The organism is Paenibacillus sp. J22P218, assembly GCF_056269195.1.
The window spans coordinates 518,174-633,516 of the sequence record NZ_JBWDNL010000003.1 but is presented as its reverse complement, the minus strand read 5'-3'; the positions used below and the strand labels follow the sequence as shown (position 1 = coordinate 633,516).

At 51.7% G+C, this 115,343-nt stretch carries 96 protein-coding genes, 1 pseudogene and 1 riboswitch (2 of these 98 running past the window's edge); of the genes and pseudogenes, 75 read left to right on the top strand and 22 right to left on the bottom strand.

Annotated elements, in window-relative coordinates:
- Positions 1-639 carry the 5' portion of a hypothetical protein gene (locus AC0YN0_RS17490; protein ID WP_475822396.1) on the bottom strand. 111 nt of this gene lie to the left of the window's left edge, so only the first 639 of its 750 coding nucleotides appear in the window; it begins with the start codon at positions 637-639; its stop codon lies off the left edge, out of view.
- 246 nt (positions 640-885) lie between these two features.
- On the opposite strand from AC0YN0_RS17490, the gene AC0YN0_RS17485 reads away from it, so the two are divergent.
- The 3 genes from AC0YN0_RS17485 (at position 886) to AC0YN0_RS17475 (ending at position 5,331) form a co-directional block, all read left to right on the top strand.
- Complete coding sequence (locus AC0YN0_RS17485) at positions 886-1,575, top strand: response regulator transcription factor (RefSeq protein WP_475822525.1); 690 nt, start codon at positions 886-888, stop codon at positions 1,573-1,575.
- Positions 1,575-3,011: a sensor histidine kinase gene (locus AC0YN0_RS17480; RefSeq protein WP_475822395.1), complete on the top strand. Its 1,437-nt coding sequence runs from the start codon at positions 1,575-1,577 to the stop codon at positions 3,009-3,011. Before AC0YN0_RS17485 ends, AC0YN0_RS17480 begins: the two co-directional genes overlap by 1 nt.
- Before the next feature lie 199 nt (positions 3,012-3,210).
- A riboswitch (cyclic di-AMP (ydaO/yuaA leader) is annotated at positions 3,211-3,407 on the top strand.
- 97 nt (positions 3,408-3,504) lie between these two features.
- Positions 3,505-5,331 carry an APC family permease gene (locus AC0YN0_RS17475; RefSeq protein WP_442048415.1) on the top strand — a complete coding sequence of 609 codons (1,827 nt, stop codon included), beginning with the start codon at positions 3,505-3,507 and terminating at the stop codon, positions 5,329-5,331.
- Positions 5,332-5,581: 250 nt separating this feature from the next.
- Here AC0YN0_RS17475 and AC0YN0_RS17470 read toward each other — a convergent pair whose 3' ends face one another.
- Positions 5,582-6,877, bottom strand: a complete 1,296-nt coding sequence (locus AC0YN0_RS17470; RefSeq protein ID WP_475822394.1) for a glycosyltransferase family 39 protein — start codon at positions 6,875-6,877, stop codon at positions 5,582-5,584.
- Between the two features lie 195 nt (positions 6,878-7,072).
- Between AC0YN0_RS17470 and AC0YN0_RS17465 the strand changes: the two genes are divergently transcribed.
- A complete protein-coding gene (locus AC0YN0_RS17465; protein ID WP_475822393.1) occupies positions 7,073-7,774 on the top strand; it encodes an LbetaH domain-containing protein in 702 nt (233 codons plus the stop codon).
- A 110-nt stretch (positions 7,775-7,884) separates the two neighbouring features.
- A complete protein-coding gene (locus AC0YN0_RS17460; RefSeq protein ID WP_475822392.1) occupies positions 7,885-8,415 on the top strand; it encodes a hypothetical protein in 531 nt (176 codons plus the stop codon).
- 49 nt (positions 8,416-8,464) lie between these two features.
- Here AC0YN0_RS17460 and AC0YN0_RS17455 read toward each other — a convergent pair whose 3' ends face one another.
- The 4 genes from AC0YN0_RS17455 to AC0YN0_RS17440 form a co-directional block, all read right to left on the bottom strand.
- Positions 8,465-9,808: a glycoside hydrolase family 5 protein gene (locus tag AC0YN0_RS17455; RefSeq protein ID WP_475822391.1), complete on the bottom strand. Its 1,344-nt coding sequence runs from the start codon at positions 9,806-9,808 to the stop codon at positions 8,465-8,467.
- A 23-nt stretch (positions 9,809-9,831) separates the two neighbouring features.
- On the bottom strand, positions 9,832-10,674 hold the full coding sequence (locus AC0YN0_RS17450) for a carbohydrate ABC transporter permease (protein ID WP_475822390.1): 843 nt from the start codon (positions 10,672-10,674) through the stop codon (positions 9,832-9,834).
- A 17-nt stretch (positions 10,675-10,691) separates the two neighbouring features.
- On the bottom strand, positions 10,692-11,582 hold the full coding sequence (locus AC0YN0_RS17445; protein WP_475822389.1) for a carbohydrate ABC transporter permease: 891 nt from the start codon (positions 11,580-11,582) through the stop codon (positions 10,692-10,694).
- Between the two features lie 88 nt (positions 11,583-11,670).
- Positions 11,671-12,963 carry an ABC transporter substrate-binding protein gene (locus tag AC0YN0_RS17440; RefSeq protein WP_475822388.1) on the bottom strand — a complete coding sequence of 431 codons (1,293 nt, stop codon included), beginning with the start codon at positions 12,961-12,963 and terminating at the stop codon, positions 11,671-11,673.
- 256 nt (positions 12,964-13,219) lie between these two features.
- Between AC0YN0_RS17440 and AC0YN0_RS17435 the strand changes: the two genes are divergently transcribed.
- Positions 13,220-14,755 (top strand): sensor histidine kinase, encoded by a 1,536-nt coding sequence (locus tag AC0YN0_RS17435; RefSeq protein WP_475822387.1) that lies wholly within the window; start codon positions 13,220-13,222, stop codon positions 14,753-14,755.
- Positions 14,756-14,760: 5 nt separating this feature from the next.
- On the top strand, positions 14,761-15,465 hold the full coding sequence (locus tag AC0YN0_RS17430; RefSeq protein WP_475822386.1) for a response regulator: 705 nt from the start codon (positions 14,761-14,763) through the stop codon (positions 15,463-15,465).
- 18 nt (positions 15,466-15,483) lie between these two features.
- Here the strand turns inward: AC0YN0_RS17430 and AC0YN0_RS17425 are convergent, their stop codons facing one another.
- Together AC0YN0_RS17425 and AC0YN0_RS17420 are read right to left on the bottom strand one after the other, a co-directional pair.
- Positions 15,484-17,442, bottom strand: coding sequence for a beta/alpha barrel domain-containing protein (locus tag AC0YN0_RS17425; protein ID WP_475822385.1), 1,959 nt, complete (start codon positions 17,440-17,442; stop codon positions 15,484-15,486).
- Positions 17,443-17,600: 158 nt separating this feature from the next.
- Positions 17,601-21,497: a galactose-binding domain-containing protein gene (locus tag AC0YN0_RS17420; RefSeq protein WP_475822384.1), complete on the bottom strand. Its 3,897-nt coding sequence runs from the start codon at positions 21,495-21,497 to the stop codon at positions 17,601-17,603.
- A 395-nt stretch (positions 21,498-21,892) separates the two neighbouring features.
- Between AC0YN0_RS17420 and AC0YN0_RS17415 the strand changes: the two genes are divergently transcribed.
- On the top strand, positions 21,893-22,306 hold the full coding sequence (locus tag AC0YN0_RS17415) for a VOC family protein (RefSeq protein ID WP_475822383.1): 414 nt from the start codon (positions 21,893-21,895) through the stop codon (positions 22,304-22,306).
- An 82-nt stretch (positions 22,307-22,388) separates the two neighbouring features.
- On the top strand, positions 22,389-22,994 hold the full coding sequence (locus AC0YN0_RS17410) for a TetR/AcrR family transcriptional regulator (RefSeq protein ID WP_475822382.1): 606 nt from the start codon (positions 22,389-22,391) through the stop codon (positions 22,992-22,994).
- 142 nt (positions 22,995-23,136) lie between these two features.
- Here AC0YN0_RS17410 and AC0YN0_RS17405 read toward each other — a convergent pair whose 3' ends face one another.
- On the bottom strand, positions 23,137-24,057 hold the full coding sequence (locus tag AC0YN0_RS17405; protein WP_475822381.1) for a helix-turn-helix domain-containing protein: 921 nt from the start codon (positions 24,055-24,057) through the stop codon (positions 23,137-23,139).
- 192 nt (positions 24,058-24,249) lie between these two features.
- Between AC0YN0_RS17405 and AC0YN0_RS17400 the strand changes: the two genes are divergently transcribed.
- The 22 genes from AC0YN0_RS17400 to AC0YN0_RS17295 all read left to right on the top strand — a co-directional run bounded on the left by AC0YN0_RS17400 (position 24,250) and on the right by AC0YN0_RS17295 (position 60,097).
- Entirely contained in the window at positions 24,250-24,879 is a 630-nt protein-coding gene (locus AC0YN0_RS17400) for a YhbD family protein (protein ID WP_475822380.1), read from the top strand.
- A 24-nt stretch (positions 24,880-24,903) separates the two neighbouring features.
- Positions 24,904-25,581 (top strand): bactofilin family protein, encoded by a 678-nt coding sequence (locus AC0YN0_RS17395; protein ID WP_475822379.1) that lies wholly within the window; start codon positions 24,904-24,906, stop codon positions 25,579-25,581.
- A gap of 27 nt (positions 25,582-25,608) precedes the next feature.
- A complete protein-coding gene (locus AC0YN0_RS17390; RefSeq protein WP_475822378.1) occupies positions 25,609-26,352 on the top strand; it encodes a bactofilin in 744 nt (247 codons plus the stop codon).
- 187 nt (positions 26,353-26,539) lie between these two features.
- On the top strand, positions 26,540-27,517 hold the full coding sequence (locus tag AC0YN0_RS17385) for a hypothetical protein (protein ID WP_475822377.1): 978 nt from the start codon (positions 26,540-26,542) through the stop codon (positions 27,515-27,517).
- A 419-nt stretch (positions 27,518-27,936) separates the two neighbouring features.
- Positions 27,937-28,548 carry a peptide-methionine (S)-S-oxide reductase MsrA gene (locus tag AC0YN0_RS17380; protein WP_475822376.1) on the top strand — a complete coding sequence of 204 codons (612 nt, stop codon included), beginning with the start codon at positions 27,937-27,939 and terminating at the stop codon, positions 28,546-28,548.
- 15 nt (positions 28,549-28,563) lie between these two features.
- Positions 28,564-29,211: a hypothetical protein gene (locus AC0YN0_RS17375; protein WP_475822375.1), complete on the top strand. Its 648-nt coding sequence runs from the start codon at positions 28,564-28,566 to the stop codon at positions 29,209-29,211.
- A 188-nt stretch (positions 29,212-29,399) separates the two neighbouring features.
- The gene (locus AC0YN0_RS17370) at positions 29,400-32,906 is read left to right on the top strand and encodes a glycosyl hydrolase (RefSeq protein ID WP_475822374.1); all 3,507 of its coding nucleotides are present in this window, start codon (positions 29,400-29,402) and stop codon (positions 32,904-32,906) included.
- A gap of 278 nt (positions 32,907-33,184) precedes the next feature.
- Positions 33,185-33,934: an HAD family hydrolase gene (locus AC0YN0_RS17365; protein ID WP_442048438.1), complete on the top strand. Its 750-nt coding sequence runs from the start codon at positions 33,185-33,187 to the stop codon at positions 33,932-33,934.
- A 32-nt stretch (positions 33,935-33,966) separates the two neighbouring features.
- Entirely contained in the window at positions 33,967-35,781 is a 1,815-nt protein-coding gene (locus AC0YN0_RS17360) for a sensor histidine kinase (RefSeq protein WP_475822373.1), read from the top strand.
- Between the two features lie 7 nt (positions 35,782-35,788).
- Positions 35,789-37,315, top strand: a complete 1,527-nt coding sequence (locus tag AC0YN0_RS17355) for a response regulator transcription factor (RefSeq protein WP_475822372.1) — start codon at positions 35,789-35,791, stop codon at positions 37,313-37,315.
- 234 nt (positions 37,316-37,549) lie between these two features.
- Positions 37,550-39,031 carry an ABC transporter substrate-binding protein gene (locus AC0YN0_RS17350; RefSeq protein WP_475822371.1) on the top strand — a complete coding sequence of 494 codons (1,482 nt, stop codon included), beginning with the start codon at positions 37,550-37,552 and terminating at the stop codon, positions 39,029-39,031.
- Between the two features lie 82 nt (positions 39,032-39,113).
- The gene (locus AC0YN0_RS17345; RefSeq protein WP_475822524.1) at positions 39,114-40,052 is read left to right on the top strand and encodes an ABC transporter permease; all 939 of its coding nucleotides are present in this window, start codon (positions 39,114-39,116) and stop codon (positions 40,050-40,052) included.
- A gap of 24 nt (positions 40,053-40,076) precedes the next feature.
- Entirely contained in the window at positions 40,077-40,994 is a 918-nt protein-coding gene (locus AC0YN0_RS17340; RefSeq protein WP_442048442.1) for a carbohydrate ABC transporter permease, read from the top strand.
- A gap of 79 nt (positions 40,995-41,073) precedes the next feature.
- Entirely contained in the window at positions 41,074-43,317 is a 2,244-nt protein-coding gene (locus tag AC0YN0_RS17335; RefSeq protein ID WP_475822523.1) for a glycoside hydrolase family 3 N-terminal domain-containing protein, read from the top strand.
- 2 nt (positions 43,318-43,319) lie between these two features.
- Positions 43,320-46,421, top strand: a complete 3,102-nt coding sequence (locus AC0YN0_RS17330) for an alpha-mannosidase (RefSeq protein ID WP_475822370.1) — start codon at positions 43,320-43,322, stop codon at positions 46,419-46,421.
- Between the two features lie 945 nt (positions 46,422-47,366).
- Entirely contained in the window at positions 47,367-48,686 is a 1,320-nt protein-coding gene (locus tag AC0YN0_RS17325; RefSeq protein ID WP_475822369.1) for a glycoside hydrolase family 125 protein, read from the top strand.
- Complete coding sequence (locus AC0YN0_RS17320; RefSeq protein ID WP_475822368.1) at positions 48,683-51,826, top strand: beta-galactosidase; 3,144 nt, start codon at positions 48,683-48,685, stop codon at positions 51,824-51,826. The genes AC0YN0_RS17325 and AC0YN0_RS17320 overlap by 4 nt, the downstream gene beginning before the upstream one ends.
- A gap of 86 nt (positions 51,827-51,912) precedes the next feature.
- A complete protein-coding gene (locus AC0YN0_RS17315) occupies positions 51,913-54,654 on the top strand; it encodes an alpha-mannosidase (protein ID WP_475822367.1) in 2,742 nt (913 codons plus the stop codon).
- A 224-nt stretch (positions 54,655-54,878) separates the two neighbouring features.
- Positions 54,879-56,012 carry a sugar ABC transporter substrate-binding protein gene (locus tag AC0YN0_RS17310; protein ID WP_475822366.1) on the top strand — a complete coding sequence of 378 codons (1,134 nt, stop codon included), beginning with the start codon at positions 54,879-54,881 and terminating at the stop codon, positions 56,010-56,012.
- 150 nt (positions 56,013-56,162) lie between these two features.
- On the top strand, positions 56,163-57,653 hold the full coding sequence (locus tag AC0YN0_RS17305; protein ID WP_475822522.1) for a sugar ABC transporter ATP-binding protein: 1,491 nt from the start codon (positions 56,163-56,165) through the stop codon (positions 57,651-57,653).
- Positions 57,650-58,648, top strand: a complete 999-nt coding sequence (locus AC0YN0_RS17300; protein WP_475822365.1) for an ABC transporter permease — start codon at positions 57,650-57,652, stop codon at positions 58,646-58,648. Before AC0YN0_RS17305 ends, AC0YN0_RS17300 begins: the two co-directional genes overlap by 4 nt.
- Before the next feature lie 108 nt (positions 58,649-58,756).
- Positions 58,757-60,097: an ATP-binding protein gene (locus tag AC0YN0_RS17295; protein WP_475822364.1), complete on the top strand. Its 1,341-nt coding sequence runs from the start codon at positions 58,757-58,759 to the stop codon at positions 60,095-60,097.
- 75 nt (positions 60,098-60,172) lie between these two features.
- Here AC0YN0_RS17295 and AC0YN0_RS17290 read toward each other — a convergent pair whose 3' ends face one another.
- The 3 genes from AC0YN0_RS17290 to AC0YN0_RS17280 all read right to left on the bottom strand — a co-directional run bounded on the left by AC0YN0_RS17290 (position 60,173) and on the right by AC0YN0_RS17280 (position 65,356).
- Positions 60,173-63,160, bottom strand: coding sequence for a DEAD/DEAH box helicase (locus tag AC0YN0_RS17290; protein WP_475822521.1), 2,988 nt, complete (start codon positions 63,158-63,160; stop codon positions 60,173-60,175).
- A gap of 14 nt (positions 63,161-63,174) precedes the next feature.
- Positions 63,175-64,827, bottom strand: coding sequence for an SWIM zinc finger family protein (locus tag AC0YN0_RS17285; RefSeq protein ID WP_475822363.1), 1,653 nt, complete (start codon positions 64,825-64,827; stop codon positions 63,175-63,177).
- Positions 64,828-64,975: 148 nt separating this feature from the next.
- Entirely contained in the window at positions 64,976-65,356 is a 381-nt protein-coding gene (locus AC0YN0_RS17280) for a hypothetical protein (RefSeq protein ID WP_475822362.1), read from the bottom strand.
- A gap of 278 nt (positions 65,357-65,634) precedes the next feature.
- On the opposite strand from AC0YN0_RS17280, the gene AC0YN0_RS17275 reads away from it, so the two are divergent.
- The 3 genes from AC0YN0_RS17275 (at position 65,635) to AC0YN0_RS17265 (ending at position 66,874) form a co-directional block, all read left to right on the top strand.
- The gene (locus AC0YN0_RS17275) at positions 65,635-65,817 is read left to right on the top strand and encodes a hypothetical protein (protein ID WP_337102878.1); all 183 of its coding nucleotides are present in this window, start codon (positions 65,635-65,637) and stop codon (positions 65,815-65,817) included.
- 141 nt (positions 65,818-65,958) lie between these two features.
- A complete protein-coding gene (locus AC0YN0_RS17270; protein ID WP_475822361.1) occupies positions 65,959-66,408 on the top strand; it encodes a CcdC protein domain-containing protein in 450 nt (149 codons plus the stop codon).
- A gap of 76 nt (positions 66,409-66,484) precedes the next feature.
- Positions 66,485-66,874: a hypothetical protein gene (locus AC0YN0_RS17265; RefSeq protein ID WP_475822360.1), complete on the top strand. Its 390-nt coding sequence runs from the start codon at positions 66,485-66,487 to the stop codon at positions 66,872-66,874.
- 42 nt (positions 66,875-66,916) lie between these two features.
- Here the strand turns inward: AC0YN0_RS17265 and pdxR are convergent, their stop codons facing one another.
- Positions 66,917-68,341, bottom strand: a complete 1,425-nt coding sequence (gene pdxR, locus AC0YN0_RS17260) for a MocR-like pyridoxine biosynthesis transcription factor PdxR (RefSeq protein ID WP_475822359.1) — start codon at positions 68,339-68,341, stop codon at positions 66,917-66,919.
- 135 nt (positions 68,342-68,476) lie between these two features.
- On the opposite strand from pdxR, the gene AC0YN0_RS17255 reads away from it, so the two are divergent.
- From AC0YN0_RS17255 to AC0YN0_RS17165, 19 genes are all read left to right on the top strand, one after another.
- Complete coding sequence (locus AC0YN0_RS17255) at positions 68,477-68,953, top strand: RidA family protein (RefSeq protein ID WP_475822358.1); 477 nt, start codon at positions 68,477-68,479, stop codon at positions 68,951-68,953.
- A gap of 1 nt (position 68,954) precedes the next feature.
- Positions 68,955-69,527: a DJ-1/PfpI family protein gene (locus AC0YN0_RS17250; RefSeq protein WP_475822357.1), complete on the top strand. Its 573-nt coding sequence runs from the start codon at positions 68,955-68,957 to the stop codon at positions 69,525-69,527.
- Between the two features lie 150 nt (positions 69,528-69,677).
- Complete coding sequence (locus AC0YN0_RS17245; RefSeq protein ID WP_475822356.1) at positions 69,678-71,426, top strand: putative bifunctional diguanylate cyclase/phosphodiesterase; 1,749 nt, start codon at positions 69,678-69,680, stop codon at positions 71,424-71,426.
- 154 nt (positions 71,427-71,580) lie between these two features.
- A complete protein-coding gene (locus AC0YN0_RS17240; RefSeq protein WP_475822355.1) occupies positions 71,581-72,174 on the top strand; it encodes a hypothetical protein in 594 nt (197 codons plus the stop codon).
- 15 nt (positions 72,175-72,189) lie between these two features.
- Entirely contained in the window at positions 72,190-72,327 is a 138-nt protein-coding gene (locus tag AC0YN0_RS17235) for a hypothetical protein (RefSeq protein ID WP_475822354.1), read from the top strand.
- A 284-nt stretch (positions 72,328-72,611) separates the two neighbouring features.
- A complete protein-coding gene (locus tag AC0YN0_RS17230; protein ID WP_475822353.1) occupies positions 72,612-72,974 on the top strand; it encodes a YmaF family protein in 363 nt (120 codons plus the stop codon).
- A 545-nt stretch (positions 72,975-73,519) separates the two neighbouring features.
- On the top strand, positions 73,520-74,509 hold the full coding sequence (locus tag AC0YN0_RS17225) for an aldo/keto reductase (RefSeq protein WP_475822352.1): 990 nt from the start codon (positions 73,520-73,522) through the stop codon (positions 74,507-74,509).
- Positions 74,510-74,651: 142 nt separating this feature from the next.
- Entirely contained in the window at positions 74,652-75,356 is a 705-nt protein-coding gene (locus AC0YN0_RS17220; protein WP_475822351.1) for a hypothetical protein, read from the top strand.
- Positions 75,357-75,367: 11 nt separating this feature from the next.
- The gene (locus AC0YN0_RS17215; protein WP_475822350.1) at positions 75,368-76,066 is read left to right on the top strand and encodes a CD3324 family protein; all 699 of its coding nucleotides are present in this window, start codon (positions 75,368-75,370) and stop codon (positions 76,064-76,066) included.
- Between the two features lie 14 nt (positions 76,067-76,080).
- Positions 76,081-76,305: a hypothetical protein gene (locus AC0YN0_RS17210; protein WP_475822349.1), complete on the top strand. Its 225-nt coding sequence runs from the start codon at positions 76,081-76,083 to the stop codon at positions 76,303-76,305.
- A gap of 185 nt (positions 76,306-76,490) precedes the next feature.
- Positions 76,491-77,852, top strand: a complete 1,362-nt coding sequence (bioA, locus tag AC0YN0_RS17205; RefSeq protein WP_475822348.1) for an adenosylmethionine--8-amino-7-oxononanoate transaminase — start codon at positions 76,491-76,493, stop codon at positions 77,850-77,852.
- Positions 77,849-78,595, top strand: a complete 747-nt coding sequence (gene bioD / locus AC0YN0_RS17200; protein ID WP_475822347.1) for a dethiobiotin synthase — start codon at positions 77,849-77,851, stop codon at positions 78,593-78,595. The genes bioA and bioD overlap by 4 nt, the downstream gene beginning before the upstream one ends.
- 26 nt (positions 78,596-78,621) lie before the next feature.
- Positions 78,622-79,599 (top strand): biotin synthase BioB, encoded by a 978-nt coding sequence (bioB, locus tag AC0YN0_RS17195; RefSeq protein ID WP_475822520.1) that lies wholly within the window; start codon positions 78,622-78,624, stop codon positions 79,597-79,599.
- Between the two features lie 12 nt (positions 79,600-79,611).
- Positions 79,612-80,790 carry an 8-amino-7-oxononanoate synthase gene (bioF, locus tag AC0YN0_RS17190; RefSeq protein ID WP_475822346.1) on the top strand — a complete coding sequence of 393 codons (1,179 nt, stop codon included), beginning with the start codon at positions 79,612-79,614 and terminating at the stop codon, positions 80,788-80,790.
- Positions 80,787-81,554, top strand: coding sequence for an alpha/beta hydrolase (locus AC0YN0_RS17185; protein ID WP_475822345.1), 768 nt, complete (start codon positions 80,787-80,789; stop codon positions 81,552-81,554). The genes bioF and AC0YN0_RS17185 overlap by 4 nt, the downstream gene beginning before the upstream one ends.
- Positions 81,517-82,335: a malonyl-ACP O-methyltransferase BioC gene (gene bioC, locus AC0YN0_RS17180; protein WP_475822344.1), complete on the top strand. Its 819-nt coding sequence runs from the start codon at positions 81,517-81,519 to the stop codon at positions 82,333-82,335. Before AC0YN0_RS17185 ends, bioC begins: the two co-directional genes overlap by 38 nt.
- Positions 82,336-82,567: 232 nt before the next feature.
- Positions 82,568-83,221, top strand: a complete 654-nt coding sequence (locus AC0YN0_RS17175) for a class I SAM-dependent DNA methyltransferase (RefSeq protein WP_475822343.1) — start codon at positions 82,568-82,570, stop codon at positions 83,219-83,221.
- A gap of 15 nt (positions 83,222-83,236) precedes the next feature.
- Entirely contained in the window at positions 83,237-84,160 is a 924-nt protein-coding gene (locus tag AC0YN0_RS17170; protein ID WP_475822342.1) for a PLP-dependent cysteine synthase family protein, read from the top strand.
- A gap of 1 nt (position 84,161) precedes the next feature.
- Complete coding sequence (locus AC0YN0_RS17165; RefSeq protein WP_475822341.1) at positions 84,162-85,310, top strand: bifunctional cystathionine gamma-lyase/homocysteine desulfhydrase; 1,149 nt, start codon at positions 84,162-84,164, stop codon at positions 85,308-85,310.
- A gap of 469 nt (positions 85,311-85,779) precedes the next feature.
- On the opposite strand, the gene AC0YN0_RS17160 is transcribed toward AC0YN0_RS17165, so the two are convergent.
- Together AC0YN0_RS17160 and AC0YN0_RS17155 are read right to left on the bottom strand one after the other, a co-directional pair.
- A complete protein-coding gene (locus AC0YN0_RS17160) occupies positions 85,780-86,553 on the bottom strand; it encodes a polysaccharide deacetylase family protein (protein WP_475822340.1) in 774 nt (257 codons plus the stop codon).
- A 76-nt stretch (positions 86,554-86,629) separates the two neighbouring features.
- Positions 86,630-86,926 (bottom strand): hypothetical protein, encoded by a 297-nt coding sequence (locus AC0YN0_RS17155; RefSeq protein ID WP_442048473.1) that lies wholly within the window; start codon positions 86,924-86,926, stop codon positions 86,630-86,632.
- Between the two features lie 204 nt (positions 86,927-87,130).
- Between AC0YN0_RS17155 and AC0YN0_RS17150 the strand changes: the two genes are divergently transcribed.
- Positions 87,131-87,985 carry a protein-glutamine gamma-glutamyltransferase gene (locus tag AC0YN0_RS17150; RefSeq protein ID WP_475822339.1) on the top strand — a complete coding sequence of 285 codons (855 nt, stop codon included), beginning with the start codon at positions 87,131-87,133 and terminating at the stop codon, positions 87,983-87,985.
- Between the two features lie 118 nt (positions 87,986-88,103).
- Positions 88,104-88,934 (top strand): class I SAM-dependent methyltransferase, encoded by an 831-nt coding sequence (locus AC0YN0_RS17145; protein WP_475822338.1) that lies wholly within the window; start codon positions 88,104-88,106, stop codon positions 88,932-88,934.
- 73 nt (positions 88,935-89,007) lie between these two features.
- On the opposite strand, the gene AC0YN0_RS17140 is transcribed toward AC0YN0_RS17145, so the two are convergent.
- From AC0YN0_RS17140 to AC0YN0_RS17125, 4 genes are all read right to left on the bottom strand, one after another.
- Complete coding sequence (locus tag AC0YN0_RS17140; protein WP_337102852.1) at positions 89,008-89,199, bottom strand: sporulation protein Cse60; 192 nt, start codon at positions 89,197-89,199, stop codon at positions 89,008-89,010.
- A 128-nt stretch (positions 89,200-89,327) separates the two neighbouring features.
- Entirely contained in the window at positions 89,328-89,765 is a 438-nt protein-coding gene (locus tag AC0YN0_RS17135) for a carboxymuconolactone decarboxylase family protein (RefSeq protein ID WP_475822337.1), read from the bottom strand.
- Positions 89,766-89,848: 83 nt separating this feature from the next.
- On the bottom strand, positions 89,849-90,727 hold the full coding sequence (locus AC0YN0_RS17130) for an RNA polymerase sigma-70 factor (RefSeq protein WP_475822336.1): 879 nt from the start codon (positions 90,725-90,727) through the stop codon (positions 89,849-89,851).
- A 29-nt stretch (positions 90,728-90,756) separates the two neighbouring features.
- The gene (locus AC0YN0_RS17125; protein ID WP_475822335.1) at positions 90,757-91,419 is read right to left on the bottom strand and encodes an HAD family hydrolase; all 663 of its coding nucleotides are present in this window, start codon (positions 91,417-91,419) and stop codon (positions 90,757-90,759) included.
- A 151-nt stretch (positions 91,420-91,570) separates the two neighbouring features.
- Here AC0YN0_RS17125 and AC0YN0_RS17120 point away from each other — a divergent pair, with 151 nt between their 5' ends.
- The 7 genes and pseudogenes from AC0YN0_RS17120 (at position 91,571) to AC0YN0_RS17090 (ending at position 95,547) form a co-directional block, all read left to right on the top strand.
- Positions 91,571-91,921, top strand: a complete 351-nt coding sequence (locus AC0YN0_RS17120) for an ArsR/SmtB family transcription factor (RefSeq protein ID WP_475822334.1) — start codon at positions 91,571-91,573, stop codon at positions 91,919-91,921.
- Positions 91,922-92,348: 427 nt separating this feature from the next.
- Positions 92,349-93,131 carry an SDR family NAD(P)-dependent oxidoreductase gene (locus AC0YN0_RS17115; protein WP_475822333.1) on the top strand — a complete coding sequence of 261 codons (783 nt, stop codon included), beginning with the start codon at positions 92,349-92,351 and terminating at the stop codon, positions 93,129-93,131.
- Positions 93,132-93,250: 119 nt separating this feature from the next.
- On the top strand, positions 93,251-93,793 hold the full coding sequence (locus AC0YN0_RS17110) for a LysM peptidoglycan-binding domain-containing protein (RefSeq protein ID WP_475822332.1): 543 nt from the start codon (positions 93,251-93,253) through the stop codon (positions 93,791-93,793).
- A 191-nt stretch (positions 93,794-93,984) separates the two neighbouring features.
- A pseudogene (locus tag AC0YN0_RS17105) lies at positions 93,985-94,050 on the top strand (hypothetical protein); the annotation flags it as partial.
- A gap of 213 nt (positions 94,051-94,263) precedes the next feature.
- A complete protein-coding gene (locus tag AC0YN0_RS17100; protein WP_475822519.1) occupies positions 94,264-94,530 on the top strand; it encodes a TM2 domain-containing protein in 267 nt (88 codons plus the stop codon).
- 155 nt (positions 94,531-94,685) lie between these two features.
- The gene (locus AC0YN0_RS17095; protein ID WP_442048483.1) at positions 94,686-95,018 is read left to right on the top strand and encodes a PadR family transcriptional regulator; all 333 of its coding nucleotides are present in this window, start codon (positions 94,686-94,688) and stop codon (positions 95,016-95,018) included.
- Positions 95,011-95,547 (top strand): DUF2812 domain-containing protein, encoded by a 537-nt coding sequence (locus AC0YN0_RS17090; RefSeq protein WP_475822331.1) that lies wholly within the window; start codon positions 95,011-95,013, stop codon positions 95,545-95,547. The genes AC0YN0_RS17095 and AC0YN0_RS17090 overlap by 8 nt, the downstream gene beginning before the upstream one ends.
- A gap of 74 nt (positions 95,548-95,621) precedes the next feature.
- Here the strand turns inward: AC0YN0_RS17090 and AC0YN0_RS17085 are convergent, their stop codons facing one another.
- From AC0YN0_RS17085 to AC0YN0_RS17075, 3 genes are all read right to left on the bottom strand, one after another.
- On the bottom strand, positions 95,622-96,404 hold the full coding sequence (locus AC0YN0_RS17085; RefSeq protein WP_475822330.1) for a hypothetical protein: 783 nt from the start codon (positions 96,402-96,404) through the stop codon (positions 95,622-95,624).
- A gap of 353 nt (positions 96,405-96,757) precedes the next feature.
- Complete coding sequence (locus AC0YN0_RS17080; protein WP_442048486.1) at positions 96,758-97,597, bottom strand: carbohydrate ABC transporter permease; 840 nt, start codon at positions 97,595-97,597, stop codon at positions 96,758-96,760.
- Positions 97,597-98,487 carry a carbohydrate ABC transporter permease gene (locus AC0YN0_RS17075; RefSeq protein ID WP_442048487.1) on the bottom strand — a complete coding sequence of 297 codons (891 nt, stop codon included), beginning with the start codon at positions 98,485-98,487 and terminating at the stop codon, positions 97,597-97,599. The genes AC0YN0_RS17080 and AC0YN0_RS17075 overlap by 1 nt, the downstream gene beginning before the upstream one ends.
- 256 nt (positions 98,488-98,743) lie before the next feature.
- Here AC0YN0_RS17075 and AC0YN0_RS17070 point away from each other — a divergent pair, with 256 nt between their 5' ends.
- From AC0YN0_RS17070 to AC0YN0_RS17010, 13 genes are all read left to right on the top strand, one after another.
- Positions 98,744-100,585, top strand: coding sequence for a cache domain-containing sensor histidine kinase (locus AC0YN0_RS17070; protein WP_475822329.1), 1,842 nt, complete (start codon positions 98,744-98,746; stop codon positions 100,583-100,585).
- Entirely contained in the window at positions 100,578-102,254 is a 1,677-nt protein-coding gene (locus tag AC0YN0_RS17065; protein ID WP_475822328.1) for a response regulator transcription factor, read from the top strand. The genes AC0YN0_RS17070 and AC0YN0_RS17065 overlap by 8 nt, the downstream gene beginning before the upstream one ends.
- Positions 102,255-102,405: 151 nt before the next feature.
- On the top strand, positions 102,406-103,719 hold the full coding sequence (locus AC0YN0_RS17060) for an ABC transporter substrate-binding protein (protein ID WP_442048490.1): 1,314 nt from the start codon (positions 102,406-102,408) through the stop codon (positions 103,717-103,719).
- 349 nt (positions 103,720-104,068) lie between these two features.
- Positions 104,069-106,177 (top strand): glycoside hydrolase family 36 protein, encoded by a 2,109-nt coding sequence (locus tag AC0YN0_RS17055; RefSeq protein WP_475822327.1) that lies wholly within the window; start codon positions 104,069-104,071, stop codon positions 106,175-106,177.
- A 317-nt stretch (positions 106,178-106,494) separates the two neighbouring features.
- Complete coding sequence (locus AC0YN0_RS17050; RefSeq protein ID WP_475822326.1) at positions 106,495-107,142, top strand: GntR family transcriptional regulator; 648 nt, start codon at positions 106,495-106,497, stop codon at positions 107,140-107,142.
- Between the two features lie 160 nt (positions 107,143-107,302).
- Positions 107,303-108,304, top strand: coding sequence for a metallophosphoesterase family protein (locus tag AC0YN0_RS17045; protein ID WP_475822325.1), 1,002 nt, complete (start codon positions 107,303-107,305; stop codon positions 108,302-108,304).
- 5 nt (positions 108,305-108,309) lie between these two features.
- Positions 108,310-109,131, top strand: coding sequence for a metallophosphoesterase family protein (locus AC0YN0_RS17040; RefSeq protein ID WP_475822324.1), 822 nt, complete (start codon positions 108,310-108,312; stop codon positions 109,129-109,131).
- Positions 109,132-109,204: 73 nt separating this feature from the next.
- Positions 109,205-110,569, top strand: coding sequence for an ABC transporter substrate-binding protein (locus tag AC0YN0_RS17035; RefSeq protein WP_475822323.1), 1,365 nt, complete (start codon positions 109,205-109,207; stop codon positions 110,567-110,569).
- 17 nt (positions 110,570-110,586) lie between these two features.
- Positions 110,587-111,531 (top strand): carbohydrate ABC transporter permease, encoded by a 945-nt coding sequence (locus AC0YN0_RS17030; RefSeq protein WP_442048496.1) that lies wholly within the window; start codon positions 110,587-110,589, stop codon positions 111,529-111,531.
- A gap of 16 nt (positions 111,532-111,547) precedes the next feature.
- Positions 111,548-112,381, top strand: a complete 834-nt coding sequence (locus tag AC0YN0_RS17025; RefSeq protein WP_337104150.1) for a carbohydrate ABC transporter permease — start codon at positions 111,548-111,550, stop codon at positions 112,379-112,381.
- The gene (locus AC0YN0_RS17020; RefSeq protein WP_475822322.1) at positions 112,381-113,127 is read left to right on the top strand and encodes a tyrosine-protein phosphatase; all 747 of its coding nucleotides are present in this window, start codon (positions 112,381-112,383) and stop codon (positions 113,125-113,127) included. The genes AC0YN0_RS17025 and AC0YN0_RS17020 overlap by 1 nt, the downstream gene beginning before the upstream one ends.
- Positions 113,128-113,388: 261 nt before the next feature.
- Entirely contained in the window at positions 113,389-114,057 is a 669-nt protein-coding gene (locus AC0YN0_RS17015; RefSeq protein ID WP_475822321.1) for a PDDEXK family nuclease, read from the top strand.
- A gap of 423 nt (positions 114,058-114,480) precedes the next feature.
- On the top strand, positions 114,481-115,343 hold the 5' portion of the coding sequence (locus tag AC0YN0_RS17010) for a type 2 periplasmic-binding domain-containing protein (protein WP_442048500.1). The gene runs 778 nt beyond the window's last position; only the first 863 of its 1,641 coding nucleotides appear in the window; its start codon is at positions 114,481-114,483; its stop codon lies off the right edge, out of view.

The following is a 115,343-nucleotide window of genomic DNA, read 5'->3' as shown; positions in this document are numbered from 1 at the left end:
CAAAGCGATCTCGGCACGAATGAACGACATGTCCGCATCGATTGCCTCCGTAACGGTAACGGCAGCTTCAGATGCTCCTAGTGTGAAAGCGGCTTCGTCGTTTTGGCTCACGCTAATGTTGATAGGCTCTGCATTTATCATTTTAATATCGTCCAGCTTGATTGGCTGGGCGCTCACGGCTTTCGTCAGGTCGACACTCTTCAACTGAATTCCCGAGGCGCTTACGGAAGTCAGCGTAGACGTGCCTTCCTCGAGCTTTGTCAGTTCAATATTGTCCGTTACTTCGAAAGCAGGTACTTCGCCTTCTGTGAGAGGGAGGGCTTGGACGGCTATACCGGCGTTGTGGAATGAGATCGCCGTCCCGACATGCTTCTCGTATTGCTCCAGCGCCTTCTTCCAGGCTGGTACGGTCTCCGGCGCATATTGCTCGGCAAGCTCAACGGGATTGTTGAAGCTGTACACGACAGACGAGGCTTCCAATGCGCTCGCCTTAGTTAGCGTAGCTAACTGCTTCGCCTCCCCCTTGGGCGGCGTATCTCCGCTTGCGCTTGCTGCGCTCGATAGGGACGGAGCGGCAATTGCGCTTAATAATAGTGCGGACGATAGGACAGCTCTGGAAATGACTAGTTTGTGGTTCATATTTATTCACTCTCCTAATTGGTTTGTGTTACAGCTCTAAGAGTATCGGACGAGTGTGGCACAACGTTGGTGTATTTGTGGAAAAACGATGGCATGACCCCATTACTGGGGCCTGCTTGGTATACTTGAACCATAAGAATGGATCATTAAAGGCTTGAATGGGAGGGCATGGCATTGAGCGCTTCGCTTACTAATTATCGCATCGCCGTCGTGGACGATGACCAGCATATACGCCATCTAGTTGAAATGTACTTGCGGAAGGAAGGATACGAGACGATCGGAATGGAATCCGCTGAAGAAGCTTTGGCGTTATGGCGGACGAGCCCGCCCGATCTATGGGTGCTTGATATTATGCTGCCCGGCATGGACGGCTACGAGCTGTGCAGGCGCATTCGCAGCGAAGCTGAAGTGCCTATCATTATGATCTCGGCCAAGGATACGGAGGTCGACAAAATATTAGGACTAGAGCTTGGCGGCGATGACTACATGGTGAAGCCGTTCAGTCCGCGAGAGCTTGTCGCCAGAATTAATCGGCAGCTGAAGCGCTGGAACAAGCTGAATCAGGGAGAGGAAGGAATGTTTCCTGGACATGGAACGGGAACGGCAATTGGCTCTGATCCATCGCTGCTGGGGACAAGACTGGAGCTAGGCGAGCTCAAGCTGCTGCCGGAGGAGAGGCGCGTATTCTGGCAGGAGACAGAAGTCGACGTGACGAGCAAGGAGTTCACCATGCTTAAGGTGTTCATTGAGCAGCCGAACCGCGCTTTTACAAGATCCGACCTTCTGACGCTCGTATGGGGCGACGATTATTTCGGCAGCGACCGCGCCGTCGATCATTTGATTAAGCGAATTCGCAAAAAAATCGAGCATCTGCCCCTTGAATCGGTATGGGGCCACGGCTATCGGATGCGCACGGACAGGGGTGTGAATGCATAATGAAGCTCGTTCATCAGATCAATATTGCTTTCGGCGCTGCTCTTGTAATCGTGTTGTCGGTGACGGCGGTATTGATCCATTTTGTACTGCTCGATCATTTCATGGTAGCACAGAAGGAAGATATGAAGCAGGTAAGCGCAGAAATTACGAAGTCGCTGGAGAATCATACAACATTGACAGCCGTTACATCGCTTGAATCTGCAAAGCTTTCAGGAGAGGCGGTTACGCTGTCGCCAGTTACGGCATCGGGTATTTCGGCAATCGTAACGGATAATAACGGCAATTATGTCGATGTGGATACAGACAAGCTGATCCCGACGGCCACGATCAATATAATCAGCTCGAATGCGGTGATACTGGAGGCGGCGACGGCGGCACAATCGGGAACGGTCCCAGCCGCGACGGCCCAAGCAGTCGAATCCATTAATTTGGATAAAATCTGGGACGGCAGCGACAGTCGGTATTTGGTCGACGTAACGGCTGTTCCCCAAGGCAAGCTGACGCTGTTAACCTCCGTTAGCAAGATCGAAGAAATCGAGCGTGCGCTGCTTGGACGTCTGCTGCTCGTATTCGCGATTGGCGGCGTTCTTATACTCGTCCTTAGTCATCTCATTACGAGGAAGCTTATTAAGCCGTTAATCAGGCTGAAGGAGGAGCTGACGAAGGTGAAGGGAAGGCAATTCGCCGACGTGCAGCTTGTGAAAGCGAGCGGCGAGATCGGCGCAGTCGCGCGGACCGTACATGAAATGGCCGGCGAGCTGCATCGGTTCAATCGGGCGCAGAAGCAGTTTTTCCAGAATGCTTCGCATGAACTGAAGTCGCCGTTAATGTCAATCGCGGGATATACGGAAGGTATTCGGGACGGCGTGTTCGAAGGCGAATCCGTTCGCAAAGGGTTGGACATTATATTAAGCGAGAGCGCAAGATTGAAAAACATTGTGACGGAAATGACACTGCTCGCCAAGCTCGACAGTGAAGAAGACATTTATAAGCCGGTTGTCGTCAACGTCAAGGAGCTGCTTACGGAAACGATCGAACGCGTCAACCCTTTGCTCGTCAAAAAACAGCTGGCCCTTCATCCGTCCATCGACGAGCATGCCGATATGCTCGTACTCGCCGACCGGGATAAGCTGCTGCAAGCGCTGCTTAATATTTCGTCCAATGCGGTTCGCCATGCGAACAAGCATATTTATATTCATGCGGCGGTACATGGCGGACGAATCGAATTATCGGTTTCCGATGACGGCAACGGCATCCCCGAGGAACTGCTGCCTTACCTGTTCCATCGCTTCGTGAAAGGCAAAGACGGCGAGAGCGGACTGGGGCTCGCGATTGCCCGCGCGATTGTCGAGCGGTGCGGCGGCAACATTATGGCGGCCAATCGAGCAGGCGGGGGCGCTGAGTTTTCGCTCGCTTTCCCCGCTGCGACAACATGACGAATAACTATTTTCAGGTCTGTAGAGGATATTGGGGCGATTGAACGATTAAAATGCGCAAAGCAGGGACGTGCGCCACGTCTTGCGGTCATGTATGCGCATTCATGGATTTTCTATCGCTTTTTTAACGTTTTTTGAACGAAAACGTTGGTTTACATTCCATTCCCAGAGGACTATGATCGTAATGCACTAAAATATATATTCACGATCGCTGAGTTTCCGCTCCCGAAGCGGAAAGCAGGGGAACCAATCGCGACGCGCAGCATAAGCGAAAGCTTGCTACGTCGCCGGGGTGAATCCGAGAGTCGCCGTCTTCATGAGAGCGCGCTCGAGGTAGGGCGACTCTAAACGCCCGAATCCGTCAGCTAACCTTGTAAGCGTGTATGGAGAGGTGAATCAACTACGGCTCGTCTTATAGCCGCGGGGATTTCCCTGCGGCTTTTTTTGTTGTGCTCTTTTTTAAGGAAAACCATTCTTTGACGGCGGTGACAGCATGTTAGCTTCAATCAAAAGATTATTAATCGGTCGACCGCTCAAGTCGAAGGAGCTAGGCGAGCAGAAGCTCGCGAAGACGAAGGCGCTCGCTATTCTGTCTTCGGACGCATTATCCTCGGTTGCTTACGGTCCGGAACAAATTCTGCTTGTGCTAATGACGATTGGCGTAGCGGCGTTCTGGTATTCTGTTCCGATTGCAATTGGCGTATTGATTTTATTGACGGCATTAATTTTATCGTATCGGCAAATTATTTTCGCTTATCCGCATGGCGGCGGCGCTTATGTTGTATCGAAACAAAATCTCGGCCTGTTCCCGGGGCTCATATCAGGCGGCGCGCTGCTGGTCGATTATATATTGACCGTTGCGGTAAGCGTATCGGCCGGAACCGACGCGATTACGTCGGCTTTTCCCAGCCTGCATGAATACACCGTCCTGATCGCGGTGATCTTCGTCATCTTCATCACGATATTGAACTTGCGGGGCGTGACGGAATCGGCTTCGATTCTCTCTTATCCGGTGTACTTATTCGTGCTGGCGCTGTTCATCATGATCGGCGTCGGTATCTACAACATCGCTACCGGTCACGTATCGCCGGAGCTGCATCCGCCGCTTGGCACGCCGGTTGCGGGTATTAGCTTGTTCTTGCTGCTGCGGGCTTTCGCATCGGGCAGCTCGGCACTGACGGGCGTTGAGGCGATATCGAACGCGATTCCTAACTTCAAGGATCCTGCTCCGAACAATGCGGCGAAGACGTTGGTTGCGATGGGAGCGCTGCTCGCGGTGTTATTTTCCGGTATCGTATGGCTCGCCTATTATTACGGGATTTCGCCAAAGGTGGAAGTGACGGTCGTATCGCAGATCGCCGAAGAGACGTTCGGACGCAACATTATGTATTATTTCATTCAAGGCACGACGGCACTTATTCTCATTCTTGCGGCTAATACGGGCTATTCGGCTTTCCCGCTGCTTGCGGTGAATTTGGCGAAGGATAAGTTCATTCCGCGCATGTTCACGGTGAGGGGCGATCGGCTCGGTTACTCGAACGGCATTATTATTTTGGGCGTACTGTCCATCATCCTCATTATTACGTTCCACGGGCAGACGGAGCATCTCATCCCGCTATATGCGGTAGGCGTGTTCATCCCGTTCACGCTGTCGCAGACGGGCATGATCGTGAAGTGGATTCGCGAGAAGCCGAAGGGTTGGGTAACGAAGCTTATCATTAATGCGACAGGCGCACTCATTAGCTTCGTTGTCACGATGATGTTTTTCCTAACGAAGTTCGAGCAAGTATGGTCAATTCTTATATTCTTGCCGCTAATCATTTATTTGTTCATGCGGATTAAGAAGCATTATGAAGCGGTAGGAGAGCAGCTGCGTCTGGCGACCTGCGAGCCGCCAGTTGCGATAGAGGGCAACGTTATTATTTTGCCGGTAGCCGGCATTACGCATGTTGTTGAGAACTCGATCAACTACGCGAAGTCGCTGAAGGCCGAGCAGATTATTGCGGTGTACATTCCTTTCGAGCGGGAGGATGAAGCGGCATTCGAGGAGAAGTGGGAGAAGTTTATGCCGGACGTACGGTTGGTGACGCTCCACTCGCCATATCGAACGATCATCCATCCGCTGCTCAAGTTCGTCGATACCGTTCAGCGTAAGGCAAGCGAGTCGAACTATCAGGTGACGGTTGTCATCCCGCAGTTCATTCCGAAGAAGGGCTGGCATAATATTTTGCACAACCAGACCAGCTTCATGATTCGAGCCAATCTGCTTCATCGCAAAGACGTGATCGTAACGACCGTTCCGTATCATTTGAAAAAATAATAAGTTGTTTAAAGGGAGAGGCTGCTCCATAAGCGTACTTATGGGCAGCCTCTTTTTTGTGGGGTTATTAATAACGGAAATTCCTCCCGTTAATTTCAGAGTTATTAGGCGTGAGAATGAAATAGCTCCGTTTTCTGGCGTTAATTTTTCCGGTTATTACTTCGAAATGGCCTTCAGTCCCGAAAATAAAAGGAGTAATTCCAGTTATTTCGGTATGGTGTTGGTATTGGTATTGGCAACCTTCGTATGCTTAACCGTGCAAGCTGCTTGAGCTTTTGGCGCGACTCGAGTGCAGCTGCGCTTTCGGTATGAACGCATGAATGGCAAATGCGGCATACATAATGAAGAACGACATGAGGAAATACCCATACCTCGAAAAGGTGATGAACGGAAGCGCCGTTACGATAAAATAAAGCGCCGTTAACCATAAGAGCGACAAATCCTTGCGTCGAACCTTCATCATTAACGTCATAATAAAGCCTAAGATTCCTATGCCGATCATAACGAAATGCGTTGACTTGACGAAATGCGGCTTTAGTCCGAAAATCTCTTTCCAGTAATAAGGAACTTTGAACATATCATTGACGCGATCCCCCGTGTATTGCCAAAGGTACGCCAAAGGCTGTGTTCGGAAGCCGTAATTTCGAATTTTCACGGCGAGCTCCTTCTGGAATCGATCCGAATCTATGCGATTGGTCGCGGATGCGATCTTATCGAAGTCGTCCTTGAATTTCTCGACTGCACCCGGCGGGTATTGCCATTCAAGCTGAGAGCCGAGCAGCGAAGGATTACCCGATGACAGCGTGAGCGGAATAAACTCATGGAAAACAATCGCGTTGCGGATCCACCAGGGAGACATGCACAGCAGAACGATGCCGGATACGACAAGGGCGGGCTTAATGAGCTGCTTCACCCGGTAGCCGTGAATAAGCATGTACACCAAGAAAACGAGCGGAAGCAGGGCAAAGTTAGGTCGCTCATAGATGCCTAGGCTCAAGCTTGCAGCAGCTAATGCGAATAACGGCAAGCTATGCCGTGTGACCGCCAAGTAGCCGGCATAAAGAAACAGCCAAAGGAAGAACTGGCCGAGCACCTCCGTAAGAATGAGGTTGGCAGCGACATAGTTCGGTATATAGAGCGCGAATAAGAGCGCTGCAATAAGTCCGAACCGTTCATTAAGCAGACGACGGCTGAATAAATAGAATAGAACGATCGTGCCCGCCAAAAACAATATTTGCACGACGCGGAACGCTTGTATACCGCCCCAATATCCGAACAGCTTCATACAAAAGGCGAGAACGAACGGAAGACCCGGCATGATGAATACGGTAGATACGTCCGGTTCATGGTAGGTGAATATTCCATGCTGCAGAAGCGTCTCTGCACTGCGGATGTACTTTACGTCATCGTTGTTATATTCGGTGAAGCTTCCGAGATACATGTCATGGCCTTGGCTGAATGTAATGTACGTGCTTATGATGACGACGAACGATACGATTAGGACAAGTGCGTGGCAGTTAGTGAATGACCGCCATTTGGTTAACATGGTGAAACACTACCTTTCTTGTTAAAAACAATACGCGAACATCTTCGTCGCATGAATTACTCATTGTAGCATGAGTTCCAGTTATATGGAATCAGACGGTCATATCTGCCAAATTGTTTCCTCGAACAGGGAAATCTATCGTTCGATACTCATATAGTTAACTATTGCTGTCAGTGAGTAGGGGAGATGACAGGTATGGGAAAAGGGTTTCGTACGATGGTTCATTTCCTGAAGCCGGAGGGTCCGTATAATCTGTTCGTTCGGTTCATAAGTCCGAACCCGGTTACACCTACCGTACCGAAATCGCGTGTGCCTGTCATAAGCAAGGAAGCGTTCATTAGTCCGTTTGTAAGCATAATCGGGGACGTGACGATTAAGGAAGGGGTATTCGTGGCGCCTAGCGCAAGCATACGCGCAGACGAAGGGACGCCGTTCTACATTGGCGATCGCACGAATCTGCAGGACGGCGTTATTTTACACGGGTTGAAGGATGAATACGTAACGGTCGGAGGCAGTCGCTATTCAATCTATATTGATTCGGAGGTTACGTGCGGACATGGCGCGATCATCCACGGACCTGCACGGCTTGGATCGGGATCGTTCGTCGGCTTCCATGCGCTCGTATTTGACGCGGAGCTGGGCAGCGGCGTATTTGTCTCCAATCACGCCGTCGTAACCGGCGGTGTCCGCGTCGCAGACAATCGGTTCGTTCCGCCGGGCGCGGTCATTGATACGCAACAGCAGGCTGATCGGCTAAGCCCGTTGCCGCTGGAGAAGCAGCAGTTCGCGAAGGAGGTTCAGCGCGTGAATCAAGCTTTTCCGTCCAGCTACGGCATGTTGTTCGGGGACCGTCGTTGCTCTTGCGGCCTTGCAGCGGAAACGCGCCGTCAGCAATGAATTCTTAATAGGATTAATAACTCGTTTCTTAATAGCGTACACTACCAGTAAAAAGTTAAGGTGGTGAAACGTCTATGAGGTGCAGAGCTTTCATAAGGGGATTATTGTTTGTGTGCGGTGTGATAGTAATCCAGATCCATACAGTCGGTGCAGAACCGCGCGGTGATGTTCCTCCGTTTGAGAAACCATTTTTAGATATTGGCTTTAAAACGGTTGAAGAAGCATTGCAAGAATGCGAAATGCTTCATCATAAAGAACTTAAACTGCCCTACAAATTGCCTCCGATCGCGTTTACCCATCACTTTGGCAGCTGCTATAACGACAAGGAATACCATAAAAACGATGAATTGGGTATCGAGTATCTTCATGAAAAGAAAGGCGAAAATCATTACAAGATTGATGTAAGACCAAGCTCGCAAAAATTCAACTTTGAAAAATCGAGAAGAATAAAACAAAGCTATACACTCCAGGACGGTAATCGGGCACTCTATATGGAAATGCGCATTCCGAAGTTCAAGAGAGGATTCAATATACTCGTATTTGAAAAGGACGGATGGCAATACCTCCTGTCCATTGATAGCCGAGTAGAAGACAAAGTAACGGTTCATACACTGCTTGAAATAGCTAACTCGATAAAATAACAAAGAAGGTCAACCCTTGCATCCATGCAAAGAATGACCTTCTTCTTATTTACTTCGTATACTTCTCGACCACAGCGGCAAGCTCGTCCCATTGCTCGCATTGCTCCCAGTGGAACGATGCCGGCAGCTCGTACATCTCTTCCCACGAACGCTTCTGCAGATGTGGCTTTAAGATTTGTTCCACGGTTATGACTTGCATAAGCGTTCTCATCCGGAACTGCAACGGATATCGCTCTTCCGCCGAGATTGGTTTGAAGTACGTCGCCGCCATGTAATCGACCAGCGCCTCGCCTTTTTCTTGCTCCTTATGCTGATTCCAAACCAGCTTGATCTCTTCGGTCAATTGACGCCAAGGCGTGTCTTCGCGCGGATACACAATTCCCATCGTAGCGGCGTCTTTGTACGTCCATAGCGCCCAAGAGACATCGTTGGCTTCGCAAAGGTCGAGCATATCCTCGATGATCGTCATTTGGAAGTCGATCTGCTCCTTCTCGAACACCAAGCCAAGCTCGCCGCACCAGAGCGGACGCTTGTATTTCTCCCGGATGCTTAGCAGCTTCCCGAACGCTTCCTTGAAAATCTCCCGTCGTCTAACGCGGTCCATCTCCGGCGTCAGAACAGCCGGCTCGTCGACGAACGGGTAGAAGTGGAACTCGTAAGCGACCTGCGGATCGTCGACCGGATCGAGCATCGTGAAGTCGGTCGTGAACGCATTGCCCTCGATGAAAATAATATGATGCTTGTCGTATTTGCGAATTTCCGCAATAACCTTCTCATAGAACTCGTTGAACACCTTCGCGTTCGTTACCATAGACGGCTCGTTGACGATATCGTAAGCAGCAATCCAAGGCTGCTCCTTGTAGTATTCGGCGATATGACCCCATAGCCCGATAACCGTATCGCGCAGCGCGCTGTATTCCCAGAACAGCGGCAGACCCGAGTTTGTGTCGCAATGCCAGTCCGGATTTTGCCCGCCGGGAACGGAGTGCAGGTCGAGCATCGCGTAGATTTCGTATTTCTCGCATAGAGCGATGATATGATCGAGGTAGACGAAACCTTCTTTTTTGTAGACGCCGGGATTTTGGTCATCGATGAAGTATTTATAGTTGAACGGAATGCGCAGATGGTTAACGCCGATTTTCTTCAAAAATTCGAAGTCCTTCTCGCCGACGAACTCCAGCAGGAAGCGGTCGAAGAAAGCAGTGCTTCGTTCCTCGCCGTACACGTCCGCGAAGGCTTGCTTAATCATCGTGTCTGTGCCGGGCAGGCCGATCATGAAATGCTCGAGGTTCATCCACGAGCCGAGGCCAAAGCCCCGAAATACGATTTTCTCGCCGTTCACCGTAAAATCCTCTCCGCGAACTTGAACGAATTGATCCAATGCAATAGTCATATAGAAGTCCTCTTCTCTAAAAGTTAGTTTTTCATGCCTGTCGTTGCCACGCTTTGAATGAAGAACCGCTCGCCGATCAGAAATACGATAACCATCGGAATGGTGGCCAGCACCGTGCCTGCCATCAGCAAACCATAGTCCATCGTGTGTTCGGTTTGGAATGCCTGAAGGCCAAGCTGGAGCGTCTTCAACGACTCGTCGTTCAGGTAAATCATCGGCGCCAAATAGTCGTTCCACATAAACGTAAAGGTAAAGATCGAGAACGTGGACAAGCTCGCGGCCGACAGCGGCATGATGATCCGCCAAAATATTTTCCACTCGCTAAACCCGTCGACACGAGCGGCTTCGTTCAGCTCGCCGGGCAAGCTCATGAAAAACTGGCGCATCAGGAAGATGCCGAATCCGCTGAACAATTGAATCAAGATGTAGCCGGCATGCGTGTTGTAGAGCCCCAAGCTGCTGACGACGGCGAACTGCGGAACCATAATGGAGTGCCAAGGCATCATCAAGTTCGCCATAAACAGGATGAACAGCGTACTCTTGAACGGCACTTTAAGCTTGGCGAACGCATAAGCGGCCATCGAGCAGATCAGCACCTGAAGTACGGTAATGACGACGGACAGCATGACGGTGTTCATGAAATATTTGCCGAAAGGAATGATCGTCCATACCTCTTGGAAGTTGTTCAGATATAACGACGAAGGAATCCAGTTATTCGGGTTTTGGAATAGATCGATATCCGTGCGCAGCGAAGTCGAGATCATCCATAAGAACGGAAAGAGAGTGGCGACCGAGAAGGCAACCAGAATAAGCAGCAGCACATAATACAAGAGCTTGCTAGTCTTCGATTTAGTGACGGCTTCCATTATGCGTACCTCCCATCTTAGTAAGTCACCCATTTTTTCTCGAGCCTAAATTGGATGAGCGATATGACCATAATGATGAGGAACAGGACGGTAGACATCGCTGCGGCATACCCCATCTTGTAGTTGATGAACGCTTCTTGGTAGATACGGAACACCAATACGTTCGTTGAACGGCCCGGCCCGCCGTCGGTCATGACGGATACGAGATCGAACACTTGGAAAGAGTTAATGATCGTTAGGATTAACACCATAAATAACGTTGGCGACAGGCTTGGCAGCGTAATATAGAAAAACTGCTGCAGCTTGCCTGCGCCGTCCAGTCTAGCTGATTCATACAAATGCTCGGGAATGCCTTGAATGCCCGCGAGCAGAATAATCATATAGTAGCCGAAGCTCTTCCACACCGCGACAATGACGACTGCGAGCAGCGCCCACTGCGAGGACATGAGCCATTCCGGCGGATTCGATATGCCAATCGCTTCCAGCATATGATTGATTGGGCCGGACATCGGGTTGAACAACAGTCCCCAGACGATCGCGACGGATACCATCGACGTAATTTGCGGAAAATAAAAGGCCATGCGTAAATATTTGCGCAGGTGCAGAATGCCGTTCAACGCTATGGCCGACAGCAAGGCCAGCAACATCGTTAATGGCACGAATAATAGCGTGTATATAAAATTGTTTTTCAGAGAAACACGGAAATAATCGTCCTGCAGCAGCCTCGTGTAATTATCCAAACCAACGAAATTAGGCGTAATATTGAAGCCCCCGTAATCCGTGAAGCTCATGACGATGCCATACACTAACGGAACGAGAATGAATACGGCAAATAAGACGAAGGCCGGTAAAATGAATAACGTCCCTGTTAGGTATGGCTTGTAGTTGAGAAGACGTTTGTCCGTCATAGAAACAACCTCCTGATTAGAATGGTATAGCTCGTGAAACAAGATCGGCCTCCGCGCTAGGAAACGGAAGCCGACTGCTTAGCTATAGTTACGGTTTAAGAACGGAAGCGCGTTGTTCCATGAAGTTCTTCATGGCTTTCGCGGCATCCAGCTCCTGGAACAGATAGAGATCCCGTTGTTCGCTGTAGACGCGATTGACCTCATCGATCTGAGCAATGGGTTGATTTTCTACAACGGTATTAGCTTCAAAGAAGTAGCTGCTTCCTTTAATGCCGGTTGCGTTAAGGAATGATTCCTTCGTTTTGTCGCTGGCATAAGCCGGCAACACGCTGGATACGGCAATGATCGCTTCCCCTGCTTCGCCCGTTACGAACTGCACGAATTTGAACGCCGCATCGATGTTTTTGCTGTCAGGGTTAATGCCCATAAATGTGCTTACGCCGCCGACCGTAATCGGATCGCTCGTGCCGTCAGGCAGCGGAAGCGGCGCCATATCGAATTCGATGTTCGTTTTGCCGGCTTCGATATCCGCTTTCAGCATATTAATCGTCCATTCGCCGTTGACGAGCATCGCGACATTGCCGCTTTCGAATTGTTTGATCCAGTCGGTGCTCTGCGACTTCATTTGCTTATAGCTCATATGCGATTGATCCTTGTAGTAGATGCGGTCGAGATAATCGAACCAGTCCGCTACATCGTCCAAGCTGTCGTCAAGAATAGTCGTGCCCTTCTGAAGCGCGCCAAGCGGCGCGGTCATCCAGTCCGCATAGTAGCCGCCCCATTGCTTGCTCGCCCCGTCGCCCTTCGTTAGAGCCTTCGCCAGCTCAGCATATTGGTCCCATGTCAGCTGCGTAGGATAGTTAATGCCTTCACGGTCGAAGATCGCTTTGTTGTAGAACAAAGCATATTGCGATGTGCGGTAAGGAAGCGCGTAATACTTGCCTTTCGTCAGTACCTCGGTAATATCCTGGAAGCTTGGCCCGTATGCGCCTACGTCCAGGTTCGCTTCTTTGATTCGATCGGTTATATCGAGAAGCTGGTTTTTGGAAGAGTAGGTGCCTAGGCTCGTCGTGCCGTTAATGCTGTATACGTCCATTTTGGAGCCGCCCGATAGGTTGGTCATGATTTTGGTGTTATACTCATTCGAGTTGTTGCTAATCGTGTTCATCTTCACTTCGATGTCGCTGTTCTGGGCGTTAAACGCCTCAACGACCTTCTTCATATAGGCTTCTTCATCGGTCCAAGTGTAATAATCCAATACCACCTTGTCGTTGCCGTTCGTGCTGCTTGGTTCGTTCGCGTTGTTCGAGCCGCAACCTACGATCGTCGCCGCAAGCCCCGCCATAAGCGTTATACTGAGGTATCTAAAACGTTTATTCATGAAAACCCCTCCTGTATCTTTGTCGTGCTTCCATCGTAATGGCAACCGTCCGTGAACGTAAGGTTGAAGTTTTATCATCGCTTTCACGGGGCGAGATAGGGTAAATTGGATAATGGTAGGGGATTATAGGGGGATAATTGCTCTTTACGCGGGGATATAGGGCTAGGCTAGTTGTACAAAACTTCAACCTATGCAGCGGCGTGCGGATCAAATAAAATCTATTTTATTTGCATGGAAAGAGGGAGGGAGGTCGCGTATGTTCATTTTCTTCGTGTTTATCTTGTTTATTGCGATAGCGGTATTTTGTCTAACGCAGCAGAAATATACGAAAGCGACTCTCTTCATGCTGCTGATGGGGTTTGCTTATTTGATCGTCGTTTCCTGCATCATTACGTACATGTCCAAGGATGCTTACTACTACTTCAGCCTCGACGATTATTTCGGGATCAGGCAGTCGCTGCAAAATCAATTGATGTTTCTGCCGATCTCGCGCTTCGCGCTCATTCGCGTATTTAACGTGTTTACGATGATGTTTCTGTATACGGGGCTGTGCTCCGCCATTTATTTCGCTTTCAACATCTCGTCCAAGCGCAGAACCTTGCTATTATCGCTGCTAGCCATTCCCTGCATCGTTCAGATCGTGCTGTACGATCCTATCTTCTACGCGCATATGTACTATCGGATGTACCCGGACTACATGACGGCGAAAGGGTTCGTCTCGCTGTATGAATCCATCCACACGGTTACGTTCGTCGTCAATACGCTGTACATTGTTGCGGGGGTCGTGCTGCTTGTTTACGCTTTGTATGATGCGCCTAAGGTTCGTCAAATCCGAAGCAATATATTAATGATCTTAATTTCTTACTTTTCGGTTCAAATTACGTATTATTACATGAATTATTGGGCGCCCGATATATTGATTAAAGTATCCAAAGCCGCCCGTTTTATAAGATTCAAGCCGATTAACCTCGTCGGCAATCCTTCTATTTATACGATGCTGCCGTACATTGCGGGGGTTTGTCTGTTCGTCAGCTTGTACAGCATTTACAAATACGCGCGCATCCAGAACAGCATTCGCAATCAAGAATCGGTTATTTCGCATAATATCGATTCCGCCATCTTAACCTCGCGCGTGTTCAGCCATTATATGAAGAACGAACTGCTTGCCATTATGGCGCAAACGGAGTTTTTGGAAAACATGTGCGAGAAGTCGCCGGAGGTCGTCGAGGAGATTCGAATCATTGAACAGCGCTGCAAGAAGGTATATGATCGGCTCGACGCTGTCCATCAGAAAAACCTGAAGGCCAAAATCGAACTGCAGCCTGTTATGCTGAATGAGCTGCTCCACAAGCTTCTGGACGATAAAAGCATGGAGTTGAAGTCGATCAAGGTTCATTATGTGATGCCGCCGCGGCAACTGGTCATTATGGCCGACCCTTATTATTTCGCGCAAGCGCTTGAAAATATTATTTCGAACGCCGTCGATGCGCTTGAATTCGTTCCGGAGAAATCACGGCAGCTGACCATTGAGGTCAACATGAAGAACAAGTGGGTAGAGGTAGTTATTCGGGATAACGGCATCGGTATGGAGGAAGAGGCTCTCTCGCATATTTTCCAGCCGTTCTATTCCTCGAAGCCGACCGCGACGAACTGGGGCATGGGGCTATCCATCTGTCACACGATCATTACGACGCATGGGGGCAGGATCAGCGCCGAGAGCAAGAAGGGTGAAGGCAGCGCGTTCCACATTGTCATGCCCCTGCTGTCGACGGACTTGAGCGAAAGGAGATGAGCAGCATGAGCGAGCCGAAGATCAAGGTTCTTATCGTAGAGGACGATCACTTAATCGCGAAGCGGTACCAAATGATTCTCTCCAAAGACGAGCAGATCGAATTCGTGGGGAGAGCGTCCAGCGGCTACGAAGGCACGATGCTGGCCGCGCTGAACAAACCGGATATTATATTGATGGACGTGGAGCTGGAGGATAAGCAGGCGGGGCTGCGGGCAACGTCCGAAATTCTGAACTATATGCCCGACGTGAAGATCGTGATGCTGACCGTCTGCGAAACGGACGATACCGTGTTCCGCGCCTTCGAGCTTGGCGCCACGAATTATTTGCTGAAGAACATGCAGGCGGACGCCGTATTGGAGGCCGTCAAGGATGCGTATTACGACCGGCCGTCCCTGCATGCCAATATCGCGGGCAAGATTACGCGCGAGTTCAAACGGATCAAGACGACGGAAGACAGCTTGCTGCACAACTTCTATATTTTGACGCAGCTGACGCCTACGGAGCTTGAGGTGCTGGAATTATTAATGAAGGATTATACGCGCCAGGAGATATGCAAGCTGAGACATGTAGAGCCCTCGACGCTCAAATCGCAAATCAACAGCATTTTGAAAAAATTCAATAAAAACAGCGTGCAGGAAATCGTGCCCGCATTGCGAGAGCTGCACATCCCGGAAATTTTGGCGCAGCGGAAGGGGAAGCCGTCGAGTTGAACGTCACCGCTCGCGTATTTACTTAGCCGGCTCGCCCCGCATCAGGTACGGATATAAAAGAATGATTCCGAAAACGTATAGGAGCAGCGCGAATAATGCTGGCAGCAAGTGCCAAAAATCGGTATAGCCGATCGAGAAATGCACACTGAAACCGGCATAGAAGCCCGGAGCTCCGCCAAGCAGCAGCGTCCACCATAACCAACGCGCTCCTTGCTGAATACCCCACAAAGCGATGATGAGAATAGCCAATGCATCGCAAAGCAGCGCGCCGCCGAAGCCGGCCCGATCATGGGCGATTAATGGCATTAACCGCGGATTGGCTGCGTCCAGTTCGGCGGGCGTTATCTTCAAATAGGCAAGATCCTCCGGTACGAATACCTCCGTGACGCCGACCGTCGCAATCGTTAGACCCCCGATGGCTAACGCAAAGCCGAGTACAACAAAGCATAATTGCCCCCACATCGCCGTACGCCAAATTCGAGTATTGCGCAGATTGACTGGCCTGCGATAGGGTTGGTCCGGGTTGCTGCGCATGGAGAGAAGGAACATAGGAAACAGCAAAGCGGCAGCGACCGCATGGAGCGGATCGAAATAGCCGTAGCCCAAATACAGAAAAAAGCTAGCAAAGCCCGTCAGGCCCGAGGTAATTAATGCCGTCTTGGCCCAGTGCAGGCCGTCCTTCAATCCATATCTGGCCAACTGGTAATAAAGAATGCCGATAGAAATCATGGTCCCGGCCAGCGTAATCCGATCATGCGACATGAAATGGAGCAGATGATGGTTAATGACATGAAGCTCTTCCACCGACATGCCTATAAAATCCAAATCGTAAGGCAATAGTACAGTCGTCGCGGCGATGATCCATGAAAGAATGCCGCCAATGATCATTCCGATCCCAAGCAAGCACATCCAGCCCCAATGCTTCCAAAAGGAAGGCATCTCGGGTTTAGACGTACTCCGAACCCGCTCATAAATAACGGCTTCGTTGATCCGCTTCGGAAGGCCCGGGCCGGCATAGACGAGTCCGCTGTGCAGCATGACGGCATTCGCGCCGGCGTTCATAAGATCGAGCGCATCCTGCGGCTCATGTACGCCGCCTCCCGCTTTGATCACGAAAGAATCGGAACAGTGGCAGTGATTGCGAAGATGTTTTATTTTCTCCAGGGAAATTGCTTTTGCTTCTCTTCCAACCTTAATCGGGTAATTGTGTCTGCTAGGGTTATCCTCGCATTCGTGAACGGCTTCTCCAATAACAACCCCTTTCCAGAAAGAAGCCTCCCCAATGTCCAGCAAGCTGCATAATCTCTCATTAGAGAAGTCGGGCGGTACATAAAGAAATAGCGGCACTTGATTCGGGTTATAGGACGCCGCGAGTGCTGTAAAGCCCTTGGCGATCTCTACAGTTTCCTCCCAAACGCGAGTTCCGTTAACGATATCCACATAAAAGGCCGAAGCGCCAGAACGGCTTAAACGTGCCATCATGTTGCAAAGCTCATGAACAGCCTCCTCCGCAGATGAGCCGGGAAGGGGCGTAATCCGCGCCATTTGCGGCAATCGATGTCCGGGCTTGCCCATACGGATAGCCGTACGTTCAACGCCTTCATTTTCAAAGTAGGAGGGGTAGTGTATCGTTTCGTTCGCATGGTCGTTTTCAATCGGTGCTTGAACGTGCATAGGACGAACCGTAATGGGACCAAGCTCAATGAAGCCGATGCCGAACTGAGCGAGCGCTTTATGAGCCGTTCCCTGAGGGTCCAAGCTTCCAGACAAGCCTACCGGCGTGCTTAAGAAAAGTCCTGCCAGCTCTTGCTCCAGCAGCGGCGACGGCTCCATATGGCCAAGCGTCCGTATGACAAAGGGACCGCTAGGCAACTTGCTAAGCGTGCCTATGGCTTTTAACGTTATCGCTCTGCTTAGTCGTGATGGCAGCTTAAATAATAAAGGTCGAAATAAGGTCTGATACGACCAGTCCGGCATAGTTGTGCTCCTTTAACCATCGGTGTACTTTTTAGACATAATTTAAAGATACTCTATACGACTGACGAAAGGAACCTATATATGGAAAGTTCAGTTAATAGAAAAAGAGCTTACTCGGTTGCCCGAGTAAGCTCTTTTTTTTGCGTTGCAGCGTCTAATCACCAGTTGTTGCCGGACACTCTCGTGACGGTGAAGTTCGGGCTGCCGCTCTCGCCGTAGATGGCGGCTACGCCTGGATTGTTGATCTTCACGTTCGTGAAGCTCGCCCCGCCGACCGCCGGGCCTTGCCCTTGCTCCGCTCTGACGACGAGCTTAATGCCGTAGCGGGTAGGGTTGTTGATGTTGACGTTCTCGACGCGAACGTTTTGCATCGCGAGATTTTCCGGCGATTTCGTCTGGAACATTAGGCCGAAGTAGACCGGATTGTTGATGTCGACGTTCTTGACGAGAATGTTCTTGAACGTCCGGTCGCCGCCGAAGAACCAGATCGCACCGAAGTTCTGATATTCGTTGATCTTGTCATCCGCGCCGACGCTGGTCCAGAAGTCGCCGCCGGTACGGTCGAGCGTTACGCCGTCGATGACCGTATCTTGATCCCCGAAGCCGAGCGTGTTGTAGCCGAAGCTGAGGCTGCTGATCGTGAGGCCCGGATACGTAAGCGTATCTGCGCCGTACAGGTTTTGGTACAGGTTGCCGGAACCGCCGTATACGGCGAACGCGGCTGCGCGTCTAACGCAAGTAGCGGTCAGATTCGAGTATACGTTGCCTACGTTGTAAGACCCGCCTGCATCCACCGCGCTGAACAAGGCGAAAGCGTCGTCGCCGGCTCCGCGCGAGTAGTTGTTGTCGATGACGTTATAGGACGAGCCGTTCGTCATGTTGATGCCGTCCGCGAACGTGTTTTTGATTCGGTTGTCTTGGAACGTATTGTAGGAGGAGTTGACGCCCCAGTACAAGCAGATGAAGTGCTCGACCCAAATGTTCTGAACCGTAACGTCCTGCATGCCGTTGCCGTCAATGAACTTGCCTGGACCGTCTGTCCGGTAAACATAGTTGCCCCATGCGGACAGATCTTTGATCGTCGAACCGTTCGCGGTCGATCCGATATTGAAGCCGACATCCGTATTGGATTGGCTCTGCGGAGCGACGAGCTTCGTATGCCATGGGCCTGCGCCGATGATCTCCGTTGCACGGCCGTAGAGGAAGATTTTGCTGTTGATCGTCCACTCGCCGGCAGGGATGAAGATGCCCTTCTTCGTGTTGTCTTGCCTGAATTCATTAAGCGCCTGCTCGATGGATTTGGTAGACGAAACTTGAACGTATTTGCTTGGATCCGGATTGGAAGCAGCCGGCGCGACGTTTTCCGTTTCGATCATGTCGACATAAATCCAGGATACGTCGCCGGCATCCTTCTGAATCTTGATCTTCGTGCCTGCCGGATACACTTGATCGAGCATGAGCTGCGAATCTTCATAGAGCCAGTATGCAGTTAAGCCTGCCCCAGGAGCGTTGTCGTAGCCGAGTCTGCCAAGCGTGCTAGGCGTTGCGTACACGTAAGAGAACTTGGAGGTGACGTTGAAGTTGCCTTTATCGACTCCGTTAGCGTAAATGCTGACCGTTCCGGTCGTGCTTTCGGCTACCGCGTTGCGAAGAACGAATGCGTTCGCTGGAGCGGTAAGCGTAAATTCGACATATTCACCCGTTGCATCAAGATGGACGGCAGAACGTCCGGAAGCTTCGCCGGCGAAGTCGCCAGGCTTGAAGTTAGGGACAAGCTTCGTTCCGTTCGTCGTGTTGGAGGGAGCTTCCGCCTCAATGATGGTGAACGGCATATTCGCGCCGCGGCCAACATAAAGGCTTGATGTGCTTGTGTTGTTTGCTTGCTTGATGCTTACTTCGTTCGCGTCATTGGCAACCGTTGCTGTCGCGGAGTAGCTGCCATTCGCAGCGGTCCAAGTTCCCATATTGACGTTGACGGATTGGCCAGCCGTGAGCGCTCCGCTATATGAGCCGTTCAGCGTCTGAATCGTCGTGCCTGCCGCGTTCTTCAGCAGAAGCGTAATCGCATGGGCGCCGCCTGCTGATGCAACGTTGCCTTGGTTTTTCAAATTAACCGTGAACGTTACGGTGTTACCTGCGCTCGGATTGCTCGGATTCCAGGATGCCGTTGTAATGAGGTCGGAGCTTGGCACGGGAACGACTGTCAGCGAGGCCGCACTCGTAAAGCTGTTGTTACTGTCGTTCTGCTCGATGATTGCATTGCTCTCATCGACTTTGGCGCTTACTGCGTAAGTGCCGGCATTTCTCGTTCCGGCATTCAGCGTAACCGTTGCTGAGGCGCCGGCCGCCAAAGCGCTGACCGGTGCAGAACCGACAAGCTCGCCAGCCAGAAAGAAGTTGACCGAAGTTGACGGCGCGTTCGCGTTGCCGTTATTTTTGACGGTTGCGCTCAATGTAATGGCATCGGTCTCGACCGGTGATGCCGGCGCGGAGGTCATGCCGGTAATCGTCAGATCCGGATTCGGAGCCGGTGTGCCGTATATTTCGAACTCCGCTACTTGACCCGCAGAAGAACCGGTGTTGGCTGTAATGTTCAAGCGTACCTGTTTGACTGCAGCGGTGACCGGAATCGTTACCGAGTTGCCGGTAGCCGGATTGAATGTGTAAGACGCGGAGGATACGAGATTGTTGAACGCAGCCGAGTCTTGGTTGTTGCCTAATACTTGAATCGTTTGGGTGCGAGTCCCCCATTCCGTAGCCGGGTTCAACTTCAAGACGATTGATGTGATGTTATGGTTAGAGCCGAGATCGACTGTGAGGGTACTCGGGTTACTGCCGCCTTCCCAGTATGTAGCCGTACTGCCATCGTTGCCGTTAGCTGCTACAAAAGTGTGGACGGTAGAGGAAGAGGTAATGCTTTTGTTCAATGCGACATTATTTCCGGTTGGCGTCGTAGGTGTAGGCGTAACCGTTGGTGTTGGAGTCGGTGATGCTGTAGGAGTCGGTGTAGGTGTTGGTGTTGGCGATGCTGTAGGAGTCGCTGTAGGTGTAGGTGAAGCCGTTGGTGTAGGGGTAGGCGTCGTATTCGTGAACGTCAACGTAATCTGGTCCAGATTAACATTGCCCGAATCGCCTCCGTCATATTTGTACGCGATCGTATTGCTGCCGGCATTCAAAGCCAGCGTTTCCGATTTCGTGCCCCATGTATCCCAGTTCGCGAGGTTAGCAAGCGTTGTCTGGCGAATTTTCGTGCCGTTGACGTAAACGCTGATCGTGCGCGAACCGCCTTGGGCGTTGCCGTATTTCAAGGCGACATCGTAGTTGCCGGCTGACGCCACGCTAACCGTAAACGTAGTTGTCGCGCCTTGTGTCCAGTAACCGTCTACGAAACCTGTGCCGGAGTATCCGGTATGATCGGTATTTACTTTGGCTCCGGAAGCGAGTGCAGCGCTTTCGGCTTGATAAGTGCCTGTAGGTGCTGTTGTAGGAGTAGGAGTAACTGGAGGCGTTGGTGTAGGCGTAACGGTTGATCCGTAAATTTCGAATTCGGAAATTTGGCCGGCTTGCCAGCCTGTGTTGGCGGAGATGCTCAAGCGAACATAACGCGTGCTGACAGCGGCAAAGTTAATCGTTACGGAGTTGCCGTTAACGGTAGGGTTGAACACATAGCTTGCAGAGCCAACGATGTCGGTAAACGATGAGCCGTTCGAGCTGCCCTGCACGGCCAACGTTTGCGTGCGCGTCTCCCAGCCTGCCGGCAGCTTCAGCACGACTTGATCGATGCTGGCGCTAGCGCCGAGATCGACTTGAATCCACTGCGGGAATGCGTTGTTCACGCTTTCCCAATACGTGCTTGCGTTGCTGTCGACGACGTTGCCCGCAACGTACACGTCGGCATGGCCGCTGGTGGTCACGCTTTTGCCCGCGGCGAGGTTAGGCCCGCCAGCGGCGGACGAGTCGGAAGGGTAGAGGGTGAACTGCGACAGCAATACAACGAAGGACAGGAACAGGATGAAGGACGGATTTTTCGTAAGCCGTTTGCTCATAGAGAACATAAATAACCTCCTAGTTATATCTTTCTTAAGGAAAATAATGCGCTTACATTATTGCGCAAAGCGAGTGGACTTTTGACGATCACCTCCTTAATAGAGAGATAGGTTATGTTGTTTTCATTTGTTTTCACAATTTGACAGAAGTAGAGTGTGCAGAGTTGAGGTCGCAGCGTGCAAAGATAGTGGAGGATGAAAGGGTCGTTTCATGAGGCAAGGTTCGGATTGGTCGTATGAGCCTAGCATAAAGCAGTTCCCTTCATTACTGAATAGCTATTCCTACGATGATCGTGTGTTATTTTATTGTTTGGTTTATAGCGCGCAGTTTACATACATACAGTATGTATGTTAATATAAATGCAATCAACACATCAAATGACGAAATCAAGGAGGCTGTTCCAATGAAAGTAACGAGTTTTTATCCGGTCATTCAGTCGGGGAAAGTATCGGAGACCGCAGCGTTTTACACGGCATATTTCGGCTTTGAAAAGGTATTCGAGGCAGATTGGTACGTGAGCTTGAAGCTTGCTAACAGTGAAATTCCGTTCGAGTTGGCGATTTTGGATCCGGCGCATCCTACCGTTCCTGAGGGACATGGGACGAGCGTAAATGGTCTTATCTTGAACCTGGAGATAGAGGATGCGGATGCCGAGTACGAGCGTCTCATTCAGATCGCCAAGCTGCCGCTTCTGCAAGATATTCGGGATGAGGAGTTCGGCCAGCGGCACTTTATTACAGCCGATCCGAACGGCGTACTGATCGATATAATTCAAGTCATTCCGCCTTCTGAAGCTTATAGCGAACAATACTTGTAAGACCCTGAAACGTCCGCTACAATGTATGACAACGAGACGGACCGGCTAGAACGGTTGACAAGCAGACGATTGGAGCTTCCTTATGGCCAGAAGAACGAAAGCAGAGACGAACGAGACGATTCATACGCTTACGGCAATAGCCAGGCGGCATTTCACGGAACACGGTTATGCGGATGCGGCGCTGGAGCTGATCGTACAGGAAGCGAACCTGACGCGAGGCGCCGTCTATCATCATTTTCGCAGCAAAAAAGAGCTGTTCCGCAGCGTGCTGGAATCGGTACAGCGCGAAGTGGCCCAGCGCGTCGAGCGGGATGCTTCCGCATCGGAAGACGCATGGGAGCAGCTCTATCTGGGGTGCCGCGCGTTCGTGATGGCTGCGGTAGAAGAGAACCGCAAACGCATTATGCTGATCGACGGACCGGCAATCCTGGGCTGGAACGTATGGCGCGAAATGGATGAACAGCATGCGATGAGCTTGCTGCGAGGCCAACTGCGGCTTATGAAGGAGCAAGGTTATTTGAACCGTGCATCCATCGACGCGATGACGCATTTGTTATCGGGCGCGCTCAACGAAGCCTCGCTTTGGCTGGCGCATGCGGAGACGCGGCCGGAAGCGCTGGAAGAAGCAATGCGGACGCTGAAACTGCTTTTAGAGGGCATTAAGCTGGCCGATGTTCGCCAATTATAACAATGTGTGGCTACCCGCGCGGGGAACCTCTATTTTACGTGTAATTTCGGTTATTCTTTTTCCGATTGCGACTGCACAGACAGGATGATTAGCGCTTTAAATGCAAAAACCGCGCAGTTGTGCAGCTGCGCGGTTTTTGGCTTTATTTCATCCGGTTCACGAGCCCGGTCACTAGCTTGCTGAGCGACTCCCTCCCGATGAAGGGGGCGAGACTTGCGAGCAGGTCGGGATTGTAGTTGTCCTCGTTCATTCCTTCCAGCAGCTTCTCGATATGAGCCTTGCCAAGGAAGGGGGCCAACCCTACGATGCGGCTCGCATCCAGCTCGCCATCGGTAACTTGGTCGACAAGTCGTCCGAGTGTGCCTTGGCTAATGAACGGGGCGAGACCTTGCACGGCGCTCCAGCTTATGTTGCCATTCGCTGCTTGCGTGACGAGTTTGTCTATGTCTTCCCGGTGGAGGAAGGGGGCGAGTCCGACGATTTGCGATAAATCTGCCGTACCGGCGATTGTCCGGTCGACTAACCTGCCAAGCGCTTCCCTGCTAACGAACGGGGCGAGCGAACCAACCGTCTCCCATGGTATTTCGTTATCCGCTACTTGAACAACGAGAGCGTCGATCGTCTCCGCGGGCAGGAACGGCGCCAACTGTTGAATGACGTTCATGCTGAACCTTGCGTGATCTACCTTATCGGCGACCTGCTTCAACGTGCTTGCTTTCATTAGCGGAGCAACCTCCACGAGCTCATCCGCTTCCATGCTGCCGTCGTTCACCATATCGGCTACTTGATCGGTTTCGTCGACAGCTATTTTCTCAATAATGGTGCCTGTATGGTGACTTTGCCCAACTCCAGCAAGTCCGCCGTTGATAATGTCGTCGACCGTCGTATTGAAAAACTTCGCCAGTCCCGGCAGCGTTCCGATATCAGGCATCGACTCCCCGCGCTCCCACTTCGAGACGGCTTGGTGGCTTACGTTCAGTTGATCGGCCACCTCCATTTGCGTCAGATCCTTCTCTTTCCTAAGCTTCGAGATGTAGGCTCCAATCAAACGTAAATCAAGCATTCCAATTCCTCCTAAAAGGTTACGTACAGCGCGCACTGTCAATAACAGCATAGCATGGGGGCGTTTTGCGGACTATCAATTGTTGGTAGAATTAAGGTTTGCAACCAGCGGTAGAATTTCACGCCATATCCACCCCCTTTACTGCGTAACAATGTTATGTTACATTGATAGCAGAAAGGGGCGTTATGATGGATGGACGATGAACTCATATCCAAGAAAGAGCTGCTTGAGCTGACGGGTATTTCTTACGGACAATTGTACCGATGGAAGCGCAAAAACCTCGTGCCGGAGGATTGGTTTATCCGGAAGTCTGCATTTACGGGACAAGAGACATTTTTTCCGAAGCAACGAATGTTGGCCAGAATCGATAAAATCATTAACATGAAGGATGATTTGTCGCTCGATGAGCTGGCTGAAGTGTTTTCGCCAACGCCTGCCGGACTGGCACTCAGTGTGCAGCAATTAATTGAACGAAACATTGTTACGAATGTTACAGCGGATTTTGCGGAAGAGCAAATGGGTAGACTGCCCCTCTACACCTTCGAGCAGACGATGTACTTTTACATATTGGACCAAAGCTTGTTGACGGGCGAGATGAGCCTGGACGAGGGCAAAAACTTGCTTCGAACGTTGACGGAGCATTACCCGAAATTCGAGGGCAAACCTTGTGATCTATATTTGATTCGCAAAATGGGCGTATCGACGTTTTTTCTTATGGCATCGGGAAGCGAGCTTTACATGGAGAGCGGCGTTAGAATTGCCCTGCATTTTCCTATTGCAAAGTGTATCGAGGAATTGAAGCTGAAGCTGTCGTCTTATTAACAAGAGGTGAAGGGGGATATGTCAATGGAGGCGATACGTAAGCCTGATCTTAAGATAGTGGGCATAGGTTCTACGCAGGGCGGCGAAGTCGGCATGGCGAAGATTGAAGGAATCGGGCGAGTGAAGGGCAGCATACGCTGCACGGACTTTGTGCTGGACGGTATAGCGACGATCTCTGGCAGTCTGGAATCTGTAAAAGCCCGATTGTATGGAACGTCTCACATTGAGGGCAATATGCTCGCGAAGCAGCTTGAGCTGAACGGCAAAGTAACAGTAGATGGCGATTTGATAGGCGACTTTATGGAGATTAACGGGATGTTGACGGTCAAAGGCAAGTGCGAGATGGAAACGTTCCGCGGGAGCGGCAGGCTGCATGTAGGGTTGCTAAACGCAGGGACGGTCGAACTGAAGATCCACGGGAGCTGCAGCATTGGAGAAATCGGCGGCGAGCGCATTAGTATTCGGAAGGGATCGAGCAAAGGTCTACTTAAATGGCTGAAGACGCTTCCTGTTCCATTCAGCGATAAGCTGAGTGTTCATACAATTGAAGGCGACGACATTCATGTAGAATATACGAAGGCAAAGGTCGTGCGCGGGAATAACGTTACGATTGGTGCGGGCTGCGAGATTGAGCTTGTGGAGTATAAGGAGAAGTTCGTTCAGGATAAGAGCGCGCATGTCGGCAGCAAGGTTAAGCAATAAAGGAGAAGACGGAGGGAGGCTAAAGGGATGAGCAGTATGTCACAAGGCGGATTAACGAGCGGTGGCTTAACGATTACGGGCAGCTCCGTTGCGCTTGGCGGCCATTATGATCGGGTGAAAATTGTCGGAGAAGGCTCGATAGAGGGCGATGTGCAGAGCAATAAGCTCAAAGTTATGGGCACGCTGGAGATGAATGGGCGATTGCAGACGAAGGACATTCATGTTGTCGGCACAGCCGTCTTCTCGGATCATGTGCAAGCAGCAACCGCGAAGGTGACTGGAACGGCGACAATTGCAGGAAACGCGCAAATACAGGAGCTTCGCTGCTCGGGGGCGATGGAAGTTGCGGGCAACGTGCGCAGCGAGCGGTTCATACTGAAAGGTGAACTGAAAGCGAAGGGAGCCTGCGAGGTTGATCAGTTCACGGTGAGAGGCATGTTCCACATTGGAGGCCTCCTGAATGCGGGACGGCTGGACATTAAGCTGTATCAGGACTGCTCGGCTGATGAGATTGGCGGGGAGAAAATCACGATTAAGAAGGCAAGCCTGCTCAATCCGTTCAACCTGTTTTTCTTCAGGCCGGACGCCAAGGCGTCGTTGACAACGAACGTCATTGAAGGCGATCAAATCTATATCGAGTATACGAAGGCGGGTATTGTTCGCGGTAAACGTGTGACAATTGGGCCCGGCTGTGAGATCGGCGCAGTCGAATATAAGGAAAGCTTCGAGCTGATGAGCGGATCTACGGTGAAGCAGAAGCGTAAAATATAAGGGATGAAGCGGATTCGGCAGCATAGCCGGGTCGGCTTCTTTTTTTATGCAGCGAAAGACTTATCTTCATTTCATGCTTGTATGATTTTGGTAATGTAAGTATGATGGACTTTGGAACTAGGGGATATTTGGAAGCCCCGTGACGGTTCTGACAAACCTAGCATACATACAGAAGGGGAACGGAATCATGAGGGGTCATAATCGTACTAGAAAGATAGTTAAGAGCATTGCGGGATTAGCTTTGCTGCTTGTTATTCTAAGCGGGTGCTCGGTCGAAACGAAGCAGACTGCACAGATGATCGAGGATCAGATCGAGAATGTCACGGATAGCGCCAATCCTTATGTGTTGGCAGTTAAGGGTGGCTACCAGGAGGATAACCCGGATCAATTGTACGGAGATACATTCGAGCAGTTTTTTGCGGAACCTACATGGACCTATTTCTTGTCAGATACGGATGAGCATGTCGTTGAGTTTACAGGTATGATGATGTATATGGATACAGAAGTTAAAGCACGTTTGCAATTTATTGTGGACGACGAGTCGGATACGTTCGAGGTAGGTGCATTGTCCTTCAATGATGTCCCGCAGACGGAGCTGATTAAGCTGTCCGTGCTGACCAAAGTATTCGGAGACGGCTCGGCCGCTTCCGGAACAGAGGGGCAACCCGTTGAGGAAGTTGAGGAAATTGCCGAGTCTACTCAAGCGCCAATGACAGATGCAAACGAAAATATTGAGGGTATGTACGCAGGGCAGCTAGAAGGAATTTCACTCGTTTTGGGCGACTCCACAGAGCTGATTGCCGAGCATTACGGCGAGCCGGTTGAGGCTGATTATTATGAAGGCGGTCTTTATTTTTCCTACTCCGATATTGTTTTTCTGACTAGCGCCGCGAGGGCGGAGGACGGAACGACCGAGCATGGCAAAATCATATCCATAGCGCTTCCGAGGGGCGCTTCAATCGGCGGTGTCGTTGTCGGTGATACGTTCGACGAGATCGAGGCCGTTATGGGAGAGGGCTATCGTTATGGGGACGAAGAGAGCGGCGGGTGGTATTTGGAGTATGCATACGGCGACTACGTCGTCTCGTTCTCGGCCCAAGAGGAAGCGGGCGATACGATGTCGATGGAGTATCATCATGCCCAGTATGCGGTTCCATACTCATAAGTAAGGCGATAAGGATCATAACCGATTGGGGTTATGATTCTTTTTTTACCAACTATTTCGTCAGATGGACAGCTTTCGGCTAAAATAAAGACACATGGCTTATTCGATTCGATCGGAATCATTTCAACTGTGCTCAAACTTTATTGCGTATTGCGTCTATGTTGGATAATTGCATTAACTTTTGGATATTCTGGGCACTATTTGAGTCTATGATGGATTTCTGCACTAACTTTCCTTTGGGGAGCTCCTATTCGGCTGTTCAAGCATGGAGTTGATGCGAAAATCCAATATAGCACTAAGTCAAGCTTCAAATGGGGCTTCTATCCTGCAGAAATCCATTATAGCAATACCCACCGACAGAACAGCGGCCAAAGGTCGGCGTTCCGGTAATTATTAGTCTTAGAATAGGAGGCGCGCAGATGAGCGATACGATTACACTTGGCATGGGCTGCTTCTGGAGTCCGGATGCATTGTTCGGCAGCGTGCCCGGCGTTGTTCGTACGCGGACAGGTTATGCGGGAGGCACGACGCCAACTCCAACCTATCGCCAGATGGGCGACCATTCGGAGACGGTAGAGCTAGAGTACAATACCGCCGTTGTTTCCCTTGAGGAGCTGTTGCGGCTTTTCTGGGATAACCATAACCCCTACAATATTAATGGATACAAGGGGAGACAGTATCAGTCTTTAATAATCTATCGTCATGAATCGCAGCGAGATGCCATTCAAGCGGTGCTGAAGGAGCGGGAGATAGCTCCCGATACGGAACTCCAACCTTATACAAAGTTCTGGGAAGCGGAAGAGAGGCATCAGAAATATTATTTGCACAGGTATCCACAGGCGGTCAATGCGCTTAACGATCTGTATTCCTCTCGTGATGAGCTGCTGAGCTCTACGCTAGCTGCGCGTTTGAATGGTTTAGCCAAAGGGTACACCAACCTGTCGCGTTTAAAAGAAGAAATCGGAGGATGGGATATCGACTCGGGTGAAGGGGAACGTATTTTGCACGTAATCACCCAAATTCGTTGGTAGAGGAGGGGACGGGTAATGGGCTTGTTTCAAATGAAGGCTGTACAGAATGGACAGCATCGTATGGTTTCTTTCCTGGAGGATAATTACGTGTGCACAGGTTCTGTGGGATTAGGGGATTTGGAATGTGTCAGTGAGACGGAGCTCGCTGCGCGGATAACTCGGCAATACGGGGCGGAAGCTGCGGCGCTTAGCAAAAATATCGAAGAGCTTGGCTGCTTCGTGTTCAATATGCAAGATGGCGACTACGTGCTTGTGGCTGACGGGGATGATGTTCACCTAGGCGATCTAGGCGACTACTATTATGTCGATCGCTTCGATAATGAGGAAGACGGAAGCTGTCACCGACGCGGGGTCACTTGGCTGAAGCGCTATGCTCGTTCCGACCTTAGAGAGGAGCTGCACGCTTTTCTAGCGGATGAGGCTGCGGTATCACGATTCGAGAAGCCGGTCACCAAAACGGAGTTGGAGAACGATTGGGCAGTGAAGACGTTGAACAAGGACCGGATGTGCGAGGAGGGGCTTCCCGCAGCAGTACCTGCCTATCTCATCGCCGAGGCGTTAGCGGTATTGGAAGTTGCGTTGCATAGCGACAACCCGGATCGGAGGGAACGTGCTGCTGTTGCGATACTGCAATATGCGAGTAAATCTAGCGTCATGCCATGAAGGTAATAGCTCTGATCAAGAGGAAACTCTTGCTTGGAGCTATTTTTGTTTTGTTATTTTTGTTAGCTAACTTTTCAATAATAAAGCAAAAAACTATGATCATGCCATATTTAATGTAAGCGCTTCAATGTATAATATTGGTGTAATTATTGTGAGGTTATCCAATACATATTGCGGAGGGATGCGGCTTGTTCAAAACAAGGAAGAAATGGCTTTCAAGTATCATTGTGTTCTCTATGCTGCTTTATTTGTTAGTACCGTTTGCAGGTATGGCATACGCGCAGACAGAGGATGTGAATTATGACTTCGAGGATGGCACGGCAAGCGGCTGGCAGGGAGGCTGGGGGGATGCGCTTGTATCGGTAGAAGCAAGCGGCGATCTCGCTGCCGAAGGCAATAGCTATGCGCTGAAAGTAAATACGAGCTATTCGAACACTGCGACTTGGCAGACCGCTGCCATTCGTGTATATCACGGCCTTGATCTAACGAAATACGGCAAGGTCGATTATGACCTCTATGTCCCGCAATCTTTCCCCGGCGTTCTCGGGGTCAGCACTGATCTGAACGGCAGTTGGCAGGGGTTAGACTACAGCAATCATGATATTACCGCGCTTGCCTCGGGTGCTCAGACGATCAATGGCATCTCCTATGTGCCGATTCATAAGAGCGTCGTTATTCCGGCAGGCTCAGCGCAAGGCGAGCTTGTTATACAAATGCAGAAGAACATGGATCTCGTCTACAACGGCGCAATCTATGTGGATAATATCCGATTGTCTGCACGGACGGATATCCCTGTCGATCCGGAGCCGCCTACGCAAGTGGTCGGTACGTACAAGGCTGTCGATGCGTTGCTGGCTGGCAATGGCCCTGAATTCAGAACCGTTCCAGTTGGAGGCGATGCTCTCTATGAAGGCGAAGGCTACGTCTCCTTCTTCTATGAGCATGACGAAGCGAGTCCTGGAACGGCTACGTTCAATGTGAACGTTCCGGAGACAGGGCTATACAAGTTAATCGTCGGCTATTACGCGCCCTATGGCGACAAGGAAACGTCGATTCTCATTAACGGACAGTCAAACGGCAACTCAAAGCTGCCGATATTGCCCGCGGGTGAAGTAACTGGCGAGTACGCGGCCGGTAAAGTACTTCTGCAAGAGGGTGCTAACACAATCGGTTTCGCGAGAAACTGGGGTTATTACGGCATCGAGTACATTACACTGGAATCCGACAAACCGGCAGCCGACCGTGTCGAGGCAGAGGATGGAGTCATTGGAGAAGGTGCATCCGTTCTGACGGACTCGCCGGGGTATTCGGGCACGGGCTACGTGTTCATGCCTAGCAGCGGTTCGATTACGTTAACGTATAACGCTGCATCGGCTGGGTTGTATGATTTTGCAATCGGCTATCAAGCGCCATATGGCTATAAGGAAACGTCGGTACTGCTGAACGGCTCTCCTGTCGCAAACGTGCCTCTCCAGCCGACGACAGAGTTCTCGGAGAAGCAAGCTGGGAAGCTGCTGCTTCAAGCAGGTGAAAATACGATTACGTTCGAGCCGTTTTGGGGTTGGTACAACATCGACTACATCGCGTTGACGCCTACGGCTCCGCCGAAGACGCATAATGTGCCGAAGACGCTTGTGAATCCGAACGCTTCGCCAGAGGCGCAAGCGGTCATGAACTATCTCGTGGACAACTACGGCAAAAAGATTATTTCCGGCCAGCAAACGTTGGAAAACGCAGAATGGATTTATGAGCAAACGGGCAAATATCCGGCCATTTTCTCAACTGACCTGATTGAGTACTCGCCTTCACGCGTCGAGTACGGGTCGACTTCGCAAGAGGTCGAGAAAATGATGGATTGGGCTGAAAGAGGCGGTCTTATTTCCTTGTGTTGGCATTGGAACGCTCCGAAGGGGCTGTTCGGCAATGAAGTGGGTAAGGAATGGTGGAGAGGCTTCTATACGGAATTCACAACGTTCAATCTTCAGTATGCGCTAGATAACAAGGATTCGGAGGATTATGAGCTGCTGATTCGCGACATCGATGCGATATCGGTGCAGTTGAAGCGACTGCAAGATGCGAACATTCCCGTGCTATGGAGACCGCTGCATGAGGCAGAAGGCGGCTGGTTCTGGTGGGGAGCGAGCGGTCCGGAAGCAGCGAAAGAGCTTTATCGTATGATGTACGACCGGATGACAAACTACCATGGCTTGAACAATCTGATCTGGATTTGGAACTCTCCTTCAGCGGACTGGTATCCAGGCGATGATGTAGTAGACATTATTAGTACCGACATTTACAATCCGGCGGGTGATTACAGCCCGAGCAGCAATAAATACGACAGCCTTGTATCGCTTGTGAACGATAAGAAGCTGGTGACGCTGCCGGAGAATGGGCCGATTCCAGATCCGGATTTGCTGCAAATTTATAACGCCGACTGGAGCTGGTTCAGCACATGGGCAGGCAGCTTCATTACGGACGGCGTCACTAACACCGCAGCACATTTGGATAAAGTATTTAACAGTGATTATGTCATTACGCTAGATGAGCTTCCCGACAATATTTACAGCTACGGACTGCCGGATACGGCGGCTTCCTTGTCAGCGTCGCCGAATGCGAATGGGTGGTTTAACGAGGATGTTACGGTGACTTTAACCGCCGGCGCTTCGGGTGAAGGGGAATCGGTAACTACGTATTATGCAATTAACAGTGGAGCTTACGGGGTATATGTAGAACCTATAGAAGTTTCATTCGAAGGCGAGACGACGATTTCGTATTATTCGGTTGATGCGGCAGGTGCAGCGGAAGCGGTCAAGACGGTTCAGGTGAAGCTGGACAAAACAGCGCCGTCGGCACAGTTGCTGCAGTCGGGCAGTGCTGTCCATGATATTACTCAAGGAGAGCCGCTGCGATTCGAGCTGACAAGCACGGATGCGGAATCCGGCGTTGCAGCCGAGCATATGTTGCTTGACGGTACAGCGATTGTCAGCGGTCAAGCCATCAATTCGTCCGCTCTTGCAGCGGGGTCGCATACGGTTCAGTATACCGTTACGGACAAGGCCGGCAATGAACAAGCAGGCAGTATTACCTTCGGAGTTGTGAAGCCGCTGGCGAAGGGTGCTCCAGGAAAGCCTGTACTAAGCGACAACAATGGTTATGACACCGGATTGAAGGACGGCAGCTACACCGTTACGATGAACCTGTGGCACGGCAACAATGGTACGGAGTTCAAGCTATATGAGAATGGCGTGCTGATCAGCACGAAGAAGCTGACGGACGTATCGCCAGCTGCGCAAACCGTCGCTACGGCGATTGCAGGCAAAGCAAACGGTACGTACACGTACACTTGCGAGCTTACGAATGTGTTCGGCACAACCTCGTGCGCGCCGCTCGTCGTCGTCGTTAAGGATGCGAACCCAGGCAAACCGGTATTGTCCAGCGACAACTGGGATGGAGACGGCCAGTTCAAGGTAACGATGAATATGTGGTGGGGAACGAATGCCACGGAGTACCGTCTTTACGAGAACGGTCAGCTCATCGATGTGAAGCCGCTCAGCGAATCCACGCCTGGCGCGCAAAACGCAGTGACAACAATCGCGGGCAAAGCCAAGGGCACATACACGTATCGATGCGAGCTTGTAAACGCGGCTGGCGTTACCTCGAGCGATACGATAACGGTCGTGGTGAAGAAGCAATAGGGATTAAGTGTAACCAAAGCTTTGTCCGTTCCAATAGGAGCGGGCAGAGCTTTTTTGTGTTAGGCGTGGACCCACGAAACCGCCAAGCCCAGCGCTGTAAGAGCATATATGACCTTACCCGTGACACAAACGGGTTACTCCTTCGCTGTAAGTGCATATACGCACTTACAGCCTCGCACGAACACGGCACTTTTAGCCTTTTTGCGATCATAGAAGCTATCTGCCCCCGTCTAGTGGTAGAATAAGTACAAAAAAACGAGTGATAGACAGGAGAAGTAATGAAATTGGACATCAATGTTACTCATACAGCCGTATTTTTTGATGTGGACGACACGTTATACGATCATTTGACGCCGTTTCGGAAAGCGTTGGAGACGGTCGCAGCGACTACTGAAGCGTTCCCTTACGAAGAGGCGTATCATCGGATGCGCTACTATAGCGACATACTATCATTGGAGATGGGCGGAGCGGGCAAAATGGAGGAAGGACAAGCGACGGAATTGATGCGCCGCCGGCGTTTCCAACTCACGCTTGCCGAGTTCGGCATCGAGGTTAGCGAGCAGCAATCTGCCGACATTCAGGCTGCTTATATCGGCTGCCAGTTCGACATCCAGATGTTCGACGGGGCGCGCGAATTGCTGAAGCGGCTGAGCGGGGCCGGCTTCGTTGTCGGACTCATCACGAACGGGGCGGAGGCGCATCAGATGAGCAAGATCAAAGCGATGGAGCTCGATGCGCTTATCCCGCCGGAACGTCAATTCGTTTCGGGCAAGGTTGGCCACGACAAGCCCGATCGCCGTATTTTCGAATACGTGAATGAACAGACGGGAACGAAGCCGGCGAACTGCATCTATGTCGGCGATTCGTGGCGCAACGACGTCATCGGCGCGATTGAGGCGGGCTGGAGCGTCATTTGGTTCAATCATCGCGGCGCGAAGCCCGAGTCGGAGCATATGCCGCATCATATCGCGTCAAGCTATGAACAATTGAATCGTCTGCTTATGAGAAATGAAGTGCGTTCGGTATAATGGTTTGCGAAGAGAAGGAGGGAGGCTAAAACGTGGGGACGGGCAACTTGTACCGCAAATATATGAAAAATAACTTATTCGTCAAAATGATTCTATTGTTCGCCGGCATCACGATCGTCACGATCATCACGTTCTCCTATCTGATGTACTTATCCATGTCGCAATCGGCTCTTCAAAGGCAGCTTGACGTGCAGAAGCGGGCGATCGAAAGCGTAGGCAATTATATCGGGAGCAAATACGATTCCGTGCAGACAATGATGGTCGACGTGTATCGGGACAATCAGCTGGCATTCAATATGTCATATTTAATGGAAAAGCCTTACCCGGACTATGTGAAGTTCGGGCTCGATCAATACTATAACAACAACAGCTCCTCCGTGGACGCCGTACAATATTTTCGCAATATGCTGGACGACGATGCAGACATTACGAGCCTCATGATGTACAGCGCGGAGCAGCAGCAGCTCTATACGTATAACGTGAACAGGCAGTTCAAAATCGTTTCGACGAACGCGGCAAATTCGTACGTGCCGGACGCCATGTACTTGGAGGAGGGCTCGAACGTCTCGCTTCCGAACATTTGGGTGAAAAAAGCCGTTAAGCTGAATCCTGAGCTCAAGCTGTACGGCGTGAAAGTGCCGATTAACAACAATCAGACGCTGCGCAATATCGGCCAGCTGCTCGTTTTCTTCGATGCGGACAAAATCAAAGCCAGCTACGCTTCGATGGAGGACAAGCTGATGGGCTCCATCCTCGTGCTGTCCGCGGAAGGGGAAGTGGTGTTTGATACTTCGGACGTCTATTATGGCAAGCCCTATCCGTACTTGGAGCAGATCGAATCGGTATACGATTCGGACAGTGAAACGAGCCAAGGGATGATCGTGTCGAAGCTTCAGCGCACGAAGGGCGGCTTCACTGTGCTTAGCGTCGTGCCGAAGAAAGAGATAGAAGCGTCGTATCGCGGCGTCCGCAGCACGATCGTGACGATCAGCTCGATCTGTATTTTGTTCGCGATTCTCATCCCGTCCATCTTCATCTCGAACTTCGCCAAGCGGACGCATAACATCATTCGCGTTACCCGCAAAGTGAAGCAAGGCGATCTGACGGTCCGGATCGCGGACGGCAAGGAAGACGAGCTAGGGCAAATTTCGAAGAGCTTCAACGATATGCTCGAAGAGCTGAACCAATATATCGACCGGGTGTACAAGGCCGAGATCAAGCAGAAGCATACGGAACTGGCGGCGCTCGAGGCGCGCGTCAATCCGCACTTCCTGTACAATACGCTCGAGGTCATTCGGATGAGGGCTATCTCCCAAGGGGCAAGCGATGTCGGCGAAATGATCTACAGTCTGTCGGTGCTGTTCAAAAGCTACGTGCACCAGAAGCCGAACTATACGCTGCAGGACGAGCTGGAGGCGTGCCGCCTTTACCTCGAGCTGTTCCGCATCCGCTACAAGGACCGATTTGCCTACGCCTTCGATTGCAGCCCTGAGCTGAAGAACAAGAAGGCGATGAAGATGTCGCTGCAGCCGATTATCGAAAATTACATATTGCACGGTCTAAGGTCGGCCAGCAGCGACAACCGCATCGATATTGAAGTGGCGAAGCAAGGCCAGTTGATTAGCGTAACGGTATCCGATAACGGCAAGGGCATAACGCGGGAACGACTCGAAGAAATAAAGTCGTCGCTGGCCGCGCCGGAGAACGTCGGCGAATCGTTCGGGCTGCGCAGCATTCATGAACGGCTGCAGCTGCTCTACGGCGACGAATACGGTATCGCGATCGAGAGCAAGCTGGGCGAAGGGACGACGGTGTCCGTTTATTTTCCGGATGAAGGGGAGGTTTGATGCGGATATGTACAAGGTGTTTATTGTAGACGACGAGCCGTTCATCATCGAAGGGCTTTACGATATTATCGATTGGGGCGGCATGGATCTGGAGATTGTCGGCCATGCGGAGAACGGGAAGGATGCGCTGGAGGCTCTCGCGGGGCGTCCGGCCGACATTCTGATTACCGATATCTCGATGCCGGTCATGAACGGGCTAGCTCTTATTAGAAGCGCAAGGGAGACGCTGAATGCCGACCTGAAGGTTATCGTGCTAAGCGGCTTCAACGAGTTCGATTATTTGAAGGAAGGCATGCGGCTTGGCATCGAGAACTATTTGCTGAAGCCGATCAATCTGGAGGAGCTGAAGGCGACGCTGGCTAATACGATCAGCAAGCTTAACGAAGCCAAGGCGAGCATCGATTTCAATAAGCAGAGCATACGGATCTTGCGGGACAATGTCATGTACCGCTGGCTCATGAATCAGATCGATCCGGCGCAGTTCGGCGAACGCGCGGAGCTGCTCGGCATAAAGCTCGATACGCCTTATGTCGCGATCGCCATCATTAGCATGGCGCACCTGCAGAGGGAGACGCTCGATTGGATGGCGACCCGCAATGAAAGCGACTATGGCACGTCCATCATCGCATTCCGCGATATGGAGGGCGATGTCGTCGTTGTGTTCAAGCTGAACGAACGAGAGGAAGGCTTGGAGCAAGCAGCGCAATTGCTGCGCAGCTTTAGAGCCGAGTGGCCGGGCAAGGAGCAGCCGAGACTGTCGCTCGGAAGCGCGGAGAAGCTGGAGGATGCAGCGCACAGTTATGCTCATGCCCGCAAGGCGCAGGAATATTACATGATCTACCCTGATCGGGAAATCGTACGTTATGACGAGCTGCCGAGCGGGCAAGGCGACAATCAGCAGCGGTTTCCGCTTGATTGGGCGGAGTATGCGCAGCTCATTATGGCGAAGGAGAAGGAGGAGCTGCTGCACCGCCTGGAGGATGATTTTGCGCAGCTGCAGAAGCGGGAAGGACTTACTCCGGCCGATATCCGCGATACGGGCATGGAGCTGGCGGTTCGCTTGAAGATGCAGCTCGAGGAAATTCGCCACGACGAGGAAACGCAGCTGTTCCAAGGCAGCTTCGATCAGTTGCGGCAGGCTGCATCGCTCGAGCAAGTGGTGGAGATGCTGAAGGAAGCGGCGGGACTGACGGTCGATGCGCTCATTCGCGATGTGAAGAGTCCGATCGTGCAGCAGGTGCTGAACCATATTAAGGACGCCTTCAACGAGGACCTGTCGCTGAAGAAGCTGGGCGCCATGTACAACATCCATCCCGTCTACTTGGGCCAACTGTTCCATAAGGAAGTGAACGAGACGTTCACCGAATACATGAATAAGTATAGGGTCGAGAAGGCGAAGGAGCTGCTGAAGAATACGACGCTTAAGGTGCATGATATCGCCACGAACGTCGGTTACTGGGAGACGGGCTACTTCTATAAGCAATTCAAAAAACATGTCGGCATCTCGCCGTCGGAATACAGGGGGCTGCTATAGCGATTTCTCGTCGCGAAGCAGCTTTCTTTATTTTGAGCATGATTTATTTAGTTTCTATTCTATTTGAAAATGTTTTCATTTTATAAAGTTAAGGGAGTTCGAAGGACAAGCGTTAAGTAACAGGGAAAAGGCTTTCACGCAACGACAGCACGTATAAACGATCATGCTGCGCGGAAGGATGTAACCATGCGAAGCTTGTCCCGAGAGCGATATTCGAAGGGGAGGGTAACATACATGAGTAACAAGAAAACCCGATTTTCTGTGCTGTTAACGGCACTGCTGGCGTTCGCGCTAGTTGTAAGCGCATGCGGCAGTGACAACAAAACGGAGAGCAACGGCAACGGCGGATCGTCGGAGAAGCCGGTTGAGCTTATCTGGTACACGATTGGCGTACCGCAGAAAGATTTGGCTAAGGTCAATGAAAAAATCAACGAATATACGAAAGAAAAAATCAATGCAACGGTTAACATGAAAATGATCGACTTTGGTGACTATACACAAAAAATGCAAGTAATGGTTTCCTCGGGCGAGCCAATGGACATTTTGTTCACAAGCTCGTGGGCGTTCGATTACGTGCAAAACGCGCGTAAAGGCGCATTCACGGCGATCGACGATCTGCTCGAGACAAGCGGCAAAGGCATCAAAGAAACGCTTGATCCGGCGTTCCTCGAAGGCTCCAAGGTTGACGGCCATAACTATGGCGTGCCTGCCAACAAAGAGCTTCCTGCTCAAGAGGTATGGCGCTTCAACGATGAGCTCGTGAAGAAATACAACCTGGACATCAAGAGCGTAACGACAATGGAAAGCCTAGAGCCGCTTTTGAAAACAATCAAGGATAACGAGCCGCAAGTGACGCCGCTCTCCCTTACGAAAGATTTCGTGCCGCTCATGCCTTTCGATTACATCATCGAGAAGCTGCCAATGGCCGTTTACTTGGACACAACAGATTACAAAGTGCTTAACATCTTCGAAACGCCTGAGCTGAAGGCTGCTCTGGATACGATGCACAAGTTCTACGAAGCAGGATACATTTCGCCTGAAGCAGCGACGACGACTTCGGTTGAAGACCTGTACAAATCGGGCAAATGGTTCACGGACCGCGCTTCGACTCAACCGCTTGCGGAAAATCTATGGACGGCAAGCTACGGCTACCCGGTTACATCGACGCCTGCCGGCAAAGCGTACACGTTCAACTGGTCGGTTATGGGCTCGATGCAAGCGATCTCGGCTAACTCCGAGCACCCAGAGAAAGCAATGGAGTTCTTGAACCTGCTTAACACCGATCCGGTGCTTCGCAACATGATCGACTCCGGTATCGAAGGCGTTCACTACGAGAAAGTCAGCGAAAACGTAATGAAAAACCTGCCTGACTCGAAAAACTACGATATGCCGACGTTCTCCCTCGGCAACTTGCTTATTACGTACTTGAACGAGAACGACCCTGAGAACAAATGGGAGCTGTTCAAAGAATTCAACGCATCGGGCATCGACGCTCCGCTGCTTGGCTTTAACTTCGACGCAACAAAAGTATCCAAAGAAATTGCAGCTGTACAAAACGTTAAAGAAGAGTTCTGGTCTGCATTGATGACGGGAGCAGTTGATCCTAACGAGTTCCTGCCGAAAGCGAACGAGAAATTCAAGGCTGCTGGCCTTGATAAGGTAATCGCGGAAGTACAATCGCAGCTTGACGCTTGGAAAGCAGCGAACAACAAATAGTAGGCAACGCGAATCGGGCGGGTGAAGAATCTTCGCCCGATTCTTTTCTTTTTTACGCTATCAGGAGTCTGGAGGGATGATTATGAAAACGCTCGGCGCTATTTTCAAAGACGTCGTTAAAAATAAAGTAATGCTGCTCATGGTGCTTCCGGGTGCCCTATGGTTTCTGTTCTTCTCCTATATCCCGATGCTCGGGACGGTTATCGCGTTCAAGGAATACCGGTTCGACAGAGACGGGTTCTGGGCCAGCATCGTCAACAGCAAATGGGTAGGTCTCGATAATTTCAAGTTTCTATTCAGCACGGACGATGCTTATATCATTACCCGCAACACGATTTTGTATAACGCGGTGTTCATCGTAGTCGGTCTTGCGCTGGCGGTGCTTATGGCCGTCGTATTGTCCGAGATTACGAATAAGAAGCTGTCGAAGCTATATCAGACCGGCATGTTCCTTCCGTACTTTTTGTCATGGGTAATTGTCGGATATTTTGCGTTCAGCTTCCTAAGCTCGGAGCGCGGCCTGTTGAATTATGTGTTCGAATATTTCGGCTGGGAATCGATGCAATGGTACTCCGATCCGAAGTACTGGCCTTATATCATCGTGTTCATTTATCTATGGAAAGCAGTCGGCTATAACAGCGTCGTCTACTTGGCGGCCATTATGGGCATCGACAAATCGCTTTATGAAGCGGCGATGATCGACGGAGCTAACAAATGGCAGCAAATCCGCAACATTACGCTTCCGCTGCTGTCGCCGATCATTACGATCATGACGTTGCTAGCCGTAGGTAAAGTGTTTTACGCAGACTTTGGCTTGTTCTATCAAGTGCCGAGGGATTCGGGAACGTTGTATTCCGTCACGAACGTTATCGACACGTATGTATACCGCGGTCTGAAAACGACAGGCGAGATCGGCATGAGCACGGCGGCCGGCTTGTATCAATCGGTAGTCGGATTCGCTCTGGTCATTACGTCGAACTATATCGTGCGCAGATTCAATAAAGATAACGCCTTGTTCTAAACTTCGGAAGGGAGTTGACGCCAAATGTCACTAGTTAAGAAAAAACAACGAGATTTCCATAAGCTGTCTACGCCATGGAACGCGGCCTTTAATTTGTTCGCCGGCCTATTCTCTTTTATATGCGTATTTCCATTTTTGTTCGTAGTCATTATTTCGTTTACGGATGAGAACGCTCTGGCAAGGGACGGATACCGACTCATTCCGACGGAGTGGAGCCTCGAGGCCTATAAATATGTATTCCAAACAGGCGATACGCTGCTTCGTTCCTATGGGGTAACGATCTTCGTCACCGTCGTGGGCACGATCGTCAGCCTGCTGTTCATTGCCCTATATGCCTATGCGCTGTCGCGCAAAAGCTTCAAATACCGCAATTTCTTCGCTTTCTTCGCTTTCTTCACGATGCTGTTCAACGGCGGTCTTGTGCCGTCTTACATTGTGACGACGCAATTGCTCGGTCTTAAAGATACGGTTTGGGCGCTTATTTTGCCGCTGGCCGTTAATGCGTTCTATATTATGATTCTTCGGACGTTCTACAGCACGAGCGTGCCTGATGCAGTCATCGAATCGGGTAAAATCGACGGCGCCGGCGAGTTCGGCACATTCATTAAGCTCGTTCTGCCGCTGTCGCTGCCGGGTCTGGCTACGATCGCGCTGTTCAGCACGCTCGGTTATTGGAACGACTGGTTCAACGCTTTGCTCTATATCGACAATCCGAATCTCGTGCCGCTGCAATCGATGCTGATGCGTATCGAGACCAATCTTCAATTCATTATGCAAAATTCGCAAAACAGCTCGCTTGGACTTGAGGCGCTGCGCAATATGCCGCAGGATACGTCGCGTATGGCGATGGTTGTACTGGCGACGGGACCAATCATCTTCGCTTATCCGTTCTTCCAGCGTTATTTCATTCAAGGTTTGACAGTCGGAGCGGTTAAGGAATAGAAGAGAGGAGCGATCATACGTGATATACAAAGAGAGCCATCGTCCTGTAGCGGAACGGGTAGCCGATCTGCTCGGCCGAATGACACCCGAGGAGAAGGTCGGACAGCTGCTGCAGCCGTTCGGCTGGCAGACTTACGAGCATAAGGACGGCAAAGTAGAGCTTGCCGAATCGTTCAAGCAGCAAGTCGAAGCTGGGGGCGTCGGCTCCTTGTACGGCGCGCTTCGCGCCGATCCATGGACGGGCGTGACGCTGGAGTCGGGCTTGTCGCCGCGCGAGGGCGCGGAAGCGGTCAATGCGATTCAGCGTTACGCGATGGAGCATTCGCGGCTTGGCATTCCGATTCTGATCGGCGAGGAATGCTCGCACGGCCATATGGCGATCGGGGCGACGGTATTCCCGGTGCCGCTGTCGTTAGGCAGCGCGTGGAACGTCGAGCTGTATCGCGAGATGTGCCGCGCCGTGGCGAAGGAGACGCGCAGCCAAGGCGGCGCCGTCACGTATTCGCCGGTGCTCGACGTCGTGCGCGATCCGCGCTGGGGGCGTACGGAGGAATGCTTCGGCGAAGATCCGCATTTGATCGCAGAATATGCGAAAGCTTCCGTTGAAGGTTTCCAAGGCGAGTCGCTTGCTCATGAAGATAGCGTGGCCGTGACGTTGAAGCATTTCGTCGGGTATGGCAGCTCGGAGGGTGGACGCAACGCCGGTCCGGTTCATATGGGCAAGCGCGAGCTGCTTGAGGTTGATATGCTTCCGTTCAAGGCGGCGGTTGAAGCAGGAGCGAAATCGATCATGACGGCCTACAACGAAATCGATGGCGTGCCGTGTACGACGAGCAGCGAGTTGCTGCAGGATATATTGCGCGACGAGTGGGGCTTCGACGGCATGGTCATTACCGATTGCGGGGCGATCGATATGCTGGCGTCCGGACATGACGTAGCCGAAGACGGCTTGGACGCGTCCGTGCAGTCCATAACGGCAGGCATCGATATGGAAATGTCAGGCGTTATGTTCGGGCAGTATTTGCTGCAGGCTTTGAGCGAGGGCAAGCTTGATCCGGCTGTATTGGATACGGCAACTGCTCGCGTTCTGGCGTTGAAATTCGAGCTCGGCTTGTTCGAGAAGCCTTATGCCGACCCTGATCGGGCGGAGAAGCTGATCGGCAGCGAGGAGCATATCGCGTTGGCGCGCCGTATTGCAGGAGAGGGCATCGTGTTGCTGAAAAATGATGGCGGGACGCTGCCTCTGGAGAAGGGGACCGCGGGTCGGATTGCGGTCATCGGTCCGAATGCCGACGCGTTCTATAATCAGCTTGGCGATTATACGTCGCCGCAGCCGAAGGATAAGGTCGTGACCGTGCTGGAAGCGATTCGCAGCCGGTACAAGGAAGATCCGGACGCGGTGTTGTACACGCCGGGCTGCCGCATTCGCGGCGAGTCGCGCGAAGGGTTCGAATCGGCGCTGGCATGCGCCGCTGCGGCCGATACGATCGTCATGGTCGTCGGCGGCTCGAGCGCGCGCGACTTCGGCGAAGGCACGATCGATCTGCGCACCGGCGCCTCGAAGGTAACGGAAAATGCGTGGAACGACATGGATTGCGGCGAAGGCATCGACCGCGTCTCGCTTGGTTTGTCCGGCGTGCAGCTGGAACTGGTTCAGGAAGTGCATAAGCTCGGCAAGCCGGTCGTCGTCGTGTACATTAACGGCCGTCCGATCGTAGAGCCGTGGATCGACGAGAACGCGCATGCGATCGTGGAGGCTTGGTATCCGGGGCAGGAGGGCGGAAGTGCGATTGCCGATGTGCTGTTCGGCGACGAGAATCCGTCCGGTCGTCTGACGGTATCGATTCCGAAGCATACCGGGCAGCTGCCGGTTTACTACAACGGCAAGCGTTCGCGAGGCAAGAGGTATTTGGAGGAAGATTCGCAGCCGCGGTATCCGTTCGGATACGGGCTTAGCTATACAACGTTTGAGTATTCGAATTTGTCGGTCGAACCGGCTGAGCTCGCCGTGGGCGAGGAAGCGATGGTGACGGTGGACGTTATGAATACAGGTGATCGCTCAGGGGCGGAGGTCGTACAGCTCTATGTGTCCGATGTTGCGAGCAAGGTGACGCGCCCGGAGCGTGAGCTTAAGGGGTTTGAGAAGATCATGCTTGCTCCTGGCGAGAAGCGTACCGTTACATTCACGGTTGGAGCCGAGCAGTTGCAATATATCGGCAAGGACATGGTGCCTGTCGTAGAGCCTGGCTTGTTCCGCGTGCTTGTGGGGCGCAATGTGCAGGATACGTTGAGCGCAGACCTCATCGTCCGGGAGGCGAAGTAAGGATGGAGCGGATTAGACGATTTATACGCGAGCTTTCGGAGCGCCAGTGGCTCGAGCAGGTGGAGCTGAACGATTGGACGATCGACCGCTCGACTTATGTGCTGCCGGGACAGTATGAAGGAATTGTTCCTTATCCGGAAGGAAACGACTACAGCCGTTTTCCGAGCAAACAAGGCACGACTTATTTTTTCCGTAAAAGCTTGGAGCTGCCTGCCGGTTGGGCGGGCAGCGGCGGTATCGGCTTGATTTTCGATTCCGGCGGCGAGGGGCTGCTGCGCGTTAACGGCGCTTCCGCGCAAGGGATTGATCGGAATCATACGTTTGTTACGCTGAGCGAAAGCATAGGGGGCGGTAACGGCCGGTTGGAGCTGGAGATCGAGATGTACGATCCGATTCCCGAACCGGTGGATCCGCTTAATCAGCAGGCTGTTATTCAGCCTCCGATGACGGCGATCCGCAGCTTGCTCGTTCGAGTGAATCATCCCGTGCAAAGCCTGATGTACACGGCAACGGTCGTAAGAGACAGCATGCTGCTGATTCCCGAGCAGGATGGACGGCGCAGCCGGTTAATGGCCGCGCTGTATGAAGCGATGGACGCGTTCGTATCTTTAGACGAGCGGCAATGGTCGCTGCCCGTGACGGGAGCGGTCGCAGCCATCGAGGAGCGGCTGCGTGCCGAGGTTCAGCGGATCGGCGGCAATGCGGAAGGTCTGATGCATATGGTCGGCCAATCGCATATCGACATCGCTTGGCTGTGGCCGGCGCGGGAGACGGTTCGGAAGACGAGCCGTACGTTCTCGACGGTCGATGCCTTAATGAATGAATATCCGCAATACCGGTTCACGCAGAGTCAACCGTTATTGTTCGAATACTTGAAGCTGAACGACCCGGAATTGTATGAGCGGGTGAAAGCCAGAATCCGCGAAGGACGCTGGGAGCTGGTCGGAGGCATGTGGGTCGAGCCCGATCTGAACATTCCGAGCGGCGAATCGTTTATGCGTCAAATGCTGTACGGGCAGCGGTTCTATCGGGAAGAGTTCGGCATAACCTCGGAGATCGAGTGGCTGCCGGACACGTTCGGTTATTGCGCTTCGCTGCCGCAGATATTGAAGCATGGCGGCATTCGTTATTTCATGACGACGAAGCTTGGATGGAACGATACGAACGTTTTCCCTTACGACCTGTTCCATTGGGTCGGCATCGACGGCACGCCGATGCTCTCGTATTTGAATCACGGCGTCAACGAAAACACGCTGCCGAAGGACGTGCACGATCACTGGCAGTCTTACCGCGAGAAGGATAAACATGCGGAGCAGATGTTGTTGTTCGGACATGGCGACGGCGGCGGCGGGGCAACCCGCGAAATGCTGGAGTACATCGACCGCGCAGAGCTGATGGTCGGGCAACCGGCCAGCCGCTACAGTACGGCGGCCGATTTCTTCGCTGGCACCGACGAGGCATCGTCTTCGCTTCCGAAGTGGCGCGGCGACTTATATTTGGAGCTTCATCGCGGCACGTATACCACGCATGGACGCAATAAGTTGTACAATCGCAAAGCGGAAATTCTGTACAGGGAAGCCGAGCTATGGCAATCGCTTGCTTATGACGGTGGCGACAAAGCGCGGCTGGATTCCGTCAAGTCTGAGCTGCATGAGGGCTGGAAGCTGATTCTGCTTAACCAGTTCCACGATATTATTCCTGGTTCGGCGATCACGGAAGCATATGAGACTTCGACGAAGGAATATGAGCAAGTGTTCGCGAAGGGCCGGGCTGGTCTGCAGGCGGGGCTTGAAGAGCTGACTGCCGGAATCGGAGCTGGCGGCGCGGCTGGCGAATCGCTTGTCGTATTCAACAGTCTCGGCTGGAGTCGTGACGTCATGCTGCGGCTGGCGGACGCTGCTTCAGATCTGCAGGCTTACGATAGCAATGGAGTGAAGCTGTCGATGGACCGGATGACTGAGGATGGTTCGGCGGTAATCAGAGTGCCGAACGTTCCGGCTCTTGGTTATAAGACGATAGGGTTGAAGCGTGAGGGTGCTGCGATTTCGGCTGATGCAGCTCTTGCTCCGCTTGAGGATAGATGGGAAACCGAGCTTTACCTGATTACATTCAACGAACGCGGCGAAATTGCAAGCTTGATCGATAAGCAGGCCGGCAGGGAAGTGTTGAAGAACGGCGAGACGGGCAACCGGTTCGACTTCTTCCATGACCGCCCGACGTTATGGGACGCTTGGGATATCGACGACCGTTATGAGCAACAGCCAGCCGGAAACGCTGTGCTGCTGGGCAAGGAAGTCGTATTGACGGGCGAGACGATGGACGTGCTGCGCTTCCGCTGGCGGATCGGACAATCCGACATTAGCCAGGACATGATTCTGTACCGTGATGACAAGCGGATCGACTTCGTGACGAAGGTGAACTGGAACGAGGAGCATAAGCTGCTGAAGGTCGCATTCCCGGTCGATATCGTGACGGATAAGGCGACCTACGAAATTCCTTTCGGCGCTTTGGAACGAGTGACGCATCGCAATACGAGCTGGGAGCAGGCGCAATACGAGGTTTGCGGCCATCGGTTCGCCGATGTATCCGAGCGCGGTTACGGCGTAAGTTTGTTGAACGACAGCAAATATGGATACGATATCCAAGACGGTGTCATTCGCCTGTCGTTGCTGCGCGCGCCAAAATGGCCGGATGTTACCGCCGACCTTGGCGAGCACGCGTTCACTTACTCGCTGTATCCGCATGAGGGCGATTGGCGAGAGGCGCATACGCTGCGCAAGGCGGCGGAGCTTAACAGCGAGGCTGTTTCGGTTTCCCTTGCGGAATCGCCGGCGGTATCGGAGCAGTCGTATATTTCGTTCGACGGCGAGCATGTGGTCGTCGACACGGTGAAACCTGCCGAGGACGGCGACGGTATCGTCATCCGTCTGTACGAATCGTCCGGCGGCCGCGAGAGCGTCACGCTTGGCTGGCCGCATGCTTTCTCGCAGGCGCGGGTTTCCAACGCGTTGGAGGAAGAGCTTGAGCCGATCATGGCCGAAGACGGTCTGATCACGCTGCACTTCGCGCCGTATGAAATCAAAACGATAAAATTGACCTTTTAAATAGAAGCATTGGCAATAACCGCGGCGAATAGAGCTAGTTTCTAGCTCTATTTTGCCTAAACACACGTTAGTTTGCGAATAAGGCTGCATTTTAGCTCTATTTGATCAAGGAACACCGTCGTAGGAGGCTTTTTCGGAGGCAATGCGGCGAATAGAGCTAATTTCTAGCTCTATTTTCCCGTAACACACGTTAGTTTGCGAAATAAGGCTGCATTTTAGCTCTATTTGATCAGGAACACCGTCGTTGGAGGCTTTTTTGGAGGCAATGCGGCGAATAGGGCTAATTTCTAGCTCTATTTTGCCTAAACACGCGTTAGTTTGCGAATAAGGCTGCATTTTAGCTCTATTTGATCAAGGAACACCGTCGTAGGAGGCTTTTTCAGAGGCAACGCGGCGAATAGAGCTAATTTCTAGCTCTATTTCCTAGACACACACCAAAGTTTGCGAAATAAGGCTGCATTTTAGCTCTATTTGATCAGGAACACCGTCGTACGAGGCTTTTTCGGAGGCAACGCGGTGAATAGAGCTAATTTCTAGCTCTATTTTGCCTAAACACACGTTAGTTTGCGAAATAAGGCTGCATTTTAGCTCTATTTGATCAGGAACACCGTCGTACGAGGCTTTTTCGGAGGCAATGCGGCGAATAGAGCTAATTTCTAGCTCTATTTCCTAGACACACACCAAAGTTTGCGAAATAAAGCTACCTTTTAGCTCTATTTGGCCAGAAACACCGTCGTAGGAGGCCTTTTCGGAGTCAACGCGGCGAATAGAGCTAGTTTCTAGCTCTATTTTGCCTAAACACACGTTAGTTTGCGAAATAAGGCTACATCCTAGCTCTATTTGGTCAGGGACACCGTCGTAGGAGGCTTTTTCGGAGTCAATGCGGCGGATAGAAGTATGCGGAACACTAAGATTAACTTCATATGGACAGAGGAGAGATTCGCTGTGGAACAATTCAGATTGCCTAAGATACCAATGCCTACGCTTGAACTGCCGGGTGCGGTTCAAGACGTGTTGAAAGAAGCGGAGCAGAAGCTGGCGCATCGCCCTAAGCTGCTTCAGCTGTTTAAGAACTGTTTTCCGAATACGCTGGAAACGACGACGAAGCTGATGGACGACGGCACGACCTTCGTCATTACCGGCGATATTCCAGCGCTTTGGCTGCGTGATTCCGTCGAGCAGGTGATTCACTACGTGCCGCTTGCTAAGGATGACGCCGACCTGCAACGTATTATCAGCGGCCTAATCAAACGTCATATCGCTTATATCGGCATTGACCCTTACGCGAACGCGTTCAACGAAACGGCGAACGATTGGCATTGGAATACGACCGACGAGACGGAAATGTCGCCATGGGTTTGGGAGCGCAAGTTCGAAATCGACTCGCTTTGCTTCGTAATCCGACTGGCTTATCAGTATTGGAAAGAAACAGGTCTTACGGATATTTTCGACGCCGGCTTCAAGCAAGCGATGATCACGATCTATGATTTGTTCAAAACAGAGCAGCATCATTTCGAGAAATCGCCGTACCGTTTCACGCGGGATAACGGCATCAAGGAGGACTCGATACGCAATGATGGAATAGGCATGCCGGTCAACTATACGGGCATGGTCTGGTCGGGCTTCCGTTCGAGCGACGACGCTTGCGACTTCCACTACAACATTCCGGGCAATATGTTCGCGGTTGTGACGCTGCGCCAAATGCAGGAGTTCGCCGAGTGGGTATTCCGCGATATGGACTTGCTTGCGAAGTTGAAGCGCCTAGAAGCGGACATCGATCATGGCATTCAACTGTACGGCATCTATCGCCATCCCGAATTCGGTCCTATCTACGCTTACGAGACGGACGGCTTCGGCAATTACTGCCTGATGGACGACGCCGGCACGCCGGGCCTCGTCTCGATTCCGTATCTCGGATACGTAACTGCGGATGATAAGGTGTATCAGAACACAAGAAGATTTGCGCTTAGCCACAGCAATCCTTTTTATTATGAAGGCAAAGCGGCCAAAGGAATCGGAAGCCCGCATACGCCTCCAGGCTACATTTGGCATATGGCGCTGTCCATGCAAGGTTTGACGGCAACGACGAACGAAGAGAAGCTTGCGATGATCGATATGCTGGAAGCAACCGATGCGGATACCGGCTTCATGCATGAAGGATTCCATTCCGACGATCCGACGATCTTCACTCGAAAATGGTTCGCTTGGTCGAACAGCTTGTTCTCGCAGCTGGTGTACAAAGCGATGAAGGACGGTCTTCTATGATGAGCCGATTCATCCTATTCGCCGATCCGGCGTTCCCGATCAGCGGCGCAATGAATGCGGCACAGGCGGCCGCGGCATTGACGGGATTGACGGAGATCGGAACGGCAGTAGACGCAGAAGGTCTTGGCGCCGCGCTTCGCGCGGCTGAAGGCGGCTGCTTCATTAATATGCACGCGCCGTACTTCCCGAAGGCTGCGTGGGCGGATATCATCGATTTCTTGCAGCGTGGAGGCAGCCTGCTTAGCATTGGCGGAGCGCCGTTCAAGCATCCCGTTCGCCAAGAAGGCGGCGAGTGGATCGTGGAAGCGGAGCAAACCGCCTATCATCAGCAGCTTCATATCCATGAAGCGCTTCGGGTAGACGGAAGCCGCGCGGCAAAACACGAAGCGCTGGGCGATATTCCTTTATTCGAAGGTAGCGAGACTTTGCTGCCGATTCACGATACGTGGAATCTGGTTCCGCATGTTACGAAGAGCAGCGACCTCCCGCATCAGATGGGTTCGTCGGGTCCGATGGACACGCGCGTCTATCCGCTGTTGAAAGGCATTAGCGCGGAGGGTCGCGAAGTATCGGCTCCGGCTGTGCTTTGGGAGCATGTCGGCGGACCGTTCAAGGGCGGCCGCTGGCTGTTCGTCGGCCAGCCGCTTACGGCCGACTTCTGGTCTGCCGGCGGCGCGGAGCATGTGGCGAGCTGGGCGGCATTCGCCGCTCGCGGCGTAACAGAACTGTGGTTGAAGCCGAATTATGCTTCTTATGAAGCTGGCGACCGCGCGCAGCTGACGCTGCAGACGCAGCGGTTAAGCCGCTCCGCTGCAAGCGCGTCTACTACGTGGAGCTTCGATCTAACCGTCCAACGTGAAGGCGAAGCAGAAGTTCTATGGACAAAAACTTGGCAAGAGGAAGTGACGGACTGGCATAATATCGTCCGCATTTCGCTGCCTTTTGATATCGAAAGCGGCTTCTATCGCGTTACTTGCCGCGCCGAAGCGCCGAGCGGAGAAGTACGCGTGCTGAAGCAAGGCTTCTGGGGCAGGGACGACGAGCTGCTGAAGCAAGGGGAACCGATTCAAATAGGACGCGACTTCTTCGTGAAGAACGGCAAAACGATGCCTGTCGTCGGCATGACGTATATGACGAGCGACGTTGCTCGCAAATTCCTGTTCCTGCCGAATGCGGCGGTCTGGGACCGCGATATGGCTCAAATGAAAAAAGCCGGCATCAACTGGATCCGCACGGGTATATGGACGGCCTACCGCAATATTATGCAGGTTGACGGTCATGCGTCGGAGGAAGTGTTGCGCGCGATCGATGCTTTCGTCCTAACGGCGAAGCGTCATGATCTGCAGTTGACGTTCACCTTCTTCTCCTTCACGCCGGAGCCGTGGGAAGGACTCAATCCTTACCTCGATCCGCGCAGCGTGGAAGCGCAGAAGCGGTTCATTCGCTCGATCGTCTCCAGGCATCGCGAGACAACGAATATCGACTGGGATCTTATCAACGAGCCGTCCATGTTCGATCCTGCTCAGATTTTTTCCGACGGACCGAGATCTTGCCGCGATCCGTTCGAGCAAGCCGCATTTGCGGAATGGCTGGAGAAGCGTCATGGCTCAATCGATGTGCTGAGAGAGCACTGGAATTTGACGCCGCTGCAATTGCCTGACTTTGCATCCGCTAAGCCTCCCGAGGCCGAGGAGATCAACTTCAGCATTCAGGACATTCATTCGGCGAAAAAAGGGACGCGTTGGCTCGACTACGTGCTGTTCTCGATGGACATGCACAATAGATGGGCATCGGAGCTGACAGCCGCGATCAAGGAGCTTTGTCCGAACCATCTTGTAACGGTCGGACAGGACGAGGCGCTTGGCGCTCAACGGCCTTCGCCGTTCTTCTATGCGGAAGCGGTCGATTATACGACCGTTCACTCCTGGTGGTTCAACGATTATCTGTTATGGGACGGAATCTTCGCGAAGACGGCGGATAAGCCGAATGTCATTCAGGAAACGGGCATTATGTACGTGGAGACGCCGGACGGCAGGGCGAAGCGTTCTGAGGAGGAGCTTCGCGGCTTCTTGGAGCGTAAGTACGCATACGCCTTTGCAACGGGCGGTGCTGGAGCGATCCAATGGATTTGGAATACGAACTTCTACATGGATAACGCGAACGAATCGCAGATCGGCGCGCTTCGCGCGGATGGAACGGAGAAGCCGGAAGCCGACGTATCGTACGATTTCGGCGCTTTCATAAGCGAGATCGGCCATCTGCTCGGAGATCGGGAGCTGGAGGATATTGCAGTCGTATTCCCGTATTCGAATGACTTCTCGAATCGCAAGCTCGCTTTTGACGGGACGACACGCCTCACGCGGGCAATGTCTTACGAGCTGAACCTTCCGTTCCGAGGCGTATCGGAGTATCATCTGGACGATCTAACGGCGCAGCCTGCGAAGCTGATCGTGTTGCCAAGCGCGCATAACGTAGACAGCGATGCGCTCCGCCAGCTATTCGTCGTTGCAGAGCAAACCGGAGCTACGCTGCTTGCAACAGGTCCGCTAAGCTTGGACGCTTACTGGCATGTGACGGGGCGCGTAGAAGACAAGCTGGGCGCAACGGACGTTCGCAATGTTCAACGCGAGGAGAGACTCGTACTTGAAGGCGAAGCGTTGCCGGTATCGTACGGCCACCGCCGCATCGCGGAGATCGCGAAGGAAGTGCCCGTTGATGGCGCTGCGGAACAGCGGAATAACGCAGCTGGCGGTTATGAATTGTTTGAAATGCCGATTGGCAAAGGCAGATTCCTCTGGAGCTCGCTTCCGATTGAGCTGAACGATCGGCTCGAGCCGCTTGTGAAGCTGTACCGTTACGCCGCTGACGCGGCTGGCGCTAAGGGCGGCCTCGAATGGCTGTCCGGCGGCGACCTGTCCGGCGTGTATGGGCGGAAGCTGAGCTACGAGAGCGGATATTTATATGTGTTTGTATCGGAGTATGCTTGGGACGCCGATATCGCCGTGAAGGATGAGAGCACTGGCATATCCTATGCGTTCAAGCTGGAGAAAGAGCGCAGCGTGTTATTTTTCGCGGATCGCGAGGGACGGCTGCTGTCGGTCTATCGTCCGAACGAGGTAAACGTGGTAGTCACCGAATAGGGATGACTGAAAATGCATAGATGAGCTAACAAAAAGAGAATAAAGCGGGAGCCGGCAGGCTCCTAACGGTGGAGGCGATTAACATCATGGCAAAAAAACGCACGGCGCATATTATCTCCCATACGCATTGGGATCGGGAATGGTATTTGCCTTACGAGAAACATCACGTCCGCCTTGTCGAGCTGGTGGATGCGCTGCTGGATAAGCTTGAAGAAGATCCGGCGTACAAAAGCTTCTATATGGATGGACAAACGATCATCCTGGAAGATTATTTGCAGGTCCGCCCCGAACGTCGCGAGCGGCTCGAAAAATACATTCAAGAAGGCCGCATCATCATCGGCCCTTGGTATATTTTGCAAGACGCGTTCCTTACGAGCAGCGAAGCGAACGTACGGAATATGCAGATTGGGCATCAGGACGCGCTTCAATACGGCACGCCGTCCAAAATCGGCTATTTCCCCGATACGTTCGGCTTAACGGGGCAGACGCCTCAATTAATGCTGCAAGCCGGCATTACGAATGCGTTCTTCGGACGCGGCGTGAAACCGACGGGCTTCAATAACACGGTATCCGACGGCGGCTACGAGTCGTCGTTCTCCGAGCTGCTGTGGGAAGGGCCGGACGGCTCCAAGGTGCTCGGCATCCTGTTCGCCAACTGGTATTCCAACGGCAACGAGGTACCGGTCGATAAACAAGAGGCAGCCGATTACTGGGAGCGGAAGCTGGCTGACGCCGAGAAGTACGCATCCACCAACCAATTGCTGTACATGAACGGCTGCGATCACCAGCCGATTCAGCTTGATCTGCCTGAGGCGCTGGAGACGGCGCGTCAGTTGTACCCGGACACGGAGTTTATCCATTCGACGTTCGAAGATTATTTAGTCGCCGTTAATCAATCGATGGATCAAGCGCTATCCTCGGTTAAGGGCGAGCTGAGAAGCCAGCGGACAGACGGCTGGGGTACGCTCGTCAACACGGCGTCGGCCCGTGTCTATCTGAAGCAGATGAATCAGCTCGGACAAGCGATGCTGGAGAAGGTTGCCGAGCCGCTGGCGGCATTAGCCAAGCTTACGGGACAAGCCTATCCGCATCATCTGTTCACCTATGCATGGAAAACATTAATGCAGAACCATCCGCATGACAGCATCTGCGGATGCAGCGTCGATGAGGTTCACCGCGAAATGGTTACCCGCTTTGACAAAAGCCGCCATGTCGCAGAATCGATCATCGACAGCAGCAAAGCGGCGCTATCCGATGCGATTGATACAACGGGCTTCGGCCAACACGGCAAAGACGCGCTGCCCGTCGTCGTATTCAATACGACGGGCTGGGAGCGTTCGGGCGTGCTGACCGTAGAGCTCGACGCGCTGCGTCTTTACTTCCGCGACGGCTATACCCTAGAGGAAGCCGCACGAATCGTGAAGGAGACCGATCTATCTGGTCGCGTACTCATCGATGCTGAGGGAACGGAAACGGCATACACCATGGAGGATCTAGGGCTGCAATTCGGCTACGATCTGCCGGACGATAAGTTCCGCCAGCCGTACATGTGCCGCCGGGTGAAGCTGACGTTCGAGGCTGCTCAAGTGCCGGCGCTCGGCTGGAAGACGTACGCTTTGGTCAAAACCGACGCAACAGCGCCGACGAATGAAGCTAACCGCGCCTCCATGGTGACGGGAGCTGCTTCGATGGAAAATGACCGTCTATTGGTCACGATTGCGGAAGACGGTTCTTACACGCTGACGGATAAAGCGAGCGGCACCAAGTACCGCGATCTCGGCGTATATGAGAACACGGGCGACATCGGCAACGAGTATATGTACAAGCAGCCGAATGGAGAAGCCGCGCTTACGACGAAAGACTTGAAGGCGAGTATCCGTCTGATCGAGGATACGCCGTTCCGCGCTTCCTTCGAAATTACGCATGACTGGCAGCTGCCGGCATCGGCGGAGAGCAAGCTGGATGAGGAGCAGCGCGAGCTGATCTACTATCCTGAACGCAAGTCGGGCCGCTCGAATGAGATGGTGACGATGACGATTCGTACGGTGCTGTCCTTGGAGCGCAGCGGCAAAGGGCTGAACATCAAAGCTACTTTTAATAATCAAGCGAAGGATCACCGCCTCCGGGCATTGTTCCCTACCGATCTGGCTGCGAGCACGCACCGGGTAGATTCGATGTTCGAAATCGCCGAGCGCGGCAACGAACCTGCGCCGGAGTGGAGCAATCCAAGCAACGCCCAGCATCAGCAAGCATTCGTCGACGTAAGCGGCGTCGATGCGGGATTGACCGTTGCGAACCTCGGGTTGAACGAGTACGAGGTGCTGAGGGACGGTCGCAACACGATCGCGGTTACGCTGCTGCGGGCAGTAGGAGAGCTTGGCGACTGGGGTTACTTCCCTACGCCGGAGGCGCAATGCCTAGGCGAGAGCACGGTAGAGCTTTGCTTAATACCGCACGGCGGCAATGGAATGAACGGCGGCGCTTACGCAGCTGCTTACCAGTTCCAAGTACCATGGACATCCAGCCAGACGGGCGTACACGAAGGCGCGGTTGCGCCGGCGCATGCGCCAATCCGCTGGGAAGCAGGCAGCGGGCTCGCCTTCTCTTCCATGAAGCTGAAGCCGGGCAGCGACGATGTCATGCTGCGCTGGTTCAACATGGGTGCGAACGAGACGGCGTTGTCTCTTCATAACGCTAGCTCGCCATACAGCAGCGACATCTTGGAAACACAAGGTGCCGCGCTTGAAGCGAATGGCTCCGGCCAGCCGTCGTTGAAGGTTCAACCATACCAGATCGTGACGATCGGAATGGCTGCTAACGCAAAATAATAGACTCAATTCTACAAACTTCCCGAACATTCTTCATGATTCGGGAAGTTTTTTTCGTCTTATGAGTCATTTTTGAGGTATAATGGGGATTGTGTGAACAAAATCAAAGCAAATTTGCTGTTTTTACAAATATTAAATAGATAATCTATTGACGTTCAATAGAATATCCGATAGGATTACTTGTATTAATACATTCATTTGTAGATACAAGGGGAGAAAACAAAATGAACAACAAGAAACTTCGTTCTATGCTTGGTCTGATGCTGGCCGTCGTTATCGTAGCAACGGGCTGCGGACAAGCGAAGAACAACAACGCAAACGAAGCAGCAGGCGGCAATAACCAGTCTGCTAATGTAGAGAAGGTAGACGTTCCTGCGGCATTGGCCGATAAAGGCGATATAAAACTGAAAGTAATCCGCAAGATCGGCGGAGACGATCATACCGCACAATTCCTTGCTGGCGCAAAGCAAGAGGGCGAAGCGCTTGGATTCAGCGTCGACACGTTCTCGGCGAACGGCGACACGGTGAAGTTCCTTGACGCGCTTGACCAAGCGGCGAACAGCGACGTAGACGGCGTAGTCGTCTCGCACGGCGATGACCCTGCTACAGTGAAAGCTGTACAGAAGCTAAGAGATAAAGGCATCGAAGTCGTTGCTTTCGATTCCGTGGGAGAACTGTCCGGCGTATCCGGCGTTACTCTTACTTCGCAAGACGACGAAGCGCTCGCGCAATTCGCCCTAGACAATCTCGTGAAAGAGCAAGGCGAGGATGCAAAGATCGTATACCTTTGGGTAGACGGCTTCCCTCCAATGGTACGCCGCAACAAGGTATACACGGATACGCTTGCCAAATACCCGAACATCAAGGAAGTTGACCGTTTCGGCGTTGCGAATGAGAACACATCGGTTGATACGCAAAACGCGGTAGCGGCAATGCTGACGAAATACCCGAAAGGCGAGATCGACGCGATCTTCGCAACTTGGGATGCTTTCGCAATCGGTGCAGCTAGAGCGCTGATCGAAGCGGGACGCACGGAAATCAAGATTTACGGCATCGACGTATCGAACGCCGACCTGCAAATTATGCAAGAAGAGAACAGCCCTTGGGCATCCACTGCTGCGGTTGATCCGAAGATGATCGGCGCGGTGAACGTAAGATTGCTTGCGAAGAAGCTGGCTGGCGAAGAAACGCCTGCATCGTACAACTTGGAAGCGGCGTTGATTGACCAAGAAACATTGAAGACGTCGGCTAACCCTGTCAACATGGTTACGCTTGCCGAAATCATCCCTGGCTGGGGAACGACGGATGCTTTTGAAGAGGACTGGATCAAATCGTTGAAAGCCGCTAACGGCAAATAGACGAAAGCAGCCATATCGAATAATGGTACAGCTAGCACTAGCTGCATGAAGCTTAAGGAAAGCGCCCTTGTCCATCCGGATGGGGGCGCTCTATCCTGTTTGGAGAGGAAGGTAGGGCAGTTGACAGAGCGACAAGCAAGCAAGCTTGAGATGAAACGGATCTCGATCGAGTTTCCCGGTGTAAAGGCGTTAACCGACGTTGACTTCCACACGTTGGCGGGACGGGCTCATGCCTTAATCGGCGCGAACGGGGCAGGTAAGTCAACGCTGATGAAGGTGCTCTCGGGCGCGTACAATCACTACACGGGCGATATATGGCTGGACGGCAAGCAAGCGGCTATTCGGTCGCCGAAGGACGCGAAGGATAACGGCATTCAGATCGTCTATCAGGAAGTAGACACTGTCCTAATTCCCAACTTGACCGTCGGCGAAAATATTATGATGGAACAAACCGTCCATAACATGAAGGGACGGCATCTCATTGGCTGGAAGCAGCTTCACCGCTCGGCTCAGGCTGTGCTGGACCGCCTGAATGTGAAGGTGCCGACACGCAAGCTTGTCCAAGAGCTGACGCTTGCGGAGAAGCAGATGGTTTTGATCGCCCGGGCAGTGTCGATGGAATGCCGCTTCCTCGTATTGGACGAGCCGACCGCGCCGCTTAGCCATAGCGAGACGGAGCAGCTGTTCCGCTTAGTGCGACAGCTTAAGTCGGAAGGCGTAGGCATTATCTTCATCTCCCACCGTCTGCCGGAGCTGTATGAAATATGCGACGACATCACGATTATGCGTGACGGGAAGCTTGTCATACGAGACGAAATCAAGCGGCTCAGCCAGCAGCAAGTGGTTGAGCATATGTTGGGTGCGAAGCTTGACGGACAATTTCCGAGGTCGGTAAGGGCGATAGGGGAGAAGTGGTTCGAGGCGAAGTCGATCACCGATACGGACAAGGTGAAGAACGTCGAGCTATTCATTCGCAAAGGCGAGATCGTCGGCCTCGCGGGTCTCGTCGGCGCGGGCAAGACGGAGCTTTGCCGCGCCTTGTTCGGAGCGTCATCGACATCGACGGGCGATACCTATCTGCAAGGGTGCAAGCTGCGGATTCGTTCGCCGCATGAAGCGGTGAAGCACGGTCTGGCGCTCGTACCTGAGGAGCGTCGGCGTGAAGGCGTCTTCGTCGATGAGTCGGTGTCCGACAACATTACGGCATCGGTTCTGTCCCGATTCACCAAATGGGGTTCGTGGCTGAGCGCGGCGAAGGAGAAGAAAGCCGCGACGGCGATCATTGCCGATCTTGGCATTAAGACGCCAAGCGGAGCAGCGAAGGTTCGCAATCTGTCGGGCGGCAATCAGCAGAAGGTCGCGATCGGCAAATGGCTGCTCGTCGACGCTGACGTCTACATTTTCGACGAGCCGACCAAAGGGGTGGATGTCGGCGCGAAGCGCGACATCTACGAGCTGGTAGCCGAGCTGGCTAGCCGCGGCAAATGCATCCTATACGCCTCCAGCGAAATGTCCGAGATGATGGGCATCACCGACCGCATGTACGTCATGTATGACGGAGGCGTCATTAAAGAGCTGGAGACGAAGCATACGAATGAGGAAGAGATTTTGCTATACAGCACTGGAGGCTTGTTGACATGAAGGCTGCCGAAGCGAATGCCAATCGGAGCGCGAAAGGGTTTCATTTCTTTGACTTTCTTTATAAATACGGGACGTTGATTACGATCCTGCTGCTCATAGCCGTGTTCGGCACAATGACGGACAACTTCTTGAACGGCGCTAATATTATTAACATTTTGCGTTCGATTGCTATTGTAACGATTATCGCAACCGGACTTACGGTGTCGCTGTCGGTCGGGGGCTTCGACTTATCGGTCGGTTCGACGGCTTCGGTCGCCAACGCGCTCGTCATCTCCATGTTCGTCTGGCATGGACAGAACATCGGCGTCGGCATCGCGATCACGATCGCCTTCTGTCTCGTTATCGGCTTGATTAACGCGTTTCTTGTGATCAACTTCAAGATACAAGATATGTTGATGACGCTGGCGACGATGTTTATCTTCCAAGGCGTGGCGCTGACGTACACCAAGGGCGCGACGATCTCGCAAAATATGATTATGCCAAACGGCGATTTCGCCACGGGCGTTATTCCCGATTCCTTCGGCAAGCTGGGCGAAGTGCCGTGGATCATCATTATTATGCTGCTCGTCGTCATCGTCGTACATCTATTCCTGACGTACACGAAGCATGGCCGTTATATGTATATGATTGGCGGCAACCCGGAAGCGGCTAAGCTGTCAGGCATCGCGGTGGGCAAGTACCGCTTGATCGCTTATCTCGTATCGGCGTTGTTCGCGGCAGTCGGCGGAATCATACTCGGTGCGCGCGTCATGAATGCAGAGGTTAATTCAGGCGGCTCGTACTTAATGGACGCGGTTGCGGCGGCGTTTATCGGCTACTCCGTATTCGGAGCCGGCAAACCTAATGCGTTCGGCACGTTCGCGGGCGCGGTGCTTATCGGCATATTGTCCAACGGACTCGTCATGCTCTCTGTACCCTATTACGCGATGGATATTGTGAAAGGCTCCGTTCTGGCACTTGCGCTAGCGATAACGTATTACAAGCGGAAGCACTAGCTGGGCGGTCAAGATGGGCTCTATAAATGAAGCGGTTCAGACAGTCTGGACAAAGACTGCGGACCGCTTTTTTTCTTGCCGAAAAGATGCATCCAAGAGCGACCTTTTATGATATATTTAGGTCAAATAGGTATAGGGCTGGGGGAAGTCATGGTCGCTCAATTCAAAGATTTTATTCTTAATATTTTTCTTATTTTTTCCCCGCTCGTTTTTTATCCGTATATTTTCAGAGTAAGGGGCAAATTGCTGCTCTACAAGTTTCTTCTCTATATTCTTTTTGCGATTGCGCTCATTACGACGATGTCCTTTCCTATCCATATCCACGGCCTTACATACGATTTTCGCTCTATTCCTTTAGCCATTGGCTCGTTATACGGCGGGATCCCCGTCGCGTTGTTGTTATATGCGACATTGCTGATCTTTCGGTATTTGTCAGGCAATCCGAACGAGCTGATCTATGTGTGCGCTCTGTTGCCAACACTGATTATCGTCTATGGTCTTAACAAGCGTTATCATACACTCAAGCTGCCGCAAAAGATCATGGCTGCCGTTTTGTTATGCACTTCCATTAAACTTATTACATTCTCTCTATACCTCTCGATGATTGGAAGCTTCGATTTGCTTTACAAAAAGCCGATAGAGACCTTGGAAACCTATCTGCTGCAAGGCGTCATTATCGGAATCGGCATTTATTTAATCGAGATTCTCGGCAAATATTTTTACATGCAGGAAGAGGTTATTCGCAGCGAGAAAATGAAGATCGTCGGCGACATGGCCGCCTCCGTCGCTCACGAGATTCGCAATCCGCTCACGACCGTCAGAGGGTTCATCGAGCTGCTCGGAACGGCGAACTTAAGCCAGCAGAAGAAAGAGTTTTACAAAAAGATCAGTCTGGAAGAATTAGATCGAGCGCAGCTAATCATCACCGATTACTTGACGCTGGCCAAGCCCGATCCCGAGACGGTCGAAAATATCGACTTGAATGAAGAGGTTCATTATTTGTCGAACGTGCTGCTCACTTATGCGAACTATAACAACATTCAGATTAAAGAGTACGTAGCGGACGAACAGCCTCTCTTTGTTGCTGGGGATCGATACAAGTTCCGCCAAGCGATGATCAACATCGGCAAAAACGCGATCGAGGCGATGCCGAGCGGCGGACTGCTCGAGATCAGATCGGAAAAATATCAAGATCAATTGCTTATTAGCATTAACGATACCGGCTGCGGCATGACGCAGGAACAAATACGAAGGCTCGGCACGCCTTATTATTCGACGAAGGAGAAAGGAACGGGCCTTGGGACGATGGTGTCGTTCGGCATCATTAAAAAGATGAATGGCAAGATCGACATTCAAAGCAGGATAGGGGCGGGAACCTCGTTTCAGTTCAGCTTCGCTAAAGACGTGAAGATGAAGGAAACAGGCGGTAAGAAAGCCAACGTGGTGTGAGAAGATAGTAAAAGGGTTATCCGACGGGGGGCAATGGCCAATCAATCGGATAACCCTTATTTTTATGGAATGTCCTTAATCGGCAAAATCATGCCGCAGCGTGAAGAGGTCGCGCAGCGCATCGGTCGATAGCTCGGTAATCCAGCCTTCGGAACTTGTGATGATCGTGTCGCTAAGCTGCTGCTTGCTCTCGAGCATCTCGTCGATCCGCTCCTCGAGCGTACCGAGCGAGATGAACTTATGCACCTGTACATCTCTGGTCTGGCCCATCCGGTATGCGCGGTCGGTCGCTTGGTTCTCGACGGCCGGATTCCACCAGCGGTCGAAGTGGAAGACATGATTCGCCGCTGTCAGATTAAGTCCGACGCCTCCGGCCTTAATGGATAGGATGAATACGTTCGGCTGCTCCTCGGGGGGCAGCGTCTGCGATTGGAATTGCTCGATCATTCGGTCGCGCGCAGACTTGGACGTGCTGCCGTTCAAGTACAGCACCGGCTCCTGCAGCTCATGCCGGAGCACCTGCTGCAGCATCTGTCCCATGCCGACATATTGCGTGAAGATGAGGCAGCGCTCGCCTTCGTCGCGCAGCTCGCGAACCATCGCGAGCAGGCGCTCCAGCTTGGAGGAGCGGCTGATGAGCGCTTCCGTATCAAGCGGAGCATCGGCAGCGGCCTCGCCGATTGCTGCCGCCGTCCTCTCCTTCGTCAGCAGCAGCGGGTGATCACATAGCTGCTTGAGCTGGGTGAGCGCGGCAAGAATCGCGCCTTTCCGCTCGATGCCCTCGAGCTTCTGCATGCGGTCCATGAGCTGATTCACGCTCTGGTCATAAAGCGCGCCTTGCTCGGCCGTGAGATGAATGTACGTCTTCATCTCGTTCTTATCCGGCAAGTCGAGCTGGATCGCGGGATCCTTTTTCTTGCGGCGCAGCATGAACGGCTTAACGAGCTTCTGAAGGTCCGCCATCCGTTTCTCGTCGCGCTCGGTTTCGATCGCCTTGACGAACCGCTGCTGGAAACCCGCTGCGCTGCCGAGGAAGCCGGGATTGATGAAGTCGTAGATCGACCATAACTCGCTCAGCCGGTTCTCGATCGGCGTGCCTGTAAGGGCGATGCGATGCTTAGCCTTCATGCCGCGAACGGCCGACGATTGCTTTGTCTGAGCGTTCTTAATGTTCTGCGCTTCGTCAAGACAGATTGCAGCCCAGTTAATGGACTGCAGCAGCTCTTGATCAAGCGTGGCCGTCGCATAGGAGGTCAGCACGATGTCGGCTTGCCGAGTCTGCGCAAGGAAGGCGTCGCCGCTGTTGCGCCTGCCGCCGTAGTGGAGCGTGACGCTGAGCGATGGGGCGAAGCGCGTAATTTCTTTCTGCCAGTTGCCGAGCACGGACGTTGGGCAAATGATAAGAACCGGGGGAGCGCCGTCTTGCAGCGCTCCCGTTTCCTTCATATGCAGCAAGTACGCGATCAGCTGTACCGTCTTGCCCAGGCCCATGTCGTCGGCGAGACAAGCGCCAAGACCGAAGCGTCTCAGGAAGGAAAGCCATGCGTAGCCTTCCCGCTGATAGGTTCGCAGCTCGGCGCGCAGCCCGGCCGGCGGCTCAAGGGGCGGCAGCTCGGATTGCGAGCCGAGCTGCCCGATCAGCTTAACGAGATGCTCGTTAAGCTCGACCTCGAGCTGGATACGGGCCGCGTTGTCCGCCGCTGCAGCCGCCTCTTCTTCAGGACTGCTCGCGCCGCCGTTTCCGAGCAGATGCAGCTGCAGTACGTCCTGGAAGGACAGTCCTTCCGTCCGATCCACGCTGGCCATTAGCTTGCGAATTTGCGACAGCAGGGCTGGATCAAGCGAGATCCATTGCCCGCGGAAGCGAACGAGGCGTTCGTTGCGTGCGACGAGTGCGGCGAACTCTTCCTCGGTGAGATCGGCTTCACCAATCGCGATTCGCCAGTCGAAGTCGACGAGCGAGTCGAGGCCGAACAGCGACTGCGACTTGTTCGCCCCGCGCCCCGCGCCGTCTTTCACTTTGGCGCGCAGCCGCGGTTTCTTCTTGCTCGCCGCCTCCCACCAGGCGGGAAGCAGCACTTGCCAGCCGGCTTCGAGCAGACGCTTGCTGTCCGTCGTTAGAAACTGCCAAGCGGCTTCGTCCGATAACGGAGCGTTAAGCAGATCATCGTTACGAGAGCCTTCACCCGCCAACTGCGCTGCCGGAAGACAAGCGCGAAGATGCTCCAGCCAGCCAGCCGAGCGTTCTTGCACGAAGCCCGTCCATGACGCCGGCCAAGAGCCTAACGCGCTGCCGCTGGCTGCCAGGCGGATTGGCGTAATCGCCGCAGCGTCCAGCTTGTCCTGCAGCACAAGCCGCAGCCGCCAGTCCAGCTCCTCCTCGCCCGGCTCAAGCAATTGCAGAAGCGGCCGGAACGGCGCCGAATCGGCTCTCCAGCCGACCGCAATAAGCCAAGCCTGCTCGTCCATCCCGGCAGCCGCCGAGCGATCTTCCGCGAATAAGAGCGGGAATTCCCGGTGCAGATCGGCTTGCTCGGCTTCGGTAGAATAGAAGCGACCGAATACGGCGGCCGAGAATGACGCTCGAAGCCCTTCCGTAAGCGTATCCTCCGCTTGTTCATCCTGATCTTCATACTCTTGCGTTTGATCGAGTATCCCTTGCGCGTCTGTATTGTCCCACGACCATTCCAGCTTGCCTTCCTGGAAGGCAGGGAGACTCGGAATATACCGTTTTTCCTCCAGACATGCCGCCAGCACTGGCGCCAGCCGAACGAGCGCGGGCCCATGTCCGGCCCATTCCCATTCAATCGAAGAGAGGAGCTCCAGCTCGGCGAAGAACGGAAGCACCTGCTCGGCAGGCAGCAGAATGAGCTCTGTATGCTGTACCTGCATGACTTCTAGCTCTGTTCCATAGAAGGAAGGCTCATGCCAGGCAAATAAGCGGTGCTTTAGCGCCAAGCCGCTCATAGCGGTGTTGCGATTCGCTCTATATCCGTATAAGAGGGCGTCGCCTTGTGTCGTTATTGTAACGGTAACCTTAATCATGTCTACTTGGATGCTCATGTTCATGTTCGTACTCATGGTATCAGCTTTCCTTTCCTCAATTCCTCTGATAGGGCGCGCAGCCTGCTATGCCGCTCGAGGAACGAGTTCAGGAACAGCTCCCATCTATCCTCTCGTTTCAGCTTCTTGTATAGTTTGGCGAGCCTCTTAAGCAGCTTGACCGCCTGCTTGTAATCGGCTCTGTTCTTGAGCAGAACGTACCGCTCCACGGCTTGGTGGTAGAAGGGGAGCAGCAGCTTCGGATCGTTGCGCTCGATATCCGCGAATTCCGAGACGCGATAATCGAGCGGCTCTCTGCCCGAGCTCATCTGGAAGTCCATCCATTCGCGCAGCTTGCCGTAAGCGAGCAGTTTGTCCTCATAAGCTTCCTGGCTGGCTGGCAGTCGCTGCTTCAGCGCATGCCACATGAGCGGCTCGGCGTCTGGACGATGGAGAAGCACCTCGTCCCATAGATGCGAATACAATTGCTCGGCATGGGTGACTAAGCCTACGATGTTCGAACCGAACCATGACAGCCAACGGATCAATCGGTCCCAATGTTTATCCTTAATGAGGGCATGCAGGAATCGGAACAGATCATCGGAATTGCCATCGGACCGTTTGATCGTGCCTAGCAGCTCCCAAGCCTTCTCGTCGTCGGATAAGCTAAACGACATCCAGCTCTGCGCAATCAGCCACGGATATTGGCGGAGCTCGCCTCCCATCGCTTCGGAAGCAGCCATCAGCTCTCGAAGCTCTTCTTCATAAAGCGCTGCGTCGTTCAAATTCGGTGTCAGCCACTCCGTCCACAGCTGGAAGTAGAAGCTGACCGCAGCTTGCTGAATGCGTGATTGGACGAGCATGGCGCGGCGAATAATAGCGAGGGTCTCCTTGACGCGATCCCATTGCTCAGGTTCAGCTTGGATGGGAAGATAAGAATCCAATACGCCCATTATTTCTTTTTCTAGATCGATAGCGGCTGAATTCGTGAAGAAACCCATATAGAAGTGGCCCGGCATGGAGGAGTTCGCCATCGGCTTCGTCAGCGCTTGAAGGACGAAGAGCCGGGCGTTCAGACCAAGAAGCTGCTCCAGTACGGGCGAGAGCGGGGGCTTGTGAGCCATAATGGCCTTTAGCGAATCTTGCACATATTGTCCGTTCCGTGTCTTCTCTTCAAGTCCTGCCGTGCAAAGGGCGAACCATTCCTGCCATTGGGCGATCGTCATCTGTGCAAGCCTGCTGCCCTTGCCCGTCAGTTCCGCTGCCGATAAGACGGCTGGCTTATTGGCAACGGGCTGTTGCTTGCGTACGGATGCTGCGAATGTAGTTGCGGATCGCGGCGAAGGCTGGCTGAAAACATGCTGTCCAGCGTTCACAAGCATCTCGACGGATCGGTTCTGTAGTCTGGCGTACTCGAGCAGAATCGCGAATTGATGCTTGCAGTTGCCGCCTACCGGACACGAGCAGTTGCTCAGTGTGAAAAAATCGAGGTTAATCTCGACCTTATAATTGTCGTTCCCCTCGACGATTCCCTCTATTTGCTGCGGCGCGCTCATCGCGATATGAAGCACACGCCCCTGTCTGTAATAAGCATACCCGCGCTTAATGGTTCCATCGTCGAAGCTGTCGCTTACGTCTTGAACAAGCATATTCCATTGATTGTTATCTATCCTATACAAGTTATCCATGTTCGAATAATCTCCCATTTGTTTCACTATGAAAAATAGCTTTGACTGCCAAAGAACAGCGTCTTCGGCTACTCTAGATTATATCACTAAACGCAAAAAAATGGCTGCACAGGAGGGAGGGCCTGCACAGCCATTTCATCATCGTTTGTTAGCCTTTGAAGGTCGCTTTGGTAAGCTCCTGTTGGGTGAAGCGCTGAGCGGCGACGAGCTGGCCGTCTGCGTTTTTGCCCCAAGCGGAGACGAGCACGCTCTTGTGGCTGGTGAAGATTTGCACCTCGTATTGCGCGAGTGTTGCAACGTCGAGAATGACGAAGTTGGATTCGAATCTTCTTAATGTAAATGACTGATTGCTCACGAGCCGCTTCCTTCCGTTCAGTTGAAACAGCTTCACGCGTACCCTTGCGCTATTGCACGTACTGTTGTTAAGCGCCTTGACGAAGACGAAGCTCGATGCGCCCGGCGGCGTGAACGAATCGTCGACATTAACGGAGTTCTCGACGGGGCCAGTTGAATATTTAAACACAGCCATCTAATCTCACAACCTTTCAATAGATTCATATATTCTATGAAAAGGTTGCCAAACGGCTTGGACGATTCTACTCTATTAGCTGAAAATAGGCTGCCCTCCTATCGTGAGACTGCGTATCGGGAAGGATATTTCCGAATACGATTTACTCGCTTTGGAAGAGAGACGCTAAGGCGGATATTTGCGGATAATAGCGAGCATATGCGGTTTTTCAATACCCGGTTATTCCGATATACTTAATCGAGACGAGACAGAATACGACTGCTGGAGGCTGATTTTACTTGACTTATTCGGATTTGTTGGGTCGTCGCAACGAGATTTTGAAGAAGCGCATCGAGAAGTTTGCCGTGAAGAGCAATAAGCGGGGCTTAAGCTCGCAAGAGAGCCATTTTTATCAGCATATCATTAAAGAATGGCACCAGAACGAGATGGAGCTGAATACGGTAAGACGTCGTCAAATGTAGCAAGCAACATCATCGTTATTCGTTAGGAGCATCTTATGGTGCTCTATTTTTTTGCGCACATAAATATTTCCAAAATAACCTAATCCATGTATACTGGTTGAGGATAAAAATAGAGCGGAAAGCGGTGAAGGTGTGAACGAAATGTATGTTATGATTTTGGTGATTGCGGCATTCGTATTATGGAGGCGAACAAGAGCTTTCTACAAGCCGGTGCTCGGAGGAAAAAGACTGTTAATGCCGCTGTTGTTCATGCTGCCGGGCGTGACCCTGTTCATGAATTCGGACGTGCATGCACCGATGTATGATTGGATTATTGCCGTCGTTTTAGGTATTGTATTGTCACTGCCGCTCATATGGACGACGAACTATGAAATTCGCGACGACAACCAAATATACGCAACGAAAAACATAGGCTTCATTATTGCTTTCCTGGCTGTCCTTGCGATTCGATTCGTCCTTCGCGGGTACCTCGATATGGTTAATGCTTCGACGCTGGGCGCCTTGTTCATGCTCGTTGCGTTCTCCTACGTATTGCCTTGGCGCGTGGTCTCTTACATGAAATACCGCAAGGTCGCCGGGCTTCGAGCCTAGTCCCGAAACAATTGCAACTCGAGATACGTCTTATAGATGCATCAAGAAAAAGCGTTTCGAGAGAGGGGCAGTAGTTATGCGTTGGCTTCCTGCTGCAAGAAGCAGTCGGTGGTGGCTATGGGCGGGCATATCGTCGCTTACGGCAACCTTGCTGCTATGGCTTATACGGTTCGTCCTTATGGAGCAAGCCTTCACGGGAGTGTATGCGTTCCGGTTTCTGCTGTTAGGCACGGGCTTATCGTTTCTGTTCGGCTTCTTCGGATGGCTGGGCGCGCGTAAGCTGGCATTATGCTCGACTGCCGGACTCGCGGCGGGTCTAATCGGAATGGCCGTTTATTCTAGGGATATGACCGGCTGGGAGGATCTCATCAGTATCCTTGTGTTCATGGAGTTGATTGCAGCCGGCTTCGCCGTTGGCCTTATTGTAGAGGTCATTTATCTCGTAATTAGACTTAGCAAAAAATAATGCGAAGCAAGCGATATGCGCTCTCGGGCCATATCGCTTTTTTTATTTATGACGCCATACAGGCGTCCATGCTTCGCTTAATAATTGAATGCCATGCGACATATCGCTGTCAGTTATGCCTCCGAAGCCCAAATAAAGCTTGGGCTTTTCGTGATGCCCGTGCAGGCCGCTGCTTTGTAAGCCGTAGACGCGAACCCCTGCGGCTGCGGCCAACTCGATCAGCCGCTCGGCGCTGCAGCTCGCTTCCAGCGTCAGCTCGATATGCAGCCCAGCATGATCGCTTGTCACTAGCGCTTTGCCCGGCAAGCAGCGTTCGATGCATGCGATCATCCATTCATGCTTCCTCCGATACACCTGCCTCATTTTGCGAATATGACGATACCAATGGCCTTTCTCCATGAACAGCTCCATCGCCCACTGATCGATTCGCGACGGGCATGTCAGAATATGCGTTAGATCGTTTAGCTTCTCCATAAGCTTCGGCGGGAGCACCATATAGCTCATCCGCAGCGCGGGCGTGAACGACTTGGAGAATGTGCCTAAATAGATAACGGAATCATGGCGGTCCATCCCTTGCAAAGAAGGGATTGTTTTGCCGTAATAACGGAATTCGCCGTCATAATCGTCTTCAATGATATAACTGCCGCTTGCTTGTGCCCATTGCAGAAGCTGTTGCCGCGTTTTGTAGGGAAGAGGACTGCCCGCGGGACGATGTGACGGGGTCAAATAGAGCGCCTGTAGCATGCTGCGCTCCAATTGCTCGAAGGTCAATTCGTGATGGTCGCCTTCGCCTTGAATCGGGATAAGCTTTAATTGATTTTGTTCGAAAATCGTCCTCACCTGAGCAATGCCATATGCCTCAACGCCAACGGCCAATCCCTCTCCAAGCAGCCTTGATAGCACATGGATACTGTTCGAAATGCCCGTGCCGACGACGATCTGTTCGGCCGTACAGACTGCTCCCCTCGAATTCGTCAGGTAGCGCGCAATCTGTTCGCGCAAGCTGTATTCGCCTTTCGGATCGCCGTATTCGTGAATGAAGCGGCTGTTTGCCGCAAGCGATTCGGCTAGGGCGGATCGCCACTGGCGGAGCGGGAAGGACTCGCCGTCGACGGTCAATAGGCTGAAGTCGATCACTGCGTCCTGCGGCTTGGCGTCTTGCTTGTAATGCTGTCTCGCAGGTTCACTATTCTGCGGAGATATGCTCACGTGCGGGTGCTGTCCATAATGGTGATGGATCACATATAGGCCGGAGCGCGGCTTGCTCGCCGCGTAACCTTCCTCCAAGAGCATCTGATAGGCGGTCTCGACGGTCGTTTTGCTGACGCCTAATTGCTTGCATAATGTCCGCACCGAGGGAAGTTTTGTTCCGTTTTGTACGATGCCATCCTGAATAAGCGTCTTGATACGCTTATAAAGCTGTAAGTATAGCGCTCCTGAATCGTTCGGATGAAGCGTAATATCCATGGGGGTAAGTGCCTCCGCTTCAGTCAATCTGACCACTAAAAAGAGTGGCTAACTGACACTTTGTTAAGGGTCAATTGTAGTATAGACTGTGATCTAAGCAATCGGCAATAGAGAAGGGTGAAGGGGGACAACGGCGTGGGGAACGATGTACAGGTAGAGGATACGGGTTCTAGGTTGGAGAGGTTAGGCATCAAGCTGCCGCCCGCCAGCGAACCGGCAGCAAGCTATGCGAACTGCGTCTTGGAAGGCGGGCTGCTGTTCGTATCGGGCAAAGGACCAGGCAGCGGAGCAAGAGGGAAGCTGGGTATCCATTATACGACAGAGGAAGGCTATAAGTATGCGAGAGAGACGGCGATTGAAATATTGGCCGTCGTCCAGTCTTATCTCGGTTCATTGGACAAGGTGGCTCGCGTCGTGAAGGCGCAGGGCTTCATTAACGCAAGCGCGGAGTTCGAGGAGCATCATAAGGTGCTCGACGGCTTCTCCGATCTGATGGCCGAAGTGTTCGGGGATAGAGGCGTACATGCTCGCTCCGTATTCGGAGCGGTATCCTTGCGAGGCGGACTGCCCGTTATTATCGATTCCATATTTGCTGTGCGGGAGGAACATTAAGATGCGGCTTGCTTTTATATTATTCGATGATATGACGACGCTTGACTTCAGCGGCTTCCATAATGCGGTGACTTGGCTGAAGAAACGCGGCATAGTGGAAAATATGACTTGGGATTACTGCGCGGCTGCGGGAGAGATTACGGATGATCGCGGCATGCGCGTAAAGGCCGATCTTGTTTTGCCAGATTTGGGCGATTACGATGTCGTGTTCATTCCTGGAGGAATCGGGACGAGGAGACTTGTTGGCGACGCTTCGTTCATTGAGTGGCTGCGGACGGCAGAAGGAGCCGAATATAAAGCGTCCGTTTGTACGGGAGCAGTTCTGCTTGGCGCTGCGGGCTTGCTCGCGGGGAAGCGGGCAACTACGAATCCAAACGCTATCGAACTGCTCGTTCCTTATTGCGACACTGCGGTGAAGGAGAGATATGTGCGGGATGGCACGGTTTTTACAGGTGGAGGAATTACGGCATCCGTCGATTTGGGATTGTTTTTCATCGAATCGATCTGGGGTGAGGCTGTTGCGGCAGAGATTCAGCAAACGATGGATTATCCGTATTATAAACGCTTAACGTAAGCGTCATAGCAGGAACAGGAGAAGGACTTGTCCAGTTTGGACACAGTTCCTTCTTTTTATTTGCGTAAAATAGAGAATAATGGAGGAATTTCGGTAATTTTGTAGAAAATTTTAACAGTAAATACGGATTACCGAATGGGAGAGGGCCGCATGCTGCATAGAAAAAAAGACAAGAGTACCCATCCAAAAAGAAATGAAGCTGAGAAGCTAGGCAAGGGATGGGGAGACAAGCGTTCCTTTAGCCCGTTGCAAGGCTCACTGCGGATTGCAGGCATATATTTTATAGTCGGGAGCTTGTGGATCTTGTTAACGGATCGGGCTGTATCGGCTATTACGGACGATGCCGATTGGCTCGCTAGTATTAATATGATTAAAGGGTGGTTCTTCATCCTCGTTACCGCGCTGCTCGTCTTCGGACTTATATGGCGGACGCTTAAGCGCATCAAGAGAATGGAAGAGAAGCTAGAGCTTGCTTATCGCGAAATGGTGCAGGCCCACGATGAGCTGGAGTCCGCTTACGAGGAGATTACGGCGACCGAGGACGAGCTGCGGCAGCAATACGAATTCGTCATCGATAATCAGAAGAAGCTGAGGGAAAGCGAAGAGAAGATGCAGCATCTGGCCTACCACGATCTGTTGACAGGTCTGCCGAATAAGCTGGCGCTGTACGAGAACGTGTCGAGTTCTTTCCTGGCGGGCAGACCGGGCCAAGCAGCACTTCTGTTCGTCGATATAGACAACTTCAAATATATTAACGATACGATGGGGCATGGATTCGGCGACCGGCTCATCTTGAAGGCAAGCGAGCGTTTAAGGGCAATCGTCGGCCGTCAGGGTGACGTATACCGGTTCGGCGGAGATGAGTTCATTATCGTATGGCATGCTCTGGAAGAGCAGGAGCATATTCATGACGCGGCGGGCAGCGTTTTATCCTGCTTTAAAGAAGCGGTGGATGTGGAGAACACGATGATTCATATCAGCATTAGCGTCGGCGTCAGCTTATATCCGGATCATGGCAGCGATATGATGGAGCTGGTGAAACGCGCGGACATTGCGATGTACAAAGCGAAGGAAGCCGGAAAAGACAACTATGTCGTCTTCGATCATCCGCTGAACGAGATGTTCGCCGAACGGATGATGATCGAGAAGCAGCTGTACAAGGCATTAGAGCAGGAAGAGTTCGAGCTGGTCTATCAGCCTCAGGTCGATTTGGCGTCGAACCGGATATCGGGGCTGGAGGCGCTGCTGCGTTGGAAGAGCCCGGAGCTCGGTTATGTATCGCCGCTTAAGTTCATTAACGTAGCCGAGGATTCTCATCTAATCGTGCCAATAGGCGAATGGGTGCTGGCGACCGCTTGCCGATTCCTGAACGAGCTTCATCGCAAAGGGTTCGCTGACCTGACGATGTCAGTCAACATATCCGTGCTGCAGCTGCTGCAAAACGACTTTAACGAGATGGTGCTCCGTACGCTGGGACAATCGGGACTTGTGCCGCATCATTTGGAGCTGGAGATTACGGAGTCGGTGCTGCTTGAATCGTATGATTACGTAAGCGTGAAGCTGAACGAGTTGAAACGCGAAAATATTAAGATCGCTCTGGACGACTTCGGCACCGGCTATTCCTCGTTGAGCCACCTGACTCATCTGCCGATCTCGACGCTGAAGATCGACAAGTCGTTCATCGATCTGATCGGGGCGGAGTCGAATCAAGCGACGCTTGTGGAACAAATTATTTTGATCGGCAAACGAATGAGCATGTGCGTGATCGCCGAAGGCGTAGAGGAAGAGAGACAGCTGGCTTACTTGCAAGAGCGGGGCTGCGACAAGGTGCAGGGTTACTTGTTCAGCAAGCCGTTATCGGCCGGCGAGCTGGAGCAGCTTCTGCTCGGTTGGAATTAAAAATGGAAAATAAGGGGAACCTTACTTGCGCTGAACTTCGTGGTTCAGCGCTGGTGAGGTTTTTTTGAATTCAATGTTAATTAGCGATTTATGGGTGCCGCACATATGCAACATAGTTTTTCCATATTTCGTAAGAACAGTGAGGTGATATGGAATGAGAGCATTTATATTAGTAGGATATGTTGCGTTAACGATCGTATTGGCAAGCTGCGGCTCGCAAGCAAAGATCGATAAAGGTAGCTCCGATCCCGCCCCTACCCCGTCGAATATTGAAGAAGTAAACGGTTCAAGCGCCGAGGCAACGGAAGGAGATTTTGTCTACCGTCTTGTCTCTGAGAAGGAAGAGTATCGCAAAGGTGAACCCGTAAAGGTATATGGAGAATTAGAATACATCGGAGACAAGGAATCGGTGACCATTTATCACTCTGCATCACCGTTCTATTTTCCAATAGTGGAGACAACAAGGAACTATTCCATTTACTACATGATGGATCAACCGTTGTTGAACACAACGCTCAAAAGAGGAGAGCCGCATCGAGAAGAATACAAACGAGGCGGCGGTTACGGTGAACAAGATGAAAAGGATTATGTTGATTTCATAAAAAGCTTATGGGAGGACGGCTTTCCTGAAGGCCACTATGTCGTTGATGGTTATGTTGATTTTTATGTTCAAGCGAATACGGACGGCGAAGATAATAAACAAAGCTATAAGATACAAACTGACATTGATTTTCAAGTGAAGGAATAGGAGAGGGGAATGGGAATGAACGAAAAAAACATTCACGAAACCCAGCCTGAGAAGCTCGAAACGGGAGATGTATTTTCTAACGTTAATTATATCGATGAGAACCTTCGCTCTATTCAACAGATAGAAGGCGGGGGGGCCAATACGAAAAGTTGATCTCCGTACGATGCCGCGTCCTCTAAGGATCTTTGGCTATTTTTTCATTTCAGTTATTGTGCTAATGGGTGCGGCAGCCATTCTAATCAGTTTCTTTCGTTAGTATTCAACTGAATTAACGTGGTGGGGCTAAGGTGGTGTTTTACCAAATGCCGTCGGTACAAAGCAGTTTAATTCTTGTAATTTAATAAAAATTTGAATTATTGATAGTTGCCTAGCACTCATATTTGTTTACTTTAATAGAATGTGGTGTGTTACATCATCATTTAGGAGGCATGCCACGAATGCAGAAAAAAAGACCGACAATAAGAAAAAAAACAAAAACCTGTAAAAAGGAACAGCGTCACGTACATGAATTTGAAGGTAGCACTAAATTGGCTGAAGAAGGCGATGATCGACATAACCATCGCTTTGCAGGGGTTACAGGGCAAGCGATTCGTGTAGGGAAGAGTCATATCCATGAAATTGATCTCACGAAAACGGATTTCTTTAACCATTTTCATAAACTGAAAAAGATTAAGACAGGTCCGGCAATACCAGTTGGAAATGGCAAACACGTACATTTTGTAACTGGCCAAACGACATTAAATGACGATCATGTACACCAATTTAAATTCGCAACATTGATTCAAGAACCACTAATATAATAAATGATCAATAAGAAAATGAATGGGGGCATTGGTTTGCTTTCCCTGATAAGAAGAGTTACGAAATATAACAGAAAAAGCGATACCGTGCACACCGGTTTCGCTTTTAGCGTGGAAACGAAAAGGAGCCTCCACTCAAGGGAGCTCCTTTGTTTATTCAGAACTCGCCTGATTAACTGTGTCCCGTAGAACCACATTAGGAACAAAACGAACATAGATAAGTTCCCCAGCAAGCTCGACAATGATTTGCGTCACAATAATTGCTGCTACTAGTGTGCTCCAATTTTCAGGTAAAGCAAGAGCAAGGGGAAGAACCACAAGGGAATTACGTGTTCCAGAACTAATCCATGCCGAGGAATTTAGAAGGAGTTGACCCCCACGACGATTTTCATTAAAAAACAGTTGTAATCCTATAACCAGCAGAAGTGGCAACGATGATGATAAGAAGACGAAAGGACTTTCGCTTGACTTGGAGTTAACTCCAAGGAGTAAACTATAATAGTAGTTGGAAAACCATAACGATTATGAAGGTGAGGAACAATGAAATGGATTATATGAAACTCGGAAATACAGGCCTGGATGTATCCCGGCTTTGTCTTGGCTGTATGAGCTTTGGTGTAGCGGAGCGTTGGACCCACCCTTGGATACTTAATGAAGAGAACAGCCGTCCTTTTATAAAAAGAGCTTTGGAGCTGGGCATCAATTTTTTTGATACGGCGAACGTATATTCAGACGGAACAAGCGAAGAAATCGTTGGCCGTGCATTAAAGGATTACGCCAATCGAGATGAAATTGTTCTCGCAACTAAGGTTCATTTCCGTATGCATCAGGGTCCCAATGGAGCAGGACTTTCCCGAAAGGCAATCATGAGCGAAATCGATAAGAGCCTGAAGAGACTGGGTACGGATTATGTGGATCTGTATCAGATCCATCGCTGGGACTACGATACGCCAATCGAAGAAACGATGGAAGCGCTGCATGACGTTGTAAAGGCAGGGAAAGCAAGATACATAGGCGCTTCAGCAATGTTCGCATGGCAGTTCCAAAAGGCATTGCATGTTGCCGAGAGAAACGGGTGGACGCGATTCGTATCGATGCAAAATCACCTTAACCTCATATACCGTGAAGAAGAGAGGGAGATGATGCCGCTTTGCAAGGAAGAGAAGATCGGCGTCATTCCTTATAGCCCGCTTGCATCCGGAAGGCTGGCGCGCGATTGGTCCGAAACCACTTATCGTTCCGAAACCGACCAAGCCCAGAAAATGAAATATGACGCAACAGCCGGTGCAGACCTCTCTATTATAGAGCGGGTTGCGGCAATCGCGGAAAAACGCGGCGTTCCAAGGGCTCAAATCGCGCTTGCCTGGTTGCTGCAAAAAGAACCGGTAACTGCTCCGATCTTCGGCGCTACGAAAATGTCCCATCTCGAAGAAGCGGTAGGAGCTCTTTCCATAACGTTGACCGCTGAAGAAATTGCATCGATGGAAGAGACGTATGTCCCACATCCTGTCGTTGGCGCGATTACGTCACGATAAACGCTTCATTGCAGCTGTGAGTGTAAAGTTGATTAAACCTATTCATTGCCTATATCCGGGTACATGGCCGATGGTATTATTACCACATATCAGGTGCGCAACTGATGAGTTTACCATTAGCAGGTGTAAAGGAGATAGAGACATGAGTAATGACCATATCATTAAATCCATGCTTTCTGATCGGGTGAGCATGACGCCGAATGGGTTTGTCGCGGATCTATTAAACCCGGATCAGTTCGCAGATTGCCACGAGTTGTTTTTTGATAAAATATTTGAAATTAGTGCATCGGATATAGCGGGGGTGGCGGGTTACGGTGACTTTGACGAGGACTGTAAAACCGAGTACAGCACCTGCAGGGATTATCTAATCGGCAACTTTGCAGAGGACAAAGAGGGCTATTGGTTTAATTGGAAGGAACTATTCGATACGACGATTTTGGATCGTGATTTTGTCGAAGCGTACATGAAGGAAATGAACGACAGAATTCAGTATTGCGAAGGCAGACGTTATTTGGTAAACAATAATACGTTTTTCGAAAATATGATTACCGACGGCAAGACAACGGTCGGATTTCCCGACTGGAGCAGATCCGGCATTTGCGATTTCCTTTTGGATTTTGTAATTATGGACCTAAATAAGCCTTACTTAAACATACCGGAGCTGCTGGTCGAGTATTGCAACAAAAGGAATATCGTCATCCCGGATTTTAAAGAAAGATATTTGTGTATGGCTTACTATAAGGGCATCGATGTTTTGCGGTGGCATGCCTCGATTGACGACAAAGAATCTTGCGAGTCTATTATGGAATCAATCAGTGGGCTGAAGGATCGAATTTACGCCCTGTAGATGGTGATGACATGAAATATGAAAATGCCGGCGATATCATACCTGAGAAGCTATTGAAAGAAATCCAAAAATACGCGGCCGGGAAGCTGCTTTATATTCCTACTGGAGAGGAAAAAAGGGCTTGGGGCGAAATGTCCGGCTATCGTGATCAATTGCAGAGACGCAATAGGATGATCCGCAATAAGTATGCCAAAGGGATGACCGTATCGGAGCTTGCGGACGAATATTTTTTATCGTTGGATTCCATGAAAAAAATTATCTATTCGAAGAAAAATGACAGACAGCTGACCTATGCTCCCACTGTTCAGTCAGCCGTGAAATATGCGGAGATAGGGATGCTTGAGGAATGGATTCAATGTTATCAGCTATTTTCCAGAAAGGCTGCTCCTCATTCCCACGATTGGTTGCAAGAAGAGCATATCTACTTTGGCGTCGTGAATTTTCCTTTGCGTCTCATCCAGCTTGACGGAATAGAGCTAGGGAAGGACAGTGCAAATGAAGCAGATGAACGTTCCTCTGCTCTTCTGCCGCTTCTTATTCAGTATGAGGACGGCAAATTTCATTGCGTTGAGCAGAAAGAAATGTTAACTTCATTAAAACAACGCAAAGTAAATGCGTATCCAACCGTAGTCGCTCTGAAGGGAACGTCGGATTATAAACGATTTATGAAGCACTATGGAAACGTATTGCTGTTCATTAAAGAGGAATGATGGAGGAACGAAACATGAATTTGACTCCACTGCAACAATCGATATTATTGACACTAACCACGGAGTGGCAGTCACCGGCGCAAATTGCTGGCCAGCTGCCGAAAGAATCGGGGAATCCAACCGACATCAACCCTTCACTTCAAAGTCTAATGCGTGAAGGATTGGTGCAGGCTAATCCCGTAGTGGTCGGTTTGTATCGATTAACGACACTCGGCACAACCATTAAGACGGAATTGTAAGATTGAAAACAGCGGTAGTTTGAGACTCTAAATGGAGTCCAAGTCTGCCGCTGTTTTTTTGTTTCGATCCATTTGCAAGTGCTTTACAGTGCCGTCTCTATCTGATAATATGGCTACATTAATTGTTAACCAAAATATAATAGATTTAGGTTAACAATTAATAAACTATGGGATGGTGATCATTTGTGATAACGGATTTAGAACGACTATCTACTCTGAATAAGAAACACTTATGGCATCCTTTCACTCAGATGAAAGACTACAATAACTCCGATCCCCTTATTATCGAACGGGGTGAGGGAATCAAGCTGTATGACGTCCAAGGACGCGCCTATTATGACGGTTTCTCATCCGTTTGGCTCAACGTACACGGTCACAACGTGCCGGAGCTAAATCAGGCGATCACGGATCAGTTAGGACGCGTCGCCCATTCAACCCTTCTCGGAATGGCTAACGTGCCCGCAATCGAGCTTGCGGAGAAGCTGGCGGGGATCGCTCCGAAAGGATTAAACAAAGTCTTTTATTCGGATTCGGGAGCAACCGGAGTCGAGATCGCGATCAAAATGGCCTTTCAATACTGGCATAACCAAGGGATACGGGGTAAAAAGTCGTTTATTACGATGAATCAAGCGTATCACGGAGATACAATCGGCGCGGTAAGCGTTGGCGCGATTCCTCTCTATCACGATGTGTTCCGCCCCATGTTATTTCCTTCGCACGTCATTCCATATCCCTACGCTTATCGTCATCAGGGCGATGAGACGAAAGCATTGGAGGCTACGCTAACGGCGCTTAGTCATCTGCTCGAGACGCGTGCAGAGGAGATTGCGGCCCTCATCGTGGAGCCGACCGTGCAAGGCGCCGGCGGCATTATCGTCATGCCGCCGAACTGTTTACGCCAGATGGCTGCGCTTTGCCGCAAGCATGGCGTCCTGCTTATCGCCGACGAGGTGGCGACCGGTTTCGGTCGGACGGGCGCTATGTTCGCATGCGATCTCGAAGGCGTATCTCCGGATTTGATGGTGATCGGGAAAGGACTTACCGGAGGCTATCTGCCTGTGGCAGCGACGCTTGCGACGGATGAAGTGTATAACGCGTTTTATGCCGATTACGAAGAACAGAAGACATTTTTCCACGGCCATTCCTTCACGGGTAACCCGCTTGGTTGTGCCGTTGCTTTGGCTAGTTTGAAGCTATTGGAAGAGCGCAAGATGGTTGAAGGGGTAAGAGCAAAGGCATCATTCGTTGAGCATAAGCTCGAGCCGCTTAAAGATCGCCCGCATGTCGGCGAAATCCGGCAAAAGGGACTGATGATCGGTATCGAGCTCGTTCGAGATAAGGCATCGCGAGAGCCCTATGATTGGGCAGAACGGATCGGCGTTCGCGCAAGTTTGCGGGCCAGAGAACTCGGAATGCTAACGAGGCCGTTAGGCAATGTGATTGTTTTCATTCCTCCGCTTGCCAGTACTGAAGCCGAGCTGGATGAAATGACAGATATTTTGGCTGACTCGATAATAAGCGTTACCGATGGAGCATCGGTTACATGAACAAAGCGAACGCCGAAACGATAAACGGTTTATTTGTGACAGGAACGGACACTGGGGTAGGAAAGACAATGGTTACGGCTGCCATCGCAGCCGTGCTTAGAGCCGAAGGGTTGAATGTTGGTGTCTGGAAGCCGGTTCAATCGGGTGCGCGAATTGGCAGCGGAATGACCGATGCTGAAAAACTGGTACAACTCACGGGAATCGATGAACGGCCTGAAGCGGTGGCGCCATTTACATTCGAATCTCCTGTAACACCGATGCTCGCCGCCAAGCAATCTGGGGTTACACTTTCGCTAAAGGAGCTGATCGAGGCTAGCGCGCCGCTCGTTGATCGTTACGAGGCACTGATCGTCGAAGGCGCCGGCGGTGTCGCGGTACCGTTGACCGATGACGCCCTCATGGCTGATTTTATTTCGGAACTTCGGATGCCTGCTCTGATCGTAGCCCGTTCCTGTCTGGGTACGATTAACCACACGCTTCTGACGGCGTCCTATCTTAGGCAACGCGGAGTTCCGATCATAGGCGTCATTATGAATGACATCCAGTTAACGGAGCCGGTTGACGATCCAAGCATCGCTTCGAATGCGGAACTCATCGAACGTTACGGCGGACTTAAGGTCCTTGGCCGGTTTCCCCGTTTGCATGCCGATGCGAATTCAGAAACGTTGATACATACCTTACGAAAAACCATACAACTCGCGCCTATTAGAGACGCGATTGCTGTTGGGTCCATGGGAGGATGAATAAGTTGGGAACTAAGATTGCAGTAATGGAGTGGCAATCTCTTGCCGAGAAAGCATTGAGCGGGGGACGTCTAACGTTAGAGGAAGGACTCGCCGTGCTCGAAGCCGACAATGACGAAGTGCTGCTTATCATGAATGCCGCGTTTACGGTGAGAAAACATTTTTACGGCAAAAAAGTGAAACTGAACATGATCATCAACGCCAAAAGCGGCCTTTGCCCCGAGGACTGCGGCTATTGTTCGCAATCTATCGTTTCGACGGCGCCCGTGAAAAAATACACCTTGCTCGATAAGGAGACGCTGCTTGACGGAGCGCGCGAAGCGATGGCACGCAAGGCCGGAACCTATTGCATTGTAGCGGCGGGTAAAGGTCCGACAGACAAGGAGCTTAATCAAGTAGTTGATGCGGTTAAAGAAATTCGTGAAACGATGCCGCTAAAAATTTGCGCATGTCTGGGCATTCTGAAGGACGATCAAGCCAAACGGCTTGCCGAAGCTGGCGTTCATCGGTATAACCACAATTTGAATACGAGCAAAGCCAACTACTCCTCCATAACGACGACCCATACTTATGATCAACGCGTCGAAACCGTAGAGAAGGTTAAGACGCACGGCATGTCTCCCTGCTCCGGCGTTATTATCGGCATGGGCGAGACCGATCAAGAAATCGTAGAAATGGCCTATGCGCTGCGCGAGCTCGATGCGGATTCGATTCCGATCAATTTCTTGAACGCGATACCGGGAACGCCTTTGGAACATGCAGGCCGAACGCCGTCGATGAAAGGATTAAAGGTGCTTGCCCTGTTTCGTTTCATTTGTCCATCGAAAGAAATTCGCGTAGCGGGCGGTCGCGAAGTAAACCTCCGTACGCTTCAGCCTTTGTCCTTATTCGCCGCAAACTCACTTTTTGTAGGCGATTATTTAACAACTGTAGGACAAGAAGTATCATCTGATCATCAAATCATCGAAGATTTAGGATTCGAGATTGAATTGAACGCCCTGTAAGGCGGTGACACCATGAAATGGATGGAAAAAGAACTCGAAGCATTGGCGGAAGCCTCGTTGGAGCGTTCATTGCTTGAACACAGTATCGTCTCCGAATCGCCCGGGTACACGATGCGAGGAGAAAGAGTGCTGCTTAACCTTTCTTCCAATAACTATCTTGGATTCGCCGACCATCCTGCCATTATCGAAGCGATGAGGGAAGCCCTATTAACCGAAGGAGTCGGATCCGGAGCTTCGCGGCTTGTCACAGGCAACCGGTTGCCCTACGGCCGACTTGAAGAATCGCTGGCCGAATGGCAGAATTGCGAGGCCGGACTAGTTATGGCGAACGGCTATATGGCTAATTCCGGTGTTATTGCCGCACTTGTTAGCCGAGGAGATGTTGTTTTCAGCGATCAGTTGAATCATGCAAGCATCGTGGACGGCGTCGTACTCAGTCGCTCGGAGCATGCTCGGTACCGCCATAACGACATGGAGCATTTACGGACATTGTTGGATAAGTATCGCGATAATCGGCGAAAGTTGATCGTTACCGACGCTGTCTTCTCAATGGATGGCGACCAAGCGCGCTTGCACGAAATCGTCGCTCTCAAACGCGAGTACGGAGCGATGCTCATGGTGGACGAGGCGCACAGCGGGGGGATTTACGGAAGGCGCGGCGAGGGGTTGTGTCATGAGCTCGGACTGAAAGACGATGTTGATATTCATATGGGCACGTTCAGTAAATCATTCGGCGTTTACGGAGCTTATATTTGCGGCAGCCGCACGTTGATTCGGTGGTTGTTGAACAAAGCAAGACCGCTCATTTATTCAACTGCGTTGCCGCCTTCTCTCGTAGCCGGCATTTCAAAGGCGTTAGAGTTGGTAAAAGCGGATCACTGGCGCCGAGAAAGATTATCCGAGGCAAGCAAAGTATTTCGCAGCTCGCTTTGCAACGCGGGTTTCCAAATTGGTGGCGGTGACTCTCCCATAGTACCGTTAATCGTTGGCGATAACGATACCGCATTACGTTTCAGCAGCGCGCTTGAAAAGGATGGGATCGCTGCGGTTGCAATTCGCCCGCCGACTGTCCCTGAAGGTACAGCGCGAATTCGCTTTTCATTATCGGCAATGCATTCGGATAGAGAACTTATCGAAGCAGCCGACAGAATCAGCACCATTGGACTTCAAATGGGGGTGCTGCGTCCATGATCGCACGGGACAACATCGGCACCGTCTTATGGCTGACCGGATGGAGCATACAGGACTCGGTTTTCGATAGGCTGCGCGAGTTGTTGCCAGATTTTCACCATGTAACCGTTGACTACAGCGATGCAAATACTCCGGAGAGTATGCTGCTTCAGACTGAGTTGGCGGCAGAGAGTCTACGTTCTTCAAAGGGGTTATGTGGCCCTTTGTTAATCGGAGGCTGGTCGCTCGGCGGTTTATTGGCGCTAAGGCTCGCGGCCGCAGGTCTAGCTGATGGCCTTGTGTTATTTGCGGCAACGGCTCGATTTACTCGTCCGAAAGAAGAGGCTGATCGCGGCTGGGCAGATGTGTATGTTAGACAGATGATTGCAGGTCTTTCGAAGGACCGCGAGGCGGTAGAAACAAAATTTCGACAAATGCTGTTTACGGAATCCGAAGTCGAGGCGGGGCTGGACAAGAGGCTTCCACCTAGCTGCTCCTGGACGATCCCGGCTCTAATCGCGGGCCTTCAGATATTGCGCGGCAACGAACTCTTGTCTCGACTTAAACAAATCGATTGTCCGGTTTTTCTTGCGCATGGGACTGAGGATAAAATATGTCCTTATGGCGCCGCGTCGGAGCTTGCATCATCATTGCCTCACGCCGTGCTCCATACAATGCCTTTTTGCGGGCATGCACCGTTTATGGGAAGGGAAGAAGAGATTGTTGAACAATTCAGGAGATGGTGGGATGAACAGTCGGTTTACCGCAATTCGGCGTCAATTTAATCGCAGTGCAGAGGGATCGTATGACATTCACGCCGATGTACAACGTTCGATGGCGGACCGGCTTGCAAAATCACTCTTAGACTGGAAAGGCAAAAGTCATGCGGACGAACTTAACATTCTTGAAATTGGCTGCGGCACAGGTGCTCTTACCGAGATTTTGGTTAACCAGTGGCCCGCTGCATCTATTACTGCACTAGACATTGCGCCTGCGATGATCAAAGTAGCCGAACAACGTGTCCGCTCAAATACATGCTTTCTTCATGCTGATGTGGAGACGTGGGCTTCTGAAGCTTCGACGGATTCCTTCGACCTTATCGTGTCCAATGCCTGCTTCCAATGGCTAAGTCATCCGCGGCAAACGCTAAAACACATTCAGCGGATTCTTCGCACCGGCGGCTTACTGGTGTTCACGACATTCGGGCCGGATACGTTTCGCGAGCTGCATCGGGCTTTTGATGGCGTTTATCGCGCCAACGGAATGGAGCCGCAACGGCACGGACTATCGTTTCTATCAACTGCCCAGTGGGATAACTTACTTAGGGAAGCAGGGTTTTCAAATATCCAGTGCAAGCAGGACATTCAAAAGGAAACGTACATCTCCCCAAGAGATTTCCTTCTTTCGGTTAAAGCGATGGGCGCAAGTACTTCTGAAGCCACCACGATCAGTGGACTAAGCTCTCGACGCCTATTTACCGACATGTATAAGGAATACGAGGACAGGCACAGCATCCAAGGAGGCGTCGTTGCCACTTACGAGTTGCTTTTCATCGAAGCAGAATAAAACAGCGGCAATCTAAGACTTTATTTTTGAGTCCTAGTCGGCCGCTGTTTTATTTTTAGGGCCAGTCTAATCCTATATTTTTCTCGAGATAGTAGGCATCCGCACAAAACCGCGATTGGCTTGCTTCCGCTTACACCTTGGCCTTTCGACGCTCATATGTTAACGATATATACAATTAATCTTATGAACGAGGTTGGTTTTCATAGTTCGAGCCAGAGAGGGCGGATGCGGAGTGGGAACCGAATTTAATAAGCTATTCGACGAGTGGTCGGAGCATTACGATCAAACGGTGACGGGACATGACGAGCAGTATAAGGAAGTATTCGATAGATATGATGCTATTTTGAATGCGGTAGCTGTTCGCGCAAGCGGAACGGTCGTCGAGTTTGGTGTCGGTACGGGCAATCTGACAGAGAAGCTGCTTGCCAAAGGACTGCGCGTATACGGCATTGAGCCATCTGCCGGGATGCGGGCGCAATTCGGCAAACGTCAGTTGGCCGCAACGCTGCTTGAGGGAGATTTCCTCGACTATCCGGCTATCGAAGAGTCGATCGATACGATTGTCAGTACGTATGCGTTCCATCATCTGACGGATGAGGAGAAGGGGCTGGCGATCGCGCAATATGCAGCTTGGCTCGGTGACGGCGGCAAAATTATTTTTGCGGATACGGCATTTCAGGACGAGGCTGCAAGGCACAGCATTGAATCGGCCGCGGAGGCAGCGGGGTATATGGAACTGCTGAACGATTTGCGGACCGAATATTATACGACATTAAATGTGCTTGAAAGTTTGTTCGAGGCGCATGGATTTCATGTCTCGTTCCATTCGTTGAATCGTTATGTATGGCTGATGGAAGCGGTCAAGGTCAAGTCTGTCGAAAGCTGAGAGGGGGAGTGACGCATGGTGTTGTATAGAAGCGTGCACGAGCTGATCGGCAACACTCCTTTGGTGCAGGTGACGGGATGGAAGCTGCCAAAGGGTGTGGAGTTGTATGCGAAGCTGGAGTTTATGAATCCGGGCGGCAGCGTGAAGGATCGGCTTGGATTGAGCCTGCTGGAGCGGGCGCTGGAGAGCGGCAGGCTGAAGCCTGGCGGGACAATTATCGAGCCGACGGCCGGCAACACGGGCATTGGCTTGGCGCTTGCTGCGGTGCGTCGAGGGATCCGAACGGTATTCGTTGTACCGGAGAAGTTCAGTGTCGAAAAGCAGCAACTGATGCGTGCGCTTGGCGGCGAGATTGTGCATACGCCGACATCCGAAGGAATGAGCGGCGCGATTCGCAAGGCGGAGGAACTGGCGGCGACTTTGCCTGACGCTTATATGCCGGGACAGTTCACGAATGAGGATAACCCGTTAACCTATTATCGGACGCTTGGGCCGGAGCTTTGGCGCGATATGGATGGGGCACTTGATATATTTGTCGCGGGAGCGGGAACGGGAGGTACGTTCATGGGGACGGCGCGCTTCTTGAAGGAGCAGGATTCGCGGATCAAGACGGTCATTGTAGAGCCGGAGGGCTCGATTCTTGCGGGAGGAGAGGCAGGCTCGCATCGGACGGAAGGGATCGGCGTCGAGAAGCTCGCTCCGTTCATGGATCCCGGATACTTTGATGCGATTCATACCGTGCAAGATGATGATGCTTTCGCGAGAGTGAAGGAGCTGGCGCTGCTGGAGGGTTTGCTTGTCGGCAGCTCGTCAGGCGCAGTACTTCATGCGGCGCTGGACGAGGCGGCGGGGGCGAAGGCGGGGAGTCGGATAGTAACCGTATTTCCGGATAGCAGCGAACGTTATTTGAGCAAAAATATATACGGCGGGGGCGCATAACATGAAACCGAGGACGAAGCTCATACATGGCGGCAAGCCGATCGATCCGCATACGGGCGCTGTAAGCGTGCCGATCTATCAGGTCAGCACGTATAAGCAGGATAGCGTCGGCATTCATAAAGGATATGAATATTCGCGTACAGGCAATCCGACGCGTCATGCGCTGGAGGTGCTGATCGCCGACCTGGAGGAAGGGACGGCCGGATTCGCCTTCGCATCGGGTATGGCGGCTATTCATGCGGTATTCGGACTGCTGCGCGCGGGCGATCACATCTTGATTACGGATGATGTGTACGGCGGCACGTACCGTATCGCGACGAAGGTGCTTGAGCGGCTCGGCATCGAATCGACGTTCGTGGACACGACCGATTACGGCGAGCTGGACGCTGCGCTAAAACCGAATACGAAGGCATTGTTCGTCGAGACGCCGACCAATCCGCTGCTCAAGGTGTCGGACATCGCCGAGCTGGCGCAATGGTCAAAGGCTGCGGGGCTGCTGCTTATCGTCGACAATACGTTCGGCACGCCATACTGGCAGACGCCGATAACGCTAGGTGCGGACATCGTCGTTCATTCCGCGACCAAATATTTGGGCGGGCATAGCGATGTCGTTGCGGGCCTGGCCGTAGTGAACAGCGGGGAGCTGGCTGAAAGGCTGCACTTTATTCAGAACGCAACAGGCGGCGTGCTTGGTCCGCAGGACAGCTGGCTGCTTATGCGCGGACTGAAGACGCTGGGGCTGCGAATGGAAGCTCATGAGCATAATGCGAGACAAATTGCTTCGTACTTAGACGGTCATCCTGAGGTTCTGGGCGCTGTCTATTATCCAGGTCTGGAGAATCATCCGCAGCATGAGCTGGCTTTGAGGCAGGCGCGCGGCTTTGGAGGTATTATTTCTTTCGATGTCGGGAGCGAGGCGAGGGCAGCGGCGTTGCTTGGACGGCTTCAGTACTTCACGCTGGCCGAAAGCCTAGGCGCGGTGGAAAGCCTCATCTCGGTGCCGGCTAAGATGACGCATGCCTCGATTCCGAAGGAGCGCCGCGAAGCGCTCGGCATCACAGACGGGCTCGTCCGTATATCGGTCGGCATCGAGGACGCCGAAGATTTGCTGAACGATCTCGAGCAGGCGCTCAAGTTCGAGGAGCTGTAGACCCAAGCATGCTTGGGGGCGCGGTAGGGGGCAAATAGCGTAAAAAGGTTACGCTATTTGCTCGGAAACGGCGAGTGTGTGTGGAATAGCGAAAGGAAATTTCGCTATTGTCGCAGCTAGGACTAGAAGCAGCAGGTTCGGAGCTCGAATGCCGCGAAATAGCGCAAAGATGCTACGCTAATTACTCGGAAACGGCGAGTGTGTGTGGAATAGCGAAAGAAACTTGCGCTATTGTCGAAGCTAGGGGGAGAGGCAGCAGGTATGGAGCTCGAATGCCGCGAAATAGCGCAAAGATGCTACGCTAATTACTCGGAAACGGCGAGTGTGTGTGGAATAGAGAAAGGAATTTTCGCTATTGTCGCAGCTAGGGGTAGAAGCAGCGAGTTTGGAGCTCGAATGCCACATAGAACGAGCCAAGGCCAAGGCTGTCCCAGATGGGGCACCTTGGCCTTGGCTCGTTAGCAACCGGCTAGCGGCTGCCGCTCTCCTGACGACCCGTCATCGGCACGGCCGAGCGAAGGAGCTCGGAGACGGGCACCATTTTGTAGCCGCGCTTCTGCAGCTCCGGCAAAATAACCTCTAACGCCGCGACCGTCTGCGTCTTCCCTTCCACGTGGTCGTGGAACAAAATAATGTCGCCACCCCGGACATTGTTCAGCACTTTATTGATAATATGCCGCACACCGGGCCGGTTCCAATCCTCCGTGTCCTGATGCCAGGACCACATGATCGGGACAAGCCCCATTTCATTCGAAACTTGGATAATGGTTTCGTCATAGATGCCGCCGGGCGGACGGAACAGATAGGTTCTTCGGCCGGATGCTTCGATTATCGCTTGCTCTGTGCGCTCGATCTCCTCGCGAACGATCCGCTTCGAAGAAGGCAGGTGAAAGAACACATGGCTGTAAGTATGGTTAGCCACCTCATGCCCTTCGCCGATGACCCGCTGTACGACTTCCGGAAACTGTTTGACGCGCTTCCCAATCACGAAGAAGGTGCTTCTCGCCCCATAACGATTGAGCAAGTCTAAAATGGCATTCGTCTCGACCGGATCCGGCCCGTCGTCGAATGTTAAGGCGATTACTTTCTGATCGGTCTGCACCTCCCAGATCATATCGCCCTTCTTCTCAAAATAGCTGCGGTCCTTCTTAATCAAGGGAGAAGCATACGATGCCTGCGAGGACGAACAGAGCAGCACGCTTAAGCCGATGAGCGCGAGCTTCAGCCTTCTATTTACCGACATACAATCCAACCTTTGTTCAATAGATATACGGACAAAGGTAGCTTGCCATTATTTCTGCGATTTTATGAGCTGTTACTTAGATGGGCCTGTTAGGCTTCATGAAGCTTCTCGCCAAATGATCGCTTTGCAGGTCGCCGTTTTGTTTGCCGTAATTCTCCAGTACATCAATCGTGTAGTCCTCGCTCGGATCAACCGGCTTATAGATGAATTGCTCCTTGTTCGCAAGGCGAACCTCGAAGCCGCATTGTTTCAGGCATTGCTCGAAATGCTCGGAAGTCGGCTGCTCATTTTCCTCTAAAAATATAAGCCCTCTCATCCGTTCGGACGAAGCGCCGCGAATGACTTTGAAATGGACGATATGTTCTTTTTTCATGGAATCTCACGCTCCTCATCACTTCATTCCAGTCTCTTAACTTTATCGTATGACAAATCGGCCTTCTTGTCTGTGACAGTTTCATGATCGTTGCGGCATCTCCGCCAAAGGACGCCGTCAGGCGTTTCTTCTTACGCCTCACCAAAAGCGCTCCCCTCACGTACAATAACCTATACACGAATGCGGATATATGGAGGTATGACGGTGATTAATATTACGGGCAGCAATGCGGGGCAAATAAGCCAGCTGCCGCTTACGGAGCTGCAGAAAAGCATCGTGCGTCAGAAGGAGCGCAGTCCTGAGGTGTATCGGTATCCATCGCTTCAAGCGCTGAAGTTCGAGCTTGATTTGAGGGCTAATATTGTGCAGGCAGCCAAAGATTTGAACGACAGCGGAGCAAGCTTTGCGGTATTCAAAAAATCAAGGTGCAACGAGCGTCTATGGAGTCGTACGGAGGCTGGCGGCTTCAAGCTAAGACCGGGCGTGCTTCCTTCGGACGGCATAAGAGATATATATGCTAACGGCGAGCTGTATGCTTTCGAATGCGCTACGGCTATCGTCATTCTGTTGTACAAGGCGGTGCTGGATACGCTGGGGGAGGCAACATTCAACCGACATTTCCGCGACCTGCTGCTGTACGACTGGACATACGACAACGATCTGCGGTTAATTACGCTTTACAGCTACGTGGAAGCTTATCCGGGCGATATCCTCTACTTCGAGAATCCCGATCATGACGACGACAGGCCGGAATGGCAAGGGGAAAATGTGATCAAGATGGCCGACGATCAATACTTCGGTCACGGCGTGGGCATCGAAACCAAAGCCGATATGATAGAGGCGCTGAACGGCACGCGCAATCCGGGCAGCACAAAGTCGGCATTCTTATCGGATTTGGTCAATCACCCTGACTTCAATTATTTGATGACGCTGCCGTCGAGAAGCCGGGAATCGGTCCTTGCGGATCGGGCGGAGCCGGCTGTCGTAGCGAGGATCGGCACGGCTGTCTACGTGTACCGCAACCACAATATGCGGAAGCAAGACAGAATGCTTCTGTAGAATAGTTATGAATGAACCCGCCGCGCTGGCGGGTTTTTCTCATATACGGACTCTTGCAAAGAAGGCAACAGATATCCATAATAAGGGTGAAGAATTAGAGACGGAGGTGCTGTTAGCCATGCATTCAAATTCCATTATCCAAAATAACGTCAACCGGTTCTCGGGCTTCGAGGACGACTACAACCGTTATCGCCCGGAGGCGCCGCAGAAGGTTGTCGAACTGCTGACTACTTATCTCGGGAGAAGGCCTCATGCGATTGCCGATCTCGGCTGCGGTACGGGCTTGTCCACGTTCATATGGAAGGGACATGCTGACAGGATTGTCGGCGTTGAGCCGAACGATGATATGCGGGGCAAGGCGGCCAGTAAGCTGGCATCGACTGCGGATTTGGATAAGTTAGAGTCTATCTCGTTCGTAAAAGGGTACTCGGATCAGCTGGAGCTCGCTGACGAGAGCATTGATATCGTGACCTGCTCGCAATCTTTCCACTGGATGGAGCCGGTAGGAACGCTGTATGAGGTGGGGCGCGTGTTGAAGGACGGAGGCGTGTTCGCGGCGTATGACTGCGATTGGCCGCCTGTCATCCACTGGGAGGTGGAGGCGGCATACGAGCGGCTGATCGCGAAGTCGGAAACCGTTATTGCCGAGCTGATTCCGGAGCAGGATCGGGCAGTCAAGGCAGACAAAGAGCAGCACTTGGGACGCATTCGGGCGAGCGGCAAGTTTAAGTATGCGCGGGAGATCGTCTTCCACAACATGGAGCGCTGCGATGCGGACCGTTACGTAGGCATTGCGCTTAGCCAAGGCGGCGTTCGAGTCGTACAGAAGCAAGGCTCGAATGCGCTGGACGAGGAGCTGGCGGAGTTCCGCGAGGTTGCCGAGCGTTATTTTGCCGGACAGGAGCTTGACGTGCTGTTCAGCTATCGGCTGCGGCTCGGAGTGAAATAAAGCAGGAAATCGAAAAAAGGTGTTTGTATGCGAATTGCTCATACGAACACCTTTATTTAATCTAGGCGCATCATTACTCTGCGTCTTTCTTGTACACGATCAGGATCGTGCTGCGCTGGTACGCATTGCCGGACGTAGCTGTCTTAATCATGGAACCGTAGCAAATATTAACGACTTGATCGTCACGCAGCTCGGCTAGAAATTCATTCGCGCGTTTCTCGGCGAACACGGCATCGGTATCGATGAATTCTTTCACTTGAATCATGAGGTCACCTCCTAATTATGTAGAAAAGAGACATACCGCAATGCATGATCGCGGTATGCCTCTGACTATAGTAGGCTGTAAAGTGTTCGGGGTCAAGCCCTGAACGTTTTGCCGACGCAATGAAATGCTTATTGCGGCAACATGCGAGTGGAGATCGCGATGCGGTTCCAAGCGTTGATCGTAACAATTGCCATGATGATCTCGCCTAGACGCTTCGTATCGAAGTGGCGTGCAGCTTCCGCATACACCTCGTCTGGTACATGTCCATGCGTCACGAGGGTAACCGCTTCGGTCAGCGCAAGCACCGCACGCTCCGCGTCGCTGTAGAACGGCGCTTCACGCCAAGCGTTTAGCATGTAGATGCGCTGCTCCGTTTCGCCTGCCTTGCGGGCGTCTTTTGTATGCATATCGATACAGAAGGCACAACCGTTAACTTGCGACGCTCTGATCTTGATTAGCTCCAATAACGATTTCTCGATGCCTGTCGATTGTATATAAGCTTCAAGACCGCTCATTGCTTTGTATCCGGCTGGAATTTCACCAGCTAAATTCATTCTTTGTTCCATCGTATAGGCTCCTCTCCGGCTCTGCACCGGTTATTTTTACTGTCTCACTAATAAGACAATGCAGGAGCTCCGTTTGTGACAGGTTACCCAATTCGTTGTAATTTATCCGGATTGAGTACGATATAGAGATGTTCAATCCGTTCCCCGGCAGCATCAAGCTTGAAGCTGATGGCCTTAAGCGGACGGCCGTCCCGATAGAAGACGATGCCCGGCTGTCCATTAATAAGCGCCATGCTTTGCGATTCCCCGAAGAAACCTTTTGCGGAGACGCCTTCGAGGAATGCTTGCACGCGTTCTCTGCCGATAATCGTGAATATCGCTGCGCGCACTTTGCCGCCGCCGTCGGATGTAAGCAGCGCGTCTTCAGTGAGCAGGCTGACGAGCGCATCGACGCTTCCGCCTCGCGCAGCCGCAAGGAACGCGGTCGCAAGCGGTACTGCCTGTGCCGTATTATCCGGGAGAACAGGCGATTGTTGATGCAGCTTATCATTAGCGCGGCTAAATATTTTGCGGCAGTTGGCTTCCGATTTGCCAAGTATATCGGCAATCTCGCTGTAATCGAAATCGAATGAACCGCGAAGGATGAAGACGGCTCTCTCAACAGCGGACAATTGCTCCAGCATGACGAGCAGGGCGTAGGATACGGTCTCCGTATGATCATAGAGATCCGAGGGATCATCGCTGCCGCCTGTGGTGAAGCTGACAAGAGGTTCGGGAAGCCATGTACCGACATATTGCTCGCGTCTAATCCGGGCGGATTGCATATAGTTGATGCATCGATTGGTCGTCATACGGGTTAAGTAAGCTTTCGGATGGGTGATATCGTCCGTCTGCAGCTTGCTGTACTCGATGAATACGTCCTGCACGAGGTCCTCGGCATCAGCCAAAGAGCCGGTCATGCGGTAAGCGATCGCTTGCAGCAAGGAATGGTAAGTCGTATAAGCGGTCTGAAAATCCATCATAGCTGGACTCCTTCCAGGGGTCGTCATGGTTAGAGACGGGATATGAGTGCGGGTATATCGAGCAAATCATGAACGAAACCATCTGCTTGCGCGGGCTGTTCCCAGCGGGCATGGCTTTTCCAGATGCTTTTCATGCCAATAAGGCGAGCGGCTTCAACATCGTTTAACGGATGGTCGCCAATATAGACGCTTTCTTCAGGCTGTACGCCAAGCCGATCTAGCGCCCGTAGGAAAATATCCGGATGGGGCTTCTTAATCCCTTCCCAACCTGAGATCAATATAGCATCAAAGTAAGGCACGATTCCAATAGCCTGTATATTGCGATGCTGGAAATCGCCGATAGCATTCGTGATAAGCCCAAGTGAGTATCCTTCTTTTTTGAGCGTATCCAGCATGGTTATGAGACCGGGGTAAGGGATGCAGCTTTGGTGAAACTGCGTAACATAATCCTCCAGCAGCTCCGCCGGCGTGATATCTACTATATTGAACTGGCTCGTTAGCTGTGCGTAGACAACGTCCTTCCAGACATAACCTCCCGCATCCCATTCAATGAAAGCCTCTATGTAAGCTTCCTTTGCTATATGCTGCAGAGCTGCAAAGTACCGATCATATTGATGGCTGACAAATTGCTTCACGGATGCATCGCGGTCGAGCAAGGTGAGATCGAGATCGAACAGAACCGCTTTTAGCAAGATGAATTCACTCCTCGCTTTTTTAATGGCAAAGTGATTGTAATCGAAATGACGGGAAAATTCCATATGTTGACTTTTAATCGGATTGCGATTATATTACGATTAAATAACTAATTATTTGGTTATATGACCGATATGGAGAGAAGACAGAATGGAATCCGCCGATACTGCACAGTTAGAGAACATCGTACATCAGCAGCTTAGGGAATGCAGCCCGATTTTTCTTGCTCTTGCCGACCCGATTCGGCAGGACATTATTATGATGCTTACCAAACATGATTCGTTGAACGTCGCCCAAATCGTCGAGCGATCGCCAATGTCCAGGTCAGCTATATCCCACCATTTGAAAATATTGCGCCAAGCGAAGCTCATCTCGTCGAACAAGGTAGCGACTGAAATATACTACTGCTTGGATATTGAAGCATCCGTTGTGCAACTGAAGGCGTTTCTGAGTACGACAGAGCAAATTATCGTTCGCAAGACAGAGGCATCCGAACAGTAGAGTAGCGGGGCGCGGGAGCAAGGCGGCATGCAACACTACAGGAAGTGCGGAATGCGCAGCTATTGCACATTCTGCAACGGATATCATCAAATGGCTTGAGCTAAAGGTCTGTCATTGCACTTTTTGCAACAGATGCAACTACTATCGACGGGGATTGGGACTAATTGGTCCAATCCGTTGCAGTTTCTGCAATGGAGACCGGTAGCAGAGGGTGATAGAGCCTAATCCGTTGCAGTTTCTGCAACGAGCACAGCGATTAGATATGCAGCAGCACCTTACCGAATGGCACATCCGCTGTTCTAGGCCATTCCATGCAGCGGACATAGGTTACGAAGCTCCGGGTGGAGCTTTTTTCACCACATAAATAACTAAATAATTAGTTGTTTAATTATTTGGTTGTTATATAAACAATAATGGAGGTCATTTAATGATGTCAAACGTGCTTATTACAGGAGCATCCAGCGGAATTGGCAAAGCATTCGCCGAGCTGTTTGCAAGAAAGGGCTGTCGCGTGATTCTCGCATCGCGCAACGCGGAGAAACTAAGTGAGCTTGCCGAGCAGCTTGAGCGGAAATATAGGGTAGAATCGATCTGCATCGCTGTTGACTTGGCGCACGGCAGCGGTCCCGAAAGGTTGTACAAGGAGCTCAAGCAGCAACAGATTCCTGTCGACATCCTGATTAACAATGCAGGTATCGGCTCATTCGGTCTGCTTCACGAGATGGACGTCCGCTCCGAGCTGGATATGATCCAGCTTAATGTCCATTCCCTTTCGCATCTTATGATGCTGTTCCTACCGGATATGGTGATGCGCGGAAGCGGCCGCATCCTTAATGTTGGATCAACGACTTCGTTTTACGCTTGTCCGTTAAGCGCCAATTATTCGGCGTCCAAGGCGTTCGTCCTGTCTCTCACGGAAGCTGTCGCAAGCGAACTGCAAGGAACCGGGGTAAGTGTCACCGCGTTATGCCCGGGAGCAACGGGAACGGAATTTTTCCGGCGGGCAAAGATGGAGAATCAGAAGGTAGCAAAGCAGGAGGCGCTTATGACGCCTGATAAAGTAGCCGAAATCGGCTACCGTGCGTTGATGCGAAGCAAAACGTTCGTGATACCTGGCTTTCAGAACTGGCTGCTGGCGCAAGCCCCTCGCTTATTTCCAAGACGGTTCGTTACTAAGATCACGCGCAGCGTTCTCGAACAGAAGCTTTAGCTGGCCGGACAGGGGGATGGACCAAACAAGCCCATTTTCAATCACAAGGAGCACACCATGAGCAATAGCCCATATGTTATATAGACAGATGACTATATTGAATATTGGAGGTTTCATTCATGGATCGTGGTTTTGTTCCTGGCGGTTTCGGCGGTGGTTTCGGCGGAGGATTCCGCAGACCTTTCCGTCCGTTCCCCCACCCGTTCTTCCCTGGCCGTGCATTGTTCCCGTTCTTCTTCTTCTCGCCGTTCTTCTTCCCGTTTTTCCGTGAGGACGGCACTATTATCGACAATGATATGTTCGTCGCTCAGCATCAGGTGCAAGCGGGAGACTCGATGGATAAGATCGCCCATATGTACAATATTCCTAAAGTGATTTTGGACGAAGCAAACCCTCATCTTGCTGGCCAAAGCCTTCAAGCGGGTACGGAGGTTCATATCCCCCGCATCTCTCATATGGGTTGTCAGAAGACATACATCGAGAGTGCAGCAGATGCGCCAATGGCTAATCAGATGATGCAAGGTCAAGCGAATCAAATGCATCAGGCAAACCAAATGCATCAGGCAAATCAGATGCACCAGGCAAACCAAATGCCTCAGATGCATCAAGCGAAGCAACCGAACCAACCGAATGTGATGCCGTTCTCCGGCAAGCTATATTAGTCCATACTGAAGTATGCCTGCTTACGGAGCTTCATTCCGCGAGCAGGCTTATTTGTTAGGAATCGGATTATAGAGTCGAATGACCATAGATGAGTAATGAGATATTTTCATACGAATACTAGTCAGTCTGTCCGTATTTACTATACAATGAGGCTAATTATAGGCTGAAATTGTAAAGAGGAGAGCGAAGGATGAGTACAACTAAATGCAACTCATGCGGGGCGCCGATTGAGCAGGGGCAAGAGGCTTGCGCGTATTGCGGCACACAGGTTGCTGCAACAAACGAAGAGGTAGAAAGAGAGATTAAGCAATTTTTCGAGGAAGGTCAGAGTGGTCAATCCTCGCAATCCGTTCAGACGACTGCGAGCCAAGATGGAATAGTCATTAAATGGAGCTTCGATGTGCAGACGACCCATACACAATCACAGCCTCAACCGGAACCGCCACTGCAATCGCAGCCGCAGCCCTATATCCAGCAATCGGCGGGTCAGCCATCGTACAGCCAGCAGCAATACAATCCATACGTACACGAAAAGAATAAAGTATTAGCTGGAATACTTGCGATATTGTTTGGAGGATTGGGCGTACATAAGTTTTATTTGGGCAGCATGGGCTGGGGAATCGTCTATTTGCTGTTCTGCTGGACGTTCATTCCCGGTATTATCGGATTAATTGAAGGCATCATCTATCTGTGCACTCCAAACGATCGGTTTCAAGCGAAATACAGCCGAAGGTAAGTTTATAAATGAAATGATGACGAACGACTGCGGTGCGGTGGTTCGTTTTTTTGTGCCGGAAACTATTGTGCGATATATCACGTCGTGATACAATCACTTCAAGATATATCACATTGTGATACAACGGATGGTGATATACAAGGGAGTGAAGAAGCGTGAAGTTGGAAGAGCTGTTGAAAAGCTACTTGCCGATGTCAGAGACGGCTTACTATATACTGCTCTCCTTGATGGAGATTCGTCACGGGTACGGCATTATGCAGGATGTCGACGAACTGACGAAGGGACGGATAAGCCTAGGGGCAGGAACTGTTTATGGAAGCTTATCGCGAATGGAGAAGGACGGTTTGATAACCGTTATGCATGAGGAGAATCGGAGGAAGTCCTATCTTATTACCGATAGCGGAAGAGCGCTGCTTAAACAGGAGATTGCCCGAATAGGCGAACTGTATAACAATTCCTTGAAGGTGGAGGGGAAGCTGGATGCGTAATACCGATAGCAATAGGAAGCTGGTTACCCGTTGGTGGTCAAGCTGGCAGACGGACAAAATTGAATTATGGATGGAGAAAATGGAGGCTGAAGGCTGGCAGCTGGTGCGGATGAGTCGGAATGCGACCCGTTTTGAATTCGTAAAAGGGGAGCCAAGACGGATTCGTTACGGGGTCGATTATCAAACGACACAAGATGATGGGTATAGAAGTCTCTTCGAAGATGCCGGCTGGGAGCTCACTTATGAGGGAGCCGGTTGGTATGTTTGGCGTAAAGCATACGGGGCCGATGAAGCTAGACCTGAAATCTATTCCGACAATCAATCGCGGATCGATCGCAATAATCGCATGATGGGCGTGCTGTTTCTCGTCAGCTTCCTCCAGCTTCCGATTATCCTGATCAATATCCCTCAATTCAGATCGACGGCTTTCGTATGGTTATGGATCGTATACTTGCTGTTATTCGTATTCATTGGCTACGGTATACTTAGGCTGGCATCGGCGAACAGCAAGCTGAGGAAGAGGCTGTAGCTGGCGGCAGCAATGAGGGAACGGAGGCCGATGGCGGACCGTTATCCCTCTTTGCAGCAGCCGTAAATAAGTATCTAGGCTTGTACCTTTTGGATTTTGGCAGGATTGTTGATTTTGTAAGGAACAGGATGTTTGGTCAGCTTCTTGGCTACGATCTTGCATTCGAAAGTGAGCGTATCCCCGACCTCAAGCTCCAGCTTCTTAAGCGTATTGCTATGGCTGGACCATGCGACGCCGACCTCCAGTGCAGGATCGATGATCGCAACCGCCTCGTAAATAATAACCTCATCCTCGGTATCGGAGAAGTTGTTCGGTACAGTCGTGAATTCCTGGACCGTCGCGGTCATCTTGACCTTCTCTTCAGGGAGTTCAAGCTTAGGTGCTCTCTTGGACGTCTTCTCCTTAGCCTTCGGCTTAGGCTCGTCGGATATATCCTCGATAGGCGGAAATGCTGCGGCAGCCGGCTCAGCAGGGACAGCTTGCTCTGGCGTTGCCTCGATCGCAGCTTCGACAGCCTCCGAGAACTCAGCCGCTGCTTCATCCGCAGCCGGTTGCTCGTCACTCGTCGTTGCTGTGGCAGACGATTTCTGACCATAGCTGGCAGCCTGCATTTCTTTTAAATATGAAGGATGGACGCAGTGGAGTTGTCCATCGTCGAATTGGATAACGGCCGTATAAGAATCGACGTATCCGGCGATGGTGCAAGATAAGTTCTTGCCATTTCCTTTGTATGCATAGGACTTGCTCTTCAAGGCCTTGTCGGACAGAAGCCCCCATGCTTTGCATTGATCAATAAGGTCCGCTTCATCCTCGAAGCTTGTGTATGTGTCGGGAGCGATAATAAACGTATGTACCATAGGTTCTCCGCCTTTCTGTATGGACAACAATATCAATAGTTTACCACTTCGAAGCGCATTTGAAAAAAGGGAATGCTATATTCGGCGGACGAACGGTCGTGCTGGAGCGTGATGATAACTAGCGGGAGAGAATAACTGGAGTTTATCCCGTTAATCATGACCGATTTAGCTTGTTTCAATGAATAAAAGGAAATCCTCCAGTTAAACGGTGACAATAGGGCGATATGCGGAAAATTAGCTGGAGAAAATCCCGTTATTGCAAAGCATAAGCTAGCGGAAAAGCAAAAAAGGCGTTCAGTCGGAGCATCAGTCCTCACGGGGACAGCTCCGGCTGAACGCCTTCTTTTTTAAGGTTAACCTTTGACAGCGCCGGCAACGACGCCTTTGACGATGTACTTCTGCAAGAAGATGAACACGATGATCGAAGGCAGCACGGCCATGACCATAGCCGTCATCGCATATTGCCAGTCGGACGTGTATTGGCCGACGAACGTGTAAGCGGCCAGCGTCAGCGTCTTCGTATCCGGCGAGCCGTTCACCATAAGGAGCGGCAGCAGGAAGTCGTTCCAGATCCACATCACATCGATAATGATGATCGTCGTCGTTACCGACTTCAGCAGCGGGAAGATGACGCTGAAGAAGAGGCGGAAGCCCGAAGCGCCGTCGATCGTAGCGCTCTCGTCGATTTCTTTTGGAATACCCTTCACGAAGCCATGGTAGATGAATACGGCCAGCGGTGCGCCGAAGCCCCAGTAGAGCAAGCCGAGTCCCCATGTGCTTTCGGACAAGTTAAGGTCCTTGGCAAGCTGCAATACCGTCAGCATGATCGATTGGAACGGGATCAACATTGGCATAATGACCAGCAAGTAGAGCAGGGCGCTTGTGCGCGACTTCGTACGAGCTAGCTTATAAGCGGCGATCGAGGAGACGAATACGATACCCGCCAGCCCGACGCCCGTAATGATGAAGTTGTTCAGGAACAGCTTCGGGTAGTCGATGAACGACCACACGTACGAGTAGTTCTCGAAGACAAGCTTCTTCGGCAGCGCAACGACGTCAGTCATAACTTCGCCGAAGCTTTTCAGGGAGTTGTTGATGGCTAAGAATAGCGGATACAGGAAGACGAGCGATAGAAGGACCATGACGATCTCAAGTACGATCCGTCCTGCTTTTCCTTGGCGGCTGCGTTTCATTAAGCTTCAACCTCCCTGCGTTTGAAGATCGTTAATTGAATGATAGTGACAAGCAGGACGGCAACGAAAAGGATAAGCGCTTTGGCCGTACCGTAGCCGTACAGATTGTTCTGGAACGTGTCGCGATAGATATCATAAGCGATACTGTAAGTCGTACCGCCTGGTCCGCCGCCGGTCAGCGACAGAATAACGTCGAATACTTTGATGGAGTTCGTTAATGCCATGAACACCGAGATCGTGATCGACGGTGCAAGCAATGGCAGCGTTATGCTGAAGAATCGTCTAACCGGTCCGGCGCCGTCAACGGTCGCCGCTTCCTTCAGATCATCCGGAACGGACTGAAGTCCTGCGATATAGATAACGAGATAGAAGCCGATCGATTGCCATATCGAGACGAGCAGGATGGACACGAACGCAAGACCGGGCTCGCCGAGCCAGCTTAAGTTGAAGACGCCCCAGCCCGTACTGTTATACAGCGATTCGAAGCCTTGCATGAAAATGAACTTCCAGATGAAACCGACGATAACAAGGCTAAGAATGTACGGAATGAAGAAGGCCGCTCTCAGCCATGTGGACGACTTCAGCTTCATATCGAGTATCACGGCTAACAGAATCGCTAGCACGTTGACGATGATGATATACAGCACGGCATACTTGATCGTGAACCAAGCCGAGCTGGTGAAGTTGGCGTCGCCTGTGAAAATTTGCTTGAAGTTATCCAGCCCGACGAACGTCGGGTGCTTGGAAATACCGTTCCATTTCGTTAAGGAGTAACGGATCGTCATTGCGAATGGAATATAAAATGCGATAGCGATACAGATCAATACGGGCAATGTGAATATGCCGAACTCAAGCTTCTCGCTCCATTTTCTGCCTAGAGATTTGAACATGAGTACACCTCTTTCGTCGCCGTTTATGTAGGCCTGAAATAGTCAAAGCCTATACAAAACAATCTTTTATTGTATGATTAGGAGCAGATATTGGGCGGATGCGCCATTAGGGGCTGCGACATCCATTTAAGATTGGCTAAGTACGATTATAAAGCAGCGCTTTGGGCGTCAAAATGGATTTATGAAAACAGTTAGGGGTAAAAAGGTGAACAGGTAAGCGAAAGCGGACATTGTTGACGAAAAGGAGGGATGAGCCTTGTTCAATCGGGCATCCAAGACATTTTCCAATCTGATCGAGCTTGTGACTCGAAGGCTTGTGAACAAGCTTATTGTGCTATTTACGACCATTATTATACTCGTCGTCGGATCGCTCACCTTCATCTCGTATCAGATGCTTCAGAAGGAGTCGGTTGCGAACAGCATTGCGAGTACGTCGAACAATTTGCTGCTCGTGAATCAGAATCTAGAGGATTATTTGAATGGGATTAAGCAATTGTCGCTGCCGCAAATCAACTATGACGAGCTGTCCTATGCCATCATGCACGAGTCCGAGGAGTATGCATCCCGCATGTTTGTAGAGGAGTACTTGCGGAATTTGTATTTTTCGCGCAAAGATCTTGAGGCGATCTACCTGTACGTAGTAGAACAGGGCAAGTACTATGCCGTTACGAAGGAAAACTACAATGTCACGGTGCGAACGGCAACCGATCCTAATATTGCACGGCTCTCGTGGTTTCAAGATACGATGGACAATCCGAACAATCACGCCTATCAATCATTCGAGCTGGCGGGCGCGAAGCCCGGGTATCCGGTGGATACGTCGAACAGCTTCATGGCGTATCATCGGGTTCTTCGTTCGATCGCTTCGAGGGAACCGCTCGCGGTGCTGTCGTTCTATGTCAATCCTTCGATGAAGGATGACATTATCAAAGATATTCCGTTCAGCGAGGGGCAGCATCTGATGTTCCTTAGCCCGGATGATCCTATTCCGTTCGCTATGGACGATCCGTCCTTCTACGGGCGGATGAAGCAGGACGGAGCATTGGAGCGGCTGGCGGACGGGAAGTCGGGGCGGTTTACATGGTCGGAGGGAGATCAAAAATATTTGGTCGTCTACAATACGAGCGAGAAGGATGGATGGCAGCTGGTTAAGCCGATACCTTATCGCCAAATCTATGCGGCAGCAACAACGACGCGTAACTTAAACTTCTTGATCGGCTTCCTATTCCTGCTGCTCGCGGTCATCCTAGTGACGTTTTTCTCGAATGCGATTACGCGGCCGCTGAAGAAGCTGTCCTATCAGATGAACCGGTTCAGTCATGGTGACTTCGAGGCGGAGACGGAGGTTGTCGGCAAGGACGAGCTGGCTTATTTATCCCGTCATTTCAACCAAATGGTACGGCGAACGAACGAGCTGATTAACGAGCGGTACAAGATGAAGCTGGTGGAGAAAAACGCGATTTTGAAGGCGTTGGAGGCGGAAATCAACCCGCATTTCCTATATAACGCGCTGCAGGCAATCTCGACCAAGGCGCTTAAAAGCGAGAGGTTCGACATCGCCGATATGATCGATGCGCTGGCGCTGACGCTGAGGTATGCAATCAGCGGCAAGGATATCGTTCGCGCGCGCGAGGAGCTGCAGCATATCGAGCGGTATATGGCGCTGCAGAAGGCGCGGTTCGGGAGCAGGCTGCAGGTCGTTTACGACTGGGACGACTTCCTTATGGAACTGGAGATTCCGAAGTTGTCGATTCAAACGTTAGTCGAAAATGCGATCAAGCATGCGCTCGAGAAGGTGTCCAGCACCGTTACGATCCGTATCGGGGCGAGGGCGGACGCCGAGCATTTGGTTATATCGGTCCATGACGATGGACCGGGCTTCACGCCCGAGCGGCTGGAGCAGGTGCGGGAATCGTTCCGCAAGGAATGGGACGAGCGGCAAGGCGATAACGCGGGCGACAGCATTGGCCTCGTTAATCTGCATACGAGGCTGAAGCTGCTCTATGGCGAGGAAGCCAAGCTGCGGATCGTGACGGAGGATAACGCAGGTACGGAAATGCAAATGTTATTACCGCGGGGAGGCGGCAGCTATGTATAGAGTATTAATTGTTGACGATGAGGAGCCGCTGCGCGAGGCGATTCGGATTTTGGGCGATTGGAAGGGACTTGAGGTAAGCGAGGTGCTAGAGGCTTCCGATGGGCTGGGAGCGCTGAAGCTGCTTGAGGCTGGCAGGATCGACCTCGTTATGGTCGATATGAAGATGCCCGAGATGAACGGGATCGAGTTTCTGCAAGTGGTAGAGCGCGACTATCCCGACTTGCTTACGATCGTCATCAGCGGCTATAACGACTTCGAATATACGAGACAGGCCATCCATTCCAAGGTTGTGGACTACCTGCTCAAGCCGATCAACAGGCAAGACTTGAACCAAGCTTTGCGCAAGTCGATCGATCTTCTGGAAGCAAAGCGCAAGCGGGAGAGCGAGTTCATCAATCGGAACATTACTCTGAATATGTCGTTGCCGAAGCTCAAGGAGAAAGTGTACCTCTCGATCATCGAGCGCAGCTTCAAGAGCCAGTCGAATGAAGCGTTCCTGCCGCTTATCGGGGCGGATGATTCCAATAACCGATTCGCGGCTATTGTGATGCGCGTGTTGGATATGGAGCGGGTCCGGAGCAGAAGGTTTCATAACGATACCGATCTGCTTCACTTTGCCGTCTCTAACGTGCTTAACGAAATTGCGGGCGACCGCTTCCAGTCATTCAGCTTCGCCAATCCGAAGCAGGAGCGTGAGCTCCTTGCCGTTCTAACGATGAACGGCGGATATCGCGAGGATATTGCCTACCATTCCCTCCATCAGATGAAGAAGGTTGCCTCTGCCTTGCAGGAGCTGTTCGGCATTACTGTTGTCATCGGAGTCGGAGAGTCTTGCTCCGACGCGCTCGATATAGCTTCCTCCTATGAGGGAGCGAAGGCTGCGATTAGCGGCATGGATCTGCTGCGTCTGAAGGGCGGGATGGTAATGTCGTCCGCCGTTTCGCTTAAAGACGGAGGAATCCGCGAGCGTGACAAAGAGCGCGAGCGGGACAGCTCATCGATGTCGATTACGAGCCGAATGGCTATTATTCGCGGGGCGCTGGAGGCCGGCAACACGCAGCACGCAAGATCGGTATTGGGCGAGCTTACGAAGCGGTGGAAAGCAGCGGAGCGGTTCACGATCGGCGATTCAGACCGCGTCATGGCCGAATATGTCATTTTGCTAAACGATATGGCTTTGGAGCTTGGAGTCAAGGAGGAGCAGCTTCCGATTGGCGAGGAGCATCCGCTCAGATCGATGGGACTGTCATCCGATTACGATTCATTCGAATCGTACGAGAGACTGCTGTTTAGCATACTCGATTATTACACCGAGCAGATTCGCAAGGCGGAGAGTGCCAATGGGCCGTTCGATGTTGGCGACATTAAGGCTTATATTGACGATCATTACTTCGAGGATATAAAAATTTCGATGTTCGCCGAGAAATATTTTTTAAGTCGGGAATACTTAATGAAGCTGTTCAAGGGGCAGTTCAGTTATGGCATTCACGAATATGTGCAGAAGGTGCGGATGGACAAGGCGAAGGAGCTGCTTGGCGACTCGGCATTGAAGATTCAGGATATTTCCGAGATGCTGGGCTACAAGGACAAAAACTATTTCAGCAAGGCGTTCCGCAACTATTACAACTTATCGCCCTCGGAATTTCGTACGGCGCAGCAGGACGAATAAGCAAAGCCTGCGCAGGTGGCAAAAAGTGAACCGCTGACAAACTACACTTTTTTACCCTTAACTATTCACTTATGTACATTCTTATCCTATTGCGATTTCTTTACAATAGGCTACGAAGACCACAACAAATGAGGGAAATGGGGGCAACACCATGTTGAAAAGATTTCTCGCGCTGTCGGTCAGTCTCGTACTGGTCGTCGGAATATTAGCCGCATGCGGCGGCAAAAACAATGAAACAAATAACGGTACGAACGCCGGTAACGGCGAAGAAGGCGGCTCGGACAAAGCGGTAACGATTAATATGTTTACGGCATCGCCTGAATACACGGATGCATTCAACGCTTACATTGCAGAATACAAAAAAGTGAAGCCGAATGTAACGATCAACCTTGAAATTATGCAAGCTGACTATAACACGGTATTGAAATCGAAAATTGCTGCTGGCAGCACGCCTGACGTATTCCAGACAACAGCAGGCGGCGACATCGATACATTCGCCGAATACAGCGCCGACCTGACGAACGAGCCGCTTGCGGCTGCAATGACAGACGCTGTTAAGATCAACATGAGCTCTTCCGACGGTAAAGTACTCGGATTGCCGGTTAAAGGCAACCTGATGATGATGATCTACAACAAGAAGCTGCTTGCCGATGCAGGTATCACGGAAGTTCCGAAAACAACGGCTCAAATGAATGACGCTATCGCGAAGCTAGAAGCGAAAGGCATTACACCGTTCGCCAATGCGTACAAAGAGTGGTGGGTATGGAAACATATCTTCCAAAACTTCGTGAACGCCGCTGCTGAAGACGCAGGCACAACTCCGAAGGAATTGGTTGCTAAGTTCATCGCTGGCGAAACGACGTTCAAGGATCACCCTGTACTGTACGATAATTTCTTCAACTTCATTGATTCGACGGTTGAGCATGGCACGAACAAGCCGCTTGAACGCGACAGCAATGCTGAAGTGAGCGACTTTGCAACGGGCAAAGCAGCATTCATGACAGGCAAGGGCGCATGGGACGAAGAAGCGATCAAGAAAATCAGCCCGGACATCGAGATCGGTATCGTAGGATACCCGGTTAGCGACAAGGCTGAACAGAACCAACTGATTACAGGCGCCGACCAAGCGCTTCGCATCAACAAAGATTCCAAAGTAGCGAAAGAAACAATCGAGTTCTTCAACTGGCTGTATACTTCCGACTACGGCAAACAATGGTTCTCGAACGTAGCGAAAGTCATTCCGCCAATCAAGGACGCTCCATTGCCTGATTTGGTTATGCCGAAACAAATGGAAGAAATTTTGAAAACAGAAAAATCCGGCGACCTGACAGTCAACTACTCGCTCGATACGTTCCACCAAAAATTCGGCGAGCTTATGCAAGCTTACATCGGCGGCAGCAAAAAGAAAGACGCTGCAATCGACGAAATTCAGAAGGCGTGGGTACAATTCGGTTCCGCTCAATAAGAGCTGATCGCATTGGCAGCAGCGTATGAGGTTAGAGCCCAGCACTTTCGCAGTGCTGGGTTTTCTTTATTAGATGTGCGCGGTAAGTTCGGCGGAGGCTATGTTGGATATCTGCAGTAACTTTTCTCGGTTTTGGGCGGTTTAGGGATCTATATTGGATTTTTGCAGGATAGAGGGCTTATTATCTGGTAAAAGTGCGGTTTCGAGCCGAAGTTACTGCGATTATCCAACATAGCTTGATTGACTGGACAAATAGTCGTTTCTATATTGCAATAATCCAACATAGCTGCAGGGCGGGATTACGCAAGAGGATCTGTTGAGTCAACGAGTGAATAAGGAGGACAGGACAATGGCGGGTAGACATTCGATTGTGGAAAATGGGCTGTACCTTGTGTTCGATGTGACGGAGAGCGGTGATGTGAGACTGATGCATTTCGGATCAGCTCCGCTGGACGCGGAGTTGATTACAGATCAACAAATGCCGGGCTTCCGCATGCTGGAGCTGCAGCTAACCGGAGAAGATCGGGCCGAATACCATGGCCGCTCGCATCGCGCTTCCTATCCGGGGCTGCGCATGGTGTATGGCGGACATGAGGATAGCCGCAACGAGAATGGGCGATTGATCGCGGTTACGCTCGTCGATGAGGTGACGGGCTTGCGGGCGGTGCAGCACTACCAGTTCTATGACGGCATTCAGACGGTTCGTTGTTGGGTAGAGCTCGTTAATGGCGGCGCTGAAGAGGTTGCGGTTGAGTACGTGTCCTCGTTCGCGCTGACAGGTGTCGACAAGGAAGGTATATTGGATCGGAACGAGAAGATGAATTTAACGATCGCGCATAGCGGCTGGCAGAGCGAGCTGCAATGGCGGACATACAAGCTGCCGGAGATCGGCTTGTCGCATCTAGCCGATCGCGGTTCGAAGCGCCTTGCCTTCAGCAATACGGGCTCATGGTCGGCAGCCGAGAACTTGCCGATGGGCGTGCTGGAGAATACGGAAGCCGACAGCAGCCTGTTCTGGCAGATTGAGCATAACGGTTCGTGGCATGCGGAGATGTCCGATCAGAATGATCATATGTATCTGTATTTGAGCGGTCCGACGGAGCATGACAATCATTGGTGGCTGAAGCTTGCGCCAGGCGAGTCATTCAAGTCTGTGCCTGTAGCCGTAGGTGCGGTGCAAGGGGGCTTCGATCAGGCGATTGCGGAGTTGACGCAATATCGACGCGCCATTCGCCGTGTGAATGACGATAATAAGCTGCTGCGAGTCATCTTCAACGACTACATGAACTGTCTATGGGGCTCGCCGACGACGGAGAAGCTGCTTCCGCTTATTGATGCCGCAGCTGATGTCGGTTGTGAATATTTCTGTATCGACGCAGGCTGGTACGCGCCGGGCGAATGGTGGGATGGCGTCGGAGAATGGATGCCTTCCGAGGAGCGATTCCCCGAAGGCATCAAGTACGTGCTCGACTATATCCGCAGCAAAGGGCTTATCCCCGGCTTATGGCTGGAGCTTGAGGTAATGGGCATTAACTCGCCGAAGCTGGCGGAGACCGACGACAGCTGGTTCTTCATGCGGCATGGCAAGCGGGTGAAGGATCGCAGCCGCTATCAGCTCGACTACCGCAATCCCTCGGTTATCGCCCATGCCGATGAAGTCATTCGCCGCTTGGTGGAGGACTATGGCGTCGGCTACATTAAGATGGACTACAACATCAATGCGGGCATCGGGACGGAGACGGATTCGGACAGTATGGGTGACGGATTGCTGCAGCATAACCGGGCGTACTTGCAATGGCTGGATTCGATATTCGCACGATATCCTGAGCTGGTCATCGAGAACTGTTCGAGCGGCGGCATGCGGATGGATTACGCGATGCTGAGCCGCCACAGCATTCAGTCGACGAGCGATCAGGAAGACTACGTCAATTATGCGGCGATTGCCGCAGGCTCGCCGGCCGCGCTTACGCCGGAGCAATCGGCGATCTGGTCGTATCCGCTGCGCGAGGGCGATGATGAAGAGGTCATCTTCAACATGGTCAACGCGCTGCTGCTGCGCGTCCATCAGAGCGGACATCTCGCGGAGCTTAGCCCGCGCCGCCGCGAGCTGGTGAAGGAGGCGCTCGATTATTATAAGTCGATTCGCGGCGACATTCGCGAAGCGCTGCCGTTCTGGCCGCTTGGCCTGCCGAGCCACGGCGATGAGTGGGTCAGTCTCGGGCTGCGCCGAGACGACCGCATTTATGTAGCCGTCTGGCGCGTTGCCGGCGAGACGGCGCAAGTGACGCTGCCGCTGCCCGTGCCGCCGCACGGCAGCTCCGCCGAACCGGCGGTTCGCTGCGCGTATCCGGCAGCGCCCGCCGCAGGCACGGACTGGACGTGGAGCGCGGCCGACAGCTCGCTCACCGTCACACTACCAGCCGCTCGAACGGCTAGGCTGTTCGAGATCCGGCTGTAAGCAAAAGGCGCTTCCGACGTTCAGCTGAACTGGGCGGGGGGCAATAGTGTCATTCTAGGCAACTAATTAGTCTTGTACGCGGAACCTCGCCTGTTAGTTCGATATCGGGCAACTAATCGGGCGGATTTGGTGTTTTTGGCGTGAACCTGCGAATTAGATCGATGAAATGCAACTAATGAGCATGTAACCACCTGTTAGCTGAAATTAGTTCGATGAAAAGACACTAAATGCCCAATCCTTTTACAATATCTTAACTATCTATCGCGCTCCCTATTTGTTAGGATAATTCCCAAATGAAAAATAAAGGATAGGGTAGCATGCGAGCGACTTCATTGGAAACGGAAGCTTACAATCAAATCAAGGAGCGGATCGTGCGCGCTGAAGTCATGCCGGGCGTGCTGTTGTCCGAGAACGAACTGGCAAGCGAGCTAGGCATGAGCCGGACGCCGATCCGGGCCGCGATCGCGATGCTGGAGAAGGAAGGGCATGTCGAGAGCTTCAAAGGACGAGGCGTGCTCGTGAAAGAAATTTCGTTCCGCCAGTTTAGCCAAATGCTCGAAGTGCTCGTATCGATGCAGATGTTCGTCTTGGATATGGCGAAGCAAAGGGAGCTGCATTTCGACGTGGAAGCACTTGGCCTTTACTTGAAACGTCAGGACGTCTGCCGCGAGGAAGGCGACTTTCTAGGCTACTACAACAATTCATTGATGTGCATCGAGACGATATTAAGCGCCATGGGCAATGACTATATGCTTCAAGTGCTTGAATCTTATCGAGGTAAGTTCATCTGCCGGATGGTCACGTTCCGCAAGCAGTTTCCGCAATTAAAGCCGCAATGGGCCAATGTCATGAACGCCAAAATCTATCAAGCGCTGCAGCGCAAAGACTATGACGGAGCGAAAGCGGCGATCGAGGAAAATTATATGAATACGACGCAGCAGCTTATGCTGAGCGGCGTTATTTAAAAGTGAAGGGTGCCTACGCAGGCATCCTTTTTTGTTTTGTAAAGCGAACATGGTCTTTTACATATCATTTAGACTGCGATAACAATCCACTTACATACAACCTGCATACTGATCTCGGATAGTGATTCTTTCATTGCAAGATCCGAGAGGAGAGAGATTAGTGACAATCGTTCAAGCAATCCGCAATGCAGGTGAAATTTGGTATGACGATGCACGATTCAATACGGACAAGCGTCCGTGGTTCGGCAAGCTGCCGGAGCTAGCAACAGGAGATTTCTCTTTCGCGGTATTGGGAGACCGTTGCGGCATGGCGACAGCGGGCGTATTCGAGAAAGCGCTCGAGGTCGTAGCAGACTTAAAGCCGGATTTCGTCGTTTCGGTCGGCGATTTGATCGAGGGCTACTGGCGCGACGCTGCGGATGCAGAAGCCGAATGGGAATATATCGATGAAAAAATCAAAGCAACGGAAGTACCTTTCTTCCATGTTGTCGGCAATCATGATTACGGCAATCAAGTCATGCTGGATGTATGGCGCGATCGCAAGGGCTTCGAATACTACGCATTCCGGGCAGGTGACGCGTTGTTCCTCGTACTCAACACAGAGGATCCGCCGACTGAGCTGTCCGATGAATTTATCGATATTATCAAAAAAGCAACCTACAACGTTCAGAATGATCCGGAACATATGGAAGCGCATATGCAAGCCTTTTACGATGACATCGTAAGCCGGATGTCGCCAGAGCAGCTCAAGGAAATGGGACGCATCGATCTAGCGTTCAGCGATGAGCAGCTCGAGTTCGCAGAACGCGTGCTCGAAGAGAACAAAGATGTGAAATGGACCTTCATCAGCATGCATAAGCCGGGCTGGAAGTCGGAAGACAAGCGTTACGCCAAGCTAATGGAGCTACTGGACGGACGTCCGCATACGGTATTCGCCGGACATCTGCATGCCATGGAATATTCCGTAGTCGGCAATGGCGAGCGTATTCAGCTCGGAAGAACAGGCGGCCATGCGCATGGCAACGGACCGGAGAGCGACAACTTGTTCTTATGGGTCAATGTACGTGACGGCAAACCTTCGTACCGCGTCATTCATCTCGACGGCGTACAAGAAATCAATCATTACAAACCGCAAGCACATTCGCAATCCGAGGAGGCTTAATTATTATGCAACCTATATTCTTCGCACATCTGACCGACACCCATATTAATGTTCCTGGCAAAAATCCGTTATTCGAAATGGACGCTACGAAAAAATTACGCGAAACGTTCGCGGAGCTCGGCAAGCTGAGCCAAAAGCCGGCGTTTGTCGTGATTAGCGGCGATCTTACGCAGGATGGCGACGTAGAGGATTACCGTCATCTTCGCACAGTGCTGGACGAGGAGAAAGCGAAGCTTGGCGTACCGGTATATGTTGCCCTAGGGAACCACGATTCCCGCCCGTTTTTCCGCGAAGGGTATTTGCAGGAGCAGCCGTCGGAAGAGTCCTACTATTATAGCGTGATGGAAGACGGACTTCGGATCGTCGTGCTGAATACGCAAGTTCCGGGCATCCATGGCGGCCGCTTGGATGAAGAACAGTTGATTTGGCTCCGCGGCGTACTTGCAACGCCGGCACCGAACGGTACAATCATCGTTCATCACCATCCGGTCGTGCCAACGATGACGCCGATGATGGACAGCCATCTGCTCGACAATCCGCAAGACTTGGCTGCTGCGATCGAAGGAACGGATGTAATCGGATTACTGTCGGGCCATATTCACTGCAACAATATCGGCATATTCCAAGGGGTGCCAAGCGCTGCGGCGACCGGCGTCGCGTTCGGAATCGAGCCGACGAGCAATGACAGCATGAAATTCATCGACAACAGCGGCTATAACCTCGTGCTGGTGAAGAACGGGCAAATGGTCGTTCATCCGATGCCGATGGCAGGCGACCAACGAATCGTTTACGAATGGAAGATAGATGCTGCACATGCGCATGCGTAAATAGAACGGAATGTCTTCGAACTAACCGTAAATATATAAGCCCCATAGGGCTAATAAGGAGATGGAGTTAATCATGGCTTATAAAAAAGTAGCAGCTGCTACGCTAGTATCGTTATCTTTGCTGGCAACGGCTTGTGGCGGCAATGCGAGTAATACAAACGGTACGAGCACGAACACGAGCTCAAATGCAAATAAGAATTCGGCTAGTACAGAAAAAGCGGACAATACAGCATCGAACGAGCAAGTGACGCTGAAGTTCTACAGCTACAATCTAGCGATTGCCAGCCAGGTTCCGGGTACGGAGAAGCTGATCAAAGAATTCGAAGAGGCGCATCCGAACATTAAAATCGATGCCATTCCGGTAGCTTCGACGGATATTAACGCCAAGGTGCAGGCCGATATCGTAGCGGGCACGGCGCCCGATATCGCGCAATTGACGTTCGACGGCCTCGACTTCGCCGTCAACAACTTCAATGCCAAGCCGCTTGAAGATATCGTGGCGGCCGATGAACTGCAAAGCAATTTCGAGGGCTTCTCGCCGAACGGCATGAAGCTGGGCCAGTTGAACGGCAAAACATACGGCCTGCCGTTCACGTTCAGTACGCCGGTTCTTTTCTACAATGCGAAGCTGTTCGAAGAAGCGGGACTTGACCCGGCTGTGCCTCCAACGACTTGGGAGCAAGTGAAGGAATACGGTTTGCAGATCGGCGAGAAAACAGGCGTTACCGGCACGCATGTAGGCGGCGCGGCTGGCGGCGACTGGATCATTCAAGCATTGATCGGCAGCAATGGCGGACAAGCGTTGTCCGACGACCGCAAGACGATCAAGTTCGGTGAGCCTGAAGCGATTGGCGCAATCGAGATGTGGCAGGACCTGATCAAGAGCGGGGCGAACAGCAAGCTGAACGACGGCGAAGCGATGGAAGCGTTCAGTCAAGGCAAGCTTGGCATGCTGCTGTTCACGAGCGCGATTCAAAGTTCGTTCGTTGCCGCATCGCAAGCAGGAGGCTGGGAATTGAAGACGGCGAAGATGCCGGCCTTTGGCGACAAACCGACGATGCCGGTCAACTCGGGCAGCGCATTGTTCATTCTGACGGATGACAAAGCGAAGCAGCAAGCGGCATGGGAGTTCTTGAAGTTCGCGACAAGCGAGCGCGGTTATACGATCATTACTTCGGAGATCGGCTACTTGCCGCTTCGTCCGGCTATCGTGGAAGACCCGAACTACTTGAAGGGCTGGGTAGAAGCGAATCCGCTCGTGAAGCCGAACCTGGAGCAGCTTGACTCGCTGAAGCCTTGGGTATCGTATCCGGGCGCGAACTGGAAACAAATCGAGACGATTCTGAATGACTCCGTATCGAAGGCGATCGTGAGCGATGGCGATGTGGCCTCCATTATGCAGGATGCGCAGAAACGCGCCCAATCGCTGATTCAATGAGCTATGATGCAGTAAGCATGACCCGTCATGCAGCAGAAGCGAAGCCGCAAAGCAAGGAACGCAAGTCGTTCCTGCTGCGGCTTGGCCGAATCAAGCCGTACATCTATCTATTGCCGGCTCTTGTTTCGATCGGCTTTTGGATTTATAAGCCGCTGTTGCAGACGTTCCAGCTAAGCGTCTACCAATGGAATTTGCTTCCTACATCGCCGAAGCAATACGTTGGATTGAAGAACTTCACCAATCTGTTCAACCTGCCCGAGATGGGCATCGCGCTTTGGAATACGCTGATCTACACGGTGGGCATCATTCCATTTTCGCTTATCATTCCGCTTATTATCGCAATCGCAACGGACAATATCGGAAGAAAAGCGAGCAATGTCTATCGCGCGCTCATTTTCTTGCCGATGATCATGGCGCCGGTTGCCGTATCGTCCGTATGGCGCTGGATCATGCATCCGACGAACGGCATATTGAACAAGGCGTTAGTTGACTGGTTTCATCTGTCTGAACCGATCCGTTTCTTCACCGATGAGCATTGGGCGATATGGTCGATTACGTTCATCACAGGCTGGAAGCTGATCGGCTTCAGTACGCTTATATTTTCGGCGGCAATGACGGGCATCAACAAGGAATACATTGAAGCGGCCAAGATTGACCGAGCGAATGGGTTCCAAATCATTTGGCATGTTCTGTTGCCGCTGCTCTCGCCGACAATTCTGTTCATGGCCATGATGAGCACGCTTTTCGCATCGGAAATGAGCTTCTCTTATATTAACGTGCTTACGCAAGGCGGACCTTTCAACACGACGACGAACATTTATTACCTGCTGTGGACGTACGGCTTCCAATCGTTCAATATCGGGGCGAGCTCGGCTGCCGCTGTCGTCTTCTTCCTCGGATTCGGCGTGCTTGCTTGGCTGTTCATGAAATTAACGAAGAAGCTGTCGTTCTTCGACAACTAGAGAGGAGGGAACGAAGATGGAGAAGGCTGGACGCAAGGCGGGTTTTTATACGGCTGCTACGGTGAAGCATGCTGCATTGATCGCGCTCGCGCTGCTGGCGGTTTTTCCGCTCTATTGGATGGTCGTAACCTCCTTGAAACCGGAGACCGAAGTGTTCACCTCAAGCTTAATTCCGCTTCATATTACTTTCGATAATTACGTCAAAGCATGGAATGCCATTCCGATGGGTCGCATGCTGGGAAATTCCATGGTCGTGGCTATTATTCAGACAGTTATGCAGCTTTTTACAAGCATATTGGCGGCCTATGCGTTCACTCGCTGGGAATTCCGCGGCAGCAGCTTGATCTACGGATTAATCGCACTTACATGGCTCGTGCCTTTCCAAGTCATTATGATTCCGAACTATGTCGCGATCAGCGGCTTTGGCTGGCGCGATCATTTGATGGGGCTTATCGTACCTAATATTGCTTCGGCGTTCGCCGTGCTCCAATTGTACAACGCGTTCAAATCGTATCCGAAAACGCTGATCGAAGCCGCAAGGCTGGACGGAGCCTCCGATTGGGGCCTGCTGTGGCGCACGATCATGCCGAATTTGAAGGCTTCGGTCGCTTCGATCGGCATTCTGCTGTTCATCACCTCTTGGAACGATTATTTCTGGCCGCTCCTCGTGACGACGAAGCTGGAAAATACGACGATCCAAAAGGGTCTGCAAATGTTCATCTCCTCCGACGGCAATATGTGGGGAGCGCTTATGGCGGCGACGACGATCGCTAGCTTGCCCGTACTCATCATCTATCTTATGCTGCAACGACAAATTATCGATTCTTTCGTAAAAGGCGGACTGAAATAATGACAACGACAATAGACAGCAACAGCAACAAACGGCTTCTCCAGCTGGAAGGTGCTTATAATGTAAGAGATATCGGCGGTTATGGAGCTGCTGAAGGGCTTACGGTACAAAAAGGTCGTTTCCTGCGCGCGGACGGACTGCATCGGTTAACGAATGGCGACCAAGACGCAATTGTGGGAATGGGCGTACGCACTGTCATCGATTTGCGCCATGCTCATGAACTGGCGCAGAAGCGCAACGTGTTCAACGGCTCGGAGCGCGCTAACTACTATAATATTAGCTTAATTAATCCGGCGACATCGACCAATATGAATATTCGCAGCTTGGGCGATATGTACGTCAATATGCTGGACGAGTGCGGACACCTGCTCCGCGAAGTGTTCGAGCGAATGGCCGAAGCCGAAGGCGACGGCGTGCTGTTCCATTGCGCGGCGGGCAAAGACCGTACTGGCGTCGTCGCAGCCCTGTTGCTTGATTTGGCTGGCGTCGATCGCTCGGTCATCGTAGCCGATTATGCCGAGACGGAGGTCAATCTCGCGCCGATCATGGATGAGCTGCGCAAGGACCGTCCAGAGCAAATTCCGGCAGAGATGTACGAGCTGTTCCTGGGCAGCGCGCCAAGCAACATGGAGATGATGCTCGACCATCTGCACGGCAACTTTGGCGGTGCTGAGAGCTACTTCGCTCGAATCGGGCTTAGCAGTGAACAAATCGCAGGTTTGAAACGGATGCTTTTGCAGCCGTAAACTCTATCCCGGTATCCCAGCTGCTCTGGCACAATTGCTATGGAAGCAGAGTCGCAAGGGATGCTATAATTTGGTCAGCACACAAGCGAACGAAGAACGTTCTTGATGCCAATGGCACAGGAACGTTCTTTTTTTGCGTATAGGAAAGTATATGAGTTTGCTCATACTTTCTCTATACGTTTCGCCGAAACGATGGCGTCTATGGAAAGGACGCCGTCAGGCGTTTCTTCTTACGTTCACAAATTAGAGGAGGGAATAAGAATGAGTTTTGAGAAGGCGCATCAGGCATTCGTAGACGGACATTTGGCCAGCAGGGGCGGAGAACGCAAGGGGAGGCTGGAGAGGGGTCACGGTTACGCCGAAAAACTGTTTTTGCAAAACGTATGGTGGCCATTATTCGGCAGCTTCGAACATTTGCATCCGGAGTATGAGGTGTACGATTGGAATCGGAAGTCGCAATTTCTTGATTTCGCCTTTTTGCCGGCGCTTGGCCGTTTCGGCTTGGAATGCGACGGCTTCCAATCCCATGTCAAGGACATGGATCGGCAGAGCTTCAGCTACTCCTTGAACCGAGACTCCTTTCTGACGGGCATGGGGTGGAGGATGCTTCACTTTTCGTTTGATGACATTAAGGAACGGCCGGAGGTTTGCCGCATGCTGCTGCAGTTGGCGGTCAGCAAGTCGGTTATGTTGGGAGATCATGCTAAGCCGGCGGTTATTGTGGAGAAAGAGGTTTTGCGGCTTGCCTGGCACTTAGGACGCTCCATTAGACCGATTGATGTTACCAAGGAGATGGATGTGGATTTCCGTACGGCGAGAAAGTGGCTCCAGGCGTTGGTGGCGAAAGGGTGGCTGCGGCCGATCGGCAGCGGGCGAGGCGTGCTGTATTACGAGATGAGGGAAGGCACGCTTGATCTTCTTCTTTCCTGAATAAGCATTTGATTGGATTTCATCCAATCTCATACGCCTTATCGTTCATGGTTTGAGGTTTGAATGGATTTAGTACAGGCTAATGAGCGATTTTTGGTGGAATGGCGGGGAATGGGTGGATTAGGTTGGATGTTTTCCATTCAAAAGTAACTTTGTTGCCGGAAGAGGCCGTTTGATTGGACAAAATCCATTCAGGTGAGAATGGTGAGTGGGGAAACGTGTGAATTGGCTAGATAATCGATGCGATTGTACAAATCGTCATTCGTCTATGCGGTAAACGAAAAGCATTTTGGCGAAATCGTCATTCGGGGTGCGATGAAATCGACATCGGTTTTCGCGTTTTGCTCATATCGGGCGACTGCTGGCAGCCGTTACGCTGTGTAGGAGAGATGCATCTCACTAAACACAAGCGGAGGTTTAGCCATGAAACGATTGTTAGCAACAACACTCGGCATCGCGGTGCTGGGAACGACGTTAATCGCTTGTTCTTCTAATGGGGGGAACGCAGCAAACGGCAACACCAATACAAATGATTCGGCGAACCAAACACAGAATGCCGCCGAAGCGACAACGTATCCGATTAAGACAGACAAAAAGCTGTCCTACTGGGGAGAAATCAACGGCAACTTGATCGGCGTGAAAGCATCGCACAGCGAAGTGCCTTTCTTCCAAGATTGGCAGAAGCAAACGGGCGTATCGCTCGACTTCACCGCGCCGCCAACCGGCCAAGTGAAAGAAGCGCTTAACGTCATGCTCGCATCCGGCGATTTGCCGGATATGATTGAATTCAACTTCCTTGGCGACTTCCCGGGCGGTCCGGAGAAAGCGATCAATGACGGCTATATTTTGAAGCTGAACGATCTGATCGACAAGTATGCGCCTAACCTGAAGAAGTTCCTGCAAGAAAATCCCGACATCGACAAAATGGTCAAAACCGACAACGGCAGCTACTACGCCTTCCCGTTCATTCGCGGCGACGAGTATCTTCGCGTGTTCCAAGGGCCGATCGTTCGCCAAGACTGGCTTGACGAGCTAGGCCTCCCGGTTCCGGAGACGATCGACGATTGGACGGCTACGCTCACGGCATTCAAGGAGAAGAAAGGCGCAGCGGCACCGTTCGCGGTCGTCAGCAAGCCGCGTTTCTTCAACGAATCCGGCAACGGCGCGTTCCTCGGCGCATTCGGCGTGACGAGAGGTTTCTATTTGGAGGACGGCGCGGTTAAGTTCGGCCCAGCCGAGAACGGCTACAAAGAATACCTCAGCCTGTTCAGCGATTGGTACAAAAA

Bases quoted from the DNA above. Each gene is read 5' to 3' on its own strand.
- AC0YN0_RS17390 (WP_475822378.1), top strand. From the start codon at position 25,609: ATGAGCAGTATGTCACAAGGCGGATTAACGAGCGGTGGCTTAACGATT.
- AC0YN0_RS17415 (WP_475822383.1), top strand. From the start codon at position 21,893: ATGAAAGTAACGAGTTTTTATCCGGTCATTCAGTCGGGGAAAGTATCG.
- AC0YN0_RS17145 (WP_475822338.1), top strand. From the start codon at position 88,104: ATGCATTCAAATTCCATTATCCAAAATAACGTCAACCGGTTCTCGGGC.
- AC0YN0_RS17185 (WP_475822345.1), top strand. From the start codon at position 80,787: ATGATCGCACGGGACAACATCGGCACCGTCTTATGGCTGACCGGATGG.
- AC0YN0_RS17110 (WP_475822332.1), top strand. From the start codon at position 93,251: ATGGATCGTGGTTTTGTTCCTGGCGGTTTCGGCGGTGGTTTCGGCGGA.
- AC0YN0_RS17075 (WP_442048487.1), bottom strand. From the start codon at position 98,487: ATGTTCAAATCTCTAGGCAGAAAATGGAGCGAGAAGCTTGAGTTCGGC.
- AC0YN0_RS17120 (WP_475822334.1), top strand. From the start codon at position 91,571: ATGGAATCCGCCGATACTGCACAGTTAGAGAACATCGTACATCAGCAG.
- AC0YN0_RS17130 (WP_475822336.1), bottom strand. From the start codon at position 90,727: ATGATGGATTTTCAGACCGCTTATACGACTTACCATTCCTTGCTGCAA.
- AC0YN0_RS17220 (WP_475822351.1), top strand. From the start codon at position 74,652: ATGAGTAATGACCATATCATTAAATCCATGCTTTCTGATCGGGTGAGC.
- AC0YN0_RS17245 (WP_475822356.1), top strand. From the start codon at position 69,678: ATGCTGCATAGAAAAAAAGACAAGAGTACCCATCCAAAAAGAAATGAA.
- AC0YN0_RS17065 (WP_475822328.1), top strand. From the start codon at position 100,578: ATGTATAGAGTATTAATTGTTGACGATGAGGAGCCGCTGCGCGAGGCG.
- bioD (WP_475822347.1), top strand. From the start codon at position 77,849: ATGAACAAAGCGAACGCCGAAACGATAAACGGTTTATTTGTGACAGGA.
- AC0YN0_RS17300 (WP_475822365.1), top strand. From the start codon at position 57,650: ATGAAGGCTGCCGAAGCGAATGCCAATCGGAGCGCGAAAGGGTTTCAT.
- AC0YN0_RS17335 (WP_475822523.1), top strand. From the start codon at position 41,074: ATGACACCCGAGGAGAAGGTCGGACAGCTGCTGCAGCCGTTCGGCTGG.
- AC0YN0_RS17165 (WP_475822341.1), top strand. From the start codon at position 84,162: ATGAAACCGAGGACGAAGCTCATACATGGCGGCAAGCCGATCGATCCG.
- AC0YN0_RS17135 (WP_475822337.1), bottom strand. From the start codon at position 89,765: ATGGAACAAAGAATGAATTTAGCTGGTGAAATTCCAGCCGGATACAAA.
- AC0YN0_RS17410 (WP_475822382.1), top strand. From the start codon at position 22,389: ATGGCCAGAAGAACGAAAGCAGAGACGAACGAGACGATTCATACGCTT.
- AC0YN0_RS17080 (WP_442048486.1), bottom strand. From the start codon at position 97,597: ATGAAACGCAGCCGCCAAGGAAAAGCAGGACGGATCGTACTTGAGATC.
- AC0YN0_RS17330 (WP_475822370.1), top strand. From the start codon at position 43,320: ATGGAGCGGATTAGACGATTTATACGCGAGCTTTCGGAGCGCCAGTGG.
- AC0YN0_RS17265 (WP_475822360.1), top strand. From the start codon at position 66,485: ATGCGTTGGCTTCCTGCTGCAAGAAGCAGTCGGTGGTGGCTATGGGCG.
- AC0YN0_RS17210 (WP_475822349.1), top strand. From the start codon at position 76,081: ATGAATTTGACTCCACTGCAACAATCGATATTATTGACACTAACCACG.
- AC0YN0_RS17250 (WP_475822357.1), top strand. From the start codon at position 68,955: ATGCGGCTTGCTTTTATATTATTCGATGATATGACGACGCTTGACTTC.
- AC0YN0_RS17465 (WP_475822393.1), top strand. From the start codon at position 7,073: ATGGGAAAAGGGTTTCGTACGATGGTTCATTTCCTGAAGCCGGAGGGT.
- AC0YN0_RS17050 (WP_475822326.1), top strand. From the start codon at position 106,495: ATGCGAGCGACTTCATTGGAAACGGAAGCTTACAATCAAATCAAGGAG.
- AC0YN0_RS17085 (WP_475822330.1), bottom strand. From the start codon at position 96,404: ATGGTACATACGTTTATTATCGCTCCCGACACATACACAAGCTTCGAG.
- AC0YN0_RS17140 (WP_337102852.1), bottom strand. From the start codon at position 89,199: ATGATTCAAGTGAAAGAATTCATCGATACCGATGCCGTGTTCGCCGAG.
- AC0YN0_RS17485 (WP_475822525.1), top strand. From the start codon at position 886: ATGTACTTGCGGAAGGAAGGATACGAGACGATCGGAATGGAATCCGCT.
- AC0YN0_RS17435 (WP_475822387.1), top strand. From the start codon at position 13,220: ATGTTCATTTTCTTCGTGTTTATCTTGTTTATTGCGATAGCGGTATTT.
- bioC (WP_475822344.1), top strand. From the start codon at position 81,517: ATGAACAGTCGGTTTACCGCAATTCGGCGTCAATTTAATCGCAGTGCA.
- AC0YN0_RS17240 (WP_475822355.1), top strand. From the start codon at position 71,581: ATGAGAGCATTTATATTAGTAGGATATGTTGCGTTAACGATCGTATTG.
- AC0YN0_RS17230 (WP_475822353.1), top strand. From the start codon at position 72,612: ATGCAGAAAAAAAGACCGACAATAAGAAAAAAAACAAAAACCTGTAAA.
- AC0YN0_RS17420 (WP_475822384.1), bottom strand. From the start codon at position 21,497: ATGTTCTCTATGAGCAAACGGCTTACGAAAAATCCGTCCTTCATCCTG.
- AC0YN0_RS17215 (WP_475822350.1), top strand. From the start codon at position 75,368: ATGAAATATGAAAATGCCGGCGATATCATACCTGAGAAGCTATTGAAA.
- AC0YN0_RS17340 (WP_442048442.1), top strand. From the start codon at position 40,077: ATGTCACTAGTTAAGAAAAAACAACGAGATTTCCATAAGCTGTCTACG.
- AC0YN0_RS17405 (WP_475822381.1), bottom strand. From the start codon at position 24,057: ATGCTTGATTTACGTTTGATTGGAGCCTACATCTCGAAGCTTAGGAAA.
- AC0YN0_RS17455 (WP_475822391.1), bottom strand. From the start codon at position 9,808: ATGACTATTGCATTGGATCAATTCGTTCAAGTTCGCGGAGAGGATTTT.
- AC0YN0_RS17170 (WP_475822342.1), top strand. From the start codon at position 83,237: ATGGTGTTGTATAGAAGCGTGCACGAGCTGATCGGCAACACTCCTTTG.
- AC0YN0_RS17400 (WP_475822380.1), top strand. From the start codon at position 24,250: ATGGACGATGAACTCATATCCAAGAAAGAGCTGCTTGAGCTGACGGGT.
- AC0YN0_RS17475 (WP_442048415.1), top strand. From the start codon at position 3,505: ATGTTAGCTTCAATCAAAAGATTATTAATCGGTCGACCGCTCAAGTCG.
- AC0YN0_RS17315 (WP_475822367.1), top strand. From the start codon at position 51,913: ATGGCAAAAAAACGCACGGCGCATATTATCTCCCATACGCATTGGGAT.
- AC0YN0_RS17270 (WP_475822361.1), top strand. From the start codon at position 65,959: ATGTATGTTATGATTTTGGTGATTGCGGCATTCGTATTATGGAGGCGA.
- AC0YN0_RS17235 (WP_475822354.1), top strand. From the start codon at position 72,190: ATGAACGAAAAAAACATTCACGAAACCCAGCCTGAGAAGCTCGAAACG.
- AC0YN0_RS17375 (WP_475822375.1), top strand. From the start codon at position 28,564: ATGGGCTTGTTTCAAATGAAGGCTGTACAGAATGGACAGCATCGTATG.
- AC0YN0_RS17160 (WP_475822340.1), bottom strand. From the start codon at position 86,553: ATGTCGGTAAATAGAAGGCTGAAGCTCGCGCTCATCGGCTTAAGCGTG.
- AC0YN0_RS17040 (WP_475822324.1), top strand. From the start codon at position 108,310: ATGCAACCTATATTCTTCGCACATCTGACCGACACCCATATTAATGTT.
- pdxR (WP_475822359.1), bottom strand. From the start codon at position 68,341: ATGGATATTACGCTTCATCCGAACGATTCAGGAGCGCTATACTTACAG.
- AC0YN0_RS17285 (WP_475822363.1), bottom strand. From the start codon at position 64,827: ATGGATAACTTGTATAGGATAGATAACAATCAATGGAATATGCTTGTT.
- AC0YN0_RS17280 (WP_475822362.1), bottom strand. From the start codon at position 65,356: ATGGCTGTGTTTAAATATTCAACTGGCCCCGTCGAGAACTCCGTTAAT.
- AC0YN0_RS17310 (WP_475822366.1), top strand. From the start codon at position 54,879: ATGAACAACAAGAAACTTCGTTCTATGCTTGGTCTGATGCTGGCCGTC.
- AC0YN0_RS17355 (WP_475822372.1), top strand. From the start codon at position 35,789: ATGTACAAGGTGTTTATTGTAGACGACGAGCCGTTCATCATCGAAGGG.
- AC0YN0_RS17385 (WP_475822377.1), top strand. From the start codon at position 26,540: ATGAGGGGTCATAATCGTACTAGAAAGATAGTTAAGAGCATTGCGGGA.
- AC0YN0_RS17155 (WP_442048473.1), bottom strand. From the start codon at position 86,926: ATGAAAAAAGAACATATCGTCCATTTCAAAGTCATTCGCGGCGCTTCG.
- AC0YN0_RS17030 (WP_442048496.1), top strand. From the start codon at position 110,587: ATGACCCGTCATGCAGCAGAAGCGAAGCCGCAAAGCAAGGAACGCAAG.
- AC0YN0_RS17440 (WP_475822388.1), bottom strand. From the start codon at position 12,963: ATGAATAAACGTTTTAGATACCTCAGTATAACGCTTATGGCGGGGCTT.
- AC0YN0_RS17290 (WP_475822521.1), bottom strand. From the start codon at position 63,160: ATGAGCATCCAAGTAGACATGATTAAGGTTACCGTTACAATAACGACA.
- AC0YN0_RS17060 (WP_442048490.1), top strand. From the start codon at position 102,406: ATGTTGAAAAGATTTCTCGCGCTGTCGGTCAGTCTCGTACTGGTCGTC.
- AC0YN0_RS17395 (WP_475822379.1), top strand. From the start codon at position 24,904: ATGGAGGCGATACGTAAGCCTGATCTTAAGATAGTGGGCATAGGTTCT.
- AC0YN0_RS17055 (WP_475822327.1), top strand. From the start codon at position 104,069: ATGGCGGGTAGACATTCGATTGTGGAAAATGGGCTGTACCTTGTGTTC.
- AC0YN0_RS17025 (WP_337104150.1), top strand. From the start codon at position 111,548: ATGGAGAAGGCTGGACGCAAGGCGGGTTTTTATACGGCTGCTACGGTG.
- AC0YN0_RS17445 (WP_475822389.1), bottom strand. From the start codon at position 11,582: ATGACGGACAAACGTCTTCTCAACTACAAGCCATACCTAACAGGGACG.
- AC0YN0_RS17480 (WP_475822395.1), top strand. From the start codon at position 1,575: ATGAAGCTCGTTCATCAGATCAATATTGCTTTCGGCGCTGCTCTTGTA.
- AC0YN0_RS17090 (WP_475822331.1), top strand. From the start codon at position 95,011: ATGCGTAATACCGATAGCAATAGGAAGCTGGTTACCCGTTGGTGGTCA.
- AC0YN0_RS17450 (WP_475822390.1), bottom strand. From the start codon at position 10,674: ATGGAAGCCGTCACTAAATCGAAGACTAGCAAGCTCTTGTATTATGTG.
- AC0YN0_RS17115 (WP_475822333.1), top strand. From the start codon at position 92,349: ATGATGTCAAACGTGCTTATTACAGGAGCATCCAGCGGAATTGGCAAA.
- AC0YN0_RS17380 (WP_475822376.1), top strand. From the start codon at position 27,937: ATGAGCGATACGATTACACTTGGCATGGGCTGCTTCTGGAGTCCGGAT.
- AC0YN0_RS17350 (WP_475822371.1), top strand. From the start codon at position 37,550: ATGAGTAACAAGAAAACCCGATTTTCTGTGCTGTTAACGGCACTGCTG.
- bioF (WP_475822346.1), top strand. From the start codon at position 79,612: ATGAAATGGATGGAAAAAGAACTCGAAGCATTGGCGGAAGCCTCGTTG.
- AC0YN0_RS17295 (WP_475822364.1), top strand. From the start codon at position 58,757: ATGATATATTTAGGTCAAATAGGTATAGGGCTGGGGGAAGTCATGGTC.
- AC0YN0_RS17320 (WP_475822368.1), top strand. From the start codon at position 48,683: ATGATGAGCCGATTCATCCTATTCGCCGATCCGGCGTTCCCGATCAGC.
- AC0YN0_RS17345 (WP_475822524.1), top strand. From the start codon at position 39,114: ATGAAAACGCTCGGCGCTATTTTCAAAGACGTCGTTAAAAATAAAGTA.
- AC0YN0_RS17035 (WP_475822323.1), top strand. From the start codon at position 109,205: ATGGCTTATAAAAAAGTAGCAGCTGCTACGCTAGTATCGTTATCTTTG.
- AC0YN0_RS17470 (WP_475822394.1), bottom strand. From the start codon at position 6,877: ATGTTAACCAAATGGCGGTCATTCACTAACTGCCACGCACTTGTCCTA.
- AC0YN0_RS17020 (WP_475822322.1), top strand. From the start codon at position 112,381: ATGACAACGACAATAGACAGCAACAGCAACAAACGGCTTCTCCAGCTG.
- bioB (WP_475822520.1), top strand. From the start codon at position 78,622: ATGGAGTGGCAATCTCTTGCCGAGAAAGCATTGAGCGGGGGACGTCTA.
- AC0YN0_RS17305 (WP_475822522.1), top strand. From the start codon at position 56,163: ATGAAACGGATCTCGATCGAGTTTCCCGGTGTAAAGGCGTTAACCGAC.
- AC0YN0_RS17425 (WP_475822385.1), bottom strand. From the start codon at position 17,442: ATGCCGGACTGGTCGTATCAGACCTTATTTCGACCTTTATTATTTAAG.
- AC0YN0_RS17015 (WP_475822321.1), top strand. From the start codon at position 113,389: ATGAGTTTTGAGAAGGCGCATCAGGCATTCGTAGACGGACATTTGGCC.
- AC0YN0_RS17225 (WP_475822352.1), top strand. From the start codon at position 73,520: ATGGATTATATGAAACTCGGAAATACAGGCCTGGATGTATCCCGGCTT.
- AC0YN0_RS17430 (WP_475822386.1), top strand. From the start codon at position 14,761: ATGAGCGAGCCGAAGATCAAGGTTCTTATCGTAGAGGACGATCACTTA.
- AC0YN0_RS17365 (WP_442048438.1), top strand. From the start codon at position 33,185: ATGAAATTGGACATCAATGTTACTCATACAGCCGTATTTTTTGATGTG.